This window comes from Pantoea sp. Ae19-2 (genome assembly GCF_059801205.1).
In genome coordinates, this window is the sequence record NZ_JBCHWE010000001.1 from 1,553,240 (window position 1) to 1,668,253 (window position 115,014).

The 115,014-nt window shown below is 54.5% G+C and carries 106 protein-coding genes, 1 pseudogene and 1 other annotated feature (2 of these 108 only partly in view); of the genes and pseudogenes, 52 read left to right on the top strand and 55 right to left on the bottom strand.

The window, feature by feature from the left end; genetic code table 11:
- The 3 genes and pseudogenes from trpCF to AAIE03_RS07200 form a co-directional block, all read right to left on the bottom strand.
- Positions 1-1,322, bottom strand: the 5' portion of a protein-coding gene (trpCF, locus tag AAIE03_RS07190; protein ID WP_014593816.1) for a bifunctional indole-3-glycerol-phosphate synthase TrpC/phosphoribosylanthranilate isomerase TrpF. It extends 40 nt beyond the left edge of the window; the window shows 1,322 of its 1,362 coding nt (coding positions 1-1,322); it begins with the start codon at positions 1,320-1,322; its stop codon lies off the left edge, out of view.
- 2 nt (positions 1,323-1,324) lie between these two features.
- Positions 1,325-2,918 (bottom strand): annotated as a pseudogene (gene trpD, locus AAIE03_RS07195) (bifunctional anthranilate synthase glutamate amidotransferase component TrpG/anthranilate phosphoribosyltransferase TrpD).
- On the bottom strand, positions 2,918-4,480 hold the full coding sequence (locus tag AAIE03_RS07200) for an anthranilate synthase component 1 (protein ID WP_022623217.1): 1,563 nt from the start codon (positions 4,478-4,480) through the stop codon (positions 2,918-2,920). The pseudogene trpD and the gene AAIE03_RS07200 overlap by 1 nt, the downstream one beginning before the upstream one ends.
- Before the next feature lie 23 nt (positions 4,481-4,503).
- Positions 4,504-4,608: a sequence feature (Trp leader region), on the bottom strand.
- 154 nt (positions 4,609-4,762) lie between these two features.
- Between AAIE03_RS07200 and rnm the strand changes: the two genes are divergently transcribed.
- Positions 4,763-5,650, top strand: a complete 888-nt coding sequence (gene rnm / locus AAIE03_RS07205) for an RNase RNM (protein WP_019105132.1) — start codon at positions 4,763-4,765, stop codon at positions 5,648-5,650.
- Between the two features lie 9 nt (positions 5,651-5,659).
- Positions 5,660-6,280, top strand: a complete 621-nt coding sequence (locus tag AAIE03_RS07210) for an L-threonylcarbamoyladenylate synthase (protein ID WP_498562904.1) — start codon at positions 5,660-5,662, stop codon at positions 6,278-6,280.
- A 5-nt stretch (positions 6,281-6,285) separates the two neighbouring features.
- Here the strand turns inward: AAIE03_RS07210 and AAIE03_RS07215 are convergent, their stop codons facing one another.
- Positions 6,286-6,927 carry a hypothetical protein gene (locus AAIE03_RS07215; RefSeq protein WP_013025940.1) on the bottom strand — a complete coding sequence of 214 codons (642 nt, stop codon included), beginning with the start codon at positions 6,925-6,927 and terminating at the stop codon, positions 6,286-6,288.
- Between the two features lie 466 nt (positions 6,928-7,393).
- On the opposite strand from AAIE03_RS07215, the gene AAIE03_RS07220 reads away from it, so the two are divergent.
- Positions 7,394-7,594 carry a hypothetical protein gene (locus AAIE03_RS07220; protein ID WP_028715218.1) on the top strand — a complete coding sequence of 67 codons (201 nt, stop codon included), beginning with the start codon at positions 7,394-7,396 and terminating at the stop codon, positions 7,592-7,594.
- Between the two features lie 496 nt (positions 7,595-8,090).
- On the top strand, positions 8,091-8,975 hold the full coding sequence (gene rluB / locus AAIE03_RS07225; RefSeq protein ID WP_014593812.1) for a 23S rRNA pseudouridine(2605) synthase RluB: 885 nt from the start codon (positions 8,091-8,093) through the stop codon (positions 8,973-8,975).
- A gap of 92 nt (positions 8,976-9,067) precedes the next feature.
- Here rluB and AAIE03_RS07230 read toward each other — a convergent pair whose 3' ends face one another.
- The 3 genes from AAIE03_RS07230 to AAIE03_RS07240 all read right to left on the bottom strand — a co-directional run bounded on the left by AAIE03_RS07230 (position 9,068) and on the right by AAIE03_RS07240 (position 12,262).
- Positions 9,068-10,381, bottom strand: coding sequence for a CitMHS family transporter (locus AAIE03_RS07230; RefSeq protein ID WP_013025938.1), 1,314 nt, complete (start codon positions 10,379-10,381; stop codon positions 9,068-9,070).
- 529 nt (positions 10,382-10,910) lie between these two features.
- Positions 10,911-11,501, bottom strand: a complete 591-nt coding sequence (gene cobO, locus AAIE03_RS07235) for a cob(I)yrinic acid a,c-diamide adenosyltransferase (protein ID WP_013025937.1) — start codon at positions 11,499-11,501, stop codon at positions 10,911-10,913.
- A complete protein-coding gene (locus tag AAIE03_RS07240; protein ID WP_022623214.1) occupies positions 11,501-12,262 on the bottom strand; it encodes a YciK family oxidoreductase in 762 nt (253 codons plus the stop codon). The genes cobO and AAIE03_RS07240 overlap by 1 nt, the downstream gene beginning before the upstream one ends.
- A 173-nt stretch (positions 12,263-12,435) precedes the next feature.
- Here AAIE03_RS07240 and sohB point away from each other — a divergent pair, with 173 nt between their 5' ends.
- Positions 12,436-13,482, top strand: a complete 1,047-nt coding sequence (sohB, locus tag AAIE03_RS07245; protein ID WP_013025935.1) for a protease SohB — start codon at positions 12,436-12,438, stop codon at positions 13,480-13,482.
- Between the two features lie 30 nt (positions 13,483-13,512).
- Here sohB and AAIE03_RS07250 read toward each other — a convergent pair whose 3' ends face one another.
- On the bottom strand, positions 13,513-13,761 hold the full coding sequence (locus tag AAIE03_RS07250) for a YciN family protein (RefSeq protein WP_210523658.1): 249 nt from the start codon (positions 13,759-13,761) through the stop codon (positions 13,513-13,515).
- Between the two features lie 368 nt (positions 13,762-14,129).
- On the opposite strand from AAIE03_RS07250, the gene topA reads away from it, so the two are divergent.
- From topA to acnA, 5 genes are all read left to right on the top strand, one after another.
- Positions 14,130-16,727 carry a type I DNA topoisomerase gene (topA, locus tag AAIE03_RS07255; protein WP_013025933.1) on the top strand — a complete coding sequence of 866 codons (2,598 nt, stop codon included), beginning with the start codon at positions 14,130-14,132 and terminating at the stop codon, positions 16,725-16,727.
- Positions 16,728-16,917: 190 nt separating this feature from the next.
- Positions 16,918-17,892, top strand: a complete 975-nt coding sequence (gene cysB / locus AAIE03_RS07260; protein ID WP_014593807.1) for an HTH-type transcriptional regulator CysB — start codon at positions 16,918-16,920, stop codon at positions 17,890-17,892.
- Between the two features lie 495 nt (positions 17,893-18,387).
- Positions 18,388-18,546, top strand: a complete 159-nt coding sequence (locus tag AAIE03_RS07265; protein WP_013025931.1) for a YmiA family putative membrane protein — start codon at positions 18,388-18,390, stop codon at positions 18,544-18,546.
- A 36-nt stretch (positions 18,547-18,582) separates the two neighbouring features.
- Positions 18,583-18,729 carry a YciX family protein gene (locus AAIE03_RS07270; protein ID WP_227022862.1) on the top strand — a complete coding sequence of 49 codons (147 nt, stop codon included), beginning with the start codon at positions 18,583-18,585 and terminating at the stop codon, positions 18,727-18,729.
- Between the two features lie 400 nt (positions 18,730-19,129).
- Positions 19,130-21,811 carry an aconitate hydratase AcnA gene (gene acnA / locus AAIE03_RS07275; protein ID WP_105082145.1) on the top strand — a complete coding sequence of 894 codons (2,682 nt, stop codon included), beginning with the start codon at positions 19,130-19,132 and terminating at the stop codon, positions 21,809-21,811.
- A gap of 31 nt (positions 21,812-21,842) precedes the next feature.
- Here acnA and ribA read toward each other — a convergent pair whose 3' ends face one another.
- A complete protein-coding gene (ribA, locus tag AAIE03_RS07280; RefSeq protein ID WP_015700216.1) occupies positions 21,843-22,436 on the bottom strand; it encodes a GTP cyclohydrolase II in 594 nt (197 codons plus the stop codon).
- 228 nt (positions 22,437-22,664) lie between these two features.
- On the opposite strand from ribA, the gene pgpB reads away from it, so the two are divergent.
- The 5 genes from pgpB to yciH all read left to right on the top strand — a co-directional run bounded on the left by pgpB (position 22,665) and on the right by yciH (position 26,274).
- The gene (gene pgpB, locus AAIE03_RS07285; protein WP_498562905.1) at positions 22,665-23,429 is read left to right on the top strand and encodes a phosphatidylglycerophosphatase B; all 765 of its coding nucleotides are present in this window, start codon (positions 22,665-22,667) and stop codon (positions 23,427-23,429) included.
- A gap of 129 nt (positions 23,430-23,558) precedes the next feature.
- A complete protein-coding gene (locus tag AAIE03_RS07290; protein WP_014593805.1) occupies positions 23,559-23,870 on the top strand; it encodes a LapA family protein in 312 nt (103 codons plus the stop codon).
- Positions 23,871-23,876: 6 nt separating this feature from the next.
- Complete coding sequence (lapB, locus tag AAIE03_RS07295; RefSeq protein WP_013025926.1) at positions 23,877-25,046, top strand: lipopolysaccharide assembly protein LapB; 1,170 nt, start codon at positions 23,877-23,879, stop codon at positions 25,044-25,046.
- A gap of 194 nt (positions 25,047-25,240) precedes the next feature.
- Positions 25,241-25,954 (top strand): orotidine-5'-phosphate decarboxylase, encoded by a 714-nt coding sequence (gene pyrF, locus AAIE03_RS07300; RefSeq protein ID WP_014593804.1) that lies wholly within the window; start codon positions 25,241-25,243, stop codon positions 25,952-25,954.
- Positions 25,951-26,274, top strand: a complete 324-nt coding sequence (gene yciH / locus AAIE03_RS07305; protein WP_014593803.1) for a stress response translation initiation inhibitor YciH — start codon at positions 25,951-25,953, stop codon at positions 26,272-26,274. Before pyrF ends, yciH begins: the two co-directional genes overlap by 4 nt.
- An 81-nt stretch (positions 26,275-26,355) precedes the next feature.
- Here the strand turns inward: yciH and osmB are convergent, their stop codons facing one another.
- Positions 26,356-26,571, bottom strand: a complete 216-nt coding sequence (gene osmB / locus AAIE03_RS07310; protein ID WP_014593802.1) for an osmotically-inducible lipoprotein OsmB — start codon at positions 26,569-26,571, stop codon at positions 26,356-26,358.
- Between the two features lie 345 nt (positions 26,572-26,916).
- Between osmB and araD the strand changes: the two genes are divergently transcribed.
- Both araD and AAIE03_RS07320 read left to right on the top strand, forming a co-directional pair.
- Positions 26,917-27,615, top strand: coding sequence for an L-ribulose-5-phosphate 4-epimerase (araD, locus tag AAIE03_RS07315; RefSeq protein WP_014593801.1), 699 nt, complete (start codon positions 26,917-26,919; stop codon positions 27,613-27,615).
- 271 nt (positions 27,616-27,886) lie between these two features.
- The gene (locus tag AAIE03_RS07320; protein ID WP_013025921.1) at positions 27,887-28,753 is read left to right on the top strand and encodes a crotonase/enoyl-CoA hydratase family protein; all 867 of its coding nucleotides are present in this window, start codon (positions 27,887-27,889) and stop codon (positions 28,751-28,753) included.
- 4 nt (positions 28,754-28,757) lie between these two features.
- On the opposite strand, the gene pdeR is transcribed toward AAIE03_RS07320, so the two are convergent.
- From pdeR to AAIE03_RS07345, 5 genes are all read right to left on the bottom strand, one after another.
- A complete protein-coding gene (gene pdeR / locus AAIE03_RS07325) occupies positions 28,758-30,743 on the bottom strand; it encodes a cyclic di-GMP phosphodiesterase (RefSeq protein ID WP_014605742.1) in 1,986 nt (661 codons plus the stop codon).
- A 156-nt stretch (positions 30,744-30,899) separates the two neighbouring features.
- Positions 30,900-31,190: a YbdD/YjiX family protein gene (locus tag AAIE03_RS07330; RefSeq protein ID WP_013025919.1), complete on the bottom strand. Its 291-nt coding sequence runs from the start codon at positions 31,188-31,190 to the stop codon at positions 30,900-30,902.
- Positions 31,183-33,249 carry a carbon starvation CstA family protein gene (locus AAIE03_RS07335; RefSeq protein ID WP_210456204.1) on the bottom strand — a complete coding sequence of 689 codons (2,067 nt, stop codon included), beginning with the start codon at positions 33,247-33,249 and terminating at the stop codon, positions 31,183-31,185. Before AAIE03_RS07335 ends, AAIE03_RS07330 begins: the two co-directional genes overlap by 8 nt.
- 190 nt (positions 33,250-33,439) lie before the next feature.
- Positions 33,440-35,374, bottom strand: coding sequence for an exoribonuclease II (locus tag AAIE03_RS07340; RefSeq protein ID WP_014593800.1), 1,935 nt, complete (start codon positions 35,372-35,374; stop codon positions 33,440-33,442).
- Positions 35,375-35,485: 111 nt separating this feature from the next.
- The gene (locus AAIE03_RS07345; protein ID WP_026020940.1) at positions 35,486-37,789 is read right to left on the bottom strand and encodes an FdhF/YdeP family oxidoreductase; all 2,304 of its coding nucleotides are present in this window, start codon (positions 37,787-37,789) and stop codon (positions 35,486-35,488) included.
- Between the two features lie 250 nt (positions 37,790-38,039).
- Between AAIE03_RS07345 and AAIE03_RS07350 the strand changes: the two genes are divergently transcribed.
- The 3 genes from AAIE03_RS07350 (at position 38,040) to AAIE03_RS07360 (ending at position 41,188) form a co-directional block, all read left to right on the top strand.
- Positions 38,040-39,626, top strand: a complete 1,587-nt coding sequence (locus AAIE03_RS07350; protein WP_013025915.1) for a PTS transporter subunit EIIC — start codon at positions 38,040-38,042, stop codon at positions 39,624-39,626.
- A 256-nt stretch (positions 39,627-39,882) separates the two neighbouring features.
- Positions 39,883-40,020: a hypothetical protein gene (locus AAIE03_RS07355; RefSeq protein ID WP_014605744.1), complete on the top strand. Its 138-nt coding sequence runs from the start codon at positions 39,883-39,885 to the stop codon at positions 40,018-40,020.
- Positions 40,021-40,291: 271 nt separating this feature from the next.
- Complete coding sequence (locus AAIE03_RS07360) at positions 40,292-41,188, top strand: LysR family transcriptional regulator (RefSeq protein ID WP_033770555.1); 897 nt, start codon at positions 40,292-40,294, stop codon at positions 41,186-41,188.
- On the opposite strand, the gene AAIE03_RS07365 is transcribed toward AAIE03_RS07360, so the two are convergent.
- From AAIE03_RS07365 to sapA, 7 genes are all read right to left on the bottom strand, one after another.
- Entirely contained in the window at positions 41,185-42,300 is a 1,116-nt protein-coding gene (locus AAIE03_RS07365) for a carboxymuconolactone decarboxylase family protein (RefSeq protein ID WP_019105145.1), read from the bottom strand. The two genes, AAIE03_RS07360 and AAIE03_RS07365, sit on opposite strands and share 4 nt — an antisense overlap.
- Positions 42,301-42,489: 189 nt before the next feature.
- Positions 42,490-43,278 carry an enoyl-ACP reductase FabI gene (gene fabI, locus AAIE03_RS07370; RefSeq protein ID WP_014605755.1) on the bottom strand — a complete coding sequence of 263 codons (789 nt, stop codon included), beginning with the start codon at positions 43,276-43,278 and terminating at the stop codon, positions 42,490-42,492.
- Positions 43,279-43,419: 141 nt separating this feature from the next.
- Entirely contained in the window at positions 43,420-44,223 is an 804-nt protein-coding gene (sapF, locus tag AAIE03_RS07375; protein WP_019105146.1) for a putrescine export ABC transporter ATP-binding protein SapF, read from the bottom strand.
- Between the two features lies 1 nt (position 44,224).
- Complete coding sequence (gene sapD, locus AAIE03_RS07380) at positions 44,225-45,220, bottom strand: putrescine export ABC transporter ATP-binding protein SapD (RefSeq protein WP_024471798.1); 996 nt, start codon at positions 45,218-45,220, stop codon at positions 44,225-44,227.
- A complete protein-coding gene (gene sapC, locus AAIE03_RS07385; protein ID WP_072136807.1) occupies positions 45,220-46,110 on the bottom strand; it encodes a putrescine export ABC transporter permease SapC in 891 nt (296 codons plus the stop codon). The genes sapD and sapC overlap by 1 nt, the downstream gene beginning before the upstream one ends.
- Complete coding sequence (sapB, locus tag AAIE03_RS07390) at positions 46,097-47,062, bottom strand: putrescine export ABC transporter permease SapB (RefSeq protein ID WP_014605757.1); 966 nt, start codon at positions 47,060-47,062, stop codon at positions 46,097-46,099. The genes sapC and sapB overlap by 14 nt, the downstream gene beginning before the upstream one ends.
- A complete protein-coding gene (gene sapA / locus AAIE03_RS07395) occupies positions 47,063-48,691 on the bottom strand; it encodes an ABC transporter substrate-binding protein SapA (RefSeq protein ID WP_498562906.1) in 1,629 nt (542 codons plus the stop codon).
- 188 nt (positions 48,692-48,879) lie between these two features.
- On the opposite strand from sapA, the gene AAIE03_RS07400 reads away from it, so the two are divergent.
- A complete protein-coding gene (locus AAIE03_RS07400) occupies positions 48,880-49,329 on the top strand; it encodes a GNAT family N-acetyltransferase (protein WP_498562907.1) in 450 nt (149 codons plus the stop codon).
- Positions 49,330-49,632: 303 nt separating this feature from the next.
- Here the strand turns inward: AAIE03_RS07400 and pspF are convergent, their stop codons facing one another.
- Positions 49,633-50,646, bottom strand: a complete 1,014-nt coding sequence (gene pspF / locus AAIE03_RS07405; RefSeq protein ID WP_015700227.1) for a phage shock protein operon transcriptional activator — start codon at positions 50,644-50,646, stop codon at positions 49,633-49,635.
- Between the two features lie 162 nt (positions 50,647-50,808).
- On the opposite strand from pspF, the gene pspA reads away from it, so the two are divergent.
- From pspA to tyrR, 7 genes are all read left to right on the top strand, one after another.
- Positions 50,809-51,474 (top strand): phage shock protein PspA, encoded by a 666-nt coding sequence (gene pspA, locus AAIE03_RS07410; protein WP_014605758.1) that lies wholly within the window; start codon positions 50,809-50,811, stop codon positions 51,472-51,474.
- A gap of 37 nt (positions 51,475-51,511) precedes the next feature.
- Positions 51,512-51,739 (top strand): envelope stress response membrane protein PspB, encoded by a 228-nt coding sequence (gene pspB, locus AAIE03_RS07415; RefSeq protein WP_013025903.1) that lies wholly within the window; start codon positions 51,512-51,514, stop codon positions 51,737-51,739.
- Positions 51,736-52,086 carry an envelope stress response membrane protein PspC gene (gene pspC, locus AAIE03_RS07420; protein ID WP_013025902.1) on the top strand — a complete coding sequence of 117 codons (351 nt, stop codon included), beginning with the start codon at positions 51,736-51,738 and terminating at the stop codon, positions 52,084-52,086. Before pspB ends, pspC begins: the two co-directional genes overlap by 4 nt.
- A gap of 57 nt (positions 52,087-52,143) precedes the next feature.
- Complete coding sequence (pspD, locus tag AAIE03_RS07425) at positions 52,144-52,392, top strand: phage shock protein PspD (protein ID WP_014605759.1); 249 nt, start codon at positions 52,144-52,146, stop codon at positions 52,390-52,392.
- Positions 52,373-53,770: a YcjX family GTP-binding protein gene (locus tag AAIE03_RS07430; protein WP_019105150.1), complete on the top strand. Its 1,398-nt coding sequence runs from the start codon at positions 52,373-52,375 to the stop codon at positions 53,768-53,770. Before pspD ends, AAIE03_RS07430 begins: the two co-directional genes overlap by 20 nt.
- Positions 53,767-54,834, top strand: coding sequence for a YcjF family protein (locus tag AAIE03_RS07435; RefSeq protein ID WP_013025899.1), 1,068 nt, complete (start codon positions 53,767-53,769; stop codon positions 54,832-54,834). The genes AAIE03_RS07430 and AAIE03_RS07435 overlap by 4 nt, the downstream gene beginning before the upstream one ends.
- Positions 54,835-55,087: 253 nt before the next feature.
- A complete protein-coding gene (gene tyrR / locus AAIE03_RS07440) occupies positions 55,088-56,653 on the top strand; it encodes a transcriptional regulator TyrR (RefSeq protein WP_029570060.1) in 1,566 nt (521 codons plus the stop codon).
- 37 nt (positions 56,654-56,690) lie between these two features.
- Here tyrR and tpx read toward each other — a convergent pair whose 3' ends face one another.
- Entirely contained in the window at positions 56,691-57,194 is a 504-nt protein-coding gene (tpx, locus tag AAIE03_RS07445) for a thiol peroxidase (RefSeq protein WP_013025896.1), read from the bottom strand.
- A gap of 150 nt (positions 57,195-57,344) precedes the next feature.
- Between tpx and ycjG the strand changes: the two genes are divergently transcribed.
- Positions 57,345-58,328 carry an L-Ala-D/L-Glu epimerase gene (ycjG, locus tag AAIE03_RS07450; RefSeq protein WP_024471801.1) on the top strand — a complete coding sequence of 328 codons (984 nt, stop codon included), beginning with the start codon at positions 57,345-57,347 and terminating at the stop codon, positions 58,326-58,328.
- Here the strand turns inward: ycjG and mpaA are convergent.
- Complete coding sequence (gene mpaA / locus AAIE03_RS07455) at positions 58,279-59,010, bottom strand: murein tripeptide amidase MpaA (RefSeq protein ID WP_498562908.1); 732 nt, start codon at positions 59,008-59,010, stop codon at positions 58,279-58,281. The two genes, ycjG and mpaA, sit on opposite strands and share 50 nt — an antisense overlap.
- A gap of 152 nt (positions 59,011-59,162) precedes the next feature.
- On the opposite strand from mpaA, the gene AAIE03_RS07460 reads away from it, so the two are divergent.
- The 3 genes from AAIE03_RS07460 (at position 59,163) to AAIE03_RS07470 (ending at position 62,302) form a co-directional block, all read left to right on the top strand.
- The gene (locus AAIE03_RS07460) at positions 59,163-60,782 is read left to right on the top strand and encodes a peptide ABC transporter substrate-binding protein (protein ID WP_498562909.1); all 1,620 of its coding nucleotides are present in this window, start codon (positions 59,163-59,165) and stop codon (positions 60,780-60,782) included.
- A gap of 117 nt (positions 60,783-60,899) precedes the next feature.
- Positions 60,900-61,883 carry a zinc transporter ZntB gene (gene zntB, locus AAIE03_RS07465; protein ID WP_013025892.1) on the top strand — a complete coding sequence of 328 codons (984 nt, stop codon included), beginning with the start codon at positions 60,900-60,902 and terminating at the stop codon, positions 61,881-61,883.
- A gap of 290 nt (positions 61,884-62,173) precedes the next feature.
- Positions 62,174-62,302, top strand: a complete 129-nt coding sequence (locus AAIE03_RS07470) for a hypothetical protein (RefSeq protein ID WP_022623200.1) — start codon at positions 62,174-62,176, stop codon at positions 62,300-62,302.
- Between the two features lie 54 nt (positions 62,303-62,356).
- Here AAIE03_RS07470 and ttcA read toward each other — a convergent pair whose 3' ends face one another.
- Both ttcA and AAIE03_RS07480 read right to left on the bottom strand, forming a co-directional pair.
- Positions 62,357-63,292 carry a tRNA 2-thiocytidine(32) synthetase TtcA gene (ttcA, locus tag AAIE03_RS07475; protein ID WP_014605764.1) on the bottom strand — a complete coding sequence of 312 codons (936 nt, stop codon included), beginning with the start codon at positions 63,290-63,292 and terminating at the stop codon, positions 62,357-62,359.
- A gap of 440 nt (positions 63,293-63,732) precedes the next feature.
- Complete coding sequence (locus AAIE03_RS07480; RefSeq protein ID WP_013025890.1) at positions 63,733-64,389, bottom strand: MgtC/SapB family protein; 657 nt, start codon at positions 64,387-64,389, stop codon at positions 63,733-63,735.
- A gap of 182 nt (positions 64,390-64,571) precedes the next feature.
- Here AAIE03_RS07480 and AAIE03_RS07485 point away from each other — a divergent pair, with 182 nt between their 5' ends.
- Positions 64,572-64,847, top strand: a complete 276-nt coding sequence (locus AAIE03_RS07485) for a putative hemolysin (RefSeq protein WP_014605765.1) — start codon at positions 64,572-64,574, stop codon at positions 64,845-64,847.
- A gap of 33 nt (positions 64,848-64,880) precedes the next feature.
- Here the strand turns inward: AAIE03_RS07485 and AAIE03_RS07490 are convergent, their stop codons facing one another.
- Positions 64,881-65,873 carry a 2-hydroxyacid dehydrogenase gene (locus AAIE03_RS07490; protein ID WP_498562910.1) on the bottom strand — a complete coding sequence of 331 codons (993 nt, stop codon included), beginning with the start codon at positions 65,871-65,873 and terminating at the stop codon, positions 64,881-64,883.
- 142 nt (positions 65,874-66,015) lie between these two features.
- On the opposite strand from AAIE03_RS07490, the gene AAIE03_RS07495 reads away from it, so the two are divergent.
- Genes AAIE03_RS07495 through AAIE03_RS07505 form a run of 3 tightly spaced genes read left to right on the top strand, consistent with a single transcriptional unit; the run spans position 66,016 to position 69,166 of the window.
- Entirely contained in the window at positions 66,016-68,649 is a 2,634-nt protein-coding gene (locus AAIE03_RS07495) for a YdbH family protein (RefSeq protein ID WP_498562911.1), read from the top strand.
- Positions 68,646-68,834, top strand: a complete 189-nt coding sequence (locus AAIE03_RS07500; protein WP_014605768.1) for a YnbE family lipoprotein — start codon at positions 68,646-68,648, stop codon at positions 68,832-68,834. Before AAIE03_RS07495 ends, AAIE03_RS07500 begins: the two co-directional genes overlap by 4 nt.
- Positions 68,835-68,845: 11 nt before the next feature.
- A complete protein-coding gene (locus tag AAIE03_RS07505) occupies positions 68,846-69,166 on the top strand; it encodes a YdbL family probable chaperone protein (RefSeq protein ID WP_013025885.1) in 321 nt (106 codons plus the stop codon).
- Positions 69,167-69,236: 70 nt separating this feature from the next.
- Here AAIE03_RS07505 and azoR read toward each other — a convergent pair whose 3' ends face one another.
- Entirely contained in the window at positions 69,237-69,836 is a 600-nt protein-coding gene (gene azoR / locus AAIE03_RS07510) for an FMN-dependent NADH-azoreductase (protein WP_013025884.1), read from the bottom strand.
- A gap of 247 nt (positions 69,837-70,083) precedes the next feature.
- Here azoR and hrpA point away from each other — a divergent pair, with 247 nt between their 5' ends.
- Positions 70,084-73,983 (top strand): ATP-dependent RNA helicase HrpA, encoded by a 3,900-nt coding sequence (hrpA, locus tag AAIE03_RS07515; protein WP_498562912.1) that lies wholly within the window; start codon positions 70,084-70,086, stop codon positions 73,981-73,983.
- 88 nt (positions 73,984-74,071) lie between these two features.
- On the opposite strand, the gene AAIE03_RS07520 is transcribed toward hrpA, so the two are convergent.
- From AAIE03_RS07520 to rstA, 6 genes are all read right to left on the bottom strand, one after another.
- Positions 74,072-74,881 (bottom strand): trypsin-like serine peptidase, encoded by an 810-nt coding sequence (locus tag AAIE03_RS07520; RefSeq protein ID WP_013025882.1) that lies wholly within the window; start codon positions 74,879-74,881, stop codon positions 74,072-74,074.
- A gap of 115 nt (positions 74,882-74,996) precedes the next feature.
- Entirely contained in the window at positions 74,997-75,077 is an 81-nt protein-coding gene (ydgU, locus tag AAIE03_RS07525) for a small membrane protein YdgU (protein ID WP_013025881.1), read from the bottom strand.
- Positions 75,078-75,159: 82 nt separating this feature from the next.
- The gene (asr, locus tag AAIE03_RS07530; protein ID WP_013025879.1) at positions 75,160-75,657 is read right to left on the bottom strand and encodes an acid resistance repetitive basic protein Asr; all 498 of its coding nucleotides are present in this window, start codon (positions 75,655-75,657) and stop codon (positions 75,160-75,162) included.
- A gap of 167 nt (positions 75,658-75,824) precedes the next feature.
- Entirely contained in the window at positions 75,825-77,312 is a 1,488-nt protein-coding gene (locus AAIE03_RS07535) for a carboxypeptidase M32 (RefSeq protein ID WP_089517326.1), read from the bottom strand.
- Between the two features lie 18 nt (positions 77,313-77,330).
- Positions 77,331-78,632 carry a two-component system sensor histidine kinase RstB gene (gene rstB / locus AAIE03_RS07540; protein ID WP_013025877.1) on the bottom strand — a complete coding sequence of 434 codons (1,302 nt, stop codon included), beginning with the start codon at positions 78,630-78,632 and terminating at the stop codon, positions 77,331-77,333.
- The gene (gene rstA / locus AAIE03_RS07545; RefSeq protein ID WP_014593781.1) at positions 78,629-79,354 is read right to left on the bottom strand and encodes a two-component system response regulator RstA; all 726 of its coding nucleotides are present in this window, start codon (positions 79,352-79,354) and stop codon (positions 78,629-78,631) included. Before rstA ends, rstB begins: the two co-directional genes overlap by 4 nt.
- 174 nt (positions 79,355-79,528) lie before the next feature.
- Between rstA and AAIE03_RS07550 the strand changes: the two genes are divergently transcribed.
- The gene (locus AAIE03_RS07550) at positions 79,529-79,939 is read left to right on the top strand and encodes a hypothetical protein (RefSeq protein WP_013025875.1); all 411 of its coding nucleotides are present in this window, start codon (positions 79,529-79,531) and stop codon (positions 79,937-79,939) included.
- On the opposite strand, the gene AAIE03_RS07555 is transcribed toward AAIE03_RS07550, so the two are convergent.
- The gene (locus AAIE03_RS07555) at positions 79,936-81,324 is read right to left on the bottom strand and encodes a basic amino acid/polyamine antiporter (RefSeq protein ID WP_105082142.1); all 1,389 of its coding nucleotides are present in this window, start codon (positions 81,322-81,324) and stop codon (positions 79,936-79,938) included. The genes AAIE03_RS07550 and AAIE03_RS07555 overlap by 4 nt on opposite strands.
- A gap of 210 nt (positions 81,325-81,534) precedes the next feature.
- Positions 81,535-82,488 carry a DUF1471 family protein YdgH gene (gene ydgH, locus AAIE03_RS07560; RefSeq protein WP_013025873.1) on the bottom strand — a complete coding sequence of 318 codons (954 nt, stop codon included), beginning with the start codon at positions 82,486-82,488 and terminating at the stop codon, positions 81,535-81,537.
- A 533-nt stretch (positions 82,489-83,021) separates the two neighbouring features.
- Here ydgH and pntA point away from each other — a divergent pair.
- Complete coding sequence (gene pntA / locus AAIE03_RS07565) at positions 83,022-84,554, top strand: Re/Si-specific NAD(P)(+) transhydrogenase subunit alpha (protein WP_029568811.1); 1,533 nt, start codon at positions 83,022-83,024, stop codon at positions 84,552-84,554.
- 3 nt (positions 84,555-84,557) lie between these two features.
- Entirely contained in the window at positions 84,558-85,946 is a 1,389-nt protein-coding gene (pntB, locus tag AAIE03_RS07570; protein WP_013025871.1) for a Re/Si-specific NAD(P)(+) transhydrogenase subunit beta, read from the top strand.
- Positions 85,947-85,994: 48 nt separating this feature from the next.
- Here pntB and uspE read toward each other — a convergent pair whose 3' ends face one another.
- Together uspE and fnr are read right to left on the bottom strand one after the other, a co-directional pair.
- Entirely contained in the window at positions 85,995-86,948 is a 954-nt protein-coding gene (gene uspE, locus AAIE03_RS07575; RefSeq protein WP_013025870.1) for a universal stress protein UspE, read from the bottom strand.
- Between the two features lie 119 nt (positions 86,949-87,067).
- The gene (fnr, locus tag AAIE03_RS07580; protein WP_013025869.1) at positions 87,068-87,808 is read right to left on the bottom strand and encodes a fumarate/nitrate reduction transcriptional regulator Fnr; all 741 of its coding nucleotides are present in this window, start codon (positions 87,806-87,808) and stop codon (positions 87,068-87,070) included.
- 318 nt (positions 87,809-88,126) lie between these two features.
- Here fnr and smrA point away from each other — a divergent pair, with 318 nt between their 5' ends.
- Entirely contained in the window at positions 88,127-88,693 is a 567-nt protein-coding gene (gene smrA / locus AAIE03_RS07585; protein ID WP_014593778.1) for a DNA endonuclease SmrA, read from the top strand.
- Here smrA and AAIE03_RS07590 read toward each other — a convergent pair.
- Positions 88,690-89,610 (bottom strand): LysR substrate-binding domain-containing protein, encoded by a 921-nt coding sequence (locus AAIE03_RS07590; protein ID WP_013025867.1) that lies wholly within the window; start codon positions 89,608-89,610, stop codon positions 88,690-88,692. The genes smrA and AAIE03_RS07590 overlap by 4 nt on opposite strands.
- 318 nt (positions 89,611-89,928) lie before the next feature.
- On the opposite strand from AAIE03_RS07590, the gene AAIE03_RS07595 reads away from it, so the two are divergent.
- Both AAIE03_RS07595 and hglS read left to right on the top strand, forming a co-directional pair.
- A complete protein-coding gene (locus AAIE03_RS07595; RefSeq protein ID WP_013025866.1) occupies positions 89,929-91,269 on the top strand; it encodes an MFS transporter in 1,341 nt (446 codons plus the stop codon).
- 67 nt (positions 91,270-91,336) lie between these two features.
- Positions 91,337-92,677, top strand: a complete 1,341-nt coding sequence (gene hglS, locus AAIE03_RS07600) for a 2-oxoadipate dioxygenase/decarboxylase HglS (protein WP_014593776.1) — start codon at positions 91,337-91,339, stop codon at positions 92,675-92,677.
- 33 nt (positions 92,678-92,710) lie between these two features.
- Here hglS and AAIE03_RS07605 read toward each other — a convergent pair whose 3' ends face one another.
- Positions 92,711-93,145: a DoxX family protein gene (locus AAIE03_RS07605; protein ID WP_014605776.1), complete on the bottom strand. Its 435-nt coding sequence runs from the start codon at positions 93,143-93,145 to the stop codon at positions 92,711-92,713.
- A 172-nt stretch (positions 93,146-93,317) separates the two neighbouring features.
- On the opposite strand from AAIE03_RS07605, the gene AAIE03_RS07610 reads away from it, so the two are divergent.
- On the top strand, positions 93,318-94,838 hold the full coding sequence (locus tag AAIE03_RS07610; RefSeq protein ID WP_282475775.1) for a carboxylesterase/lipase family protein: 1,521 nt from the start codon (positions 93,318-93,320) through the stop codon (positions 94,836-94,838).
- Between the two features lie 196 nt (positions 94,839-95,034).
- Complete coding sequence (locus AAIE03_RS07615) at positions 95,035-96,705, top strand: methyl-accepting chemotaxis protein (RefSeq protein ID WP_013025862.1); 1,671 nt, start codon at positions 95,035-95,037, stop codon at positions 96,703-96,705.
- Positions 96,706-96,761: 56 nt separating this feature from the next.
- Here the strand turns inward: AAIE03_RS07615 and pepT are convergent, their stop codons facing one another.
- Positions 96,762-97,988, bottom strand: coding sequence for a peptidase T (gene pepT / locus AAIE03_RS07620; protein ID WP_014605778.1), 1,227 nt, complete (start codon positions 97,986-97,988; stop codon positions 96,762-96,764).
- A gap of 127 nt (positions 97,989-98,115) precedes the next feature.
- On the opposite strand from pepT, the gene AAIE03_RS07625 reads away from it, so the two are divergent.
- Positions 98,116-99,711 carry an ABC transporter substrate-binding protein gene (locus tag AAIE03_RS07625; RefSeq protein WP_013025860.1) on the top strand — a complete coding sequence of 532 codons (1,596 nt, stop codon included), beginning with the start codon at positions 98,116-98,118 and terminating at the stop codon, positions 99,709-99,711.
- Positions 99,712-99,813: 102 nt separating this feature from the next.
- Entirely contained in the window at positions 99,814-100,080 is a 267-nt protein-coding gene (locus AAIE03_RS07630) for a DksA/TraR family C4-type zinc finger protein (protein ID WP_014605780.1), read from the top strand.
- Between the two features lies 1 nt (position 100,081).
- On the opposite strand, the gene AAIE03_RS07635 is transcribed toward AAIE03_RS07630, so the two are convergent.
- The 6 genes from AAIE03_RS07635 to ynfM all read right to left on the bottom strand — a co-directional run bounded on the left by AAIE03_RS07635 (position 100,082) and on the right by ynfM (position 104,754).
- Entirely contained in the window at positions 100,082-100,180 is a 99-nt protein-coding gene (locus AAIE03_RS07635; RefSeq protein ID WP_015700245.1) for a YoaK family small membrane protein, read from the bottom strand.
- Between the two features lie 26 nt (positions 100,181-100,206).
- Positions 100,207-100,530 carry a hypothetical protein gene (locus AAIE03_RS07640; RefSeq protein ID WP_013025858.1) on the bottom strand — a complete coding sequence of 108 codons (324 nt, stop codon included), beginning with the start codon at positions 100,528-100,530 and terminating at the stop codon, positions 100,207-100,209.
- Between the two features lie 455 nt (positions 100,531-100,985).
- The gene (locus tag AAIE03_RS07645; protein ID WP_014605781.1) at positions 100,986-102,170 is read right to left on the bottom strand and encodes a sugar transporter; all 1,185 of its coding nucleotides are present in this window, start codon (positions 102,168-102,170) and stop codon (positions 100,986-100,988) included.
- A 165-nt stretch (positions 102,171-102,335) separates the two neighbouring features.
- Positions 102,336-102,881 (bottom strand): cytochrome b561, encoded by a 546-nt coding sequence (gene cybB, locus AAIE03_RS07650; RefSeq protein ID WP_029570048.1) that lies wholly within the window; start codon positions 102,879-102,881, stop codon positions 102,336-102,338.
- A 202-nt stretch (positions 102,882-103,083) separates the two neighbouring features.
- Complete coding sequence (locus tag AAIE03_RS07655) at positions 103,084-103,341, bottom strand: hypothetical protein (protein WP_014605782.1); 258 nt, start codon at positions 103,339-103,341, stop codon at positions 103,084-103,086.
- A gap of 165 nt (positions 103,342-103,506) precedes the next feature.
- Positions 103,507-104,754 (bottom strand): multidrug efflux MFS transporter YnfM/SxtP(Kp), encoded by a 1,248-nt coding sequence (gene ynfM / locus AAIE03_RS07660; RefSeq protein WP_013025854.1) that lies wholly within the window; start codon positions 104,752-104,754, stop codon positions 103,507-103,509.
- Between the two features lie 94 nt (positions 104,755-104,848).
- Between ynfM and AAIE03_RS07665 the strand changes: the two genes are divergently transcribed.
- The 3 genes from AAIE03_RS07665 (at position 104,849) to bioD (ending at position 107,901) form a co-directional block, all read left to right on the top strand.
- Positions 104,849-105,736, top strand: coding sequence for a LysR family transcriptional regulator (locus AAIE03_RS07665; RefSeq protein ID WP_014593769.1), 888 nt, complete (start codon positions 104,849-104,851; stop codon positions 105,734-105,736).
- Positions 105,737-105,869: 133 nt separating this feature from the next.
- The gene (gene mlc, locus AAIE03_RS07670; protein WP_498562913.1) at positions 105,870-107,087 is read left to right on the top strand and encodes a sugar metabolism global transcriptional regulator Mlc; all 1,218 of its coding nucleotides are present in this window, start codon (positions 105,870-105,872) and stop codon (positions 107,085-107,087) included.
- A 115-nt stretch (positions 107,088-107,202) separates the two neighbouring features.
- A complete protein-coding gene (bioD, locus tag AAIE03_RS07675) occupies positions 107,203-107,901 on the top strand; it encodes a dethiobiotin synthase (protein WP_019105177.1) in 699 nt (232 codons plus the stop codon).
- Positions 107,902-108,025: 124 nt separating this feature from the next.
- Here bioD and osmV read toward each other — a convergent pair whose 3' ends face one another.
- The 4 genes from osmV to AAIE03_RS07695 all read right to left on the bottom strand — a co-directional run bounded on the left by osmV (position 108,026) and on the right by AAIE03_RS07695 (position 111,463).
- The gene (gene osmV / locus AAIE03_RS07680; RefSeq protein WP_015700251.1) at positions 108,026-109,162 is read right to left on the bottom strand and encodes an osmoprotectant ABC transporter ATP-binding protein OsmV; all 1,137 of its coding nucleotides are present in this window, start codon (positions 109,160-109,162) and stop codon (positions 108,026-108,028) included.
- Positions 109,162-109,809, bottom strand: a complete 648-nt coding sequence (gene osmW / locus AAIE03_RS07685; RefSeq protein ID WP_013025849.1) for an osmoprotectant ABC transporter permease OsmW — start codon at positions 109,807-109,809, stop codon at positions 109,162-109,164. The genes osmV and osmW overlap by 1 nt, the downstream gene beginning before the upstream one ends.
- A gap of 9 nt (positions 109,810-109,818) precedes the next feature.
- Positions 109,819-110,682, bottom strand: coding sequence for a glycine betaine ABC transporter substrate-binding protein (locus AAIE03_RS07690; protein WP_227008738.1), 864 nt, complete (start codon positions 110,680-110,682; stop codon positions 109,819-109,821).
- Between the two features lie 64 nt (positions 110,683-110,746).
- Positions 110,747-111,463, bottom strand: coding sequence for an ABC transporter permease (locus tag AAIE03_RS07695; protein WP_013025847.1), 717 nt, complete (start codon positions 111,461-111,463; stop codon positions 110,747-110,749).
- Between the two features lie 377 nt (positions 111,464-111,840).
- Between AAIE03_RS07695 and AAIE03_RS07700 the strand changes: the two genes are divergently transcribed.
- A complete protein-coding gene (locus AAIE03_RS07700; protein ID WP_072138789.1) occupies positions 111,841-113,304 on the top strand; it encodes an MDR family MFS transporter in 1,464 nt (487 codons plus the stop codon).
- Positions 113,305-113,389: 85 nt separating this feature from the next.
- On the opposite strand, the gene AAIE03_RS07705 is transcribed toward AAIE03_RS07700, so the two are convergent.
- Complete coding sequence (locus AAIE03_RS07705; RefSeq protein WP_022622813.1) at positions 113,390-113,686, bottom strand: DUF1161 domain-containing protein; 297 nt, start codon at positions 113,684-113,686, stop codon at positions 113,390-113,392.
- A gap of 45 nt (positions 113,687-113,731) precedes the next feature.
- Positions 113,732-114,055 (bottom strand): DUF1283 family protein, encoded by a 324-nt coding sequence (locus tag AAIE03_RS07710; protein ID WP_013025844.1) that lies wholly within the window; start codon positions 114,053-114,055, stop codon positions 113,732-113,734.
- A 132-nt stretch (positions 114,056-114,187) separates the two neighbouring features.
- Here AAIE03_RS07710 and AAIE03_RS07715 point away from each other — a divergent pair, with 132 nt between their 5' ends.
- On the top strand, positions 114,188-114,514 hold the full coding sequence (locus tag AAIE03_RS07715; RefSeq protein ID WP_210456251.1) for a YnfA family protein: 327 nt from the start codon (positions 114,188-114,190) through the stop codon (positions 114,512-114,514).
- A 28-nt stretch (positions 114,515-114,542) separates the two neighbouring features.
- Here AAIE03_RS07715 and ydfG read toward each other — a convergent pair whose 3' ends face one another.
- A protein-coding gene (gene ydfG, locus AAIE03_RS07720; protein ID WP_014605789.1) for a bifunctional NADP-dependent 3-hydroxy acid dehydrogenase/3-hydroxypropionate dehydrogenase YdfG crosses the window boundary here: on the bottom strand, positions 114,543-115,014 show its 3' portion. Its footprint extends 275 nt past the window's final position; only the last 472 of its 747 coding nucleotides appear in the window; its start codon lies off the right edge, out of view — the gene reads right to left on this strand; its stop codon occupies positions 114,543-114,545.

Sequence of the window (115,014 nt, forward strand, 5' to 3'; positions counted from 1 at the left end):
CTGGCGTCTTTAATACCCGGCTCGCTTTCCACGCCCGAATTGAAATCCAGCCCTGCACAGCCTAACTGAGCGGCTTCGACGCAGTTGTCAGCGCTCAGTCCTCCTGCCAGCAGAACATTCTTCAGGTCCTGTCCTTTTAGCAGCGACCAGTCAAATGTCTGGCCCGAGCCTCCGTTGCCGTTATCGAAGACATAGCGGTCAACATGGGGCCAGCGACGTTCGGGCAGGGCCGTCTGGATGCTGAGCGCTTTCCAGATTTGCACGTTTTCTGGCAGCGCCTGATAAAGCTCAGCCACATAGGCCGGGTCTTCATCGCCATGCAGTTGCACGGCACTCAGCTGTAACGCCTCTGTTTTTGTGACAATGTCACTTATAGCGGCATCACGGAACACGCCAACATACTTTAGCGGTGCGCCAGCCATGACCGCGCGTGCACGCTCGGTATCAACCTGACGCGGCGAACCTTCAACAAAGATCAAACCACCAAAAATGGCACCTGCCTCGCAGGCCGCGCAGGCGTCTTCAGGACGGGTCAGACCGCAGACTTTATTGCTGCCTAAGGTGACGCGGCGCACGGCGGCATGAAGATCCTCTTCTTCCATTAGCGCAGAGCCGATGAGGAAACCATTCGCAAAGTGGCTTAACTCGCGGACATCCCGGTAGTTGTTGATGCCCGACTCGCTGATCACGGTGACGCCGGGGCCCAGGCGCGGGGCCAGTTCACGGGTCCGGTTAAGGTCGATGGAGAGATCGCGTAAGTCACGGTTGTTGATGCCGACCACTTTGGCTTCCAGCGCAATCGCGCGTTCCAGCTCCTGCTCGTTACTGACTTCAGTCAGGACGCCCATCTGCAGGCTGTGCGCAATGGCGGCCAGCTGGCGATACTGCTCGTCGTCAACCACAGAGAGCATCAGCAGGATGGCATCCGCCTGGTAGTAACGCGCCAGGTAAATTTGATACGGATCGATAATAAAATCTTTGCACAGGACCGGCTGCGTAATGGCTGCGCTGACGACGGGCAAAAAGGCGAAGTCACCCTGAAAGTATTTCTCGTCCGTTAATACGGAAACGGCAGAGGCATAGTGGCGATAAACCCCGGCTATCATCTCAGGATCAAAATCATCACGAATAAGCCCTTTGGATGGAGAGGCTTTTTTGCATTCCAGAATAAAGGCAGTGCGGGTGCCCTGCAGTGCGTCATAAAAACTACGGCTGGAAAGCGCCACTCGCTGCTGGAAACTCTCCAGAGGTTGCTGCTGCTTACGCGCCTCAACCCAAACGGCTTTGTCTTTCACGATTTTATCTAACACTGTACCCTGCATGATTATCCTCTTGCTGCCAGAGCCACCACGCGCTCATAAGCCTGACCGCTACGGATGGCATTGAGCGCACGCTGTGCATTTTCACGGAGATCTTCATTACCAAACACTTTGAGCAGCATCGCCACGTTGACGGCAACCGCCTCCTCGTGGGCCTGCTCGCCATTACCCTGGAGTAAACGTGTCAGAATGTCACGGTTTTCTTCGGGCGTGCCGCCGGCCAGCGCCTCTTTAGGATGGAAGCCAAAGCCGAAATCCTCTGGCGCCAGCTGATAGCGGGTAATCTCACCTTCACGCAGCTCCGCTACATGGGTGACATCGTGAAGGGCCACCTCATCCATGCCGCCCCCGTGTACCACTGCCGCGCGCTGGTAACCCAGAACTTTTAGCGTCTGCGCGATGGGCAACACCAGCTCGGGGCTGTAAACCCCAATCACGGCCAGCGGTGGACGTGCAGGATTAATCAGCGGCCCCAGCACGTTAAACAGCGTGCGGGTTTTCAGCTGTTGGCGCACCGGCATGGCATGACGAAAGCCCGTATGGTACTGGGGGGCAAACAGGAAGCAGACATTAAGATCGTCCAGCGCTTTGCGTGCCCGCGCCGCAGGCATATCAAGATCGATGCCGAACGCCGCCAGCAGATCGGAAGAACCTGATTTGCTGGATACGCTGCGATTTCCGTGTTTCGCCACCTTCAGGCCGCAGGTTGCTGCGACAAACGCGCTGGCGGTGGAAATGTTAATGCTGTTACTGCCATCGCCACCGGTGCCGACAATATCGGCAAAGGCATAATCCGGGCGAGGAAAGGGTTTAGCATCTTCCAGTAAAGCACAGGCCGCTCCGGCAATTTCCTCGGGGTTTTCGCCACGTACCTTCATAGCAATCAGCGCGGCGGCCAGCTGAGTAGGTTCAAGCTGACCGGTGATGATGGCGCTAAACAACTGATGACTCTCGTCTTGCGTCAGGATGTGCGACTGGTAAAGTTTTTCCAGAATCGTGTTCATACCTTGCTCCCTGTTACTTCGCCAGCGCCCAGGCCAGCGTCTGTTCAAGCAGACGTGCGCCCTGCGTGGTTAAAATGGATTCCGGATGAAACTGGAACCCGCAAACGCGATCTTTCTCGTGACGGACCGCCATCACCATACCGTTGTAGCTGGCATTCACCGTCAACTCATCGGGTGTATTACTGCCAACCAGTGAGTGATAACGGGCAACGGGAAGAGGATTGCTGAGCCCGGCAAACATCGCTTCACCGTCATGACTGATGGCAGAGGCTTTACCATGCAGAATTTCGCCCGCCTGGCCGACGTGGCCGCCGTAGGTTTCAACAATTGCCTGATGCCCAAGGCAGATACCAATAACCGGTAGCTTTCCGCGAACCTCGCGCAGCAACGCTGGCATACAGCCCGCATCTTTCGGTGCGCCGGGTCCGGGAGAGAGCATCAGCACCGGATTATTCATGCTGTGCAGTCTGTCGAGCAACAGCGACGCCGGCATCGTATTGCGATAAACCACCACGTTATGCCCGAAGGTGCGCAGCTGATCGACGAGGTTGTAGGTAAAAGAGTCGATGTTGTCCAGCAGCAGGATGTCAGCCATCAGAAAATCTCCTTGCAGTGATGAGCAGTGGCAATTGCGCGCAACACCGCGCGGGCTTTATTACGGCTTTCGTCCGCTTCGGCCTGCGGGTTTGAATCCAGTACCACACCGGCCCCGGCCTGCACCGTTGCCACGCCGTCTTCCACATAGGCTGAGCGGATCACGATGCAGGTGTCTAAATCACCGTTAGCGGTGAAATAGCCCACTGCGCCGCCATAGATGCCGCGACGGGTGCCCTCAGCTTCGGCAATCAACTGCATCGCTCTGACTTTTGGCGCACCACTAAGGGTGCCCATGTTCATGCAGGCGCGATAGGCATGCAGCACATCAAGATCATCGCGCAGCGTGCCGACGACGCGTGAGACCAGATGCATAACAAAAGAGTAGCGGTCCACTTTGGTCAGATCGGCAACATAGCGGCTGCCGGGGCGACAGATACGGGCTAAGTCATTGCGCGCCAGATCGACCAGCATCAGGTGCTCTGCCAGCTCTTTGTGGTCCGTGCGCATTTCCAGCTCAATACGGCTGTCGAGATCGCGATCCAGGGAGCCGTCGGCGTGACGACCACGTGGACGCGTACCGGCTATGGGGTAAATTTCAATCTGACGTGAAGCGGCATCGTACTTCAGTGAACTTTCAGGCGAGGCACCAAACAGTGAAAAGTCCTGGTCCTGCATAAAGAACATATAAGGACTTGGATTACTGCGTTTCAGCGTGTCGTAAGCCGCCAGCGCAGATGGGCAGGGCAGCGAAAAGCGGCGTGAGGGCACAACCTGGAAGATTTCGCCAACGCGAATGGCTTCCTGCATTTTGCGCACCACCTCACAATACTCATCATCACTCTGGCTGGTGGTCAGCGTCATGGTTTCGACAGGCTGAACCGGCAATACCGGCGCAGGCTGTAACATCTGCCCATGCAGTTGCTCAATACGGCGCTGCAGACGCTGAAATTCAGAGGTGGAAGCGCTGAACAGACTGGCCTGCAGGCGTGCGCTGCGCGCCTGGTGATCCAGCACCAGTAGCGTTTCCGCCAGATAGAAGCAGTAGTCGGGGCAACGTTGCTCGCTGCTGAGCTCGGGTAAATCTTCGAAGCCTGCGACCAGGTCATAGGCGAACAGCCCGCCAACAAACACGGCTTCACGCTCTTCACTGGGTGAATTCACCAACTGCGGGATCAGACGCAGGGCATCAAATACCGACAGGGCGCGCAAGCGGGAATCTTCATCCTGCTGATCCTGAGGCGCAGGAAAGGTCAGAACACGGCCGTCAGGACGCGGTTCATTCAGAATGTCAGAGGGTAACGCGTCATCCAGCAGCGGCAGCAGTGCCCGACCATTGTCAGACAGCGCCTGAAAGGTGACGCGATTGCCCAACGCGCTAATGCGCAGGGCGCTGTCGACAATCATCAGGCTTTGTAAGTTTTCTTTGCTGTCAATGTCCGCCGATTCGAGTAACAGGGTGGCCGGACGCGCACCGCATAACTGGTGAAACACCGCGGCAGGATCTTCCCGATAGGGCGCGCTGCCGGTAATTAACTTCACTGTAGGTTTTGCATTGAGCATGATGATTTCTCTGAATATCGTCCAAAAAAAAGCCCGCTCGGTGGCGGGCTCAGGTATCTGCACAGTGTTTACGCTAGGTGTGCACGACAACGTCGCCCGTACTGGGAAACATTGCGCCACCAACCCATCAAAAGCGTAATAACAGTTTTCATGATCAAATACCCGTTTGCGGTGAACTTGTGTACTAGTTAACTGGTTCGTGACAAAAATGTCAATACACTTTTTAAGTGACCGATAAAATCGTTATTATGCTGACCCGAGCAGTAGCCAGCAGGAGTTGTTTTGAGCGATATCGCCCGTTTTCCGCTTTACGATCTTCATAGTCACACACGGGCTTCAGACGGATTACTGTCGCCGCAGGCGCTGGTTGAGCGCGCGGTCGGCCTGCGCGTCGGGGTGCTGGCCATTACCGATCACGACACCGTTGCGGGCGTGACCGAGGCGCAGCAGGCCGTACGGGATCAGCAACTGCCCCTTAGCGTTTTAGCCGGTGTTGAAATTTCCACGCTGTGGGAAAACCATGAGATTCATATCGTCGGCCTCAATATTGATATTCAGCATCCGGTCATGACTCAGTTCCTTGCCGGTCAGTCTGCGACGCGGCTGGAACGCGCACATCGCATTGCTGAACGGCTTGAAAAGGCCCAGATCCCGGATGCGCTGGCAGGGGCTATGCGTTTGGCTGATGGCGGAATGATTACGCGTGGCCATTTTGCCCGCTACCTGGTCGAGGTGGGAAAGGCCAACAATATGGCCCAGGTGTTTAAAAATTACTTGGCACGAGGCAAAACCGGCTACGTCCCGCCCCTATGGTGTACAATTAATCAAGCTATTGATGCTATTCACCATTCTGGTGGATGTGCCGTGCTGGCACATCCGGGACGGTATGGATTATCGGCAAAATGGCTAAAGCGCCTGGTCGCGTTTTTTAGCGCCGCGGGGGGGGATGCTATCGAAGTGGCGCAGTGCCAGCAGGCACCTGATGAGCGTACGACGTTAGCGCAATATGCCCGAGATAACGGCCTGGCAGCATCGCAAGGTTCTGATTTTCATCAACCCTGCCCGTGGATCGAACTTGGCCGCAAATTGTGGCTGCCCGCGGGGGTTGAACCGGTTTGGGAACGTTTTCCCGCGCTGGCACCCGTAGTCGAATGTACGGAAAGGGGATAAGAGGTTTCTATGAGTCAACTGTTTCATATTCATCCAGATAATCCGCAACCGCGCCTGATTAATCAGGCGGTAGAGTACCTGAATAAAGGTGGCGTTATTGTCTACCCGACGGATTCGGGTTATGCCCTGGGGTGTCGGCTGGAAGAGAAAGGGGCGATGGAGCGAATTTGCCGCATCCGTCAGCTGGACGGCCATCACAACTTCACCCTGATGTGCCGTGATTTATCTGAGCTGTCTGTCTATTCTCTGGTCGGTAATAGCGCCTTCCGGCTGCTTAAAAATAACACGCCAGGTAATTACACCTTTATTCTCAAGGCGACCAAAGAAGTGCCGCGTCGTCTGATGAATGATAAGCGTAAAACGATTGGATTACGCGTACCTTCAAATCCGGTCGCGCTTGCGCTGCTTGAGGCGCTAAACGAGCCAATGATGTCCACCTCGTTAATTCTGCCGGGTAATGACTTTACTGAATCCGATCCGGAATATATTCAACACAGCATTGGCAAACTGGTCGATTTAATTATTGACGGTGGCACGCTAGGACAGCAGCCCACCACCGTCATCGATCTGACCAGCGATGCACCTGAAGTCGTCCGTGAAGGTGTGGGGGATGTTACGCCTTTTCTGTAATACACTCAGGTTTTACGGGTGGCCGGAAGGGTCGCCTGTAACCAGTTTTTAAACTGGCCGTAAGGGATATACAGTGACACGTCTTTTAAAATCACTTTTCCGCTGCGGCCATTTTTAATGGCATCTGAATAACCTACGATAACCCCGCCCAGCGTATCATCACTGTTGTAAACACCGCCGCCGGACATGCCCTGAACCACACCGGCGTTAGACGCCATCGCGATACAAGGGCTTTTATTCCAGGTATTACGAATGGCTGTGCGCGCCAGGTTTACCCCTTTCGACTCCACCGGCATGGCGGAGATATAGCTGTATCCGTACATTTTCACCGCATCACCAATATCGGTGCTGCGGAACTGGGTTAGCGTATTAGGGGGATTCTTGTGATAAATAATCGCAAGGTCGCAATAAGGGTGGTAGGACTTCACGCGCTGCACGGCAAATTTAGCCACGTGCGCGGCAGTCAGGCTGTAGTCAGGCGTCAGAGGAATGCTGGTGCCCAGCGTCCCTAAACCGAGAATGGTAGGGATGCCTGTCACACTCATATCCACGTGTTGCATTGCCGTACGGCTGTACTCAGTGTGACCCACAGAACAACCGCTTAGCGCCAGCGTCATAAGCGCCGGGCATAAAAACTGTTTTTGCATAATGATGTCTTCAGGTGAGCATGTCAGTAAAATCCCTGGTGAAGATTTAAGACATGCAAATTAAAGCTCATCGTGAGCCGTATTAACGCAATATTCCTGATGCGCCGGTTTATAAATATTCAATAACAACCAGTTAGCTGTCTTTCCATACTGCCGCGATAAAGATACCGAAGCCTGTAAGGTTCTTAGAATTAGACGGCCAGAAAGGTCGTATAAGGGTTATCGGCTAAAATTCGTATTAGCCCAATTTTTTTAATTAACTTTTGCTTTATTGACAGAACGACTGCATGTGCAGCAGGCCAACCCAATCAGGCCAGCACAAGGGTATTATCGGACAATAATTAAAATTGTACAATTTTTTTATCTTTGTATAGCTTTGTCATGCGATTATTGTTGTTTTACAAGGTAAAAAACGCAGCTGTCCAGCGTGAAAGGGTTGGGTTTCGCGCATTCCTGTACAGGCTAAATGGCCACGCGTTTATTTGAGTTAAGTGAAATTTTGCCCGATTTTTATTTAACTCAAATTAAATGGGGTGCGCTAAATAACCTTCCTCATGGAACTTTTGTTGTCACCGCAGAAGCCGTGAGCGAACCGCTTAAATTGTTTGACGGTAAATCTATAGTACAGAAATCATTAAATACAAATCTGTTTTATAGCCATTTTTAAAAACAGATGACGCGTAAAGTTTTATAGTCGCTCATCTGAGAAACATTAGATAAAATTAAGTAACAAGGCGTTACATTTTGCGTTGAGGACAAATAAATCTCTGCCGGGAACCTGTTACAGAAAAGAGCGCGGACAGCCGTGAATCCAGACGACAGTATGCTGAGGATCTGAGGAGGCGCCTTTCTGATAATTATGCAGACAAGGCGTGGCGCGAGCCCGGCTTCAAAGACGACGTTTTCATTATTACAATAAAGAGCAGGCTTCGCTTTCCTTGCCTTCAGCCGCGTTGATGCGTAACAGACGAGCGGTGGGTTTCATCTGTTTTCATGCTGATTTTTACTTACCTGCGGCGCGCATCAGGGCAATGCCATAATACGGGTTACATTAAGAGGGACATCCTGTATAATGGGGCCAACAGGAAAATATAAGCCATTGATTTTTAAGGTTAAATTCCTAATCCATCCGACGCCTGGGAAGGCGACAATGAGGTAGCTCCATGAGCGAAAAGTTACAAAAAGTCTTAGCGCGTGCCGGTCATGGCTCGCGTCGTGAAATTGAAGCGATGATTGCTGCCGGGCGCGTGAGCGTTGACGGCAAGCTGGCCACTCTCGGCGATCGTATCGAAAACAGCAAGGCCCTGAAGATCCGTATTGACGGTCATCTGGTGTCGATTGCTGAATCAGCAACAGAAGTCTGCCGTGTTCTGGCCTATTACAAACCTGAAGGTGAGCTTTGTACCCGCAGCGATCCGGAAGGGCGCCCTACAGTCTTTGACCGACTGCCGCGCCTGCGCGGTTCGCGCTGGATCGCCGTGGGCCGCCTTGACGTCAATACCTGTGGATTGATGCTGTTCACAACCGATGGTGAACTGGCTAACCGCCTGATGCACCCCAGCCGTGAAGTTGAACGTGAATATGCGGTGCGCGTGTTTGGTCAGGTTGATGACGACAAAATTCGTCAGCTCAGTAAAGGTGTGCAGCTTGAAGATGGCCCCGCGGCATTTAAAACACTGCGCTTTGCCGGGGGGGAAGGGATTAACCAGTGGTATAACGTAACCCTGACCGAAGGACGTAACCGGGAGGTTCGTCGTTTGTGGGAAGCGGTGGGCGTTCAGGTGAGTCGACTGATGCGTGTTCGCTATGGCGATATCACGTTGCCAAAAGGCGTACCACGCGGTGGCTGGATGGAGCTTGATCTCCCTGCTGTTAACTATCTGCGCAATATGGTGGGAATGGACGATGAGACCGTCACCAAGCTGGCTGTCGAAAAAGATCGCCGCCGCACCAAAGCCAACCAGATCCGTCGTGCCGTTAAACGCCACAGCCAGACCAGTGGCAGACCTGCGCGTCGTAATCCGGGCAGCAAACGCAACGCGACCTGATATCAGGCTGAGCTGAAGCGCCGGATTAATAAAAAAGCCGCAACGTGATCGTTGCGGCTTTTTGCTGTCAGGGAGAGGTGATCTGAGCCGGTTTAGCGGTGGAACAGTGGAAACGCGCCGGTAATTAATCCCCCGGCCATTAGCACCAGACTGATTAAAATGCCCCACTTAATGGCAAAACGCTGGTGGTCACCAATATCGACTTTCGCCAGACCGACCAAGAGATAAACCGATGGAACCAGCGGGCTGAGCAGGTGGAAAGGCTGACCCACAATCGAAGCGCGGGCAATTTCCTCAGCAGAAATCCCATAGCTGGCCGCCGTTTGGGCAATGACCGGCAGGATGCCAAAGTAGAAGGCATCGTTGGACATAAAAAAGGTAAAAGGCAGGCTGATTAATGCGGTGAATACCGCGAGATAGGGGCCAAAGCTGTGGGGGATAAACGCCAACAGGCTCTTCGCCATGGCATCCACCATGCCGGTTCCGGAAAGGATGCCGGTAAAAATACCTGCGGCAAAAATCAGGGCTGTGACGGCCAGCACATTACTGGCATGGGAACCAATACGCGCCTTTTGCTCTTCCAGCGTAGGGTAATTCAGCATTACCGCAATCGCGAAGGCCAGCATAAACAGAATCTGGATAGGCATCGCGCCAATAACCAACAAAACCAGCAGCACCGTGGTAAGAATAAAGTTTGGCCAGAACATTTTAGGTCGACGATTCGCCGCGCACTCTTCCGCATCGCCCAGGCCCAGCTCAATATTATCCAGATGGTGATCGTTGATGCTCATGACCCCCAGGCGCTTACGTTCCTGCAGGCCAAACAGAAACGCCAGGCCGACAAGGGCCACGCAGGCGATAAAAATGGCCGGCAGCATGGGAATAAAAATGTCCAGCGCGTCAATGCGCAATGCCGCCGCCGCACGGGCCGTCGGGCCGCCCCAGGGAGAAAGGTTCATGATACCGCTTGCAAGGTTAACCAGACAGGTCATTGCCAGCACGTTCATACCCAGCTTGCGGTAAAGAGGAAGAAACGCGGCAATCGCGATCATGTAAGTTGTTGAGCTGTCACCATCCAGTGAGACCAGCAACGTTAACACGGCCGTTCCGACGAGAACCTTAAGCGGATCGCCACGTACGATTTTCAAAATAAACCGCACCAAGGGGTCAAACAGACCCGCATCGATCATCAGGCCGAAGTAGAGGATAGAGAAGGTGAGCATCACGCCCGTAGGAGCCAGCGTTTTCACACCATCGAGCATCATGGCGCCCAGACCCTGGTAAAATCCCCCTATCAGGGCGAACAGTGTCGGAATAAGAATTAGCGCTATCAGCGCTGACATGCGTTTGGTCATGATTAAATACATGAAACAAACAACCATCGTAAAACCCAGTATGGTCAGCAAAATAACAGCCCTCTTATTGGCAAAAAGTTATTCAATTGTGAGTAAGCAAGTTAATAATTTATGGAATTACTTAGCGTGTTAATAGTTAACCTGTTGTTTTGATTAACCATGCACATAGAGATGATATTAAAGCTAAATTATTTTTATCATTTCTTTAACATAAAAGGGTGATCCCGATCGGTTTCCGGCCCGGCTGGCCCGGCACAATGTGACTGTGATCAATGAATGCTGGCGCGGGAAAGGGTTAATTTCAGGCATCATTAACTGGAAAGGGCGCGTAAAACCTAAGCGAAAAAATGACATTGATCGCCAGTTGAATGGGGTAAGGCCGTGAGCAGCCTGCCCAAATTGCCCCGACAACCTTAACGCGACACCGGGAAGGGCGCGTGGTGGGTCATCTCGCGTTTGAGCAAGGGATGGGGATGACAGCTATAGCAAAGTGATAACAGATTGATAATTTGATTGAGACAAAAAAGAGGCGGGTCAGACGGATTCACGCCTGACCTTTATGGCATTGTGTTAATTAACGCTACCAGTCTATGCCCTGTTGGGCCTGGATACCGGCGTCAAAAGCGTGCCTGACGGGGCGCATTTCCGTTACCGTATCGGCCATATCCAGCAGCGTGCGATGGCAGCCCCGGCCAGTAACGATCACGCTCTGATGCACCGGTCGCTGTTTCAGGGCCGTTACCACCGCCTCAAGCGGAAGGTAATCCATGCTGACCATATAGGTGATTTCATCAAGTATCACCAGGTCCAGCCGGGGATCGGCCAGCATGCGCTGAGCATGTTGCCACACGGCAAGGCAGGCATCGGTATCGGTCTGGCGATTCTGCGTTTCCCAGGTGAAGCCGGTAGCCATCACCTGAAACTCCACGCCATGCTGTTCCAGCAGATTGCGCTCGCCGTTTGGCCACTCGCCTTTGATAAACTGAATGGCTGCGGCACGCTTACCATGCCCGCAGGCGCGGAGCGCGGTGCCAAACGCCGCCGTGGTCTTACCTTTGCCATTGCCGGTAAACACCATCAGGATGCCCCTGACTTCACTGGCTGCGGCAATGCGGGCATCGACGTGTTCTTTCAAACGCTGCTGTCGCTGTTGGTGGCGTTCATCCGTCATTACTCGGCCGCTCCGGGTTTTCTGCCAGGCTGGGCATCAAAGCTGATACCGGTTTTGCGACGACTGTCGTCGCCCATCAAATACAGGTAGAGCGGCATGATATCGGCGGGGGTTTTAAGTTTGCTGGCATCTTCCTGCGGAAACGCACTGGCACGCATTTTAGTCCGCGTACCGCCGGGATTGATACAGTTGACCCGCAACCCATGATTTTTATACTCATCTGCCAGCACCTGCATCATGCCTTCGGTGGCAAATTTCGATACCGCATAGGCTCCCCAGCCTGCCCGGCCGGTGCGGCCTACGCTAGACGTGGTGAAGACCAGCGAGCCGCTATCTGATTTTAACAACAGCGGCAGCAGGGCCTGGGTGAGGAAGAAAGTCGCATCAACGTTAATCTTCATCACCTGTTGCCACACCAGGGGATCAAGCTCGGCCAGCGGCGTGATGTCACCCAGAATACTGGCGTTATGTAAGACGCCATCCAGGTGTGAAAACCGTTGTGCCAGTTGCCCGGCCAGCTGGTGGCAATGCGCCGGCGTGGCCTCAGACAGATCAAATACGACCGAGTGTGCCGGACATTTGTTTAACTGATTAATCGCCTCTTCTGTCTGCTGCAGCTTTTCGGCGCTGCGCCCCAGTAAGATGACTTCCGCACCAAAGCGGGCATAGGTTAACGCGGCTTCCCGTCCAATGCCGTCAGAGGCACCGGTCACGAGAATCAGGCGATTCGCAAGTAAATCATTTTTGGGTTGGTAATGCATGTTGGGAGCCTCCCGCAACGTGAGGGTTTCACGCTTTATGCCTCAATTCAGGGCATGACGCAATTAGCAACAGGTACATTCTGTGCCAGGTGCTGGCATTTCAGGCGACGAGCCAAAATAAACCAGTTAAACTAACCCTTTGTCAGTAATCCTCTGTTTAATAAGGCGACACGATGGAACTTCTTTTGAATTATGGACTGTTTTTAGCAAAAGCGGTGACGGTGGTGATTGCCATTGCAGCGATCGTCATGATCGTTGTGAACGCCGCACAGCGCAAACGTCACCAGGGTGGGCAACTCCGTTTAACCCACCTCGGTGATGACTACAGCAAAATGAAAGAGGATCTGCAGCTTGAGAAAATGAAACCTCAGGCACAAAAGCTGTGGTTAAAAAATAATAAGAAAGCCGAGAAACAAAAGGCTAAAGCAGAGAAACGCGCAGTGAAGCAGGGCAGCCTGGAGACCGCCAGGCCCACGCTTTATGTGCTCGACTTTAACGGCAGCATAGATGCCAGCGAAGTGAAATCATTGCGTGAAGAAGTCTCTGCCGTACTGGCAGTGGCCCAGCCCGGTGACGAAGTCCTGCTGCGGTTGGAAAGCCCGGGTGGCATGGTGCACGGCTATGGTCTCGCCGCCTCTCAGTTGCAGCGCCTGCGTGACGCCGGATTAACACTTACGGCTGCCGTTGATAAGGTCGCGGCCAGCGGCGGTTACATGATGGCCTGTGTTGCCAGCCAGATCGTGGCGGCGCCCTTTGCGGTTATAGGTTCAATTGGCGTTGTCGCGCAAATTCCTAACTTCAATCGTCTGCTCAAGCGCAACGATATCGATGTTGAACTGCACACGGCGGGCCAGTACAAACGCACCCTGACACTGTTTGGTGAAAACACGGAGGAAGGGCGTGAGAAATTCCAGCAGGATCTGAATGAAACACATCTGTTGTTTAAGCAGTTCGTTCACGAAATGCGCCCGTCACTGGACATCGACCGTGTCGCCACCGGTGAGCACTGGTACGGACGCCAGGCCCTGACGTTAGGCCTGATCGATCGTATTTCAACCAGTGACGATCTGATTATTCAGCACATGGATAAATTTACCGTGCTGGGCGTGAACTACGTGCGTCGCCGTTCAAGAATCGATCGCCTGACCCACAGTTCAGGACAGGTATTTGAACGCCTGCTGCTAAAGTGGTGGCAACGCGGTGATAAACCGATGTTATGAGTACAAACCCGGCTTCGGCCGGGTTTGTTGTTATTGCAGGTGGTAGCGGGGAGACAGCTCAACCGCCAGGTGTTTAAAGAGATTGAAGACCGCGGTGGTTTTTGCCGTTGGCAACCCTTCTTCATCCAAAAAAAACGGGCCACGGAAGACCAGCACATCACCCTGCTGACTGACCGCCTCCACCGCGACACCGGCTAAATAATCATCATGTTGCCTGAGAAGAGCATTGGCAATCTCCAGTAGTGCCTGGGGCGAAATACCCTGAGTCGGGTTGTGCATGTGTCGGCTCCTTTTTGACAGTCTGACAATTCTTTCTATATTACTTGCGTATCGCATCGTTCGACAAACGGCTGCAGGGGTAAAAAGGGGCTTTACTCACAACAGATGCTAATTAAGTTGCGTAACAGATTTTATCAGGTACAGTGTGGGCGTTTCAGATTCCAGGGATATTGCACCGGGAAGTGCGATTAAGTCAGGCAGAAAAAGCGATTTTTATCATAAAGTTGCATTGGACTGTAATCACTGACCAGAGATTGAGCCCCTCGTCCTGAAATAAAAAACAGGCGTAGCAATATTGAACCCCGTGGGTTTTTGGGCATCCAATCCTCTCCCGTAGAGCAGGACGTATTCATTAGGTAAAGGTAAATATGGGTAAAGCACTCGTTATTGTTGAGTCCCCGGCAAAGGCCAAAACAATCAATAAATACCTGGGCAGTGGCTACGTGGTGAAATCCAGCGTGGGCCATATCCGGGATCTGCCGACCAGTGGTTCAACCGCCAAAAAAAGTGCTGAAACCTCGACAGATAAAAAAGTCAAAAAAGTAAAGAAGGACGAGAAGGCCGCGCTGGTCAGCCGTATGGGCGTTGATCCCTATCATGGCTGGGAAGCGGACTACCAAATCCTGCCAAATAAAGAGAAGGTGGTCGCTGAACTCAAAGCCTTGGCTGAAAACGCTGACCACATTTATCTCGCAACCGACCTTGACCGCGAAGGGGAAGCCATTGCCTGGCACCTGCGGGAAGTCATCGGCGGCGACGACAAACGCTTTAGCCGCGTGGTGTTTAACGAAATCACCAAAAATGCGATCCGTCAGGCGTTTGATACGCCGGGCGAACTGAATATTGACCGCGTTAATGCGCAACAGGCACGCCGCTTTATGGACCGTGTTGTGGGCTACATGGTTTCGCCGCTGTTGTGGAAAAAAGTCGCGCGGGGATTATCTGCGGGCCGCGTACAGTCGGTTGCCGTGCGGTTAGTGGTTGAGCGCGAGCGCGAGATCAAAGCGTTTGTTCCTGAAGAGTATTGGGAACTCAGCGCTAACCTGACGACGCCGAAGGGCGATGACCTGGCGATGGACGTGACTCACGCGGGTGATAAGCCTTTCCGTCCGGTCAATCACGAACAGACGCATGCCGCCCTGGCGCTGCTTGAAAAAGCCCGCTTTGCCGTTACCGATCGCGAAGATAAGCCAACCAGCAGTAAACCCGGTGCGCCATTTATTACGTCTACGCTACAGCAGGCCGCGAGTACCCGCCTGGGCTTTGGCGTCAAAAAAACCATGATGATGGCACAGCGACTTTATGAAGCGGGTCATATCACCTATATGCGTACCGACTCGACCAATCTGAGTCAGGATGCGGTTTCCATGGTGCGCGGCTATATCGAAGGGAATTTCGGTAAAAAGTATCTGCCAGACAACGCCAATACCTTTGCCAGCAAAGAGAATTCACAGGAAGCGCACGAAGCGATTCGTCCTTCTGACGTGGATGTGGTGGCTGAGCAGCTCAAAGATATGGAAGCGGATGCACAAAAGCTGTATCAGCTCATCTGGCGTCAGTTTGTTGCCTGCCAGATGACACCTGCTCAGTATGATTCAACCACGCTGACGGTAACAGCGGGGGATTACAAACTGAAGGCCAAAGGGCGCACGCTGCGTTTTGACGGCTGGACTAAGGTCATGCCCGCCCTGCGCAAGAACGATGAAGATCGCACCTTGCCGCCGGTGAACGTGGGTGACGAACTGAGCCTGCAGGCATTGCTGCCAAGCCAGCACTTTACCAAGCCACCGGCTCGCTTCAGCGAAGCCTCGCTGGTGCGCGAACTGGAAAAACGTGGAATTGGCCGGCCTTCGACCTATGCCGCTATTATCTCCACCATTCAGGACCGGGGCTATGTCAGGGTTGAGAATCGCCGATTTTATGCCGAGAAAATGGGTGAAATCGTCACCGATCGCCTGGAAGAAAATTTCCGCGAACTGATGAATTACGATTTCACCGCGCATATGGAAAGCAGCCTCGACCAGGTTGCCAACAATCAGGCGGAATGGAAAGCGGTGCTTGATCGCTTCTTCTCAGACTTCAGCCAGCAGCTGGAACAGGCGGAGAAAGATCCTGAAGAAGGCGGCATGCAGCCAAACCAGATGGTGTTAACCACCATTGACTGCCCCACCTGCGGCCGTAAAATGGGCATTCGCACGGCCAGTACCGGCGTTTTCCTGGGATGTTCAGGTTACGCACTGCCGCCGAAAGAGCGCTGTAAGCAAACCATTAACCTGATTCCAGAAAATGAAGTGCTGAATATTCTGGAAGGGGATGATGCTGAAACCAATGCGTTACGCGCACGTCGTCGTTGCCAGAAGTGCGGCACGGCAATGGACAGCTACCTGATTGATAACGGACGCAAACTGCACGTGTGTGGTAACAACCCTGAATGCGATGGCTATGAAATCGAAGAGGGCGAGTTCCGAATCAAAGGTTACGACGGTCCGGTGGTTGAGTGCGAAAAGTGCGGGTCTGAAATGCACCTGAAGATGGGGCGTTTCGGTAAGTACATGGCCTGTACCAACGATGACTGCAAGAATACACGTAAAATTTTGCGTAATGGCGATGTGGCACCACCGAAAGAAGATCCGGTGCCGCTGCCAGAACTGCCGTGTGAAAAGTCAGATGCCTACTTTGTGCTGCGCGACGGTGCGGCGGGTGTGTTCCTGGCCGCTAACACCTTTCCAAAGTCACGTGAAACCCGTGCACCGCTGGTGGAGGAACTGCAACGTTTCCACGATCGCCTGCCTGAGAAGTTGAAATACCTGGCCGAAGCGCCAGCAACCGATCCGGAAGGCAATAAAACGTTGGTGCGCTTTAGCCGTAAAACGAAACAACAGTACGTTGCCTCTGAAAAAGAGGGTAAAGCGACGGGCTGGTCAGCGTTTTACATTGACGGCAAGTGGCAGGAAGCGAAAAAGTAATCCTCAGAGGCCAGCACACGCTGGCCTTTTTTCTCGCCTTATATCAATCCGTTCTACATTGTTTCTTAAAATGCTATAGTGGTTATAGCATTTCCGAACCCTTCTTGCTGCTCAGCACTCCTCCACCGGCCGGGGCGACAGTACGTCATCCGGGGATGCGACTCTGTAACCGACCAGGATAAAAAAAGATATGAAATTACAGCAGTTGCGCTATATCGTAGAAGTCGTGAACCACAATCTTAATGTCTCTTCGACAGCGGAAGGTCTTTATACCTCGCAGCCTGGCATAAGCAAACAGGTGCGTATGTTAGAAGACGAACTGGGCGTGCAGATTTTTGCCCGCAGCGGTAAACATCTCACCCAGGTGACGCCGGCCGGTGAAGAAATCATTCGTATTGCCCGCGAAGTCCTCTCTAAAGTCGACGCAATCAAGTCTGTCGCCGGTGAACATACCTGGCCAGATAAGGGCTCCCTGTATGTGGCGACTACCCATACTCAGGCTCGCTATGCCCTCCCGGGCGTGATCAAAGGATTTATCGAACGCTATCCCCGTGTTTCACTGCATATGCATCAGGGCTCCCCAACGCAGATTGCCGAGGCGGTCTCCAAGGGAAATGCGGATTTTGCCATTGCGACGGAAGCGCTGCATCTGTACGACGACCTGATCATGCTGCCGTGCTATCACTGGAACCGCGCCATCGTTGTCACGCCCGATCATCCTCTGGCAGGTAAAGCGCAGGTAACGATTGAGGAGCTGGCCGATTTTCCGCTGGTCACTTATACCTTTGGTTTCACCGGTCGCTCGGAGCTGGATACCGCGTTTATGCGGGCGGGATTAACGCCGCGTATCGTTTTTACCGCGACGGATGCGGACGTTATTAAAACCTATGTCCGACTGGGGTTAGGGGTTGGCGTTATCGCCAGCATGGCCGTCGATCCCGTTGCCGATCCCGACCTGGTCAGAATCGAAGCCTCTGAAATTTTCACCAACAGCACGACCAAGATTGGCTTTCGTCGCAGCACCTTCCTGCGTAGCTACATGTATGACTTTATCCAGCGCTTTGCGCCTCATCTGACGCGAGATGTCGTTGATACGGCTGTCGCACTACGCTCAAACGAAGATATTGAAGCCATGTTTAAAGATATCAAACTGCCGTTTAAGTAACAGAGATGTCCAATCCCTTAGTCTCAGGCTGCCTTGCGCAGCCTTTTTTTTGTTTGAATGTTAGCGCCATGCTTAGGTTGATAAGTTTTATTATTTTTTTGTTAATGCTGCGTCGATCACATGTTTAATGTTTGCTGTATCTTAAATGCGAAACACAACACATTTTTGACGCGATATCTTTGCGGGCTGCCAGGATAATTCCCATACTCCAGTTAAGCCTTGATGGAGAAGCGTTAATTAGGGGGTGATTAAAAGGCGGGTTTAGTAATGACTGGATCTAAAGTTAAATTAACTCAAATTTTTGTCACTGCCGTTTACGTTTATTTGGAATAAGTCATTAATCATCACTTAAGTAATTTTTACCATTTTGATAAATTGCGTTAATCGTTTTGTGCAATAAAAATTACTGGATTTTTGGCCTTAACGGGTTTAGGATTCGTCCTAAATCTTAATCGATGTTATCAATCGTTTTGTTGAGAGTGATTATCAAAAACTATGACTACGAGACTGACTGTAGACCCGGGTTTCCCGGCTAAAAGCACCAAGGTTAAGCGCTCCGGTAACACTCGTCGCAACGCCTGGTTAACTGTATTTGCTGCCTCAGCGCTGTTTTGGGTTGTTGTAGCGTTAATGATTTGGCGCATCTGGGGTTAAGCCATGTGGGCAAACGCACTCTGCCATAAGCACACAATGACCACTCGTCAGCATCGCCTCTCTGGCTACAAAGCTAAAGAGCCGGTTGCAAAGGCGGAAAAAGTGTCTATCCCGGAAAGCTGGGATCTCAACGAACATCAACGCAATTTCATCGAGTCGTTTCTGGACCCGAAAGTAAAATAATTAATTATCGTTCTTTTCTTTTCGACACATCTTCTGTCATTCGGCTGCTTAAAAAAGCCTTTCACACGTAGCATAAAAGATGTCATCCGTTAAAACGGTTGGTAGTGCGGCTTTCTATTGCCCATTCGGCGCAGGAGTGATCTTATGAATATGATTAAAATGACCTGGTTCAGTGCCTATGCTTTCTCTTTTAGCGTGTGGATGGCAGCACTTTGGGCAGCCTTGTAATATATCGTTTCCTGTTAATAAATAATGCCTCGTAATTTTACGGGGCATTTTTGTTTGCGTCAGATTGTAGCAATTGGTGTTGTAATCAAAACGTTAACAGAAAAGTGGTCTATCTTTAAGCTAAACCTTGTTGTCTCTGAGGTTTAAAGACCATGATTATTAAGGAGGAGCTATGTCGTCAACCCTACGCGAGCAGAGTCAGGAAACACTGCAGGTAGATAATCAAAACTATCACATCTTCAGTCTACCTCGCGCATCACAACATCTCGGCAACATTGATCGTTTGCCAAAATCCATGAAAGTTCTGCTGGAAAACCTGCTGCGCTGGCAGGACGGTGATTCAGTCACGGAAGAGGATATCCAGGCACTGGTCGACTGGCAGAAAACGGCCCATGGCGATCGGGAAATTGCCTATCGCCCTGCGCGTGTATTAATGCAGGACTTCACTGGCGTGCCTGCCGTGGTGGATTTGGCCGCCATGCGTGAGGCGGTGGGTCGTCTTGGCGGCGACGTCGCCAAAGTGAATCCTCTGTCGCCGGTCGATCTGGTTATCGACCACTCTGTCACGGTTGACCATTTCGGTGACGATAACGCATTTGAAGAAAACGTGCGGCTGGAAATGGAGCGCAACCATGAACGCTACGTTTTTCTGCGCTGGGGCCAAAAGGCTTTTGATCAGTTTCGGGTGGTACCGCCAGGCACAGGTATCTGTCATCAGGTGAACCTGGAATACCTGGGCAAAGCGATCTGGCAGCAGAACATTAACGGTGAACGTTACGCCTGGCCTGATACGTTAGTCGGAACCGATTCTCATACCACCATGATCAATGCCCTGGGTGTACTCGGCTGGGGCGTGGGTGGGATTGAGGCAGAGGCCGCCATGCTTGGCCAGCCGGTTTCTATGCTGATCCCCGACGTCGTGGGTTTCAAGCTAACCGGGAAACTGCGTGCGGGCATCACCGCAACCGACCTTGTACTTACCGTCACGCAAATGCTGCGTAAGCACGGCGTTGTCGGGAAGTTTGTCGAGTTCTATGGCGATGGCCTGGCTGATCTGCCGCTGGCCGACCGTGCCACCATTGCTAATATGGCACCGGAATATGGCGCAACCTGCGGATTTTTCCCGGTTGATGAAGTTACACTCAGCTATATGACGCTAACCGGACGCGATGCAGAGCAGGTGGCACTGGTGGAACACTATGCTAAGCGACAGGGCCTGTGGCGTAACGCCGGCGATGAACCGATTTTCACCAGTAGCCTTGCGCTCGATATGAATGATGTCGAGTCGAGCCTGGCCGGACCGAAACGTCCGCAGGATCGCGTCTCGCTGGGGGATGTGCCCGCCGCTTTCGATGCCAGCAATGAGCTGGAAGTGAACCATGCACAGAAACCGCATAAGCAGGTCGATTATACCGACAGCGAGACCGGCCTGAGCCACACGCTGACCGATGGCGCGGTGGCGATTGCGGCGATTACCTCCTGTACCAACACCTCTAACCCCAGCGTGCTGATGGCCGCAGGGTTACTGGCGAAAAAAGCGGTTGAGCGGGGATTAAAACGCCAGCCGTGGGTCAAAGCGTCGCTGGCTCCGGGTTCTAAAGTGGTCTCCGACTATCTCGCGGTCGCGCAGCTGACACCTCATCTCGATAAACTGGGTTTTAACCTTGTGGGCTACGGCTGTACGACCTGTATCGGTAACTCGGGTCCGCTGCCGGATGAGATTGAATCGGCCATCAAAGAAGGGGATTTAACGGTAGGGGCCGTCCTGTCCGGTAACCGCAACTTCGAGGGCCGTATTCATCCGCTGATTAAAACCAACTGGCTGGCATCGCCACCGCTGGTCGTCGCCTATGCGTTGGCAGGTAATATGAAAATCAACCTGCAAACCGACCCGCTCGGTCACGATCATCAGGGCAAGCCGGTATTTCTGAAAGACATCTGGCCTTCACCTGAAGAGATTGCGACCGCCGTCCAGCAGGTCACCAGCGATATGTATCATAAAGAGTACGCTGAGGTATTTAACGGCACGCCAGAGTGGCAGGCCATTAAGGTAAGTGAAGCGGCTACCTACGACTGGGATGAAGGATCAACCTACATTCGCCTGTCGCCCTTCTTTGACGACATGGAAAAAGAACCTAAGCCGGTTCAGGATATTCATGGCGCGCGCCTGCTGGCGATTCTTGGCGATTCGGTCACCACTGACCACATCTCGCCTGCCGGTAGCATCAAAGCGGAAAGTCCGGCCGGTCGCTATCTGCTGTCCCACGGCGTGGAGCGGAATGATTTTAACTCCTACGGTTCACGGCGCGGCAACCATGAAGTGATGATGCGCGGGACCTTTGCGAATATCCGTATTCGAAATGAAATGGTGCCTGGCGTGGAAGGGGGTTACACCAAACACTATCCCAGCGGTGAGCAGTTGGCCATTTATGACGCGGCGATGAAATATCAGGCTGACGGCATTCCCCTGGCGGTGATTGCGGGTAAAGAGTACGGTTCAGGATCGAGCCGTGACTGGGCGGCGAAAGGGCCGCGTTTGCAAGGCGTCCGCGTGGTAATTGCGGAATCCTTCGAACGTATTCACCGTTCCAACCTGATTGGTATGGGGATTTTGCCGCTGGAGTTCCCTCAGGGCGTAACGCGTAAAACGTTAGGTCTGAAAGGGGATGAGGCGATAGATGTGGAAAACCTGGCGCAGCTTAAACCCGGATGCACCGTTTCTGTCACGCTAACGCGCGCAGATGGCAGTCAGGAGAAGCTGGATACGCGTTGCCGTATTGATACCGGTAATGAACTGACCTATTACCGAAACGACGGTATTCTGCACTACGTGATTCGTAACATGCTGAACTGATAAATCAGCCGGGGAAACCCGGCTGTTTCATTCAGGACTTCGGCAGAAGATGACCCATTTTTTCTGCCTTGGTATCAAGATAGTGCGCATTCTCAGGATTGCGCCCAACAACCAACGGCACCCGCTCAACAATATTGATCCCGGCTTCACCCAGAATTTCCACTTTCCGCGGATTGTTAGTGAGCAGCCGAACTTCATTTACGCCCAGTAACTTAAACATATCGGCACACAGCGTGAAGTCACGTTCGTCAGCGGCAAAGCCCAACTGATGATTGGCTTCAACGGTGTCGTAGCCTTTATCCTGCAACGCATAGGCACGAATTTTGTTCAGCAGGCCGATGTTACGACCTTCCTGGCGGTGATAGAGCAGTACACCGCGGCCTTCTTCAGCAATGGCATTCAGGGCCGCTTCAAGTTGAAAGCCGCAGTCGCAACGCAGGCTGAACAGCGCATCGCCAGTCAGACACTCGGAATGAACACGAGCCAGGACTGGTTGATTATCGTTAATATCGCCAAAGACCAGGGCAACATGGTCATGACCGGTTGCCAGTTCTTCAAAACCTACCATCAGGAAATCTCCCCATGGCGTGGGCAGTTTGGCTTCTGCCACCCGTTTAAGCTGCATGTGACTCTCCAGAACCCTCAAAGGATGCACTATCATCATAATAGTGCACAGGCCGATGCGGCCCGACAAACGTGGAATATTGTGCCACAACCGCGAGGCAGGCTGTTAATCTGTGTAAACGATTGTTGTGATAAAGCACGATTATCTAATCTTAAAAGGTTATGTTATTCTTTTTTAAGCTAAAGTTATGCTTTCGCAACAGGTTTTCACCGGGAAAAAGGAAAAGGGATGATTAAAATCTTTCAACGGACGCTGGCGGGAATGCTGCTGCTGCTTATTATGCCGGTTGCAGTATGGTTGTCCGGTTGGCAATGGCAGCCTGGCGAAAGTAATACCTTTCTTAAGGTCTTGTTCTGGATGACCGAAACGGTCACACGGCCGTGGGGAATGCTGACCAGCCTGATTTTAAGCGCGTGGGTGCTGTGGTGCCTGCGTTTCAGGCTCAAACCGGCGCTGCTGCTCCTGGTGATCATGAATGCCACCATTCTGGCCGGTCAATACACAAAATCCTTTATTAAAGAGCAGGTGCAGGAACCCCGGCCCTATGTCGTCTGGCTGGAGAAAACCCACGGACTGGACGACAAAACCTTTTACCAACTGAATCGTGAGCAACGTGGCCAGTGCGTCACGGCGCTGATTGCGGATGAATCCCATATTCCGGGCTGGTTGAAAAAGCACTGGGCCTTTGAAACAGGGTTTGCCTTCCCGTCCGGACACACGATGTTTGCCGCCAGTTGGGCCTTACTGGTCATCGGTTTACTTTGGCCACGCCGGCATTACAAAACGATTGTGCTTGTCGGACTCTGGGCGACAGGCGTCATGGGCAGTCGCCTGCTGCTGGGCATGCACTGGCCGCGCGATCTGGCCGTGGCAACATTCATTTCCTGGGTGTTTGTGGTGGTGGCAACCTGGCTCGCTCAACGCTTCTGTGGGCCGCTCAGCCTGCCACCGGAAGAGAAGCAGGAGGTGGCCGAACGGGAACAAGGATTGTAATTGCGCCGTTCAGCACCATATCTTTATCTTGAAACTGAGCAAAAGCTCTTCGTCTGATGCGGCCGGGAGCAGTATTTTTGCCGTAATTTTGGCATAATTCTATTCGACAACCTCACAACGGGATGCACTGTGAAATATTTGCTGATTTTTTTAGTGGTTTTGGTCATTTTTATCATTTCCGTGACCCTTGGCGCGCACAACGACCAGGTTATCACCTTTAACTATCTGCTGGCGCAGGGTGAATTCCGTATCTCTACGTTACTGGCAACGCTTTTCGGCGTCGGTTTTTTGCTGGGATGGGTTATCTGCGGACTCTTCTGGTTACGTCTTCGGGTCTCTCTGGCCAATGCACAACGTAAAGTTAAGCGCCTGCAGACTCAGATTGATCAGAGCACGCCAGCGCCTGTCGGTAAACCGCTACCGCCGGCCGCGCAGGAATAAGTCTCCATGTTAGAGCTGCTGTTTCTGTTACTTCCTGTCGCCGCTGCCTATGGTTGGTACATGGGCCGCCGAAGCGCGCAGCAGGATAAGCAACAGGAATCAAACCGCCTGTCTCGTGACTACGTCGCAGGGGTAAACTTTTTACTCTCCAACCAGCAGGATAAAGCGGTCGATCTGTTTCTTGACATGCTCAAGGAAGACAGCGGCACGGTTGAAGCGCACCTGACCCTTGGCAACCTGTTCCGTTCGCGCGGTGAGGTTGACCGCGCCATTCGAATTCATCAGTCTTTAATGGAAAGCGCGTCGCTAAGCTACGAACAACGCTTGCTGGCCATCCAGCAACTGGGGCGTGACTATATGGCAGCAGGTCTTTATGACCGCGCCGAAGACATGTTCAAACAGCTGACGGATGAGACAGATTTCAGGATCGGTGCACTGCAACAGCTGTTGCTTATTCATCAGGCAACCAGCGACTGGGTTCAGGCTATCGAGGTGGCTGAGCGGCTGGTTAAACTGGGCAAAGACAAGCAGAAGGGTGAGATTGCCCATTTTTATTGCGAACTCGCGCTGCAGGCAATGAGCAGCGACGATCTCGACAGGGCGATGACCCTGTTGAAAAAGGGGGAATCAGCCGATCGTCAGAGCGCACGCGTCTCGATTATGATGGGGCGCATCCTGATGGAGAAAGGGGAGCACGCCAAAGCTATCGAGCATCTGCAGCGTGTTCTGGATCAGGATAAAGAGCTGGTCAGTGAAACGCTGCCGATGTTGGAAACCTGTTTTCAGCGTCTTAATCAGCCCGACGCCTGGGCCGCATTTCTTAAACGCTGTGTGGAAGAGAACACCGGCGCCGCGGCGGAACTGTATCTTTCCGCGATTCTGGAGCAGGAGCAGGGCGCAGAAGCGGCGCAAAACTACATCAATAACCAGTTACAGCGTCACCCCAACATGCGCGTATTCCATCGTCTGATGGAGTTTCACCTGCATGAAGCGGAGGATGGTCGTGCTAAAGAGAGCCTGATGGTGCTGCGCGATCTGGTCGGCGAGCAAATCCGCACGAAACCACGCTATCGCTGCCAGAAATGCGGCTTTACGGCCCATGCGCTCTACTGGCACTGTCCGTCATGCCGGACCTGGTCATCAGTCAAACCGATTCGCGGACTGGATGGACAATAACCTGTTGGTTATTGTCTTCGGTTTTCAATGCTTTTTAGTTACAACATACTATAATTGTTAATTGCAGAAATTGCCTGACCTCCGTGCGTTTATCGCCTGGCAGCGCAACAGGGATTGTGATGCGAAAAGCGGGCAGGTAGAATGCGTGCCGTTTGTCTAACGCGCCAGCAGGTGCCTACCGCAGAGGAAATAGCATGGCCTTATCCCAGACTTCACCGGTGTTAGTGGCGCTTGATTACCACGATATGAACAGCGCACTGCATTTTGTCGATCAGATAGAGCCGGGCAGCTGCCGCCTGAAAGTGGGCAAAGAAATGTTCACATTGTTCGGCCCACAGCTGGTAAAAACCCTGCAACAGCGTGGGTTTGAGATCTTTCTCGACCTGAAATTTCACGACATCCCTAATACCACCGCCCGTGCGGTCGCTGCTGCTGCCGATCTTGGCGTCTGGATGGTGAACGTTCATGCGAGCGGCGGAGCACGCATGATGAATGCCGCCCGTGAAGCGCTTCTTCCCTATGGTGAGCAGGCGCCGTTACTGATTGCCGTCACCGTCCTGACCAGCATGGATGCTGAAGATTTACTGGGTTTGGGCATCACGCTGTCTCCCGCAGAGCAGGCTGAACGCCTGGCAAAACTCACGCGCGAATGCGGTCTTGATGGGGTTGTCTGCTCCGCGCACGAAGCCGCGCGGTTTAAACAGGCGATCGGTCATGATTTTAAGCTGGTTACTCCCGGCATTAGGCCTCAGGGAAGCGACGCGGGCGATCAGCGCCGCGTTATGACGCCACAGCAGGCCCGCCTTGCTGGCGTCGATTATATGGTAATAGGACGTCCCATTACGCAGTCAGCGGACCCCGCAGCGACGCTTAAGGCGCTGTTGCAGGATTTGGAGAGCGTAAAATGAGTCGCGATAATCCCTTGGTATATTCAACCGACGCTGGCCGTATCACTCAGCCCGAACAAAAGGCGGAACGGCCCAAAGGCGACGGCATTGTTCGCATTCAGCGCCAGACCAGCGGACGCAAAGGCAAAGGTGTTTGCCTGATTTCTGGCGTCGATATGGATGAGGCAGCACTGAACCAGCTGGCCGCTGAACTGAAGAAAAAATGCGGTTGTGGCGGGTCGGTGAAAGAGGGCGTGATCGAAATCCAGGGCGACAAGCGCGATTTATTAAAAAGCCTGCTGGAAGCCAAAGGGATGAAGGTAAAACTGGCTGGGGGTTGAAAGAAGAAACCGGACTACAAGGTAGCCCGGTTTTTATTATGTAGATGCGCTGCGTAGCCGTGATTTATTGTTATAGCGTGCTTAGTGAACCTGGTGACCGATAATACCACCCACAGCTGCACCACCCACGGTACCCAGCGCGCTGCCGTTGGTTAATACAGAGCCACCAATTGCGCCGGCACCTGCGCCAATCGCAGTGTTACGGTCGCGTTTAGACCAGTTCGAACAGCCGCTTAACGCCACAACCAGCGTGGTCGCCAGGACAGCGGCGGTCACTTTTTTCATTGTAATTGTCATGAACTTCTCCTTTATTGTGTATGCAGATGCAACACAGTAAGTATAGCTGTGAAATTTTTTCAGGCCGCCTGTGAGGCATGATTACCGCATCCTTTCAGTATAAAAATGCCAGACACCATGGACAATCTGCTTGTAGCGGCTGAAAAGCATCATTAACAGATGGACCTGTCTGATGCCTGACAGAATTCTATTCATTTTGCAGAATTTCCGAAGATGGAAAATTCTTAATTCGCGACACAATTTTTCATTCACAGCCATTTTCCGCTGCTTTTTAGCTATTTGCTCCATAACGTTTTTTCTGCCTGCTCCGCACACTATGAAAACCCTTCTCAGCAGGAGAAAAAAATGCTGGAGCACCTTAAACAACAGGTCCTGGAAGCCAACCTGGATCTCCCCAAATACAACCTTGTCACCTTCACATGGGGAAACGTCAGCGCGATTGACCGTGAGCAAGGTCTGTTAGTGATTAAACCTTCTGGCGTCAGTTACGATGTCATGAAAGTGGAGGACATGGTGGTGGTCAACCTGGCGACCGGCGAGGTGGTGGAAGGCGAAAAACGGCCTTCATCCGATACGGCTACGCACCGGGCACTCTACCTGGCCTGGCCTGAGGTTGGCGGAATCGTCCATACGCATTCACGTCATGCCACCATCTGGGCGCAGGCCGGACGTGCCATCCCCGCGTGGGGCACCACCCACGCGGACGACTTTTACGGTGAGATTCCCTGCACCCGAGCCATGCGCGATGAAGAAATCAAAAATCAGTATGAGTGGAATACGGGGGAGGTGATCATTGAAACCTTCGCCGAGCGCGGACTTTCTCCTTCGGCCATTCCTGCCGTGCTGGTGAATTCTCACGGGCCTTTCGCTTGGGGCAAAGACGCACATGCGGCCGTCCACAGTGCAGTGGTACTGGAAGAAGTGGCTTACATGGGATTGTTTAGCCAGCAGCTCACGGCCGGGCTGCCTCCCATTCAGCAGACCCTGCTTGATCTGCACTATTTGCGCAAACACGGTGAAAATGCCTGGTACGGCCAGAAATAATGCCTGGGGCGCAGCGGTGCCTGCGTCCCGAAATGGCTCGTGATGAGCGAGCCTTAAGGGAAGGACAGTCCCATCAATGCCGGTTATAGGTTCGCGCCTTTCCGTGGTAAAGGCTGCGGATATCAAGAAAGTCTACTAATCATTTAAAGGTGGTGCATCGGGGATCACTCTGGAATTTATGTTGTAAATCAATCTCTCATTTGGTCTGGCCTCACTCTGGATTAGGCTGATGTGGCGCAATTAGCGCATCAAAATAATAGAGGATGAGACAATGACCGTGATTAACCAACCCACATGCAGACTGTTTTCCGAAGCCGGACAAACCACGCAGTTAGTTGCCTATTACGAGGAAGGACGTCGCACCATGTGGATGATGTTGCGCGCCCAGCCACGCCCCAGTTTTAATCATGAGTTGATTGAAGAGATCATGAATCTGAGTTACACGGCGCAGCGATCGGGCTTACCTATCGACTTCTGGGTCACCGGCTCGTTAGTTCCACAAATGTTTAATGCCGGTGGCGATCTGCGCTTTTTTGTGGAATGTATCCGCAACAACCGGCGCGAAGCGTTACGTGCTTATGCCCGTGCCTGCGTTGACTGCATCCACTCGGCGGCGCGCGGATTTGACACCGGCGCGGTAACGCTGGCGATGATTGAAGGCAGTGCGTTAGGCGGCGGTTTTGAAGCCGCGCTTGCCCATCACTTTATTCTGGCGCAAAACAATGCGCGGATGGGGTTTCCGGAAATCGCCTTTAACCTGTTTCCCGGAATGGGCGGCTACTCATTAGTCGCGCGGCGTTCGGGCATGAAACTGGCTGAAGAGCTGATTATGGAAGGCGAATCGCACAGTGCCGAATGGTATGAAACCCGTGGTCTGGTCGATAAGGTTTTCCAGCCGGGCGACAGCTACCGCGCCACCCGCACCTTTATCGATACGTTGCGACCTAAGCTCAATGGCGTACGCGCCATGCTAAAGGCGCGCCAGCGGGTACTGCAGCTGTCACGCGCGGAACTGATGGATATCACCGAGGACTGGGTAGATTATGCATTCACGCTCGAAGCGAAGGATATTGCCTATATGGAACGTTTAGTCCAGTTACAAAACCGCCACAGCGCATCACTGCGTAAAGCGGGTTAGATAATTACACGCGGGCAGGATGCTGAGCCAGCCAGTGCCCAAACTGATCGGCGGGCATTGGTTTTGCGTAAAAATAGCCTTGCCGCCCATCGACGCCGCTTTTTAACACAAAGGCTTCTTCATCGACGGTTTCAATACCTTCGGCAATCACCTGCAAATCAAGCGCCTTCGCTACCGCAACAATCGCCCTGACGAGTGACTGAGAAACGGGACGTTTATTCACATTACGGATAAAGCTTTGATCCAGTTTGATGGCATTAATAGGGACGCGCGCCAGCTGTGAAAGGGAGGAATAACCGGTGCCAAAGTCATCAAGGTGAATCTGGGCACCCAGTTCCTGAAATTTACGCATCAGCTTGAGCGCTTCGGCTTCATTCTCAATCAGGCAGCTTTCCGTCAGTTCGATATCCACCGGGCACTCGGTTAAACCGGCATCCGTCAGGGCTTGTTTCAGGTCACTGTAGATTGTCTGGTCGAGTAACTGGCGCGCCGAGACATTAACCGCGACGCGCAGATAAATATTCTGCTCCCGCCAGGCAATAATTTGCTTCAGCACGTTAAGCATGACCCAGCGACCCAGTGGCACGATCAGCCCGGATTCTTCCGCGTAGGGAATAAATTCCCCGGGTGAAACCAGCCCGCGCTCGGGTGAGTTCCAGCGAACCAGCGCTTCCGCACTGCGCACTTTACCGTCAGCATCCACTTTGGGCTGGTAGTGCACTAATAAATGGTCCTGCTCCAGCGCTTTGCGCAGGTTGGTGTCGAGCCAGAGATATTCAAAAACCCGGCGGTTCATCTCCTCGGCAAAAACACAATAGCTGCCACGGTTGTTCTCTTTGGCGTGATACATCGCCGTATCAGCGTTACGAATCAGACACTCACGGTCCTCTCCGTGTAGCGGAGCCAGGGCGATCCCGACGGAGCAGCCGCTGTAAACCTCGATGAGGCCGATGCGGAAAGGCTGACGCAGGCGATCGAGAATGCGCGTAGCCATTGCTTCCAGCGCAGCCTGACTGGTGTGCTCAGCCAGCACCACAAACTCGTCACCGCCCAGCCGTCCAAGCGTCTGGTTCTTGCTCAGACAGCTCAGAATCGCCAGGGAAACGGCCTGCAACAGTTGATCGCCGAACATATGACCGTAGGCATCATTCACTTTTTTGAAATTATCTAAATCCAGGTAGACCACGCCGGTTTCACTGCCCTCAGCCCGCTCCAGCGCATGGCTGATTTGCTGGTGAATCGCGTGGCGATTGGGCAGGCCAGTGATGCCATCGGTGTTGGCCATCACGCGCAGGCGCTCTTGCGCACGGCGTTCTTCCGTAATATCCGTTCCTGAACAGATGAGGAAAATTTCATTTTTACCGCTGCCACTGTGAACAAACTTATTACGAAAAAGAAACAGTCGCTGTCCTTTCATCGTCTTGATCCAGCGTTCCACTTCGTAGGAATTCCCATCGCGAAAGAACCCTGCGATGTTCCTGCGTGAGGCCGCGGCTTCCTGTTTGGTCATAAACAGCTGGAAAACATTACGGCCGATCACATCCTGTTCATACAGGCCGGTATACTCTTCGCTGAGGCGGTTAAAGCGTTGAATGTTGCCGCGCTGATCAAGGATAACGATGACCGAGTTGGCCTCCGACACGACCTGTTCAGCAAATGACAGGCCCAGCGTCAGGTCGCGCGCCACCGCCGACGTATCGCCCCATGCCGAAGCGGTGCCCGCCCACACGGACTGGTTGATCCGCCGGCCAACAAAATGCATGGCGACCTGCTCGCCGTGAATCGTTAACGTCAGATTAATACTGGAAGTAATAACGGGCATCGCGCGCAATAAACTGCACTGGCCGGGCGTCAGTGGCACAGCAACGCTGGTGTTCGATGATTCATCTAAGGCAAAAAGCAGCGCATCACTGTCTGCGGTTAATCGCCAATGAGGGCTGGTTGTACCAAACAAGGTATACAACAACGATTGCCCTTGTTCATCGGTCATGGTCACTCCCTCCAGGAAGTACATTGCTGGCGTTATCTCGTTATTTTAGCAACAGTATTCATCAACTGACGCCAGCACAAGACGAAACTGTATTTATTTTGCTTTCCAGAAAAAACGGGCAGAAAAAACCCCGCCGAAGCGGGGCACACTTTCTGTTCAGCACGGACATTTTCCCAGCTTTCCGGCCTGGCTGGGGAAGCGGGCATCCAGACAATAACGATGAAAGTCCCGCTCGCTCATCGGCGTAATGTCAGGATGATGTTGCCGCATATGCTGCAGATATTTCGGGTAATCCTGCACGCCGACCATCAAACGAAAACTTTGCTGAAGTCCCTGCCACAGCGCTCGCCAGCGAAAACCCACGGGTTTTGGCCTGGAAAGCAACGTGCAGCGCATTATATGCCAGCGACCCTGTGGGCGCGCTACGCGATGGATGCTGTCAACCATGACGAAGCTCCTTACGTAAGGATATGTCTGACTCATGCGTAGTGGGCACATCGCTACGCAGCGCGCGACGAATGACAAAGAAGGCCGCAATCAGCATCGTAACGGCAACCAGCATAAAGAACCCGCACAGGGCAGCATTAATCTGGTTACTGAATACGATGGTTTGCATATCGTCCACGGTTTTCGCGGGGGCGATGATCACGCCATCATCCAGGCCTTTTCGGAATTTATTGGCCTGAGCAAGAAAACCAATTGACGGTTTTTCGTGGAAAATTTTTTGCCAACCTGCTGTCATCGACGTAATAAACAGCCAGATAGTGGGCAGAATCGTCACCCACGCATAGCGCTGCTTTTTCATCTTAAACAGCACGACCGTGCCCAGAATCAGCGCCATCGATGCCAGCATCTGATTACCAATACCAAACAGTGGCCACAACGTATTAATCCCGCCCAGAGGATCGATCACGCCCTGATAAACGAAGAAACCCCAACCTGCGACGGCGACGGTCGTGCCGGAAAGGTTGCCGAGCCATGAGCGGTTATTGGCCAGTGAAGGCACAACCGTACCGACCAGATCCTGCACCATAAACCGGCAAGCGCGCGTACCGGCATCCACGGCGGTTAAGATAAACAGGGCTTCAAATAAGATGGCAAAGTGATACCAGAAGGCCATCATCGCGCGGCTGTTGAACACCTCCGTAATGATGTGCGCCATGCCGACCGCAAAGGTTGGCGCGCCCCCGGCGCGTGACAGAATTGAGGCTTCTCCCACGTCTCTGGCGATACCGCTTAACATTTCAGGTGTGACGACAAAGCCCCAGCCGTTAATCACTTGAGCGGCATTTTCTACCGTAGTGCCAATCAGTGCAGCAGGGGCGTTCATCGCAAAGTAAACGCCTGGGTCCAGCACGGAGGCGCATATCAGCGCCATGATTGCCACAAACGACTCCATCAGCATCGCGCCGTAACCGATAAAGCGAATATGGCTTTCACGCTCAATCAGCTTCGGCGTGGTGCCGCTGGAGACCAGCGCATGGAAGCCGGAGATGGCGCCACAGGCAATGGTGATAAACAGGAACGGGAACAGGGCGCCGGAAAAAACCGGGCCTGAGCCATCAATAAATTTGGTCACAGCGGGCATTTTCAGTTCTGGCATGGCAAAGACGATGCCAACGGCCAGCCCGACAATTACGCCGATTTTCAGGAAAGTAGACAGGTAATCTCTGGGAGCCAGCAGCAGCCAGACCGGCAGCACCGAGGCGATAAAACCATAGATGACCAGTACCCAGGTCAGAGAGGTGCCTTTCAGGGTGAAGAACGGGCCCCAGTAAGGATGCTGAGCCACATCACCACCGTAGATAATGGCCGCCATCATCAGCACAAAACCGATCAAGGAGACTTCGGCGATCTTACCCGGGCGCAGAAAGCGCATGTAAATGCCCATAAACAGGGCGATAGGAATCGTTGCTGCAATGGTGAACAGCCCCCACGGGCTATTCGCAAGGGCTTTAACCACCACCAGCGCCAGCGCGGAGAGAATGATGATCATCACGCCCAGCGCACCCAGCATGGTAATAACCCCGGCAAAGGCGCCCAGCTCCTGACGGGCCATTTCACCTAAGGAGCGGCCGTCACGTCGCGTAGAGATAAACAGGATCAGAAAGTCCTGCACCGCGCCCGCCATCATAACCCCAATCAGGATCCAGATCGTGCCCGGCAGAAAGCCCATCTGGGCCGCCAGAATAGGGCCGACCAGCGGCCCGGCGCCCGCGATCGCCGCAAAGTGGTGACCGAACAGCACCCACTTATTGGTGGGCACATAGTCAAGACCATCGCTGAGGCGCTCGGCGGGGGTAAGACGGCGATCGTCCAGTTCAAAAATGTTGCGGGCGATAAACAGGCTGTAAAAACGATAAGCGATGCTGTAACAGGCTACGGCGGCAATCACCAGCCAGACTGCGTTGACGTGCTCGCCGCGGTTAAGCGCCAGCATCGCGAACGCACCCGCGCCAATTAACGCCACTGCCAGCCAGAGCACGCCGTTTTTGACGTTCTTCATAACTCACTCCTTGTAGAGACCGAATGGAAGGCGATCGGATACAACGAGCTAACGTTAATGTAATGTAATGTAAGTGGAAGTTAATAAAGATAAAACTGTGAAGTGTGGAGCAAATTTAACGCGAAGATACAGGGGCAGGCGGAGGAAAAAAGACCGTCGGAGCAGGCTGTGCTGTCCCGACGGTGGTGTCTTAGGCGGCAGGGCGTGCAACAACGCTGCGTGTTTCCATGCGAACTTCCGCAATGGTCACGTCAATCACGTCGGATACGCGGTAAACCACGTCACCTTTAATCTGTACCGTACCGCTTTCCTGGCTGCACACCAGCTCATCGCGCACGGCATGCAGGAACGGCGCAGGAATAAACGCGACGGCGCCATTTTCCAGCAGACGGACCCGCATGCCACCACGCGATACATCAATGATTTCTGCGCTAAACTTGCGGTCAGTTGCGGCAAACGGCGACAGATAGCGGGCATAGAGCCAGTCACCCACGTCGCGCTCGGCCATGCGGTTTAGACGACGACGCTCGCTCATGGTGACTGTCAGCGCATCGTCCGGACGGCCGATGGGTTCGCCGCGCACGATCGCCTTCAGCAGACGATGGTTGATCATATCGCCAAACTTACGAATCGGTGAAGTCCAGGTGGCATAGGCTTCCAGCCCCAAACCAAAGTGCGGGCCCGGCTCGGTGGTGATCTCTGCATAGGTCTGGAAACGACGAATGCGGCTGTCAAGGAACTGAGTAGGCTGCGCATCCAGCTCACGACGCAGTACGCGGAAACCGTCGAGCGTGGTGATCGCCTGCGGATCGGCCGTGATGCCGTGAGTTGCCAGGACAGCGGCGGCCTGTTCGGCGTTTGCTGCGTCAAAACCGGCATGGACGTTGTAGATACCAAAGCCCAGCTTTTCGCGCAGGACGTTGGCGGCACAGATGTTCGCCAGAATCATCGCTTCTTCAACCATCCGGTTCGCTATGCGGCGCGGTTCGGCGACGATTTCCAGCACTTCGCCTTTTTCGCCCAGCAGGAAACGATAGTCTGGGCGATCTTTAAACACCAGCGCGTGGTTTTGACGCCACTCGGCGCGTGACAGGCACAGACGATGCAGCAGACGAATCTGGTCAGCAATCGCGTCGCTCTGTGGTTGCCATTCGCCACTGTTTTCCAGCCAGTCTGAAACCTCGTCGTACACCAGCTTGGCTTTGGACTCGATCCAGGCCGCAAAGAACTGCACATCGTCCGCCAGGCTTCCATCCTGAGCCACGGTCACGCGGCAGGCCAGAACCGGCCGACGCACGTCAGGGCGCAGCGAGCAGACATCGTCAGACAGCTCGCGCGGCAGCATGGGAATATTGAAGCCCGGCAGGTAGTTGGTAAAGGCACGCTGCGCCGCCAGCTTATCCAGCTCGCTGCCTTCGGCAACATAAGCGGTCGGATCGGCAATGGCGATAGTGAGACGCAGGGCGCCATCGTCCAGCGCTTCAGCATACAGCGCATCGTCCATATCTTCCGTGCTGGCGCTGTCGATGGTCACAAAATCCAGCGCGGTCAGGTCTTCACGCGTCAGGCTTTCGTCCAGCATCTCGCCAAAGCCGATTTCTGGCGCTTCGCGCTCCAGATTATGACGTGACAGTGTCACCCACCACGGTGCAAGGTGGTCGTCGGCTTTAACGATAAATTCGGTGAGTTCGGCATAAAAGCCACGGTCGCCTTTTAAGGGATGGCGACGCATTTCTGCCACGGCCCAGTCGCCATTCTGGAAATCATGGCTCAGTCCACGGACCGGACGACACTGAATCGCGTCTTTGAGCAGAGGATGATCGGGCACGATAGAAAGGCGGTCATCTTTTTTCTGCACGCGGCCAACAAAACGGCTCAGAAAGGGCTCGACCAGCGTTTCAGGCTCGGCACTTTCGCGATCTTTATCGCTGTGGACGATGGCAACGATACGGTCGCCATGCATCACTTTTTTCATCTGTGGCGGCGGGATGAAATAACTTTTCTGTGCATCGACTTCCAGAAAGCCGAATCCCTTTTCGGTGCCTTTAACAACGCCTTCTGCACGGGGCGTTTGCGAGTGAAGCTTCTCTTTAAGCTGCGCAAGCAGCGGATTATCCTGGAACATGATTTTTACGTTTCGTGGCCTAATAGCGGCTGACAGTTTTACGCGAATCGGGGTCTCGCGGCAAGGCAAAAAGCCGGACGAACCGGCTTTTTGCCTGGAGAAAAGCCTGAATCAGGCGATGCGTTGGGTTGCCAGCGCCTGCGTCAGTTCGAGCTTAACCGGCACGGATTTTGAGGTGGGCGTGCCGCTGATATCACCGAAGCTGTTTAACGGAACCAGCGGGTTGGTTTCAGGATAGTAGGCGGCCAGGTTGCCGCGAGGAATGTTATAAGGCACCAGCTTGAAGCCGCTGACGCGACGCGTGACGCCATCATTCCACAGCGTTTCAATATCCACATTCTGCCCTTCGCTGAACCCTAATTCAGCCATGTCATCGGGGTTGATGAAGACGACTTCGCGCTGACCGTAAACGCCGCGATAGCGGTCGTCGAGACCGTAGATCGTCGTGTTGTACTGATCGTGCGAACGCAGCGTTTGCAGCGTGAAGGGCACGTCCTGATCCAACTGCGGAAACAGCGAGTGGGGCAGCGCAGCAGGGCTAAACTCAGCCTTGCCGGTCGGCGTATTAAAACGCAGTTCTGCCGCCGCGTTGCCAAGATAGAACCCGCCAGGCTGATCGCATTTGGTATTGAAGTCGGCAAAACCCGGAATCGTTGCCGCGATATGATCGCGAATCAGGTTGTAATCCGCCGCCAGATCTAACCACTTCACCTTGTCATCACCGAGAACCGCGTGAGCAATACTCGCCACAATTGAGGTTTCAGAACGCTGCGTCTCCGCCAACGGAATCCCCACGCCTTCAGAGGCATGAACCATGCTGAAGGAGTCTTCGACCGTAATGAACTGGTTACCCGTAGCCTGCAGATCGCGCTCGGTGCGGCCCAGCGTAGGCAGAATCAGTCCTTCATGACCCGGCACGAGGTGGCTGCGGTTAAGCTTGGTGCTGATGTGCACCGTCAGACCACAACGGGACAAGGCTTCTTCGGTGCGCGGAGAATCCGGTGCCGCCGCTGCGAGGTTGCCCCCGAGCGCGATAAGCACTTTGATTTCATCACGCAGCATGGCGTTGAGCGCTTCAACAGTATTGTGGCCTGCAGCACGCGGGGGTTCGAAGCCAAAGTGCTGACCCAGCGCGTCGAGGAAAGGCTTAGCCGGTTTTTCATCAATGCCCATGGTGCGGTTACCCTGAACATTGCTGTGACCGCGAACAGGGCACAGGCCCGCCCCTTTTTTGCCTAACTGCCCAAACAGCAGCTGCAGGTTGGTGATTTCACGCACGGTATCAACCGAATGCTTGTGTTGGGTGATGCCCATCGCCCAGGTGCAAATAACCCGATCGGCACTCTGATAAATTGCCGCCGCTTCGCGGATTTGTGCCTCTGTCAGGCCGGACTGCGCCACAATCTGCATCCAGTCGGTGTTATCAACCGCATCAAAATAGGCCTCAACGCCATGGGTTTTGGCATTCAGGAAAGCCTGGTCGAACAGGCCGCTTTCGCCCGCCGCAAGGCGTGCACGATGCGTTTCCAGCAGGGCTTTCACCATGCCGCGAACGGCAGCCATATCACCGCCCAGATGCGGCTGGTAATAGGCAGAGCTGATGGTGCCCGCTTTAGACGTGACAATTTCCAGCGGCTTTTGCGGATCGGCAAAACGTTCCAGACCGCGCTCGCGTAGCGTGTTAAAGGTCACGATTTTTGCGCCATGGTCGGCGGCGTGACGCAGGCTGTGCAGCATGCGCGGATGGTTTGTCCCTGGATTCTGGCCAAAGACAAAAATGGCATCGGCATGGTCAAAATCGTCAAGACGGATGGTGCCTTTACCCACGCCGATGCTGCGTTTCAGGCCCGCACCGCTTGCCTCGTGACACATATTGGAGCAGTCCGGGAAGTTATTGGTGCCCAACATGCGGCCGAACAGCTGATAAAGCCAGGAGGCTTCATTACTGGCGCGACCAGAGGTGTATAGCTCCATCTGATCCGGGTTATCCATCGCTTTAATATGTTGTGCGATGAGCGCAAAGGCATCATCCCAGCTTATGGGTTCGTAATGATCGCTTTCGGCGTTGTAGCGCAACGGATGTGTCAGGCGGCCCTGATATTCCAGAAAATAGTCGCTTTGTGCATACAGGGTTGCCACGCTGTGTTTGGCAAAAAAGTCGGTATCAACAACGCGGCGCGTGGCTTCCCAGGTGACGGCTTTCGCACCGTTTTCGCAGAAGCTAAAGGTACTTTTATTGTCATCGCCCCAGGCACAGCCCGGGCAGTCGAAGCCGCGTGCTTTGTTCATGCGCATGAGGTTACGCAAATTTTTCAGCGCAGCTTTACTGTCGAAAACAAAACGTGTGGTGGCTTCCAGTGAACCCCAGCCGCCCGCTGCGGCACGGTATGGCTTAATTTGACGCTTAAATTTCATCATGTGTGCAGGCTTATTTTTATGTTGGACGAATGTTGCAAGGATATATCCTGATGGTAAAGATTAGTGTGCTATTCACGACAAAGCTTGTCTAATTGATTGGCTTAATGGTGCGATAGCTGGCGTTTATCGTGGGGCACGCCAAGTGTGATGGTGTTCATGTTTTACCTTTTCGTAACCTTGCCATAACGGGTGTTATCGGCACATCGCGCTAATACTTGCTGTTTAAAACAGAAAAGGGCGCGACACCATGAAACAACTGACCAGCCAGATCCATGCGTTTGGCAAGGCGTTGATGATGCCGATTTCGGTGATTGCGGCGGCCGGCATCTTTCTGGGGCTGGCAGCCGCCATGCAGAATCCCGCCGTCACCGGTGAAGCCTTCGCACAGATGCAGGTTGCCCAGCTTATCATCGGGTTTATTCGCAAAGTCGCAGGCGCGCTCTTTGCTAATCTGCCGCTGTTCTTTGCCGTGGCCAGCGCCATCGGGCTGGCAAAAGCGGAAAAGCCGACGGCAGCCTTTGCCGCAGTTATCGGCTATATCGCCATGAATGTCGGCATTAACGCCACGCTGGCCGCCAGGGGCATTACCGCCGCCACGACCACACCTCAGGCGCTGCAGCAGGCCGGAATGGATCAAACCACGGCCATGATGACCTCGGCGGAATATATCCAGATGCTGGGCATTTTCACCTATAACATGAGCGTGCTGGGCGGCGTGATTGCCGGACTGCTTACCGTCATGTTGCATAACCGCTTTTATACGCAGCAGCTCCCCACAGCGATCAGTTTCTTTGGCGGACGCCGTTTTGTGCCCATCGTGACGGTGGTTTTCCTGCCGCTGATCGGCGTGCTTCTGGCGCTCGTCTGGCCCACTATCGGTGAAGGTATTGCCTGGGTAGGACAGATGATCGGTCGGAGCGGGCAGTATGGTGCGTTCCTGCTGGGCGCTTCAGAACGTATTCTGATCCCGACGGGCCTGCATCACATCCTGAATGAAACCGTGCGCTTTACGCCCATCGGCGGTATGGCCATCGTGGACGGGCAGACGATTGTTGGTGCGTTGAATATCTTCAATACCTCGCTGACCCATCCCGGGATGATTCCTGATGCGACGCTCCGCACCGCCACGCAGTTTCTGGCGCAGGGAAAAATACCGGTCATGATGTTTGGCCTGCCGGCCGCGGCCCTGGCGATCTATCACACCGCAAGGCCTGAGCATAAACAGCGCGTTAAGGCGCTGGTCATGGCCGGCGCGCTGACGTCCTTTACCACCGGGATCACCGAACCGCTGGAGTTCTGCTTTATTTTTGTTTCGCCGGTGCTCTATCTGCTGCATGCATTTCTAACGGGCCTGTCATTTATGCTGATGTCGATGCTACATCTGATGATTGGTAATGTGCAGGGCGGCATTATCGATCTGGTGGTCTTCGGCGTGCTGGGTGGCAGTAAAACCCACTGGTGGTGGACGCTGGTGCTTGGGGCAATCTACGCACCGGTTTATTACTACGCGTTTCGTTATGTGATTACGCGCATGCATGTCGAAACGCCCGGGCGGGAAACGGACGATGAAAAACCCCAGCTTGTTGAAGCCAGCGAGCGCACTAACGTGATCATCAGCGGACTGGGCGGGGCGGCCAATATAGAGGATGTCGATTGCTGCTTCACGCGTTTGCGGGTTCGCGTCAAAGACATGAAAGAAGTGGTGGATCAGACGTTAATGCGTACCGGCGCGAATGGTATTAACCGCGTGAGCGAACAGGATGTGCAGGTGATTTATGGCCCACAGGTTGAGAAAATCGCACAAGAGGTGAAATCAGCGTTGGGCGTCGGATAATCCCCCTTCACCCGGCAAAGGTGCGAGCACGGTGCCTTTGCCGTTTGTCACTCCTGTGCGTTGCCCGCCTTCCTGCTCACTGTCCACTGTCCCCTTAAAGCGCGCCTCCGCGACAATCCGTACGCTTGTAACAAACTGGTCACAATATATAAGCGGGGCTTTATGTTTCATTTTGTGAACGGGGCTTGTACTTTACCGGTAACACTCTAAGGTAAGAGGTGAAGCTCAAATACACGCAATCAAAAGGGGGTTATTAATGGCTAAACACAGCCTGATTAAAATCGTTGAAATATCAGCAATTATATTCTTTGCGCTGGTGGTGATTTATTTACTGGCTACCGGCGTCCTGTCTTCCACAGGGATTGATCACGCCTGGCCGTATCCCACGAAGTGAGTGTCGCAATACCAGGGAAACACCAATAAAAATTACAAATAATACAATGTTAAGATCAACAATAACCCCAATCTATTGCCCACATGGGGCGTTCTCCACTTGATTGTCTGATGTACCGCCGTCTTAATAGCGCTTCCACACTACGCCGCATGCACGAAACCGCAAGCGCCCGCGATCTCTTTACCACAATGCTATCTCCGACTGGCAATCTGTTAACCCATCGGCACATAATAGGTGTTCATTAGAACGGTGTGACGGCGGGTAAAAGAAAATCGATATCAAGCAACTCATCTATCTCTGCAATCTCGAACGCGAACGCCATTTTGGTCGTGCCGCCGAAGCCAGCTTTGTCAGCCAGCCAACCTTATCGATGCGGTTAAAAAACCTGGAGCGTGAACTGGGCCTGTCGCTGATCAACCGCAGTAACAACTTTGCCGGTTTCACGCCGGAGGGCGACAGGGTGCTGGCATGGGCACGGGAAATCGTTTCGGTTTATCAGGGGCTGAAGCTGGAGGTCGAGTCGTTAAAACACGGCGTGAACGGTACGCTTCGCCTCGGTGTGGTCCCGCAGTGCAGCGTTTCGTTGGCAGAACTGTTAAAAGCGGTGCAGGCTCGTTATCCGCAGCTGGATTACCGCATTGCCGTGTTAAGTGCCGATCAACTGCTGGACGCGCTGAACAGCCACACGGTTGATGTCGGCATTGGCTTTTTTGAAATGGCGACGCTGCGGGAACTGCATTTTCAGGCATCGCTGCTGGCGGACAGCGGCGTTGAGGCGGTTTTTCATGCCGCCCATTTCCCCCCGTTATGCGCCCATGAAACGCTTGACCTGCCAACGCTGGCGCAGCAGCCGCTGTGTCTGGCAGAGCCAACCCGTTATTTTCGCCGCTATCTGGATATGACGTTTCGCGATGCTGCGCTGGTGCCGCGCGTGGTGGTTGAAAGCGCCTCTGTCATGCAGCTGTTGCAGTGTACCCAGGTCGGTCTGGGTGTTCTGATCTCGCCACGGGGCCATTTGCTGCCTGAATCCTTACACGGCCTGGAAAAGCGCACTATTTCGATGCCAAAAATGGCGCGTCAGGCCGCGCTGGTGATCGCCGAGCCTGGCCGGGCCACGCCGCTCGCACAGCATTTTTATGACGAAGCGCGAAGCTATCTTGCCAGCTAGCTGGCTTCACCGCAGGCATAAAACAAACGGCTGTTCCAGTTGGCCAGCGCGATAGCCTGTATCACGCTGAACTGCCTGGCATGCGACCAGCCAGCTTGCGCCAGCGGTTGCAGATCGAGCGCACTGACGCGCTCTGGCTGGCGGGTGAGCTGAGCGGTTAGTGTAATGACAGCCTGCTGCTCACTGTCGGTTTTCGCCTCGTCCGCCTGACTCATTCGCTTCTCTGCATCTGCAGCATGCTGCCAAATCCAGCGGCTGCCCAGTATCCGGGCGGCGGTCGCCTCCACGCTTGCGCTTGCGCCATCTTGCAGCTGTTGACGCAGGGCAAACCAGCTTTGCAGCAGCGCAGGCGCGTGAGCCAGCAGCCAGACTGTATCTTTAAGCACCGGCGCATGCTGACACGCGGCGACAGCGGCATGTTGCGCCTCGCTGGCATAGCGCGGCTCCAGCGGCGTCAGCACAGGCTGCCACGCGCAGGGCTGGGCAAACGTCGCCACATCGGCGTCAGGAGCCGGTGACATACCCGGCATCCAGCGCACCGGCCGTTCCAGCAGAGCATGAATCCCGGCGATGACGCGCGCCTGATAGCAGACAAAGCCCACCAGATGGTTGAGTGTGACGATATCGGCTTCGCTCAGCCCTACCGCATGCAGCGCGCGGATGCTCTCCGCCGTAATTAAGGCGGGCTGCATCGCCAGCAGGCGGGCATATTGCGTAATTTGCGTCAGGCGATTGTTGCTTTCACGAGAGGAATCAGGACCCGGCAGGGGATTGAGGCGGGCGGAATAGTGGTTACACAGGCGTTGAATGCCTGCCACCTGAGCCACCGTCAAGGCGGTGCTTAGCCGGTCATACAGCGTAAGCGTATGGGTCAGTGTGGTTTCGATCTGGTCGGGAAACAGCTGGTCAACAACGTGATGGGCGAACTGTATGGCGGGCTGGTCGGCCTGAAGTAAAGGCTGAATAACAGAAGCGTCCTGTGCTAACCCCAGCAAAAACCGGTCATCGACATGGGCGGCTTCTGGAAAAAGCGGGGCAGCCTGTACGCTGCGCGGACTGGTCTGACTTTCATAAAACCAGTGGTCCTGGCCGGGATAGCGGCGTTGTTGCATCATCAGTCCTTTTGCAAAATCTGATGCGGCGCATGCGGTGATTCAGTCGCAGGCCGCAGGGCTGACTTATCGTCGCCCACGGGCAGGTCAGGGCAAAAGACCAATCGGTGATAATTAATAGCGATAAGGAATAACGCGGGGATCGGGCAGGGGGTGCGCAGGGCGAGCAACGCTCGCCCGTGAGGAAACTTATTTCAGTTCGAGTTCATTCATCGCAGCGATGCTGAAACCGCCGTCAACGTGAACGATTTCACCGGTGATCCCACCCGCAAGGTCGGAGCACAGGAAGGCCGCAGAGTTACCCACGTCTTCAATGGTGACGGTACGACGAATCGGGGTGACCGCTTCACAGTGGGCCAGCATCTTACGGAAGTCTTTGATGCCCGATGCCGCCAGGGTACGAATCGGACCCGCAGACACGGCGTTAACACGCACGCCTTCAGGACCCATCGCGTTCGCCATGTAACGGACGTTTGCTTCAAGGGACGCTTTCGCCAGGCCCATTACGTTGTAGTTAGGGATAGCGCGCTCTGCACCCAGGTAAGACAGCGTCAGCAGGGCGGAGTTAGGGTTCAGCATCGCACGGCACTCTTTTGCCATTGCAACAAAGCTGTAGGCGCTGATGTCATGTGCGATTTTGAAACCTTCGCGGGTTACGGCATTGACGTAATCGCCATCCAGCTGGTCGCCAGGGGCGAAGCCAATGGAGTGCACGAAACCGTCAAATTTCGGCCAGGTTTTTGCCAGCTCAACGAACAGGGATTTGATGCTTTCATCTTCTGCAACATCACATGGCAGCACAATGTCAGAACCCAAATCTTTGGCAAACTCTTCCACACGACCTTTCAGTTTGTCGTTTTGGTAGGTGAAAGCCAGTTCTGCGCCCTGTTTGCGCATCGCCTGTGCAATACCGTAGGCGATGGAAAGTTTACTGGCAACACCAGTAATCAGAATGCGCTTACCGGAAAGAAAACCCATAGCTGTAATCCTTATGGTCATGGTAGTTGGCGGTCGCGTTGTTTAAATAATAGACGACCGACGTTAATCGACGTGCGGATTCTAGCACGTCTGCTTGAAATCAGGAAAACCGCTCAGCGTTTTCCACAATATGCCGCAAAATCAACGCTCACGCCGCCAGGCTTCGGCTGTAAGCGCCTCGCCAAAATGGCTGTTGATCAGGCGTTTGGTCATTTCGTGCAGCGGCGAAGCGAGCACGTCTGCCGTTCCGCCGCGTTCCACCACTTCACCGTGATGCATGACCAGTACTTTATCGCTGATGTGCTTCATCATGCCAAGATGCTGGGTCACATAAATATAAGCAATGCCGTGTTTTTCCTGGAGTTCCAGCATCAGATTGACCAGTTGAGAGCGCATGGTCATATCCAGAGAGGCCAGCGCCTCGTCAGCCACAATCACTTTGGGCTGCAGGATCAAGGCCCGTGCCAGCCCAAGGCGCTGCTTTTGGCCCGGTGCCAGCATGTGGGGATAGTAACCTGCGTGATCGCGCAGCAATCCCACCTGACGCAGCGTTGTAATGATGCGTTTTTCCCGTTCCTCAGCATCCAGCCCGGTATTCAGGCGCAGCGGCAAATCCAGAATCTGGCTCACGCGCTGGCGCGGGTTGAGCGACGTTGACGGATCCTGAAAAATCATGCGAATGCGTTGGCTACGATAGCCGTAATCACCAAAGCTGAGCGGATGATCGTCAATGATGATCTCCCCGTCGCTGGGGGCAACGGTGCCGCTAAGCATTTTCGCCAGGGTCGATTTACCCGATCCGTTCTCGCCGATAATCGCCAGGGTCTGCTTTTCACGCAGCGTAAAGCTGACGGATTTAACGGCTTCAACGTGCTGGCGGCGAAACAGGCCGGTGCGGTAGCGAAAAGTTTTGCTGAGATTGCGGACTTCCAGCAACGTTTCCATGTTATTGGCCCTCAACGTTAAGCGGGAAGTGGCAGGCGTACAGGTGCGAGCGGGTGCCCGTCAGCCGCGGCGTTTCAATGCACTTACGCTGCGCGTAGGGACAGCGTGGCCCCAGGCGACAGCCAATCGGCAGGCTCTCCAGCGACGGAATCGCGCCCGATAAGGTGTTCAGTCGGCTTTTGTGCGGCAGCGGACGACCAAAATCAGGCATGGCGCGAATCAAAGCCTGAGTATAGGGATGATGCGGGGTCGTCATCAGGTCTTCGCTTTGCGCCGTTTCGACCGTCTGGCCGCAGTACATGACGTTAATGCGGTCAGCCCACTGGCTCATCGTGCGCAGATCGTGGCTGATCAATAAAATGGTGGTGTTGTTGTTCTGGTTAAGACGGCTCAGCAGGCGGAATATCTGCGCCTGGGTTGTAGGCTCCATCGCATTGGTTGGCTCATCCGCAATCAGCAGGCGGGGCTGATTCGCTAACGCGATGGCGATCATAACTTTCTGGCACTCGCCCTCGGTTAACTCATAGGGAAAGCTGCGCATAATGTCTTTATGATCCTTAATGCCCACCCGATGCAGCAGTTCAATCGCCCGGGTTTTACGCCAGAACCAAAAACGCTTCATCCACGGGCCTTTATAGGTCCAGCGCGGAATCGCCTGCATCAGCTGACGCCCGACACTTTCAGAGGGATCGAGACAGGATTGCGGCTCCTGAAAAATCATCGATACGTTATGACCCACGATGCGGCGGCGCTCACGGGCAGACAGACGCAGCAGATCAACGTCATCAAAGACCATGCGGTCTGCGGTAACGCGCCAGTTGTCGTTAGTCACGCCGCAAATCGCCTTGGCCACCAGGCTCTTGCCCGAACCGGACTCCCCGACCAGACCGCGAATTTCGCCTTCACTGAGGGACAAATTAACGCGATCGACCGCTTTAACCGGCCCGTCCGCGGTCATAAACTCAATCGTCAGATTACGAATATCCAGTAACGGCATTATTCCACTCCCGCCTCGACGGCCCGACGAATGCCATCACCGAGCAGGTTAACCACTAATACGCTTAGCATCAGCGCCGCACCGGGCAACATCACGGTCCAGGGGGCCACGTAGACCAGCTCCAGGGAATCGCCCAGCATCGCGCCCCATTCCGGTGAGGGCAACTGCGCGCCAAGGTCGAGAAATCCCAGGGCGGCAATATCAAGAATGGCCATGGAGAGCGCACGCGTAATTTCGCTGATCAGCATAGGTAACACGTTAGGGAGAATCGCATGCCACATAATATTAATGCTGGTCGCCCCATCGAGACGCGCCGCCACCACATACTCTTTTTCCAGTTCATCATGAACGGCGCTGTAAATTTCCCGCACCAGCCTTGGCATCAGCGCCAGCCAGACCGCCAGCAACGCATGTTCAAGGCGTGGGCCGAGAAAGGCCACCACGATGATGGCCAGCAGGAGAGAAGGAATTGACAGTAACGTGTCCAGCACGTGATTCAGCACGGCAGAGCGCACGCCGTGCGTCATGCCCGCCACGATACCGAGTACCAGTGCCCAGAAAGTGGCAAACAGCGTAACCACAATGGCTGAACCCACTGTCGGGGCCACGCCATTGAGCAGACGGCTGAGTAAATCACGCCCTAAATCGTCTGTTCCAAGGAAGAACGACACTTCACCGTAGCGTGACCAGGAGGGCGGTAACAGCTGGTAGCCCAAAAACTGCTGGTCGATGGGATAAGGTGCCAGAAAATGCCCAAACAGACAGAGCAGCAGCAGTGCGCCAAAGCCGTACAGGCCTATCATCGCAGGCATGTCGCTATAAAAATGGTGCCAGCTCTGACGAATTGCGCTCGGCAGGCGTTTTTCGGCGTAGATGTTATCGTAGGGCATACCATTCCTTATGTTTCAGCGGATTCAACGCCGCACCGACAATGTCAGAGAGCACATTCACCACAATCACCACGCCGCCGGTCACCATCACACCGGCCGATATCGCCGCATAATCCTGCTGGCGGATAGCGTTAATCAGCCAGCGCCCCAGGCCGGGCCAGTTGAAGACCATTTCCGTGATCATCGCCAGCGTTAACATGCTGGAAAACTGCAGACCCAGGCGTGGAATGACGGGCGGAAGGGCATTATGCAGAACGTGACGGCGAATCACGGTAAAACGGGATAACCCACGGGTGGCGGCCGCCTTCACATAGCTTTTATCCACGACATCAATGGTGCTGATGCGCAATAAACGCACGATCTCGGTCGTTGGCGCCATGGCCAGAACGGTCACCGGCAAAATCAGATGCATCAGCACGCTAATCATCATTTCATGCCGCCACGGCGAGGGGCTGAGCCAGGCATCGATCAAGGCAAAGCCGGTAATGTTCTGGACCGGATAGAGCAAATCGTAGCGGCCGGAAACCGGCAGCCAGCCCAGCGTTAACGAAAAAAACAGCGTAAACAACAGGGCAAGCCAGAACACAGGAATCGAGAATCCTAACAGGGCGAGAGCGCTGATCAGTTTATCCTGCCATTTATGCCGCATCGCACCGGCGCAAATGCCCAGCGGAATCCCGACGATCAGCGCTAAGCTAAAGGCCATCAGGCACAGCTCCATCGTAGCGGGAAACACCTCACGCAGCTGTACGCCAATTTCCTGGCCATTGGTGCTGGAAACCCCAAAGTCCAGCTGCAGCATGCCTTTAAACCAGAACCACCAGGCATCGAACAGCGATGCGCCTTCCAGGGGCGCGTTAGGGGTGAAATAGCTCAGGCTGAAACTCACCAGCGAAAGAAAAAACAAGGTAATCACCAGCAATACCAGGCGACGCAGGATATAGATGACCACTTAACGTTCCTCTCGCTCATCACGATACATGCCGGCAAATGACGCATTGCCAAACGGACTCAAAACCAGACCTTTAATATCATGCCGATAGGCTTGCAGACGCAAAGATGAAGCCAGCGGCAGAACGGGCAGCTCGCGCGCCAGAATCTGCTGGGCTTTATCATAATTTTCAATACGCCCCGACAGCTGCTGTGACAACAGGGCATTTTTCAGCGTGTCGTCAAACGTGGGTGAACACCAGTGAGCATAGTTGGTCTGCGAACTGATGGCGGCGCAGCTGAGCAGCGGACGAAAGAAGCTGTCGGGATCGTTACTGTCAGTTGCCCAGCCCGCCAGCGTCAGATCGTGGTTCATTGCCATCAGCTGTGCCTCCTGAAAACGCCCCTCAACCGGCACGATGGTGACCTGTACGCCAATTTGCGCAAGATCAGCCTGGATAAGCTCTGCCGTTTTCAGCGGTGCAGGGTTCCAGGACTGCGAGGCCGCGGGCACGACCAGGCGCAGATGAAGATCGTGGACGCCAGCGGCTTCCAGCGCTTCTTTGGCCTTTTTGGGATCGTAAGGGGTAATGCTGGCATCGGTATCGTAAGCCCAGGACGCGCGAGGCAGTATGGATGCAGCCGTCTCGGCAGTGCCGTAATAGATAGATTCCATCAGACGCTCATTATTCATCGCCAGCGCCAGTGCGTGACGGACTTCCGGCCTGTCGAGCGGCGGTTTTCGGGTATTAAATGCTAAATAGGCGATGTTCATCCCGGGCCGCAGCGTCATGCGCAGTCGGGGATCGTCACGCAGAATGGATATTTGGCTGGCGGCAGGATAGGCGAGCACGTCGCATTCGCCCGTAAGCAGCTTCGATAAACGGCCTGTTCCGCCGGCTCCGAGGTCGATAACCACCTGCTGCAGGCGCGGCACGCCTTTCCAGTAATGCGGGTTACGCGCCAGACGAATATATTGCCCGCTGCGGTATTCGCTCAACTGGAAAGGACCGGTGCCGACAGGTAAACGATCCAGCTCTTCCTGGCGGCCCACTTTATCCAGGCTGTCAGCATACTCTTTCGACAAAACGGGCGCGTAGTGCGTCGCCAGGTGCCAGAGAAAAGAGGCGTCCGGACTATTCAGACGGAATTCGACGGTATCGTTATCGATTTTTTTAATGCTCTGAACGGAATCGGCGAACTGCAGGCTGTCGAAATAGGGGTAATAGCCACCGTTGACGTTATGCCAGGGATGTTTGCGATCGAACATGCGGGCAAAGCTGAATACCACGTCATCCGCATTCATGGCGCGGGTGGGTTTAAAGGTTGCGGTGTGCTGGAACTGCACCCCATGACGCAGGTGAAAACGGTAAGTGGCACCGTTATCACGCACTTCCCAACTGGCAGCCAGATCGGACTGCAACCGGTAGGTGTAAGGATCCACATCTAACAGGCGGTCGTACAGCTGCGCAGCCAGCGTATCCACCGTTAAACCACTGCTGGCCATCTGCGGATTGAAGGTATTCAGCGTGCCGTTAACGCAATAGACGAATCCGCTTTGACGGATATCACCCGCCAGCGTCGGCGCAGACCACACAGGCGCGCTCAACACGCTGAGACTCAGTAACAGCGAAGGAATTAGTTTTAACATAGAACTCAACGATTCTCAGGCATTAGGCAGAGTGTATCGCAAAGCGGGCCTGGCCCCAAATACGCATCAGCGATTGCCAGCTCTTTGCGCGCGCACCAGCGTAAAAGTGGGATTGGCTGGTGCCGATCGCGATCAGTTTTTACCCAGGCAGAACCTGTTTGTGTCGATGGCACAGGAGGAAAGCACCCATGACTATCGATGAAGTGACGGAAAATAAAAAAATCTACCTGCCGCTATTGCTGTTGGCCGATGAACAGGAAGATATGATTGACCGCTATCTTGCCAGCGGACGCATGTTCAGGCTGTGGGATAACGGAGTGAAGTGCATTGCCGTGGTGACGCGTTTAAACGAGACGGAATGCGAGCTTAAAAATATGGCGACCTGCCCGGCAGATCAGGGTAACTATGGCCGCACGATGCTGGCTTATATTGCAGAGACGTTTTTAAAAGCGTGTAAGACGATGTACGTCGGCACCGGGGACGTGCCAGGCATACTCCGTTTTTATCATAAAAGCGGTTTCCGCAAGTCACACCGGGTCAAGGATTTTTTCACGGACAATGATGACAAACCGATTATCGAAGAGGGCGTACAGTTACGTGACATGGTCTATTTACGCAGAGACGCAAATGACGCGTAAGCACGCGGAGTTGCGTGAAAAATAAAGGCATAGCGTTGATGTGGAAATGAGAAAAGTTCTCAATAAGGCTTTACAGATGCGAACAGGAATGATTATTATTCAGTTGCGCTTCGACGGTGGCTCTACCGAAGAAGAGCACGACATTGCTCACATTGCTTCCAGTTGCCCGCTTCGGCGGGCCCTTTTTTAGGCTCCCGCCCGCTTTCTGTCTCACCCTCTTGTCTCAGTCGTATCGAAGAATCGCCCACGGCAAATGCCGCAGAAAAACAATGCCTTGCCACGTATCGGAACCGGCCAGATCCTTTATGCTTGTCCGTCTCGCGCCTGAATCCCGTGCTTTTTCATCATCGCTCTGAGCTGGTGGTAGGTCACACCCAGTAAGCTGGCGGCACGACGTTGATTGTACTTCGCCTGTTGTAAGCTGATTTCTACCACATCGTACTCCTGCTGATTCTGCCACTGACGCAGGTCAAGCGGTAAAGAAGGCAGGGCCGATGCCGCGTCCGGCACGTGGGCAGGCGGCGGGGCATCTTCGGGGGCGGTGCGTCGTTCAAACGGGTTGATAATGATGTTATCCAGAGGTTCATCGCTGGTGTTATGGCGATAGACCGACCGCTCAACGACGTTTTTTAGCTCACGCACGTTACCCGGCCACGGGTGTTCCAGTAAGGTTTGCTGAGCCTGCTGAGTAAAACCGGGAAACAGGGGCAAGGTCAACTCCCGGCACATCTGGATGGCGAAATGGTCCGCCATCACCAGAATATCGCTACGGCGCTCTCGGAGCGGCGGCAGTTGAACCACATCGAACGCCAGACGATCGAGCAGATCGGCACGAAACTTCCCGGCGGCGGCCAGCGCGGGCAGGTCTTCATTGGTGGCGCAAATCAGGCGCACATTCACCTGAAAAACGTGATTCCCGCCTACGCGTTCAAGCTGACCGTATTCAATAACCCGCAGGAGTTTTTCCTGAACCAGCATCGGGGCGGTTGCCAGCTCATCAAGGAACAGCGTGCCGCCGTCTGCCCGTTCAAAACGGCCCAGGTGACGCTTTTGCGCGCCGGTAAAGGCGCCTGCCTCATGTCCAAACAGCTCCGAATCCAGCAGGTTTTCATTCAGCGCGGCACAGTTGAGCGAGATAAAAGGGCCCTGCCAGCGATCGGACAGATAGTGCAGACGACTGGCGATCAGCTCTTTACCGGTACCGCGTTCGCCCACGACCAAAACCGGTTTTTCCAGCGGTGCGAGTTTCGATACCTGCTCCAGCACTTCCAGAAAGTTGTTCGATTCGCCCAGCAGGTTATCGTTGTTAGGAGACATGATGAATTTCGCCACTGATTAATCAATTTAACTATCTTAGAACAGATAAAAGAAACTGAAAAGCCAGCAATACAATAAAAATCAATAAGATAAAAGTTGGCACGCATCTTGAATTAATCCGTTCAGCAAGTTGAAACTATGACAATCAAGAGGAACATCATTATGGGTATTTTTTCGCGTTTCGCTGACATCGTTAATGCCAACATTAATTCCCTGCTGGAGCGTGCAGAAGATCCGCAGAAGCTGGTGCGCCTGATGATTCAGGAAATGGAAGATACGCTGGTTGAAGTCCGCTCCACCTCTGCGCGCGCCCTGGCAGAGAAGAAACAGCTGGCACGGCGGATTGAGCAGGCAGAGCTTCAGCAGGCCGAATGGCAGGACAAGGCTGAACTGGCTCTGCGTAAAGACAAAGAGGATCTGGCCCGCTCCGCGCTGATCGAAAAGCAGAAACTCACCGATCTGATCGCCACCCTGAAACAGGAAGTTGACCAGGTTGAAGAGACGCTGGCTCGCATGAAAGGCGAAATCACCGAGCTGGAGAAAAAGCTGAGCGAAACCCGCGCACGCCAGCAGGCTCTTACGCTGCGCCACCAGGCGGCATCGTCTTCACGCGATGTCCGCCGTCAGCTGGACGGCGGTAAAATTGATGAAGCGATGGCGCGTTTTGAATCCTTTGAGCGTCGCATCGATCACATGGAAGCAGAAGCAGAGAGCCACGGTTTTGGCAAACCGAAAACCCTGGATCAGCAGTTTACCGATCTGAAAGCGGATGACGAAATCAGTCAGCAACTGAACGCGCTGAAAGCCAAAATGAACCGCAGCGAATAAGACGCCGCTTTCTGCTGGACAGGATTAAGGAGAGTCAATGAGCGCATTATTTTTAGCCATTCCATTAACGATATTTGTGCTGTTTGTGGCACCCGTCTGGCTATGGCTACACTACAGTAACAAACGCAACGGGGGCACCGATCTGTCGCAGAGTCAGATGCAGCGCCTGCAACAGGTAACCAAAGATGCCCAGCGCATGCGGGAGCGCATTGAAGCGCTTGAAGCCATCCTCGATGCTGAACATCCTAACTGGAGGCAGCCATGATGAAAGGCCGCAAGTTATGGCGTAAGCCTGACGAAGGGAAGCTGATGGGCGTGTGTGCCGGTTTAGCCGAATACCTTGACGTTCCGGTACGACTGCTTCGCATCATCGTCGTCTTGTCACTGTTCTTTGGTCTGTTTGTGTTTACCGTGATCGCCTATTTCGTGTTGGGTTTTGTGCTGGACGTTAAACCGGCCGACGTGGATAACGGGGAATACGCGCCCAGCGCCGGTGAACTGCTGGACCAACTGGAAACGACACTGCAACAGGATGAGCGTAATGTTCGGGATATTGAACGTTACGTCACCTCTGAAACCTTCAGCGTGCGCAGTCGTTTCCGTCAGATTTAATCGTTGTTCTGCAGCGGGCCAGTGTCTGGCCCGTTTGTGAACCGTTTGGAGGAAGTGATGACTGTTTCACGCACTGCGGCTTTTCGTCATCGTGCAACACCTGCGTTGAAGTCCGCCGCTAAATTTATCATTATCAATGCGATAACTTATGGTCCTGCGGGCGTGACCGGCTGGGCGGTGAAATCGGTGGCGCGTCGTCCGTTGCGTATTCTGTTAGGACTGGCGCTTGAGCCACTGCTGAAACGCGTGATGAACACTGTGGCATCACGCTTCATCAAGGAGAAAGATGAAAAGACTGCAAACTGAATTGCTGGCATTGATGAACCGCGGCGTCGATCGCCATCTTCGTCTGGCGGTAACCGGATTAAGCCGCAGTGGCAAAACGGCCTTCATTACCTCGCTGGTTAACCAGCTCCTGTCTGTTCACAGCGGTGCCCGACTGCCGCTGTTTTCCGTGGTGCGCGATGAGCGCCTGCTGGGCGTGAAACGCGTCCCCCAGCGGGACATGGGCACGGCGCGTTTTACCTACGATGAGGGGCTGGCGCAGCTTTACAACACACCGCCCGCCTGGCCAACCCCGACGCGAGGCGTGAGTGAAATGCGCCTGGCACTGCGTTATCGCCCCAACGATTCGTTACTCCGCCATCTCAAAGACACCGCCACGCTCTATCTTGAAATCGTCGATTACCCGGGTGAGTGGCTGCTCGATCTGCCTATGCTGGCACAGGATTATCTGACCTGGTCGCGGCAGATGAACGGCTTATTACAGGGCGATCGCGCCAGCTGGGCCGCGCCATGGCGTGCACTGAGTCAAACGCTTGATCCTTTTGCTCCGGCGGATGAGAACCGCCTGGCCGACATCGCTGCGGCCTGGACTGACTACCTGCATCAGTGTAAAGCGGAAGGGCTGCACTTCATTCAGCCGGGACGTTTTGTTCTGCCTGGCGATATGGCCGGTGCGCCAGCGCTACAGTTTTTTCCCTGGCCAGCTGACGATGAAGCCCAGGCGGCGAAGCTGGCGCAGGCCGATAAAGGCAGTAACTTTGCCATGCTGCAGCAGCGATTCAATTACTACTGCCAGCATGTCGTAAAAGACTTCTATAAAAATCATTTTCTGCGCTTTGATCGCCAGATCGTGCTGGTGGACTGCCTGCAACCGCTCAACAGCGGGCCGCAGGCGTTTAATGATATGCGGCTGGCATTAACGCAACTGATGCAGAGCTTTCATTACGGGCAGCGTACGCTGTTCCGACGACTGTTTTCACCCGTCATCGATAAGCTGTTATTTGCCGCGACCAAAGCCGATCACATCACCAGCGACCAGCACGGCAATATGGTCTCTTTGCTGCAGCAGCTTGTGCAGGACGCCTGGCAAAACGCCGCGTTCGAAGGCATCAGCATGGACTGTATTGGCCTGGCCTCGGTTCAGGCCACACAAAGCGGGCTGGTCGATCACCGTGGCGAAAAAATCCCGGCACTTCGCGGTCATCGCCTGCAGGATGGCGAGGCATTAACCGTTTATCCGGGTGACGTTCCGCCCCGGCTACCGGGCAGCGCGTTCTGGCAGCAGCAAGGCTTTCAGTTTGAGCAGTTTCGCCCACAGCAGCTGGATATCGATCGCCCACTGCCGCATATCCGCATGGATGCGGCGCTGGAATTTTTACTGGGAGATAAATTGCGATGAGCGATCCGTTAAAACCGCGTATCGATTTTGCCCACCCGCTGGAGGATAAGCCCGAAAGTGTGCTGCGGCCTGCTCAAACGTTTGAAGACGATGCCCAGGCCGCTTTTTTGGCTGTGCAAGACAGCGACGCGACGGTTGAAGAAGAAAGCGCAGGGGAAAGAGCCGTCGAGGCCGCGCTGAAACCTAAACGCAGCCTGTGGCGCAAAATGGTGGGCGCAGGCCTGGCGCTGTTTGGCGTCAGTGTTGTGGCGCAGGGCGTGCAGTGGAGCCACAATGCCTGGCTGGCGCAGGACTGGTTTGCGCTGGGCAGCGGCGTCGCCGGCGGACTGATTGTTCTGGCCGGTGTGGGCGCGCTGACCCAGGAATGGCGCCGCTTATATCAACTGCGGCAGCGTGCGGAAGAGCGCGATCGGGGACGGGAACTGCTTAACAGCCACGGCGTGGGCCAGGGGCGGGCTTTTTGTGAAAAACTGGCGCGTCAGGCCGAACTGGATCAGGCTCATCCAGCGCTGCAACGCTGGCATGCCTCGCTTCACGAAACCCACAATGATGGTGAAACGGTCCGGCTCTATGCCCAACTGGTGCAGCCGGTTCTTGATCGCCAGGCCCGGCGGGAAATCAGCCGCCATGCTGCCGAATCGGCGCTGATGATCGCCGTCAGCCCGTTGGCACTGGTCGATATGGCCTTTATCGCCTGGCGTAACCTGCGGCTGGTCAACCGCATTGCGGCCATTTACGGTATTGAGCTGGGCTATTTTAGTCGACTGCGCCTGTTCCGACTGGTGCTGCTTAACATGGCGTTTGCCGGGGCCTCAGAGCTGGTGCGCGAGGTCGGAATGGACTGGATGTCGCAGGACATCGCGGCCCGCCTGTCGACGCGTGCCGCGCAGGGCATTGGTGCGGGGCTGCTCACCGCCCGGCTGGGTATCAAAGCGATGGAACTGTGTCGGCCTTTACCCTGGCTGGAAAATGATAAACCTCGTCTCGGCGATTACCGCCGGGAGCTGTTAGGGCAGTTGAAAGACGCGCTACAAAAGGGCGGGAATAAACATCCACAAAACTGACTATAGATGGGGGCCGTTATTTAACGTCCCCCTGTTTAGCGCGCCAAATCTGCGGGGGACCGTTCCGGGATACTGGGAAGATTAACTGCGAAAGACGTCGAAAACTCAAGGTGTTATGGCGCGCTGCGCGCGACGGACGTTTAAAAAAAACGCGCTTGCGTTAACGCTGTCAACTTTTCCTGACAGCCCCCTTTCTGCGGACGGGCTGTTTAGCGTATTATCGCGACATATCAAACGGATTAAGGCCCACGCGATGCGTTTAGAAGTGTTTTGTCAGGACCGTATCGGACTGGCGCGTGAATTGCTCGACCTGTTGGTGGCGCGCAGTATCGATCTCCGCGGCATTGAAGTCGCCGCCTCAGGCCGTATCTATCTCAATTTCTCCACGCTTGAATTCGAACAGTTCAGTAATCTGATGGCGGAAATCCGTCGTACACCCGGCGTCACCGATGTCCGCACGGTCCCCTATATGCCGTCTGAACGTGAACATCGGGTACTCAGCGCCTTGCTGGTTGCCATGCCAGAGCCGGTATTTTCGGTTGATTTGAGAACGAAGGTTGAGCTGGCGAACCCGGCGGCGCAAAACCTGTTTAATCTTGATGAAAACAAGATCCGCAATTTTACCGCCGACCACCTGATTAACGGTTTTAATTTTGCGCGCTGGCTGGAGAGCGAACGCGTTCAGGCGCAGGCGCAACATGTGGTGATAGAAGGGCGCGACTTCCTGATGGAAGCACACCCGATTTACCTGTCAGAGGACAACGACCAGGCCGACCAGCTCGTCGGCGCAATGGTGATGCTGAAGTCTACTGCCCGTATGGGGCGACAACTGCAGAACCTGGTGGTGACTGATGAAACCGAGTTCGATCATATTGTCGCCGTTACGCCCAGGATGCGGCAGGTCGTGGAACAGGCGCGCAAGCTCGCGATGCACGATGCACCGCTGCTGATTATCGGCGACACCGGCACGGGCAAAGACATGCTGGCGCGGGCCTGTCATTTACGCAGCGCACGCGGAAAGATGCCTTTTCTGGCGCTTAACTGTGCATCGCTGCCGGATGACGTAGCGGAAAGTGAGCTTTTTGGTCACGCAGCCGGGGCCTATCCCAATGCGCTGGAGGGCAAAAAAGGCTTTTTCGAACAGGCAAACGGTGGCTCGGTGCTGCTGGATGAAATTGGCGAGATGTCACCCACCATGCAGACGAAGCTGCTGCGTTTTCTCAACGATGGCACTTTCCGCCGCGTCGGTGAGGAGCATGAGGTACACGTGAATGTCCGCGTGATCTGCGCCACCCAGAAGAACCTGTTTGAGCTGGTTCAGCGCGGCGAGTTCAGGGAAGACCTTTTCTATCGCCTGAATGTGCTTACGCTGAATCTGCCGCCGCTGCGCGAGCGCGTTCAGGACATTATGCCGCTGACGGAAATGTTCGTGGCGCGTTTCGCCGATGAACAGGGCATTCCACGGCCGCGTCTTTCCTCACAGCTGAATGCTTTTCTGATGCGCTATAACTGGCCCGGAAACGTGCGGCAGCTTAAAAATGCCTTGTATCGTGCATTAACCCAGTTGGAAGGCCATGAGTTACGGCCGCAGGATATCGTCTTGCCTGAACAGGCGCTGGATGTGTCACTGGGGGAAGAAGCGATGGAAGGCACGCTGGATCAGATCACCAGCCGCTTTGAACGATCTATTTTGACGCGGTTATATTTGTCTTATCCGAGCACGCGCAAACTGGCAAAACGACTGGGGGTTTCCCATACCGCCATTGCCAATAAACTGCGGGAGTACGGTCTGGGGCAGAAGCGCGGCGACGGCGAATAAAACGCAGCGGATAAGTCTGGCTTATCCGCTGTGGACATTATTTCAGCGCAGCGAGTGCGGCATCATAATCGGGTTCAGTGGTGATCTCATTCACCAGCTGGCTGTAAAGCACTTTGTCATGCTCATCCAGTACGATAACGGCACGGGCCGTCAGACCCTGAAGGGCACCATCAGCAATTTCCACGCCAAAATCTTTTTTGAATTCCCCGCCGCGCAGCGTTGACAGCGTAACCACGTTGTTGAGGTTGTCTGCGCCACAAAAACGCGATTGAGCAAAGGGCAGGTCGGCGGAAATACATAACACCACCGTGTTATTCAGTTCGCCCGCTAACTGGTTAAACTTGCGCACCGAAGAGGCGCACACGCCGGTATCAACGCTGGGAAAAATATTCAGAATCTTGCGTTTTCCTGCATACTCAGAGAGTGAAACGTTAGACAGGTTTTTCGCCACGAGGGTAAAAGCGTTAACGCTATCGCCCGGCTGCGGGAACTGACCTGCAACCGCTACAGGGTTGCCCTGAAAGTGAACAGTCTGAGACATAAGAATTCCTTCTAATGATGTTATCTGACAGAAAAGAAAGCGTCAGTACAGGTATAGCCATTGTTTATGACATAAATTTTAAGGGTTTACGAGAGCATTTGTTGCCTAAAGTTAAATGGCGATGATGAATCCCAGAGAAAAGGAGAGGTAATGAGAACGGTAAAATGTTATCCCGAAGCATGGCCGCTGCATACGCCGTTTGTCATTGCTCGTGGCAGTCGCACCGAAGCCAAGGTCGTTGTCGTCGAAATCGAAGAAGAGGGCGTGAAAGGGATCGGCGAGGCCACGCCTTACACGCGCTACGGCGAAAGCGAAGCCCTGGTGCTGGAACAAATTGCGACCGTTATGCCTCAACTGCAGCAAGGGCTGTCGCGTGAAGCTTTGCAGAGCCTGTTGCCTGCCGGTGCGGCAAGAAACGCCATCGACAGTGCTCTCTGGGACCTTGCCGCTCGCCAGCAGCATGTGACGCTGGAGCAGTTAGTGGGCGCGGAACCGACCCAGTCTGTTGTGACTGCACACACGGTGAGCATTGATACGCCGGAAGCGATGGCCAGCAGCGCGCAGGCGTTGTGGCAACATGGCGCAACCCTGCTCAAAATCAAAATGGACAATAACTTTATTACCGAGCGCCTGATGGCGATTCGCGCTGCTGTTCCCGACGCGACATTACTTGTGGATGCGAATGAATCCTGGCATGCCGAAGGGCTGGCAGCCCGTTGCCAGCTGTTAGCCGATCTGGAGGTGGCCATGCTGGAACAGCCGTTACCGGCAGGAGAAGACGCAGCGCTGGCGAACTTTATCCATCCTCTTCCGATCTGCGCCGATGAAAGCTGCCACACGCGGGAAAGCCTGCCTGCTCTCCGTGGACGCTATGAGATGGTGAATATCAAGCTTGATAAAGCGGGCGGACTCACTGAAGCGCTTGCCCTGGCACATGCTGCGCTGCAGCAGGGCTTTACGCTGATGTCCGGCTGTATGATCTGTACCTCAAGAGCGATTCGCGCGGCGCTGCCGCTGGTGCCGCTGGTGCGTTTTGCCGATCTCGATGGCGCAACGTGGCTGGCCGTGGATGTTGAACCGGCGCTTAAGGTACATGACGGGGCGTTAATGACGGCTGCCAGCGCAGCAGAGTAAGCATCGTCTCCAGATACGTTTCTGTGGCTTCGTCCACCGAGATAGCCGGCATCTCGGCAGTGACGCAGGGCAGACTCAGGTCGTGGCACCAACTGCCAAAGGAGCCCGGCGTGGCATAGCCCACGCTGCTCACCCGCGGTAATTGGGTCTGCGCCGCCAGCCAGGTGCCTACGTCTGTCTGTTCGGGGTCATCAATGCAGGCCAGAGGCTCGTGCCACGAGACGACCCAGGCCGGTTTAAGCTGATGAATGAGCGCGCACAGCGCCTGGGTTTCCGGCTCCGATGCCGGATGTGTCCCCGTTGACAGCTTAACGTCCCGCGCGTCTGCCGCGCTGTTCCAGCGGTAAACCGTTTCGCCCGACTGCCAGTTGGCGGCCGGAAAGTTTCGGTTCAGATCCACGCCATTCGCATTGGCACGCAGGCCCAGCTGACAGCCGTCGGGGTTCATCGCCAACACCACATGATGCCGACGCTGTGCCTCCGGCAAGGTCCGCAGCGCAGCGGAAAGGGCGGCTATCGCCGCGTTTTCATCACCGTGAGTGCCGGCCAGAATCAGGCCACTGTCGCCGTCCGCCTGCACGGCGGGAAACCAGAGTAGCGGGGCGCCCAGAACAGAGCGGCCATACTGCTGCCAGGAAATAGCCAGTTTGCCGCGCAGCGGTCGCGGATGAATGGATGACATAGTGACGTTCTCCTGAGTTTATTTAAAAGTAGCGGAAAAGCCGGTCGGGGAAAATAGCTATTTATCAATCAGCAATTTGCGATAAAGTGGCCGTTAACAGGCTGAGTCAGTAATGCGCTGATCCAGCGCGTCTTTATTGCAAAGGGGTGATAATGGTAATACGCTTTTCATTAACGCTAACGGCCCTGAGCCTGCTTAACGCGTTTGTGCCCGCGTTGGCCGCCGAGGTTCCTGCCGGTGCACAGCTCGCCGCGAAACAAGAGATTGTCCGCCATATCAAAGATGAACCCGCTTCCCTCGATCCGGCCAAAGCCGTGGGCCTGCCTGAAATCCAGGTGATGCGCGATTTGTATGAAGGGCTGACCAGTCAGGATGCCCACGGCAAAATTGTGCCCGGTGTCGCGCAGAGCTGGAGCAGCAGTGACAATAAGGTCTGGATACTTACTTTACGTAATAATGCCCGTTGGTCTGATGGCAAACCGGTGACCGCGCAGGATTTTGTATACAGCTGGCAGCGCGTTGTCGATCCTAAAACCTCATCGCCTCAGGCCTCCTTTATCGCACTGAGCGGCATGAGCAACGCGGGCGCGATTACCAAAGGCGAAATGACACCGGATAAGCTGGGCGTCACCGCCCTGGACAAGAATCGCCTGAAGATTACGCTGACCCGTCCGGTTCCCTGGTTTCCTGCGATGCTCTCTAACGTCGCGTTCTATCCAGTACCGCAGGGCGTGGTTGAAAACGCAGGTGCAGACTGGACCCAGCCGGGCAAACTGGTGGGCAATGGGGCTTATCAACTCAGCCAACGCGTCGTGAATGAAAAAATCGTTCTCGTGCGCAATCCCCATTACTGGGACAACGCCCACTCCGTTTTAACCAAAGTGACCTTTGTGCCCATCAACGAAGAATCGAGCGCAACTAAGCGCTACCGCGCTAACGATGTGGATATCACCGAATCTTTCCCCAAAAACATGTACGCGCTGCTGAAGAAAACGCTGCCCGGCCAGGTTTATACGCCGGATCAGCTCGGCACCTACTATTACGCGTTTAATACCCAGAAAGGGCCAACGGCCGACGTACGCGTGCGCAAGGCGCTGTTGTGGAGTATCGATCGCGCCGTTATCGCCGAAAAAGTCCTGGGCACAGGGGAAAAACCGGCATGGCATTTTACCCCTGACGTCACGGCCGGGTTCACACCGCTGCCCGCCCTACAGCAACAGCACAATCAAAAAGAGATGGATGCGCAGGCCAGAGCCCTGTTGGCAGCCGCAGGTTACAGCCCCGCTAAGCCGTTAAAGCTGACGTTGCTGTACAACACTTCTGAAAGCCATCAGAAAATCGCGATTGCGGTGGCGTCGATGTGGAAGAAAAACCTTGGTGTGGATGTGAAACTGGAAAACCAGGAGTGGAAAACCTATATAGACAGCCGAAACAGTGGCAACTTTGACGTTATCCGCGCCTCCTGGGTAGGGGATTACAACGAACCCTCGACGTTCCTGAATCTGCTCACCTCAGGCAACAGCAGCAACATTCCGCGCTTCAGTAATGCCGAATACGATGCCGTCATTGCCAAGGCAAGTATGGAAACCAGCGATAAGGCGCGCAATGCGGATTATAACCGGGCAGAGCAGATTATCGCTGACCAGGTCCCAATCGCGCCCCTTTATCAGTACACCAATGGCCGGCTCATTAAGCCGTGGGTCAAAGGTTACCCGATTACAAACCCCGAAGACGTTGCCTACAGCCGGGAATTGTGGATTGAGAAACACTAAGTCACAGCGGCCTGACATCAGGCCGTCTTTTGACATCTTTGTACACAGGCTCAGGATTGCAACTCAACAGCGCCACGCTAGACTGTATCGTATTGATTTTGATAGCGGGGTAACGGTGTGGACGGTGTAAAAGGAAAAGCGCTTCAGGTGACAGATGCCATTATTTCCTGCCAGTTGGATGGCAAGGGTGGCATGATCCCCATTGATGAAACGCAGGTGCTGCACGACGAGCATCCCTGCTGGTTGCATCTTAATTATACCCATCCTCGTAGCGCCGAATGGCTGCAGTCTACGCCTCAAATTCCGGATGCCGTGCGCGATGCGCTGGCTGGTGAAAGCATGCGTCCCCGTGTTTCCCGGCTGGGGGACGGTTTTATGATTGTCCTGCGCAGCGTCAACCATAACAGCGATGCACGTCCTGACCAGCTGGTGGCAATGCGGGTGTTCATTAACGATCAGCTCATTGTCTCCACCCGCCGACGCAAAGTGTTTGCCGTGGATGAAGTGCTGACCGATCTCGAAAACGGCAACGGTCCGGTGAACTGTGGCAGCTGGCTGGTTGAAGTCTGCGATGCCTTAACCGGGCACACCAGCGAATTTATCGAAGACCTACACGATAAAATCATTGAGCTGGAAGATGCCTTACTTGATCAACGGATTCCGCCGCGGGGTGAGCTGGGACTGTTACGCAAACAGCTGATCGTAATGCGCCGTTATATGGCACCGCAGCGCGATGTCTTCTCGCGCCTGGCGAGTGAAAAATTGCCGTGGATGGACGATAGCGAGCGCCGCCGTATGCAGGAAATTGCTGACAGACTGGGCCGCGGCCTGGACGATCTGGACGCCGGCGTAGCCAGAACCGCCGTGCTGGCAGACGAAGTGGCCTCGGTCATGGCGGAATCCATGAACCGCCGAACCTACACGATGTCGCTTATGGCCATGATCTTTCTGCCAGCGACCTTTTTGACTGGCCTGTTTGGCGTCAATCTGGGCGGGATCCCCGGCGGCGCATGGCGCTATGGCTTTAGCGTCTTTTGTCTTTTACTCGTGGTACTGGCGTTAGGCGTGGCTGGTTATCTGCGCAAGCGACGCTGGCTGTAAGGCATGGGAGAGGAGCAGGGCGTCAGTCAGGAAAATTCCATTAACAGGACTAAAGCTGATCGACATCAATATCTGCCAGACGCAAACCGCGCAAAATCTCTCTCGCAGGTGAATGCAACGTCAAGCGATGGGCGTTGCGCTCCATATTGTCTTACTTCCTTTTTTGAATTATTGCATAGCATATTTAATTCGAAATACGCCGGCTAACTAGCCGGCTTTTTTTTTGCCCGCTGGCTGAGATGTCAATTCTTTCCTAAGCTTAAAATCCATTCGCATAAGAGGAGAACGGCATGATGGCGATTCACAACAGCGAGCCCATTCCAACGGATCCGCCCCCCATTCCGCAGCCGCAGCCCGATCCGCCACCGGAACCGGAGTTTCCGCCGGTAATGGATCCGCCCCCTCACCGCAACGTATAAAAAAAGGGCACGCGAGTTGACGCGTGCCCTTTACTTTCAACGAACAGATAAGCGTTACTTAATTTCCAGCACGTTAAGACGTTCGCTGAGGTCAGGCGTTTCTTCTTCCTCGGCGCGCCAGCCAACCGGTGTGACCGGCAGCGTTTCGCGATCAAAGGCCAGATCGCCGCCATCGACCACGGCATCGCCGTGTTGAATACCTTTAAAATCAAAGAGGTTGATATCTGCCATATGAGAGGGCACGACGTTTTGCATGGCGCTGAACATGGTTTCAATACGGCCAGGATAACGTTTATCCCAGTCGCGCAACATGTCTGCGACGACCTGACGTTGCAGATTCGGCTGAGAACCACACAGGTTGCACGGGATAATCGGAAACTGACGGGCTTCTGAGAAACGAATAATATCTTTCTCGCGGCAGTAAGCCAGAGGACGGATCACGATGTGTTTACCATCGTCACTCATCAGCTTGGGCGGCATGCCTTTCATCTTGCCACCGTAGAACATATTCAAAAACAACGTTTGCAAAATATCATCACGATGGTGGCCAAGGGCGATTTTCGTACAGCCCAGCTCCGTAGCGGTGCGATACAAAATTCCCCGACGCAGACGTGAGCACAGAGAGCAGGTCGTTTTACCTTCGGGAATTTTATCTTTAACGATTGAGTAGGTGTCTTCTTCAACGATTTTGTACTCAACACCCTGAGCATCAAGATATTCAGGCAGAATGTGTCCCGGGAATCCCGGCTGTTTCTGGTCAAGATTCACCGCCACCAGGCTGAATGACACCGGCGCGCTTTTTTGCAGGCTACGCAGGATTTCCAGCATGGTATAGCTGTCTTTGCCGCCTGACAGGCAAACCATAATGCGGTCGCCTTCCTCAATCATATTAAAATCGGCGATAGCCTCGCCAACGTTACGGCGTAAACGCTTCTGAAGCTTGTTGAGGTTGTACTGCTCTTTCTTGCTCGTTTCTTGATTTTGTTGCATTACGCGGTTTCTCAGTCATCAAAAGGGAAGTTCACAGAGTCAGTGTGCGGGTTAACCCGGCCCTGGCCCCGTGGGTCAATGCGCACAAACCTTTTACGCACTGCCGCGCCCCTTTGATTGGCTCTCTATGACGGCTTGCCGCCGGCAGTAAAAACCAGCGGACAAAAGTATGCCGCGTATGGTACGGATTACGCGTTCAATTTCCAATATCAATTTCTGCGTGCAGCAGAAAGTTCAAGGCTAACGATACAGCCACGACAGGTCTGTTAGCCGTGTCTGGCGATAACGATAAACAGGAAGACCTGGCTATTCTGCCTGCAAAGGTCAGGCCACCATCCGGAGGTCTGTCAGGCCTCTGCCATTTTCGATGCTGGCGCGGTTCATCATTCGCCCGGCAGGGCATCTTTATTCCCATAGCGTCCCGTTTATTCAGGCCCTGATCACATCATTTCCAGCGACTGCACGCCTTTGACTTCCATGATTTTGTCATACAGGTGCGCATCGCTGGATTTGCGCGATAAGGTAACCTGCACGCTTAATTCACACTGGCCGCTTTCTTCATCCCGATTAATCACCGAAATATTGCCGTAGCGGATCCCTTCACGTTGCATCACCAGTAACACCAGCGGCACGCTCTTGGCTTTGAGGTAAACAATCAGCGTATGATGTTTACCAATTAATAAATGGCTCAGGCGGCGGAACACCTCCAGCACCACCAGTGCCAGCACCGTGCCGTAAATCCCAATCTCATACATACCGCTCCCGATCACCAGCCCGATAGCGGCGGTAACCCAGAGTCCGGCCGCCGTGGTCAGGCCTTTTACCACCTGCTTTTGAATCAGGATGGTGCCGGCACCCAGAAAGCCCATGCCGCTTACCACCTGCGCCGCAACGCGGCTGGGATCGAGCGCCACATGATCTTTCATCAGCATGTCGGCAAAACCGTATTTCGAAACCAGCATAAACATGGCGCTGCCGATACCGACCAGGATATGGGTACGTAACCCGGCTTCTTTGGCACGCATCTGGCGTTCCAGGCCAATCAGCCCGCCTAAAATGCCGGCCAGCGCGATACGAATCAGCATATCCATTAACATTGTTTTTCTCCGGTAATCATCATGTTCAGATAAGTGCAGTTACGTGACAGTGTGATAACAGGATAATTCTGCTTGCAATCAGCTGTGAGGTTTTTTGTAAAAAGCTGTTTCTTCTATCGACCCCGCGCCAGGGCTGACATATTCTTGCTAAGCCTTTAACTCACCTTCCCGGAGTCTGATTGATGAAAGCCGCTACTTTTCTGCTGGCTGGTGCCGCGTTGATACTGTCTGCCTGCAGCAGTAACAGCGATGACAACGAGCCACCACAACAAGCTACTGCCGCCCATGTTCAGCCACACGTGGTGATGTCGTCTATGGCAGAGGCAAACTGTGCCAATGCAGGAGGGACACTGGCGTTCTCAAGTCAGCTGGACGGATCGCGCATCGGGATGTGCCAGTTAGTTAACGGCCGCCGCTGCAGCGAACAAGCGCTGATCGGCGGTAACTGCGCACGCTAACGGGTTCAGGCCGGATAACACCGGCCAGATACGTCAGGCGGTAACCCGATTCTGACAGGTTTCGCCGCGGTTTAGCTGGCCGAGGTTTTCCAGCGTGGTGTCTGAAATCGCCGTCAGGGCTTCGGCGGTGAGAAACGCCTGATGACCGGTAAACAGCACGTTATGACAGGCTGACAGGCGGCGGAATACATCATCCTGAATCACATCATTAGATTTGTCTTCAAAGAACAGATCTCGCTCGTTTTCATAAACGTCCATGCCCAGCGCGCCTATTTTTTGCTGCTTCAACGCATCAATCGCAGCCTGAGAATCAATTAATCCGCCCCGACTGGTATTAATGATCATGACGCCGTCACGCATCTGCGAAAAAGCCTGTGCGTTGAGTAAATGATGGTTCTCCGCCGTCAGTGGACAGTGCAGACTGATGACGTGCGACTCGGCAAACAGGGTTTTCAGATCGACATACTCCGCGCCGAGCGCTAAAGCCTGCTCGCTGGGATAAGGATCAAACGCCAGTAAACGCATTCCGAACCCTTTTAATATGCGCAGCGTGGCGATGCCGATTTTGCCGGTGCCAATGATACCGGCCGTTTTGTTATGCATGTTAAAACCGGTCAGGCCGTCCAGCGAAAAATTGGCGTCGCGGGTGCGCTGGTAAGCGCGATGAATCCGGCGGTTCAGCGTCATCATCAGCCCCACCGCATGCTCGGCAACGGCTTCCGGGGAGTAGGCAGGCACGCGGACGACCTGAAGCCCCAGTTCGGCTGCCGCGTCGAGATCGACATTGTTAAATCCCGCACAGCGCAGGGCAATGTAGCGGACGCCCAGCCCCGCCAGCTCTTCGAGCACCGGGCGGCTGCCGTCATCATTCACAAAGATACATACCGCATCGCAGTCTACCGCCGTCTTCGCCGTGCTTTCGCTGAGTAAAAAATCAAAAAAGACCAGTTCGAAACCATACTGTTGGTTGACCTGTTCAAGGTACTTCTGGTCATAGTGTTTAGTACTGTATACGGCGATTTTCATCGTTGTGCTCCTGAAAAGGGAATGTAACAAGAATAACGTTTTCTGTTGCTTTTTGCTGGTCGCTGTTTACCTTTCGCGGTGAAACCTTCACCTTCCGGACGTTACGTGCCATCATTATTCTCAGGATAGTGAGAAAAAAAGGATGCTTGTTTTCATGCCGCGGATTTTCCGTCGACGACTCGCCGCTGTTCTGGCGCTGATTTTATTGCTGCTGGGATTACTACTGACGATCACACAGTGGCTGCCGCGCCTGGTGGGCATTTGGCTGCCTGCAGGTACGCGCGTCGAGCTGGAGGGCGCGCCACGCTGGCGGAACGCGCAGGTGCTGTTTCCCAACATCTATTACCTGGCGGATGACTGTCGTCTGGCGAGTGTCAAAAACGCCGCGCTGGGTTGGCATCACGCGCGCTGGGCGCTCAATGCGGATCAGGTCACGCTGGAAACTGAATGTCTGCAACAGCTACCTGAAACGCAAAACGATACGGCCGCGCCCAAAACTCTGGCCCAGTGGCAGGCAATGTTGCCGGGCGCCGACATTCACATTGGTAAACTGACCGTTTCCCCCTGGCAGGATTATGCTGGCGGGCTGGATCTGATACTGGATAAATCGCGCCAGCAGTTACACTACCTCGGTGATAACCTGCAGCTCGACGCCACATTACAAGGACAGCAGCTCAATATCAGTCAACTGACGGTGACGCATCCCGCTTTACCCGAACCGCTCAGCCTCAATGGCCACTTCGAACTGCCCAAATATGCCAACGGCTTGCCGGTGAACGGTGAAATTACCGGCACGCTGGCGCTGGCGGCGTTCCCGCAACCCGTGGACGCTGCGCTCAGCTGGGCGCATCAACGTGGTCTGCTTAATGTCACCACGGGGGGCAGCGATCGTCCTTTGCTCCATCTTCCCTGGCAGGCCAGCCGAACCCGTATTGATATCGAAAAAGGTGAATATTGCTGGCCACTGGCCTCGCAGCCGCTGTCGGGTTTCGTCAATCTGACGCTAAATAACTGGCAGGACGGGCTGGAGGCGACCCAAATCGTCGGTCGTCTCAATATGCTCACGCAGGGCCGGGGCGGTAAAGGTAACGTGGTGCTGGGGATGGGGCCGGGCCACCTCAGCCTTACGCAAAGCCAGCTGCCTTTGCAACTGACGGGCGAAAGCAAATTCGCGGCGATGCAGCTTTACGGCAGCATTCCCGGCGAGCTGAACGGCTCATTGCTCAATCCGCAACTGACGATAAAACCGAAAGCACTTTTGCGCCTGCGCGGGCGTTTGCTCTCCACGCTGGAAGTCGATGAAGCGCGCTGGCCGCTGGCCGGCGTGCGCTTATCTTCGCAAGGCATCTCCGGACGCCTGCAGGCCATTCTCCGCGCTCACGATCCCAGCTTTGGCCGCTTTACGCTGCACCTGGATGGCGGCGCGCATAACTTCTGGCCGGATTCAGGCGTCTGGAACTGGCGTTACTGGGGCGAGGGAGAAATGCGTCCCTTACAGGCAAAGTGGGACGTCAATGGCACGGGCGGCTGGCGCGATACGCTGATTCATCTGGATAGCCTGTCTACAGGTTTCAATCAGCTGGAATACGGCAGCGTTCGGGTAGAGAAGCCGCGCTTAACGCTAACGGCGCCGGTGAACTGGCAGCGTGATGCGCACCACCCGTCATTTACCGGCCAATTCAAGATGCAGGCAGGAGAAACGCGCTTCAGCTACGGGGGCAGGCTGGCGGCCTCAACGCTGGACTTCGGTGCGACGGGCAGTGATCCCGGGCATTTCGTCTGGGGCGGACAGCTGAACGCGGGCAAGGTGGGGCCGGTACGTGTTAACGGCCGATGGGACGGCGAGCGTTTACGCGGACAGGCCTGGTGGCCAACGCAGTCGCTGACGGTATTCCAGCCGCTCCTCAGCCCTGAACTTAAAATGAAGATTCAGTCAGGTGAGTTACGCGCTCAGGTGGCTTTTTCTGCCGCCGCCAGACAGGGCTTTCAGGCTGGCGGTCACTGGACGGTGAAAAACGGCAGCGTCTGGACGCCGGACAGCCAGGTCAACGGGGTGGATTTTTCGCTGCCATTCCGACTGCAAAATCAACAGTGGCATTTCGGATTACGCGGGCCGGTTTCGTTACGTATCGCCGAGATTAAAAATCAGTTTGCGATGCAGAACATTCGGGCCGACCTGCAGGGCGCTTATCCCTGGCGTGAAAACGATCCGCTGTGGTTACAGGATGTCAGTATGGATCTACTGGGCGGACACATTACCCTGCCATCCCTGCGCCTGCCTCAGCACAGCCCGGCGCGCGTTTCGCTCCGTGACATCAGCCTGAGCAAGCTCGTCAGCGCCATTAAACCCAAACAGTTTGCCATGTCTGGAAACGTGAATGGCGAGTTACCGCTGTGGATCAGTAATCCCCACTGGATTATTGAAAATGGCTGGATTGCCAACAGCGGGCCGCTGACTTTCCGTATGGATAAAGATATGGCCGATGCCATTACCCGCAACAATGTCGCCGCCGGTGCGGCGATGGACTGGCTGCGTTACATGGAGATTTCGCGGTCATGGGCCACGCTTAATCTGGACAATCTCGGGGAGCTGACGATGGAAGCCCAGGTAAAAGGCACCAGCCGCTTCAGTAACCGTAATCAGACCGTTAATTTAAATTATCGTCATCAGGAAAACCTGTTCCAGCTGTGGCGCAGCCTGCGCTTTGGCGATAATTTGCAATCCTGGGTGGAGCAAAATGCCACCTTGCCGTCAAAAAAGGATCAATCACCATGAGCCTCAGGGCCTTACTGCTGATGGTAGCCTGGCTACCGCTGATGGGTTGTGTGCCACGCATCGAAGTGGCCGCGCCAAAAGACCCCATTACCATTAATATGAATGTGAAAATTGAGCATGAGATCCACATTAAAGTGGACAAGGATGTCGAAGCCTTACTGAAAAACCAGAGCGGCCTGTTCTGAGGAGAGCCAGCATGAAACGCATTGGTCTTGCACTTTTACTGGCGACGACGATGAGCCAGCCGGCCTGGGCTCTGACGCTTGATGAGGCCCGTCAGTCGGGCCGGGTCGGCGAAACCCTGTCCGGTTATATTGCCCCTCGATCAGACGACAGCGAAACCCTCGCACTGGTTAAACGCATCAATGACGGACGGCGCGCAGAGTACCAGCGTCTTGCCGGGCAGAACAACCTGAAAACCGATGAGGTGGCCCGCATCGCTGGACAAAAGCTGGTCACGCGGGCGGGGACGGGGGAATACGTTCAGGGCATTAACGGGCAGTGGTTGCAGAAATAGCCCTATTGAGCAGGGCGATGCAGGCATAAAAAAACCGGGCTGATGCCCGGTTCCGCGTCAAACAGCATTATCACGCAGTAGCAATCTGCTTAATCGCGTCTTTGGCTTCGCTGGTTGCTTTCGTGGCTACTTCCGGGCCGTAAGCGATGCCTTCAGCCAACACGAACTCAACGTCGGTGATGCCGATAAAGCCCAGGAACAGCTTGACGTAAGGGGTCAGCAGGTCAGAAGGGCTGTCTTTATGAATGCCACCACGGCTCGACAGAATCACCGCACGTTTACCTTTCACCAGACCTTCCGGGCCCGCTTCGGTATAACGGAAGGTCACGCCAGCACGCGCGATCAGGTCGAAATAGTTCTTCAGCTGAGTCGGGATGTTGAAGTTGTACATTGGGGCCGCCATCACGATAACGTCGTGCGCCTGCAGCTCGGCAATCAGTTCATCAGACAGTGCCAGCGCTTCCTGCTGACGCGGTGACAGTGGCGCATCAGAAGGGCGCAGTGCGCCAACTAACTCACCGTCCAGTACCGGAACCGGGTTAGCAGCCAGATCGCGCACGGTGATCTGGTCGCCCTTAGCCTGTGCCTGCTCGATATAGAAGTCTGCCAGCTGGCTTGACTGAGAATAACCCGCAAGAATGCTTGATTTCAGAACGAGTACTTTGCTCATAGTAGTTTCCTGTCTGTTATGCGGAAGGCTTTCCGCTCAATGGTTTACACTTTACAAACATCGGCCTTAGGGTGAAAGCGCAATATTTCGAGAGCTATATTCGAATTAATTGAACAAGCCGGTTTTGCCGACCATCACGGCGTAAAAGGGAATGTGCTATGCTAGGCGCAATTATTAGCGTTAATCAGCGGGTTATCTTAGCACTGTACGCTGAATCCACACCGTCTGAGTAAGGTACGTCACTACTATGTCTTCTCCGGTTTCATCCCCATTAACGCCGCTCTGGTCGCGGCTTGATGCGTTAATGCTGCGTGACCGTCAACGCTTGCAGCGTCGGTTACATGGCGCCAAAAAAATCAAAAATCCCGACGCTCAGCAAAGCATCGCCGCCGAGCTTGAGCAGGATATCATTGTTGCAGAGCGCCGCGTTGCACAACGTGTTGCGGCGACGCCGCGCATCAGGTTTCCGGAAAATCTGCCAGTCAGCCAGAAGCAGCAGGCCATCGCAGAGGCGATTCGTGAACACCAGGTGGTTATCGTCGCGGGCGAAACCGGATCGGGCAAAACCACCCAGTTGCCCAAAATTTGCCTGACGCTGGGACGCGGTATCACCGGTTTAATTGGTCATACCCAACCGCGTCGGCTGGCGGCGCGAACCGTTGCCAACCGCATCGCCGACGAGCTGGAAACTTCGCTCGGTGGCTGTGTGGGTTACAAAGTGCGGTTTAACGATCAGGTCAGCGAAACGACCCAGATTAAACTCATGACAGACGGAATTCTGCTGGCGGAAATCCAGCAGGACCGCATGCTAATGCAGTATGACACCATCATCATTGACGAGGCTCATGAACGCAGCCTGAATATCGACTTCCTGCTGGGCTATCTGCGGGAGCTACTGCCGCGTCGTCCCGATCTGAAAGTGATTATTACGTCAGCAACCATCGATCCCCAGCGCTTCTCTCGTCATTTCAACAACGCGCCGGTGATTGAGGTGTCGGGCCGCACCTATCCGGTAGAAGTGCGCTACCGTCCGGTGGTGGAAGAGGCGGAGGATGTTGACCGCGATCAACTGCAGGCCATTTTCGACGCGGTCGATGAGCTGGGGCGGGAAAGCCGGGGCGACATCCTGATTTTTATGAGCGGTGAGCGCGAAATTCGCGATACCGCCGACGCGCTGATGAAGCGCGATCTGCCCCATACCGAAGTGTTGCCGCTCTATGCCCGTCTGTCTAACAGCGAGCAGAACCGGGTATTTCAGTCGCACAGCGGGCGGCGTATCGTGCTGGCAACCAACGTCGCCGAAACGTCGCTGACCGTACCGGGCATCAAATACGTTATCGATCCCGGCACGGCGCGTATCAGCCGCTACAGCTATCGCACGAAAGTGCAGCGCCTGCCGATAGAGCCGATTTCGCAGGCCTCCGCGAATCAGCGTAAAGGACGTTGCGGGCGCGTGTCGGAAGGGATCTGCATACGGCTCTATGCCGAAGACGATTTCCTAAGCCGTCCGGCCTTTACCGATCCTGAAATCCTGCGCACCAATCTGGCCTCGGTTATTCTGCAGATGACCGCGCTGGGGCTGGGCGATATCGCGGCCTTCCCGTTCGTGGAAGCACCGGATAAACGCCACATTCAGGACGGCGTAAGGCTCCTGGAGGAGCTGGGGGCATTAACCCTCAATGACGACGGACATTACTCACTCACCGGCTCCGGCCGCCAGCTGGCGCAGTTGCCTGTCGATCCGCGCCTGGCGCGCATGGTGCTGGCAGCACAGCAGTATGGCTGCGTGCGGGAAGTGATGATCATCGCTGCCGGCTTATCGATTCAGGACCCGCGCGAACGTCCCGCCGACAAAAAGCAGGCCTCGGATGAAAAACACCGGCGCTTTGCGGATAAAGAGTCAGATTTTGTGGCGTTTGTGAACCTGTGGAACTACCTGGGCGAACAGCAGAAAGCGCTGTCCGGTAACCTGTTCCGCCGTCAGTGTAAAACAGACTATTTAAACTATCTGCGCGTGCGCGAATGGCAGGATATCTATACCCAGCTCCGTCAGGTGGTGCGCGAACTGGGCATTCCCGTTAACAGCGAACCAGCGGAGTACAGAGAGATTCACTGTGCCTTGCTGACCGGCTTACTGTCACATATCGGTCAGAAAGACGCCGATAAACAAGAGTTTACCGGCGCACGCAACGCCCGTTTTGCTATCTTTCCCGGCTCTGGGCTGTTTAAAAAGCCGCCTAAATGGACAATGGTCGCTGAACTGGTGGAAACCAGCCGGCTGTGGGGCCGCATGGCGGCGCGCATCGATCCCGAGTGGATTGAGCCGCTGGCGCAGCACCTGATCAAACGCAGCTACAGCGAACCGCACTGGGAGAAATCGCAAGGCGCGGTGATGGCCAGTGAGAAAGTGACTCTTTACGGTTTGCCGATTGTGGCTGCGCGCAAGGTGAATTACGGCACCATCGATCCCACGCTCAGCCGCGAGCTGTTTATTCGCCATGCGCTGGTTGAGGGCGACTGGCAGACGCGTCATGCGTTTTTCCGCGCTAATCAGAAACTGCGCAGCGAAGTCGAAGATCTGGAACATAAATCGCGCCGCCGCGATATTCTCGTGGATGATGAAACGCTGTTTGCTTTCTACGATCGGCGCGTGGGCAAGGACGTTGTTTCAGCCCGCCATTTTGACACGTGGTGGAAGCAGGCCAGCAAAACCAATGCTGAACTGCTAAATTTTGATAAGCAGATGCTGATCAAAGAGGGCGCGGATAAAGTCAGCCAGCTCGACTATCCCAACGTCTGGCATCAGGGAAATCTTAAACTCAAGCTGAGTTATCAGTTTGAACCCGGTGCGGATGCCGATGGCGTGACGGTCCATATACCTTTACCGCTGCTTAACCAGGTGGAGGAAGCGGGTTTTGAATGGCAGATCCCCGGCGTGCGGCGCGAGCTGATCATCGCCCTCATCAAATCGTTACCAAAGCCACTGCGCCGCAACCTGGTGCCTGCACCCAACTATGCTGAGGCGTTTCTGGGCCGTGTTACCGCCATGGAGATGCCATTGCTGGATGCGCTGTCGCGGGAATTCCGCCGCATGACCGGCGTGACGCTGGAGCGAGACAACTGGCAGTGGGAACAGGTGCCCGATCATCTGAAAATGACGTTTCGGGTTGTCGATGAGCACAACCGCAAACTTCAGGAAGGCAAAGATCTTGCTGGGCTGAAACGCCTGTTAAAAGGAAAGGTGCAGGAAACGCTCTCTAACGTGGCGGACGATGGCCTGGAGCAGAGCGGTTTACACCTCTGGAGCTTCGGCGATTTACCGCGCAGTTACCAGCAAAAACGCGGCAGCTATGAGGTTAAAGCCTGGCCTGCTCTGGTTGACGAGAAGGACAGCGTGGGCATCCGCTTATTCGACAGCGAGCATGAACAGCAGAAAATGATGTGGCGCGGTCAGCGTCGCCTGTTGTTGTTGAATATTCCGTCCCCCGTGAAGTATCTGCATGAAAAGTTGCCGAACAAAGCCAAGCTGGGGCTGTATTTTAACCCATACGGCAAGGTCATGGAGCTGATTGATGACTGCATTGCCTGCGGCGTTGACAAGTTAATCGCGGAAGCCGGTGGCCCGGCATGGGAGCAAACGCAGTTTGAAGCGCTAAGGGAAAAAGTGCGCGCCGAACTCAATGATACCGTGGTAGAGATCGCAAAGCAGGTTGAGCAGATTCTGACAGCGGTATTTTCGATTAACAAACGTCTGAAAGGGCGGGTAGATATGACGCTGGCGCTGGCGCTGGCGGATATCAAAGCGCAGATGAACGGCCTGGTTTACCGGGGTTTTGTCACCCAGAATGGCTGGCAGCATCTGGCAGATACGCTGCGTTATCTGCACGGCATTGAGCGACGGCTGGAGAAGTTGCCGGTCGATCCTCATAGCGATCGCGCCCGAATGCTCAAAGTGCAGGCCGTCGAGCAAGCGAGGCAGGCATGGTGGAATAAATTGCCGCCGCAGCGTCAGGATGACGCGGACGTGCAGCATATCCGCTGGATGATTGAAGAGCTACGAATCAGCCAGTTTGCGCAACAGCTGGGAACGCCTTATCCGATTTCGGATAAACGCATCCTGCAGGCAATGGAGCAAATCGCAGGCTAGTTGCCGAGACAGCTCGCGTATAAAAAGCCCGCACCTTGATGGATGCGGGCTTTTTTATGTGTTCAGATCGTGTAACCCTTCAGGCAACCTACTGGGCCAGCGCTTCAAGCCGGTCTTTAAAGGAGGTCACGGCAATCGCCCGGTTATCCGCAAGATAGCGATCTTTTGCGGCAGGTGCCGAACTCTGCACGGCAATCAGCTGCCAGCCTTTATCGCCTTTCAACAGTAGCGGCGAACCGCTGTCACCCGGCAGCGTATCACACTGGTGCGATAACACGGCACGCTGCGCCCAGCCGGTGATCAGGCAGTCGCTGTGTGAATACAAGCTGTCAAGATGATCGGCAGGGTAGCCAGCCTGAGTCACTTTACGTCCGGCTTCTTTAAGCGCGTCCGTTAAATCACTGCGTGAACCATCAAACAGCGGAATCGGCGTAATGGCAGAAGGGGGATTGCGTAAAATAACCAGACCATAGTCGAACGGTGCTGCGCTGCTGGGGACAATCCATCCTTCGCCATCGGCTTTTAGCCTGTGGACCAGAGAAGGTTCAACGCGGGCATCAATGTCGTGGATCTCGTAGCGCCAGCCTTTTTTGGTCGACATAAAGCGCAGCGCGACCGGTTTATCAAACTTGCCCGGTGGCGTCAGTAAACAGTGGCCTGCGGTCAGTGCCAGATGTGGTGAAATAAGCGTTGCGGTGCACAGGTTACCACTTTCGGTTTCCAGTTGACCTATCGCATCCCAGGGCGCGTCGCTGACGTCGGTAATCGCCTGACGATGATCCTTACCAAAAAACAGCATTTTTATTTCGGCAGGCGTCGGTGAATCATCATTATCATCGGCATGAACAACGGCGGTGAAACTGAAAAGTCCAACGATTAACAGGGTAGCCAGGCGCATAGAACTCTCAATAGCGAGAAAAAGAAAACGTTTTTGTTATTACTGAAGTGACATAACTATAGTCAGTGAGCGGTAAAAAAGGGAGTCTTTTCAGTTAATCAGTACGCGACAGCGACTAAATAAAAAAACTGGCCGCGATAACGCCACATAAGATCATCACAATCAGAATAATTTCGAAGCGATAGCGACGGACCATATTAGCCACTCCAGTAAAGAAACACCCGGCAGAACCGGGTGTTTTAATTATTAACGCTTACTCGGAACCCTAAAGGGTGACCTTATTTTTTAGCGGCTTTTTTGTGGTGCTTTTTAGCAGCCTGGGCTTTCTGAGCTGGTTTAGCTTTGTGGTGTTTTTTAGCGGCCTGGGCTTTCTGGGCTGCTTTAGCTTTGTGGTGTTTTTTAGCAGCCTGAGCTTTCTGGGCTGGTTTAGCTTTGTGGTGTTTCTTAGCAGCCTGGGCTTTCTGGGCTGGTTTAGCTTTGTGATGCTTTTTAGCGGCCTGCGCTTTCTGAGCGGTATCTTTCTTAGCGACTTTCTTTTTAGCCGCCTGAGCTTTCTGCGCGGTGTCTTTCTTCACTGCTTTTTTCTTAGCAGCCTGAGCTTTCTGTGCAGCTTTATGGTGCTTCTTGTGAGCGGCAGCTTTGTGTTCGGTCTTAGCAGGTGCAGCGGTAGTAGTAGTGGTAGCAGCAGCGGCTGGAGCAGCAGTTGTCTCGGCAGCGAAAGCAACTGAAGACAGACCCATGGCAGCGGCGATTACCAGTGCAAATAATTTTTTCATTGCAAAACCCTCGGACTATTTTTTCATGTGTAGCCCACTGCGGGGCCGGTGAAATGACTATATGAGAAAATAACAGGCGCGTCCGTGGGTCATTGGTATCGCCGTGTAACCGATTGTACAAAGTGGGCGGGGGGAAGTGAAAGGCGGCCTTCAGGCCGCCTGCTACCTTAACTGTTCAGGTAACGCTGCTCAAGATGTTTGCGGAAATAGTCCGGGTTCAGCGCCTCTCCCGTGGCATTAAGCATCAGCTGATCGGTAGAGAAACGGCTGCCGTGTTGCCAGATATTCTGTTGTAGCCAGTCAAAAACGGGCTGCAGTTCGCCATGCAAAATCAGCTCTGCCGACTGTGGAATCGCTTTTTGCAAAGCCTGGAACAACTGAGCCGCGTACATCGCGCCCAACGTATAGGTCGGGAAATAGCCGAACGCGCCATCGGTCCAGTGAATATCCTGCATGCAGCCGTTGCGGTAATTCCCGCGCGTATCGATGCCCAGAGACTGCTGCATTTTCTCATCCCAGAGTGCGGGGATATCCTCGACCTCAATCTCACCTTCGATGAGCGCACGTTCAATTTCATAACGCAGAATCACGTGGGCCGGATAGCTCAGCTCGTCGGCATCCACGCGAATCAATCCGGGTTTTACCTGCTGAGCTAAACGCACAAAGTTATCAGCCTGCAGTGCCGGTTGCGCCCCCATCTTAGCGATCACCTGCGGCAGGATGCGTTGCAGGAACTGCGCGCTGCGGCCCAACTGCATTTCCATAAACAGACTTTGTGATTCATGAATGGCGGTGGAGCGCGCCAGTGCCACCGGCTGGCCCCGCCACTGTTTGGGCAGGTTTTGCTCGTAACGGGCATGGCCGGTTTCATGGATCACGCCCATCATGGCACTCAGAAATTCATCCTGATTGTAACGGGTGGTGATGCGCACATCGTCGGGGACGCCGCCGCAGAAAGGATGCGCACTGATATCCAGCCGACCATGGTTAAAGTCAAAGCCCAGCTCGGCCATAATGCTCAGCCCCAGCTCGCGCTGCGCCTCAATGGGGAATGGCCCCTGAGGGGTTAACTTGGGTTCTTGCGCCTGTTTTTCCACTACCTGTTGCAACAGCGCCGGTAGCCAGGTTTTTAACTGTCCAAACGTCTCATCCAGTCGGGCGCTGGTCATCCCCGGCTCAAAAACATCGAGCAGGGCATCGTAACGGGAACAGCCATTGGCTTGCGCGCGCAGTTGCGCTTCCTCACGACTTAAGCGCACCACCTCTTTCAAATTTGTGGCAAAGCCCGGCCAGTCATTGGCGGGACGCTGGCTGCGCCAGGCATGTTCACAGCGCGAACCCGCAATGGATTTTGCTTCGACCAGTTCGGCAGGCAGTAAGGTCGCCTGGGTCCAGGCGCGACGCATCTCGAGCAGGTTGGCGCGCTCTACATCATTGAGAGATTGCTGTTCTGCCTGCTCAAGCCAGTCACCCAGGCGCTTGTCTGTCAGGATCTGGTGCTGCAAAACACTCATCTCCGCCAGCGCTTCCCCCCGCGCCGCACTGCCACCTGGTGGCATCGTGGTCTGCATATCCCATCCGGCGATGGCGCTGACGTGGCTGAAACGCGACAGGCGCTGAAAAGTGGCACAAAGTTGTTGATAAGCTGAAGTCACATAATGCTCCTGAATGAGTTAACGTCGGGGCAGTTCCCGAAAGGGAAGATCCAGCGGCCAGCAAAAGCGAACGCTGGCCCCGCCTAGCGGGCTGGTTTCAATTGAAACCCGGCCACTTAATGCATGGGCAATAGAGTGAACGATGGCAAGGCCAAGCCCACAGCCCCCGGTGGCGCGGTCACGGCTTGGGTCGAGTCGTACAAAAGGTTCAAATACGCGTTCACGTTCATCAAGGGGAATGCCCGGGCCATCATCTTCGACCTGCAGGTTCCCCAGCGCACCATCAAACCACAGGCTAACCCGCAGGCGCTGACCGGCATAACGCAGTGCGTTATTGACCAGGTTATCCAGTACGCGCTCCATCAGTCGGGTATCTGAAATTCCGTAGTTTTCACGCTGGGGTAAATCGAGATCGATCTGTGTCTCCGGGTTTATCGCCCGGAAATCTTCCATGCGCTCACGTAACCAGTTCGCCAGATCCAGCGACTGCAAATTAAGATCGACGCGGGGTCGGTCGAGACGGGCATAGGTCAGCAGCTCTTCAATCAGGCTTTCTAACTGGCTGACATCGCGGTTCAATGCCGCTGACTCCGCTTCGGTCAGATTGTCGCTCATCTCCAGACGATAGCGCAAACGTACCAGCGGCGTTCGCAGTTCGTGGGCGATGCCGTCAATCAGCTGTTTTTTACTGGCGACCAGCGTATTAATGTTTTCCGCCATTTGGTTAAAAGCCACGCCGACCCTGAACAGGCTAGAGGTGCTGTCGAAGTGCGTGCGGACATCAAGCTGTCCCTGACCAAAACGCTGAGCCGCGTGCTCCAGCCGCAGCATCTCTTTCCAGTGCGGACGCAGCCAAATAAAAACCGGCAACCCCAGCGACATCCCGATAAACACCACCAGGGCCATATCCAGCAGGCGCATCTGATGCAGATAAAACAGGTAAGGGATTGGCCCAACGGTCAGAACGTAGTGGCTGCGCGGAATGTGCTGCAGGAAAGTGTATTTATCATCCAGCGCCACGATTTCGCCTGCGCGCAGCCGGCGCAGTTCATTTTCATCCAGTTCAAACTTACTCATTGGCTCAATATGCAGCTCAAACGACAAGCCGAGATCGAGACTCTTAATCGTCTTATTCCAGTCCCGTGGCGGGATCTCACGCAGTTCGCTGCGGATCAGATAGAGCGAACTGGCCATCAGGTCGTTCATTGACTGGCGACCGGCACGCTCAGCGGTAAATTTGTAAACCAGCCCGACCATTAGCGACATCACCAGGAAACAGACAAACAGCAGCAGGTAGAACTGAATAAAAAGTTTTTTCATACCGAACGCGTGTCCCAGGCCTGTGGCGCAAACAGATAGCCTTTATTACGGATGGTTTTAATACGAAATGGCTCGGTGGCGCTGTCGTGCAGCTTTTTGCGCAGGCGCGAAATCGCTACGTCAATGCTGCGATCCATCCCGTCGTAGCTGACGCCGCGCAGCGTTTTTAGCAGCGCGTCACGGTTCAGAATTTGCCCGGCATGGCTCGCCAGCACCCAGAGCAAATCGAAATCTGCCGTAGACAGGGCAATGTTTTCGTCAAACAGCACGACCTGACGATTGAGCGCATCAATCGTCAGAGAGCCAAAGCGTAACATGCGATTGTTTTTCGCTGGCGCCGGGGCTTCTTCGCTCTGGCCCTGCTGGGACTGGCGCAGATGCAGGCGCAGTCGGGCCAGCAACACCGCAGGGGGCGCCGTTTTCAGGATATAATCCTGGGCGCCCATCTCCAGCGCCAGAATATGGTTCATGTCGCTGTCGAGAGACGTGAGCAGGACAATCGGTCCCTGCCAGTTTGCGCGTAAGTCACGACAGATTGACATACCGTCTTTGCCTGGCAGCATGATATCCAGCATGACCAGGTCGGGCTGCTGCTCGACAATAGTGGCTTCCGCCCGATCGCCGCGCGTCTCCACAATCACTTCAATATCATGTCGTCCAAGGTAAGCGGCAATCAGCGAGCCCACTTCCGGTTCATCTTCAACGTAAACGATTTTGTGCATGATGCTTTCTAACGTAAAAAGGAGGGGTAAAGCATAACTTTTCCTGACGCAGAGCTCTATGCAATCACACGAAATATCCTTGAGTAACTGGGATATATTCCGCAAAATAGACAGTCATTAACCCTGCGTTTAACGTGTGTTCCGGATTCATTGTGATCACCTTGAGGAGCCAAAGTGTTTGATAAAGAGCTGGCATCAGCGGTATACCGCGATCGCATCTGCTTTAATTACAGTGATTTCCTGTCGGCATCCTGTAAAAAACGATGGAGCTTTGTGGATGCAATCTACGGCGTACTGCCTATATTTGGCATGGTGACACGCAAATCTGCGCACAGCTTACAGGCGAGTGAAGATCAGCTTAAAGAATTAGCATTACAAATCATTTCAACGCAGGTCAGCGATGAAATCAACATAGCCCGTTTGATCACGCTTGCCGAGCAGCAACACATTTCCCGCTTCGATATTCAGCTTCCGTACCCGCTGTCAGACAAGCAGCTTGAGGCTATTCATGAAGAATACCCTAAGCCTGTAGCACTGACACAGCAGGATGACCTGCTGTGTGTCGTACTGGATCAGGCGCACTAGGCAAGCAGTTCCCACATCGCAGGAAGGGTTGCCGCCACGATCAGCATCATGGCAACCCGTTCGACCGGCTTCAATGCCACCTCATGCCCGCGACGGCGCGCAAAAATAAACAGTAAAATACCCGGCGCATAGAGCACCACTGACGTAAACAGATGCAGCGGGCCTGACGCATACAACAGCCAGATGCCATACAGGCTGGCGCCCACACCGACGGCAAGCGCCCAGGGTTTTTGTTGTCCTTTCACCACTTTAATCAGATAAAGTCCGACCAGCAGATAGGGCACCAGAATCATTTCAGAGGCAATGGTGAGCAGCGTGTTGTAATCCGCGCCGGTCAGGGCAATGAGGATCAGGCAAACCTGAATACTGCCGTTTGTCAGCCATAACGAGGCGGCAGGCGCGTTGCGGGCGTTCTGCCGGGCAATACTGCGTGGAAACGCACCCTGCTGTGCGGCAATAAAGGGCACTTCAGCCGCCATGATCGTCCAGCTCAGGTAAGCCCCGCACACGGAAATAATCAGGCCCACCACAATAATGGCGTTACCCCAGCTCCCCGTCAGGCTCGTCATCAGGCCCGCCATGGAAGGATTCCGCATTTCCGCCAGCTCCGCACGGGGAACGATGCCCAGTGACAGCAGCGTCACCAGCAAATAGACCAGCAGGGCAGCCAGCACCGCCAACAGCGTCGCGCGTCCGACATCCTTTTTATGCTTTGCACGAGAGGATACAACCACCGCGCCTTCCACGCCGATAAACACCCACAGCGTGATCAGCATGGTCTGCTTGACCTGTTCCCACAAGGGGACGCCCAAACTGAGTCCGGAAAAATCGAAGTGAAACCGGTCATAATTGAAGGCCAGAACGGCCAGCACAACAAACAGCAACAGTGGAACCAGTTTGCCAAGGGTTGCCAGCAGGTTGATGCTGGCAGCGGTTTGCACCCCGCGCAGCACCAGCCAGTGAACCAGCCACAGCAGCACCGATGCGCCCAGCATCGCCTGCCAGGTGTTACCGTTGCCAAAAATGATCCGATCAGGCGTATCCGTAAAGAAGCTCAGCGCAGAAAAAACGATAACCAGGTAGGAGACGTTAGCGATAACCGCACACAGCCAGTAACCCCACGCGGAACAAAATCCGGTCAGTTCGCCAAATCCGGCGCGGGCATAGGTAAAAATCCCGCCGTCCAGTTCAGGTTTCAGCCGCGTCAGTAACAGCATCGCCAGCGAGAGGAAGATAATCCCCGCGCCCGTGATCAGCCAGCCGATCAACAGCGCCGCCGGACCGGCGACCGCCGCCATATTTTGCGGCAAGCTGAAAACACCTGCGCCCAGCATAGAGCTGAGAACCAGCGCTGTCAGGGCACTGAGGCCTAATTTTTTCTCCAAAACGTTCTTCCTGCTAGCATAAGTGGCTGGATGACCAGCATAAACACAACGTTATATCGTCATTGTGTTACGTATAGCGCGTTAAATACTCTGAAAAACAGGCGGAGGATTTTACGGAGTGCGGTGAAGGATGGCAATGCGTGGCTATGCAAAATCGAGCAGGAATTATGCAAACAGACAACAGGGCGGCGGGCGCCGCCCTGCGGTATTTTATTTGAACAGATCGGCTGTCACGGTCAGGTTGCCACCGCTCTGGTTCTGCCACTGACGCGTCACATGGTAGAATTTAGCCCCTTTCTCGGCAGCGCGTTTCGCGGTTTCCTGTGAAACCTCGGTTGGCGTACCAAAATGTCCGCTAAAGGTTACGGTATCAAACGGCTGCATCTGTGCTGCCGTGACCGCATTCACTTCCTGGATCTCTTTGCCGTCCGGCAAGGTCACCGTATAGCGTTTACCGGTTGAGCTCTGCGTTTCAAAGAAGCGGCCTACCGTGTTGCTAGGGGTTTCTGAAGAGGCGACGCCAGGGATTTCCACTTTCTTAGCGGCTGCACCGCCTGCCGCCAGCGCTGCTTTACCCGCCTGAGAGTCGGCCGGGATGGTGTCCGGACTCTGCACCACGCGCTGTTTCGCATCGGCCTTATAGATGTACGCGGTAATGAACTGGTTGCCGCCGGTATTGGCATCAACCTGACGCACGATAAAGAAGGAGGCTGCGCCTTTTTCTTTTGCGGCTTTGGAGATCGCGTCATTTACATCAGGCTGGCTTGGGAAGAAGCCGTTGACGGTCACGGTATCGAAGGGTTCCAGGCGATAAGCCTCTGCCTTGGGCAGCTCTTTCAGGCCATTGAACATCCGGTATTCAGTTTCCTGACTGGCTTTAGGTGCGTTGGCCTTGTACAGGTCTGCGGTCACGCGCCAGTTGCCGCTGTTACCGTTGCTGTCGTTAATGCCTTGAATGTAATAAGAATCTGCATTCAGTTCATCAGCACGTTTTGAAACGGCATCGGCCGCATCGCCAATTGCATTGAAACGACCGGTGATATTAATACGTTCGAATGGCTTCAACGCGGCCGCTTGTTCTGGCGTCAGCTCTTTAGCCGCAAATGCATTTGCCGCCAGCAGAGATAACAGGGTAGATGCCAGAATAGTGTTCTTCAGCTTCATAAAAATGATCCTTCGCCTTACGCAAAATGAGTACGAAAACGTGCTGGACTCTTGATGTATAACAGATTAGCCGCTGATTATTACATGTTATAAACACGCTGTCGCAGCCATTTTTTGCGATATATCTCTTGTTGTGAGCCAGATTATTCAATCCTGACCGCGCGCCGCGCGATTTTGCCTTACGCTTAAGACAATAAGATGAAATGCGCTGTGATAACAGTACGAAAATGGTTAATGCATTGTTAATTTTAGCTTTTTTTAAAAGGAATATCAGGGTGAAGCGCGCAACAGTCAGCAGATTGTTTGCTGCTAATGTCCCTGTACAGTGAGGTTATGCGGAATTGTGTCACTCCGGCTGGATATTACGGCGAATGTGACATAACTGCGCCTGTGCAGTAGATCGTCCGTAACAATTTCAGTAGCTTTAGAAACGATTAGGTTATTGCTTTTTATCACATTGCCTGATGGTCGGTATCGGCACGGCAATGTGTACCGCAAGGATCATCCTCCTTTAATCGATGAAAGGGAAAACTATGTTAATTGGAATACCCAAAGAGCGATTGGCTAACGAGTCACGTGTGGCAGCGACGCCCAAGACCGTTGAACAGCTAATCAAGCTGGGTTTTAGCGTGGCTGTAGAGCATGATGCGGGTAAGCGCGCCAGCTTTGATGATGACAGCTATCTTGCCGCGGGGGCCTCGCTGACTGACAGCCAGCAGGTCTGGCAGGCCGATATCGTGCTGAAGGTGAACGCACCCGATGATGACGAGACAGGTCTGACCCGCGAGGGCAGCACGCTGGTGAGCTTTATCTGGCCCGCTCAGCATCCCGAACTGCTTGCAAAGCTCGCCGCGCGACATGTCACGGTGATGGCCATGGACGCCGTTCCCCGTATTTCCCGCGCCCAGTCGCTCGACGCGCTCAGTTCCATGGCGAACATTGCCGGTTATCGTGCGATCGTCGAGGCCGCACATGAGTTTGGCCGCTTCTTTACCGGGCAGATCACCGCGGCGGGTAAAGTGCCACCGGCAAAAGTCATGGTCATTGGTGCCGGCGTGGCTGGCCTGGCGGCGATTGGTGCAGCCGGCAGCCTTGGCGCCATTGTGCGCGCTTTTGATACGCGTCCTGAGGTCAAAGAGCAGGTCCAGAGTATGGGCGCGGAATTCCTTGAACTCGATTTTGCAGAGGACGCGGGCAGCGGCGATGGGTACGCCAAAGTGATGTCCGATGCCTTTATTCAAGCTGAAATGGCGCTGTTTGCTCAGCAGGCACAAGAGGTCGATATCATCGTCACCACGGCGCTGATTCCGGGAAAACCCGCGCCAACGCTCATCACCGAAGAGATGGTGGCCAGCATGAAGCCGGGCAGCGTTATTGTGGACCTCGCGGCGCAAACCGGCGGCAACTGTGCGCTGACGGTTGCCGATCAGGTTACCGTCACCGCCAACGGCGTGAAAATCATTGGCTACACCGATTTACCGAGCCGTTTACCCACCCAGTCTTCACAACTTTACGGCACTAACCTCGTTAATCTGATGAAGTTGCTGTGCAAAGAGAAAAACGGTGAAATTGCTATCGATTTCGCCGATGTTGTCATCCGTGGCGTTACCGTCGTGCGCGATGGCGAGGTGACCTGGCCTGCGCCACCGATTCAGGTCTCAGCTGCACCTAAAGCCACAACCACGTCTGCACCGGTGCAGAAAAAGAGTGAGGTTGCGACGGGATCGCCACGACGCAGCTATCTGCTGCTGGCGCTGGCCATCGTGCTTTTTGCCTGCCTGGCGAACGTCGCACCCCGTGAATTCCTGTCACATTTCACCGTCTTCGCGCTCGCCTGCGTAGTGGGTTACTACGTGGTGTGGAACGTGAGCCATGCGTTGCATACACCGCTGATGTCTGTCACCAATGCCATTTCCGGCATTATCGTGGTAGGCGCTGTGCTGCAAATGGGACATGGCGGTTGGGTCAGCTTCCTGTCTTTTATTGCCGTATTGATCGCCAGCATCAATATTTTCGGTGGCTTCACCGTCACGCAGCGCATGCTGAAAATGTTTCGTAAGGGGTAACACATGTCTGGCGGATTAGTGACAGCAGCATACATTGTTGCCGCAATACTTTTTATTATGAGCCTTGCCGGGCTTTCTAAACATGAAAGCTCAAGGCAAGGGAATCTCTTTGGCATCAGCGGCATGGCAATTGCGCTCATCGCCTCCATTTTTGGTCCCGATAGCAGCAATGTCGTCTGGATTTTGCTGGCGATGGTTATCGGCGGGGCCATCGGCATCCGGTTAGCCAGACGGGTTGAAATGACAGAAATGCCCGAGCTGGTTGCCATTCTGCACAGCTTTGTCGGGCTTGCTGCAGTATTGGTGGGGATCAACAGCTATATCGATCATGCCCCCGGACTGCCCGCAGTCATGGAAAATATCCATCTCAGCGAAGTGTTTATCGGTATCTTTATTGGTGCGGTCACCTTTACAGGATCGCTGGTTGCGTTTGGTAAGCTGTGCGGAAAACTGTCGTCCAGACCGCTGATGTTGCCTCACCGGCACAAGCTGAATCTGCTGGCGCTGATCGTGTCATTCCTGCTGTTGCTGTGGTTCGTCAACACTGACAGTAGCGGCGCGCAGGGATTTGCCCTGTTTGTCATGATGGTCATTGCACTGGCTTTCGGCTGGCATCTGGTTGCCTCCATCGGCGGGGCAGACATGCCTGTCGTCGTTTCTATGCTGAACTCCTATTCAGGCTGGGCGGCGGCGGCGGCAGGCTTCATGCTCAGCAACGATCTGCTTATCGTAACCGGCGCGCTGGTGGGGTCATCGGGTGCCATCCTCTCCTACATTATGTGTAAGGCGATGAACCGTTCGTTTATCAGCGTCATTGCCGGCGGCTTTGGCAGCGACAGCAGCGCGGTAACGGACAGCGAAGAGGCTGGCGAACACCGCGAGATCAGTGCGGAAGACACCGCAGAAATGCTTAAGTCATCCACGAGCGTCATTATCACGCCCGGCTACGGGATGGCGGTGGCACAGGCACAGTATCCGGTGGCCGAGATCACCGAAAAACTGCGCGCCCGTGGCATCAAGGTACGCTTCGGTATTCATCCGGTCGCTGGGCGTTTACCCGGCCATATGAACGTCCTGCTGGCTGAGGCAAAAGTGCCTTATGACGTGGTACTGGAGATGGACGAAATTAACGATGACTTCAGCGACACGGATACGGTGCTGGTGATCGGTGCCAACGATACGGTCAATCCCGCCGCTCAGGACGATCCCGGCAGCCCGATTGCCGGTATGCCGGTGCTGGAAGTGTGGAAGGCGCAAAACGTGATTGTGTTTAAGCGGTCAATGAATACCGGCTATGCCGGTGTGCAAAACCCGCTGTTCTTCAAAGAAAACACCCAAATGCTGTTTGGTGATGCCAAAGCCAGCGTGGAAAATATTCTTAAAGCGCTGTAATAAACAAGGGCGACACAATGTGTCGCCCTTGTTGCGAACCTCGCCTGATTAGTCGTGCTCGTCATCCTCTTCAAGCGTAATCGGCGAAACAAAGTCATCCGGTTTTATCGCCAGCAGATCGCAGCGCAGGTGATCGATCACCTGTTCCGCCGTGTTGCCCAGGAAAGCGGCCGATAGTCCGGTTCGGCCAATAGTGCCTAATACCACAATCCCCGCGCCCAGATGCCCTGAAAGTTCGGGTATGACTTCTTCCGGTAAACCTTTCTCGACATGGGTGAACTCTTCACTGATAGAGAACTTCTGCCGTAGCGCTTTCATCGCCACCAGGTGCTGGCCACGAATCGCGTCGTTGTACACACTGGGATCAAAGTCGGGCAGCTCAATGGCAATATTGATCGGCGTGATGGGATAGGCGCCCACCAGATGAACTTCGGTATGGTTTACGCTTTCTGCCAGTTTAACGGTTTCACGAATGAGTTTCTGATTCAGTGCATCGTGGTGAGGTTCTTCGCTGGCGAGGTTAACCGCCACCAGAGCTTTGCCACCTTCGGGCCAGGGCTGATCTTTGACCATCCACACCGGACAAGGACATTTACGCAACAGATGCCAGTCCGTTGGCGTAAAGATCACCGCTTCCAGCCGATCGTGCTGGTGCGCCATCTTAAGCACCAAATCATGCTGATGAGCCAGCACTTCCTGAATGATGGCTTCGTAAGGACGGTTATGCCAGATCACTTTGATATCAATATCCACGCCTGCATCCAGATAGGCCTGGGCCTGTTCGCGTATCCACTCTGAGCGCTGAGAGATCACGCCCTGACGCATTGAGGTGCGCTCATCCGGTGAGAGCAGGGTGGTCATCTCATATGAGAAGTCGTAGATAGGCAGAAAAGCTTTGATTTTGCCGCCGATAAGCTGGTTGAGATATACCGCACGTCGCAGCGCGGGCTGGTCATCCTGTTGAGGATCGATGGCGACCAGAATATTTTGATACTGGGACATAGGCTACTCTCCTTAAACCAAAGCGACTGGATTAAAGATAGCCTATGTTCAACGCAGTAAGAAAGTGAAAAAGATGTAGCCGGATCAATAAAATAACATTTATTAACCCGGCTTAACCATCAGGCTGCCTGATGGCTCTGGCCCGCCAGACCTTCCAGCATGGCGTGGTTCTCAATAGTGATGTATTTCCCTTTCACCGCCAGCATGCCTGATTTCTGAAAACGCCCCAGCAAACGGCTAATGGTTTCAACGGTTAACCCCAGATAGTTGCCGATATCGCCACGCGTCATGGTCAAACGGAACTCACGCTGTGAGAACCCCCGCTGACCGTAACGGCGGGATAAGTTCCAGATAAAGGCCGCCAGCCGTTCTTCAGCGTTCTTCTTGGACAGCAACAGGATCATGTCCTGATCGCCTTTGATTTCGCCGCTCATCAGACGCATCATCTGCTGACGCAGGGCCGGCATTTTGCCCGATAAATCATCCAGCGTATCAAAGGGGATTTCACAGACCATCGCCGTTTCCAGCGCCTGGGCAAAGCTTGGATGGCTGGCATTCATGATGGCGTCAAAACCGACCAGATCACCCGCCAGATGGAACCCGGTAATTTGTTCATCGCCCTGTTCAGTGATGGTATAGCTTTTGATCGTGCCGGAACGGATAGCATAAAGGGAGCGGAGGTCGTCACCGGCTTTAAACAGCGTATGACCTTTCTGAATGGGTTTCTTTCGCTCAATAATGTTATCGAGCTGATCAAGCTCATGTTCGTTCAGTGTGAAAGGGATGCATAACTGGCTAATGCTGCAATCCTGGCAGTGAATCGCACAACCGCCTGACTGTATACGTTTTTCAGGGAACATAGTGGTTTGCTCGACGATAATTGACTGCGGTCAATTTTACCATTTTTCGCTCGCAAAGGAACTCATCCGAGCAGTTTTTAGGCATACAAAAAGTGTGGTCTGTTACACTTCGCTGAAGGCTGTTATTACTGGCTTTCTTGATGTCAAAGTGTAACGGCCGTCAATATATGTTTACGGTTTTATGATTTCAGACAGGATCTTTCTTTATCTTAAGGCCGGGAATAAGGGTTAAAAACGGGGTTAGCGCAGACTTTCCCGATTTTGCTACTATTCGGGTTAAGCACTATTTTGCGTCATATCATTTTACAGGGGCGAGCGATGAACCTTGACGATGACAATCTGTTCCGTGACGCGATGAATGACGTTACGCCACTCAGAGATGCGGACAACACGCGGTGGAATCCGCTCTCCGCCAGTAAAAAAGCACGTCAACTGCCGCCAGAACAGGAAGATGAAAACATCTTAACGCGCGGTTATCTGGATATTATCCCGCTGGATCAGCCTCTGGAATACAAAGCAGAGGGCATTCAGCAGGGCGTGTTAGATAAGCTACGCAAGGGACAGTATACGCTGGACGCCAGCCTTAACTTACTGCGTCAGCCTGTAGAGGTCTGTCGCCAGAACCTGTTTAATTTCATTCGTGAGGTGCGGCAAGCCGGGTTTCGCAACCTGCTTATCATTCACGGTAAAGGGCGCGACAGTGAATCCCACGCCAACATCGTACGAAGTTATCTGGATCGTTGGCTACGGGAGCTGGATGAGGTGCAGACCTTCTGTGTGGCGCAAAAGCAGCACGGCGGGGCGGGCGCGCTTTACGTCGGATTACGCAAGACCGAGAAAGCGCGTCAGGACAACTGGGAGCGACATGCAAAACGCAGTCGCTAACTGTGAAATTTACGAATAGTACTCATCAGAACCTCAGCGCTCAGGCTTAAGGTATCGCCTGTCCGGGTGATAATACCGACCGGCTCGCCAGGGCCTGGAGAGGTAATGGGCAGCGAGAAGACGGCGTTGTGACTGAGATCTTCTTTAATGGCGCCTGAAGGCACAAACCAGATGTAGTCATAGCGTAGCGCCAGTTGGCGGGCCAGCGATGTGGAAGAGGTTTCAACGCAATGTGGCGGTAAACAGCAGCCCTGTTCGTCAAGCATCTGCTGTGCCAGGCGGCGCGGAGCCGTTCCTTCGGGGGAAATCACTACCGGCCACTGCATGGCGCGGGATAAGGTGACGTTGTCACTTAACAGGGGATGTTCCGGCCTGACAACCAGTTTTAATGATTCGAGGAACAGCAGTTCATAGGTTAAGCCGGTCATCATCTCTTTATCAGCCATACGACCAATGCCGATATCAAATTCGCCCGCGCGCAGTCCGGCCAGCAAGACATTGTTGTGCAACGTGGCAACCTGAATGGTGGTGTTAGGACGCAGTTGATGAAAGCGATCGAGAATCTGTGGCAACATGCCCATCGCGGCAGTCGTAAGCGCGCCAAGCCGAATCACCGCAGGACGCTCGTTGATCTGTTCATTAAAACTCTGACCGGCATGGTTCAGTGCATCCAGCACCTTTACCGCATGCGTCAGAAACTGCTCTCCCATGGTGGTGAGCTGTGCGCCCAGTCGGCCGCGTTCGAACAGCCTGACGCCCGTCAGTTCCTCAAGTTCGTTAAGGGTTTTAGAGAGTGCAGGCTGGCTGAGACTTAACGTCTCGGCTGCACGCCCCAGCGTTCCCTGCTGCGCAACGGCAACAAAGGCATGTAAATGACGCAAGCGAATGCGCTGATTGAAAAGGATATTTTTTTCCATTTCCCAAACTTAATGACATTGCCAGGTAACTGGCAACTATTTAAGCTGGATTTTGTTAACTTTGCTGCAAATTTTTATTAACAATGTGTACTTTTTATCGGATTTTCATTTAAGTTACTGATAAATAATGCTTGAGACGCTATCGTCGGATAACGCAGCCGCCAGTCGTGACTGAAAAATCATTAACTTAACTAACCATTTTTTGAATGATTATTATTCTCGTGTAAAATTCACGCGTTTTATCGTTAACGATCGGCTATCATAAGCGCCGTTTTTTTTACCAAAACTGATAGTTATTTCGTTAAGGAGAGTACGTCCGTGAGCAGCGTTGAGTCGGTAGACGTTCGCCGGTTAATCAATCAGGGTGCCCTGAGCGGTGGCCAAATTCGATTGATTGTACTCTGTTTTATCGTCGTGGCGCTTGATGGGATGGATATCGCCATCATGGGGTTTATCGCGCCCTCGCTGAAAGCGTCCTGGAACGTCACGAACCATCAGTTAGGCGTTGTCATCAGTGCGGCGCTTATTGGCCTGGCGCTGGGCGCCATGATCGCCGGTCCACTGGCCGACCGCTTTGGTCGTCGCTTAATGATTATATTCAGCGTGCTGTTTTTTGGCTTATGGACGCTGGTCACCGCGTTTTCGCACAGCATTGAGCAGATGATCCTGTTCCGCTTTTTGACCGGGCTCGGATTGGGCGCAGCCATGCCGAACGTCAGCACCCTGGTCGCAGAATATGCCCCCGAGCGCCGTCGCTCATTCATCATCACCGTGGTTTTCTGCGGCTTTACCTTTGGCGCAGCCAGCGGAGGCTTTGCGGCATCCTGGCTGTTACCGCGTTACGAATGGCATTCTGTTCTGTTGCTGGGCGGTATTTTACCGCTGCTGGTGCTCCCGGTGCTGATACGGCAACTGCCAGAATCAGTGCGTTTCTTAATTAGCCGTGGTGCGCCGGCAGAACGCATCCGAACCATTCTGGAGCGTATGATTCCGGGCAGTACGAACCCGCACAGTCAGTTTCAATCTTCCGAAGCGGACGCCACTCAGCCAGACAAAAACGCAATCGCCACGGTTATCTCTCCCCGCTACCGTACTGGCAGCCTGATGCTGTGGGGCGGCTATTTTATGGGGCTCTTTCTGGTTTATCTGATAGGCAGCTGGCTGCCTTCGCTGGTGAGTAAACAGGGGATGACCGTGACCCAGGCCGCCATTATCACCGCCATGTATCAGGCGGGCGGCACCCTGGGCTCGTTATTTGCCGGCTGGCTGATGGACAGATTTAATGCCAACCTGGCGTTGGCCGTCATCTATTTTTGTGGCGGGATTGCCATTGTGGCGTTGGGTTTCTCACCGGCGCAGGTCACCGTCATGAGCAGCATAGCCTTCTGTAGCGGCTTTTGCTTTAACGGTGCTAATACCGGAATGAATGCCTTATCAGCCAGCTATTATCCTACCCATGCCCGCGCGACCGGCTCCAGTTGGATGCATGGCGTGGGCCGAATCGGTGCCATCCTCAGCGCGTTTGTGGGAGCAGAAATGCTGTCGCTCGGCTGGTCTTTTAACCTGATCTTTTTGCTTCTGGCGATTCCGGCCGTCCTCACGACAGCGATGCTGGTGATTAAAAACCGTTATGGTTTTAAGCCGATCACAAATTCATGATTTTTTCCGCTGACGGCAACGCGTTGGATTACAGTAGCTGCAACGCTCATGCTTTCAGGTGGTGATTATGGATAACGTTATCAGTGCGGATGCCATCCGTACGGGCTTTTCAAAGGCAATGTCGGACATGTATCAGCAGGAAGTGCCGCTGTACGGCACGTTGATGCAGTTGGTCAAAGACGTTAATCAGGCCTCGCTGGCGGCGGACAGCGCCCTGCAGCAGCGCCTGGCGCAAGCCGATGAGCTGAGCCGTTTAAGCCTGGAACGCCACGGTGCAATCCGCGTCGGCAGCGCCGAAGAGCTGGCCATGCTGCGTCAGATGTTCGCCGTTATGGGCATGTTCCCGGTCGGCTATTATGACCTTTCTCAGGCGGGCGTACCGGTACACTCAACCGCGTTTCGCCCTGTTGACGACGACGCGTTGCGTCGTAATCCGTTCCGTATTTTTACCTCATTACTGCGGCTTGAATTGATTGAAGACCCGGCGCTGCGCGATGAAGCTGCCGCAATCCTGGCCTCGCGGGACATTTTCACCGCAGGCTGTCGCGCATTAATTCAACAGCATCAACAGCAGGGCGGTCTGACTGAGACCCAAGCGCAGCGCTTTATTACCGAGGCGTTAGAAACCTTTCGCTGGCACTCGCATAGCCTCGTCGAAAGCCACACCTATCAGGCCCTTAATCAACAACACCGGCTGATTGCGGACGTCGTGTGTTTTCCTGCCTGTCATATCAACCACCTGACACCGAGAACCCTGGACATTGATCGCGTTCAGGCGTTAATGCCCGAACGTGGTATCGATCCCAAAAACGTTATTGAAGGCCCGCCTCGGCGCAAGGTGCCGATTTTATTACGCCAGACCAGTTTTAAAGCGCTGGAGGAACCTGTCGTTTTCAAAGATGGCTACCAGGGCACCCATACGGCAAGATTTGGTGAGATAGAACAGCGCGGCGCGGCCTTAACCCCAGAGGGGCGCGCGCTTTACGATCGGCTGCTGACTGAGGCCGGAAGCGGCGCTGACAATCAACAGCATCAGCAACGGTTGTCTGCTGTATTTCAGGCTTTTCCGGATAACGAAACCGATCTACGCCGGGAGGCTCTGGCCTGGTTTCATTATCGCCTGAGTGATAAAGGCCGGGCTGAACCGCCTCAGCCCGGTGAACCGCTGGACGCCCTGATCGAACAGGGCCGCATTCTGGCCGATCCCATTATTTATGAGGATTTTCTACCGGTCAGTGCGGCGGGGATTTTTCAGTCCAACCTCGGGGATCACACCCAGGCGCGCTCGTCAGGCCAGGCAAGCCGCAGCAGCTTTGAAGCCGCACTGGGCTGCGCAGTACTGGACGAAATGGCGCTGTATGCCCAGCGTCAGGAAGCCTCATTACAACGTTGCGGCCTGGTATGCTAACCCACCGGGGCGCGATTGCCCCGGATTGCGCGACTATTGCAGCCGTGAATCACGTATCAGCGTGAATCTTCCCGCGCCCAGCAGCATGATCACCAGCGCACCCAGCAGAAACAGCGCTTCGGTCTCCAGCGACCAGGCGCCCACGCCGGTGCGATGCCATAGTGCCCCGGTTTTGACCAGCAGCGTTGCCACCACCATATTCACCGCCACAATGAACGCCGCAGGCCGCGTCATCAGCCCCACAATCAGCATCAGCGGGGCGATAATTTCCCCGATCCAGGCACCCCAGGCAAGAAATCCTGGCAGGCCGTGCTGGTGCAGCAGTTGGGCAATCCAGCCCACCCCGTGCACCAGCTTGAACTCACCGTGAAACAGCAGCAGTCCACCCAGTGTCAGACGCAATAACAGCTTGCCCAGGTCAGGATGATCGGTCATTCGAACAAAAAGCTGATTGATGCCACTGAACATTTTCAATTCCTCTCACGCGTTAAACGACATGCAGTACTAAAAACAGGTTCGCCGGGAGCGGTCAATCCCGGCGGACGTGCGCAGCACATTTTCGGTATTTTTACCCGCTGTGTTTCTGGACAAAGACAGATGGCCTGAAATAATGACCGCCTACGCAGACAAGGAATAATGCATGAAAAATGAGCACGGCCTGAAGATCGCTATCGCGGACGGTGTGCTGCAAGGCGGCATCGATGACGGGATCTTTGTGTTTAAAGGTATTCCTTACGCTGCGCCGCCGGTGGGGGACCAGCGCTGGCGCGCGCCCCAGCCCGTCATCCCATGGCAGGGCGTGCGAAGCGCACTGCATTTTTCTGCCGCGAGCTGGCAGAACCGCGAATACTGCCTTGCGATTGGCGGCGGCGATCCCGGCGATTTCAGCGAGGACTGTCTTTATCTCAATGTCTGGACGCCTGAACTGCAGCCCGATAAGCCTCTGCCGGTGATGGTATGGCTGCACGGGGGCGGATTTACCCTCGGTTCCGGCGGGCTGGCTCCCTACAACGGCAAACCGCTGGCCTCACGCGGCGCGGTTATCGTCACGATTAACTATCGGCTGGGCCATCTGGGCTTTTTTGCGCATCCGGCCATGGAAAAAGAGCAGTCGGCGACCGGGACGCTTCACAATTTTGCCTTGCTGGATCAGATCGCGGCCTTACGCTGGGTTCAGCGCCATATTCACGCATTCGGCGGCGATGCCCGTAACGTTACGCTGTTTGGCGAGTCATCTGGCGCACGTAGCCTGTTATCGCTGTGCTGTTCGCCCTTGTCAGCCGGTTTGTTCCACAAGGGAATTGTGCAGAGTGCCTATAGTCTGCCAGACGTGACGCGGACCACGGCGCTTGAGAAAGGCGTGAAGGTGGCCAGCCGTTTAGGTTTGCCCGCTGATGCCAGCATGGAACAGCTGCGCGCGCTGCCTGCTGAGGCCTTTTGGTCACTGGACAGCAGCTACGGGCTCGGTCCTGTTGCCATCGCGGGCGATGCGGTCCTTCCCGCGCCGGTACTGGAGACGTTTATGGCCGGACGTCAGCATCGTCTGCCGCTGATGGCCGGAAGCAACAGCGACGAAGCCAGCGTACTGGCGTATTTCGGTGTCGATGCCGCCACGGTGGTAGACCGGCTTCGTCGTCAAAATCGGTTCAGCTATCAGCTGTTAAAATGGATTTATCCGCTTGAGACGGATGCGTTGCTCGGACGTGCCGTGGCACGAGATATGACGTTTAGCCTGCTTCCCTGGCTGGTGATGCGGGCGCAGCAAAAAGTCGCTATGCCGGGCTGGCGCTACTGGTTTGATTACGTATCTGAACATTCGCGGGACCTTTTTCCGCACGGCACCTGGCACGGTAACGAAATCCCCTACGTCATGAATACGCTGCATAACCTGCCCGCTGTCAGCGACGATCGCCGCTTTACGCCCGCCGATCACGCGTTTGCGCAGCAGGTCAGTGACTACTGGTTTCTCTTTGCCCGCGACGTGAACACCAGCACGACACAACTGGACGGGATCTTGCCCTGGCCTGCCTGGCAGGCGAATAATGACGTGACAATGTCACTCGGGTGCGAGGGGAAAGCGGGGCTCAGACTCATGCCGCGCTTTATGCGTCGGCGGCTGGCGCTGTTTCGCCTGATGATGTCGCGTATGGTTCGCTTGTAGTGCTCCCTCAGCCCTCAGCCCTCGTGCCGGGTGCCATCCTGCGCGCCCTCCAGGCTGATTTTTGCTGAAACGGTGATCTGTCGCGGAGGCAGTGCACCAGCATAAAAAAGTTTAACAGCGCTGTTACATTTTCGGCCTTTCTGCCGATATATCCCATACGCCCGGTGTCACGGGTTAACGTTTAAGGGATTTCAGTATGGGTATGCTTAAAAATTTCACAATTCGCGCGGTAATGCTGACAATACTCGGGCTGTTTTGCCTGCTGTGGAGCGGAATCGGGCTGTTCAGTATTCATTCGCTCAATTCGTTGAGTGACGGCAACGATGTCGATCGCCATATCGTGGAACAGATGACCGCGTTGAGTAAGGGCAACGATCAGTACTTTCGTATGATTACGCGCCTGTCGCGCGTCATGGAGAAAAAAGCGGCAGGCACAGCGCAAAACGATGAGGCTTTCGCGCCCGTACAGCAGGCACTGGACAGTATGTCTCAGCAGCTGACCCTGTTCAAACAGCTCTCTCCAGGCCCAATGGATGCAGCCGTTGCCAATGACGTCATTGATAAATGGCAAAAACTGCTCGACCAGGGCGTGACGGTTCAGCTTCAGCGTGCCCGTCAGGATTCGCTGGACAGCTATCGCCAACAGGCAAATGACGTCACCCCTGCGCTGAGCCGTGCCTTTGGTGCCAGTACTGAAAACTTCAATAAAGTGGCAAGTGTCAAACTGGGTCAAACGCGGGTTGAAGTCGATCGTATGACCGCGATGACCAAAACCCTGATTTCAGTCACCGTGGTGATTGGCTTGCTGATTCTGCTGTTTACCGACCGTTATCTGGTAAAAATGTTGGTTAAGCCGCTGGAAAAAATTCGCGAACATTTTTCAGTCATCGCCAAAGGCGATCTCAGCAAGCCGGTTGAAGATATGGGCCGTAACTGCGTCGGCAAACTGGTGCCCTTACTGAGCGCCATGCAGGACAGCCTGCGCGAAGCCGTCAGTGCGATTCGCAGCGGCACGGAAAACATTTCACGCGGAGCCGCTGAGATTTCGATTGGTAATAACGATCTGTCTTCACGTACGGAAGAGCAGGCTGCCGCGCTGGAGCAAACCGCAGCCAGTATGGAACAACTGACGGCGACCGTGAAATTCAATGCGGAAAATGCGCGTCAGGCCAGTACCCTGACCGAAGCCGCAACGATCACGGCCAAACAGGGCGGTAGTCTTGTCGGTGAAGTGGTCACCACGATGAACGGAATCTCTGACAGTTCGAAGAAAATTGCAGAGATTACTAACGTCATCAACAGCATTGCGTTCCAGACCAATATCCTCGCGCTTAACGCCGCAGTAGAAGCCGCCCGCGCCGGGGAACAGGGCCGTGGCTTTGCCGTTGTGGCCAGTGAGGTCAGAAATCTGGCCCAGCGTAGTGCGGGTGCGGCAAAAGAGATCGCTGGCCTGATTGCGGATTCCGTTGAGCGCGTGGAAAAGGGGGCGCAACTGGTTAGCACGACCGGCGGCACCATGAGCGGTATTCTGAAATCGGTGCAGGATGTTGACGCGATCATGAAGCAAATCGCGGCCGCCTCAGAAGAACAAAGCAAAGGCATTTCGCAGGTTGGCACGGCGGTAACGGAAATGGACAGCGTAACCCAACAAAACGCCGCGCTGGTGGAAGAAGTCTCCGCCGCCGCCAGTGCGCTGGCGCTGCAGACGGAAGCCTTGCAGGCCTCTGTCGCACAGTTCCGCCTGTCCAGCGATGCGCCCCTGGCACCGACGTCAACGCGGAAGCCGCCCTCACAGCCGGCCAGCCCAACGACCTCATTCCAGCCTAAAGCCGCGTCGGCGGATAACGGCGATTGGGTAACTTTCTAAACCCGCATCTGATCACCGCCTTCCTCGCGAAGGCGGTTTTTACTGCCTGTATCCCATCACTCCGCCGCCAGATAACACAGCTTCTCTGCCACCTGGTATGACTTCACAAAGGAGGTCACGGGCAGGAACTCAAAGCGCGAATGGAAGTTATGCGCGCCAGTAAAGAAGTTGGGTGTTAACAGACCTTTCGCCGACAAAGCCGCGCCATCGGTGCCGCCGCGCATGGGGATCACTTTAGGCGCAATATCCAGCGCTTGCAGGGCGGCGAAAATCAGATCAACCGCCCGACGATCTTCACCCATCGCATTGCTGATATTGCTGTAAATATCGCGAAGGGTTAGCTCAACTTTGCCCGTGGGATAGCGCGCGGCGATGATATCTCTGACCGCCTGCAACTGCTGTTTGCGTGCAGCAAAGCCTGCCAGATCAAAATCGCGAATCGAGGCGTTAAGCGTGGCAATGCTGGCGTTGGCCTGCATCTCGTTAAACCAGATATAGCCTTCGCGACCTTCGGTATGTTCCGGCGTCGCCTGCCGGTCGAAGTGGCTGATAAAATCGTGAGCCATCAGTAAGGGATTGACCAGCACGCCCTTGCCCGACATCGGATGCGCCGGCACACCGGTAAAGCGGATTTCCGCTGCGGCCGCGTTGAAGTTCTCATAAACGACTTCGCCCAGCTCGCAGCAATCAATCGTCCAGGCGAAATCCACATTAAAACGGGTTTCAAGATCCAGCGCTTTCGCGCCGCGCAGCCCGATCTCCTCATCCGGCACGAACGCCACCACGACGTCGCCGTGTTTGCCCTGTAAATTCTCCATCAGCGTCATGACGACGCTCACGGCCGCCTTGTTATCGGCGCCCAGCACGCTGGTGCCGTCGCTGAAAATAATCTGCTGGCCGATATAGGGCGCGATCTCCGGGTGCGCATCCCGACGTAACCAGATGTCCTGCTGTGGGTTCAGACAAAGGTCTTCACCCTGCCAGGTGAGGATCTGCGGGTGAATGTCAGGGGACAGCCCCACGTCAACCGTGTCGATATGGGTGATAAACCCCACGCGCGGCGCATCGGGGCAGTTTCCTCGTTTCAGCGCCGTTACCGTGGCATGTTCATCAATCACAACCTGCTCAAGGCCAAGGTCGCGTAATTCGTCCGCCAGCAGCTGCGCCATCGCGTGCTGGCTGGGGGTGCTGGGTAAGGTGCTGGACTTTGCATCACTTTGGCTGCTTACCGCCAGGTAACGAAAAAAACGCGTAATGAGTTGCGCCTGAAGTTTGTCGGTCATCACTAATCCTTATTAGTTGACGTACTGCGGGGTTCGCTATGGTGGTGATTCATGCTATCTATCAAAGCGCTAAATCATTCATTTAGATATTCAGACTAACGGAAGTCAACAGAAAGCGAGGACAATAATGAGAAACAGGTTTACGACCCTGGCACTGCTTACTGCAGGTGTGGCTCTGGCGGGCGGCGTCCATGCAAAAACGCTGGTGTACTGCTCCGAAGGCTCCCCTGAAAATTTTAATCCGCAACTTTACACCTCGGGAACCAGCGTGGATGCCAGTGCTGTACCGGTATTCAATCGCCTGGTGGACTTCAAACCGGGCACGACCGAACTGATTCCCAGCCTGGCAGAACGTTGGGATATCAGCCCGGACGGCAAGGTTTATACCTTTTATCTTCGGCACAACGTCAAATTTCAGAGCAATAAGCAGTTTACGCCCAGCCGCGATTTTAACGCAGATGACGTGATCTTCTCGTTTATGCGGCAAATGGACAGCAAAAATCCCTATCATGCGGTCTCTGGTGGCAATTATTCCAACTTCGACAGCCTGCAGCTGGCGACGCTTATCACCCATATCGATCGCATCGACGATCACACCGTGCGCTTCACCCTGGCCCATCCGGAGTCGCCGTTTTTGGCCGACCTGGCCTGGTACTTTGCCTCTGTCCATTCAGCGGAATACGCGGACAAGATGCTAAAGGCCGGCACGCCAGAGAAGGTGGATATGGACCCGATAGGCACCGGACCTTTCCAGCTAGTGCAGTATCAAAAAGATTCACGCATTCTCTATAAGGCGTTTCCTGACTACTGGCAGGGGAAAGCCAAACTGGATCGGCTGATTTTCAGCATTACGCCGGATGCCGCCGTGCGCTACGCCAAACTGGAAAAAAATGAGTGTCAGGTGATGCCATTCCCTAATCCGGCCGACCTGGACAAAATGCGACAGAACAAGGCGATCACGCTCAAACAGGCAGCAGGGCTGAATACCGGTTTTCTGGCATTCAACACCACTAAAGCGCCCACTGATAATGTGAAAGTCCGTCAGGCGCTGGCCATGGCGATAAACAAACCCGCCATTATTGAGGCCATTTTTAAAGGCACGGGCACGGTCGCCAAAAATATTCTTCCGCCTGGCGTTTGGAGCGCAGACAAGGATCTCAAAGACTACGATTACGATCCGGAAAAGGCTAAAGCCCTGCTGGCCGAAGCGGGTGTGAAACCGGGAACGGAAATCGCGCTGTGGGCGATGCCGGTTCAGCGCCCCTATAATCCGAATGCGCGCCGGATGGCGGAGATGATCCAGGCCGACTGGGCAAAAGTCGGCATCAAGGCCAACATCGTGAGTTATGAATGGGGCGAATACCTCAAACGCGTGCGCAACGGTGAACATCAGGCTGCCCTGATGGGCTGGACAACGGCGACGGGCGATCCGGATAACTTTTTCGGACCGCTCTACACCTGCACCGCGGCGAAAGGCGGTTCAAACTCATCAAAGTGGTGCTATCAGCCGTTTGAAACCCTGATCACCCAAGCCCGGGCCGAACCGGATCAGCGCAAACGGACTCAAATGTACCTGCAGGCGCAGCAGATCATGCATGACCAGATGCCCGCCGTCATGATTGCCCACTCCACCATTTATGAACCGATACGCACGACGGTCAGCGGTTATGAAGTGGATCCCTTCGGCAAGCATATTTTTTATCAGGTCGATATCAAGCCGTAATCCATGATGCGGCGGCTCACAGGGACGTGTGCCGCCTTGCCTGCAAAATGTCAGATATGTTGTACAGTTAAGAGTGTGTTTGGTGTTCAGAAGGGAAATAACATGGCGAACGGTTGGGCTTCAGAAGGGGCGGTTCAGGAACAGATCGACAGTACCGTTAACGACGGGATCGAACGCGTGCGCCAGTCGATCGGTCAGGGCGAAAGCGCCACGGAATGTGAACTGTGCGGCGAACCGATACCGGCGGCGCGCCGTCAGGCACTGAAAGGCGTGCGCTACTGTGTCACCTGTCAGGAAAAAATCGATAAGCAGCAAAAAGAAACCAGCCTTTACAACCGTCGCGGCAGTAAAGACAGCCAGCTTCGCTGACTTATGATCCCGGCATGGCCAGGCCGCTGCCGATGAACCAGGCGAGAAAACCGATGCCGGCCACGATGATAGCAATGGGGAACAACAGACCAATTCTCATGTTTATCCTGTGAGTCTATTCAGGGATTAAGCCAGCCGTAACACGGCGTGATGGTTCTTCAGCAACGTAAACAGTTCAAACTGGGTCGCCTCATTTACCGCACGCCGTATCTCGCCTTTGGTGTAAATCATTGTGTGGATATGACCCAGTTGACGCCACACAACAATCGCCGAGGCCACAAGCGCGCAGGTATTCTCTGCCTGCACACATTCTACTGTGGCATGGCAGGCATCGTCTAAGTCATTGAGAAAAATTTTCACCCCATCAGTGGGCAAGATCGCCCGAATATCATCCAGCATGACCCGGCTGACGCTGCGTGAAAGATATAGAGTTAACCACTTCCTCGTCATTATGACACCTGACGTTAACGATTTTCTCCGTTATACGGGGTAAACATAGGTAATGGAAGTGTTGAGAATAGGGTAATGATATTTAACGAACTTTTTTAGCTTATTAACGGCAGGCGAATTCCCAGACGTTTTATACCTTAACGATGCGGCTTAAATAACCAATTTACACGTGCCAATTTTATACCGGCCAATACGCTGTCTCAGGTTACGACGTTAAAAAGCGGGGGGCGGTGCGTGTTCCGTTATTTAATGTTTAGGGTTGTCTGTGACCTTAATTCACTGACTCGTGCTGGCTAATGTCGGGCAGGCTGGTGACGCGGCGTGATCGATGACGCAGATAACCGCCAACGCGCGGCGGCATTATCCCGGTGCCGGTAGCCGAGCGGCTGTTTTCACGCATTGTGTCTGTGAGGAATAAATCAGAGCAGGCTCCGTCATCACGAAGCCTGCTGTTGTCACCCGTTGGAACGCAGTTGCGGATAACGTTTGAAAATATAAATACACCATAACAGCGCCGCGAGTCCGATGATCGCTCCCACATTACCCACATCAGACAGGCTCATGTAAGCGCTGACCTGGCTGCCTAATAGCGCGCCCGCACCAATACCGATATTATAAATACCGGACATCAATGACATCGCGACGTCCGTCGCGTCCGAGGCTAAAGACAGCACGCGGATTTGCATCGCCAGGCCAATCATCATCATTGCCATTCCCCAGACCACGCACAGGGTAATGATTGCGCCGGGCCGGACTGCGGCGAAGATTAACAGTCCCATGCACAGCGTCACCAGCGCGATAGCGGCAATCAGCAACGCAGAGGGGAATTTTTTCCCCAGCGAACTGAATAACAGGCTGCCAATAATGCCCGCCGAACCGAACAGCAGCAGCAGTAAGGTGGTGAACCCCTCGCTGGCATTAGCAACGAGCTGCATAAAAGGCTCAATATAGCTGTAGGCTGTATAGTGCGCGGTCACAATTAACGTCACCAGCAGATACATCCCGACCAGCGCCGGTCGGCGGAACAGCAGGGGAACGCTGCTAAGCGAACCCGTGTGCTCGCTGGGCAACCGTGGCAGGATACGCGCCAGCATAATCATCAGCACCAGGGCGGACAGCCCGATCACGCCAAACGTTGTGCGCCAGCCCAGCGCCTGACCGACCACGCGTCCAATCGGCACGCCCAAAACCATTGCCAGCGCGGTGCCGGTTGCCAGCATGCTGAGTGCCTGAGTTTTTTTACCTGCGGGGGCAACACGAATTGCCAGCGATGCTGTAATTGACCAAAACACCGCATGGGACAACGCAATTCCCACACGGGATACGATCAGGGAGGTAAAACTCCACGCAAACGTAGAAAGCACATGACTGGCAATAAAGACGATAAACAGAACCGTTAACAGGAGCCGGCGTTCAATATTCCGCGTCAGCAGCATCAAAGGCAGTGACAGTAAGGCCACCACCCAGGCATAGATCGTCAGCATAATGCCCACTTCAGACGTTTTCATCGAAAAGCCTGCGGCAATATCGGACAGTAAACCGACCGGCACAAATTCGGTGGTATTAAACACAAAAGCGGCGATGGCCAACAGTACCACGCGTAGCCAGGCCGTTTTACGGGAAACAGTTGTTAATGGCATGAGAAGTTAAATCAGTCTGTGCGTCAAAAAGGAGTCAGGGCGATCACCCCATGATAGTGACCTGCGTCACACTTTAGCGGTTATTGTGGAGGAATTACGCGCCGGGTGGAACCACCAGGCGCAGATTAAGATGAATTTTTTTTGCCCGATACGGCAGTATGGCGTTTACGGCTCGCGATGACGCTGTCCGGGCATCATCCGCAGCAGCGTATTGTCCTTCAGGGCGTAATGATGAAACAGCGCCGCCGCCACATGTAAGCCAATCAGCCAGTAGCCAAATGGGGCCAGCGTTTCGTGCCAGTCGGTCAGCGTATCCGACAGATCAAAGTCAGGTTCGGCCGCCACCGGCATCGGTATACCAAATAACTGCCACTCACGACCTTTCAGATAACGCGATGCCAGTCCCAGCACCGGAAGCGTGATGAAAAGCGCATAAATCAGCGTATGCGTCAGATGAGCCAGCCCGGTTTGCCAGCGCGGCACCGGAGGAATAATGGCGGGACTACGATGACGGAGTTTCAGCAGTAATCGCGACAGCATCACCACCAGAATCGTCGCCCCGGCGCTGAAATGCGTCACCATCATCGCAAAGCGCTGCCAGGAACCCCGCTCGACATAGCCGCGTAACTCCATCGTGGCATAGGCAATGATGAGCAGCAGAACAGTAAGCCAGTGAAGCGCAATTTGAGACGATGCGAATTTATTACGCATGGTAGAGCCCTGTATGAAAGTAAGGGTTCTAAGATAACGGAAAAAAATGAAAAAGCTTAACGAAATGACGACTCTGTGGGATGACAGACCAACCGCAGACAGCAGACTCGGGGGCAGAGAAGGCGAGGATAACCGGCACACGGGCTGGGCTGAGAATGGCGGCCAGCAACCGCCATACTGACATCAAACGGGCGTTGCGTAATCAGAAATCCACGCCGTGCTTAAGCGCCACACTGTCCTGAGTGTGCACATTTTTACCCGGGGCAACCGGGCAACACGCATCGCACCCTAATGAACCGGGATAGTACTTACGGGCCTGCTGAATGGCTGCGGTTGCGGAATAAAATGTGCCGAGAAACAGCCGACCTTCCAAATCCGGAAGATATTTACAGCCGCTTGCATGAACCACGTGATTATCGTTGTAGCCTGATTGTTTGTTGACGTAATAGTATCGCGCCATTAGGTCTCCCCCTTGCTGTGAATTCAAAGATGACATTAATCTTTGGGATCAAACCGATTATAGCGGGGAAACGCGTGCTTTAGGCAATCATACTGATAATACGGACAATTCTTGTACGGGCCGCATTCCGGGCAGTCAAACACCCGGAATATTCATTAAGTTTTGCTAGAGTTTGCGGCGGTGCAGCTGCCAGGCAACCCACAACGCTAACAGCAGTAAAGCGGAGATAAACAGTGTCAGGCCGCCCCAGCCAAACTGATGCCAGAAAAAGCCGCCAGCCGTACCCGCCACGCTTGAGCCGACGTAATAGCTGAACAGATAGAGGGAAGAAGCCTGACCTTTTGCCCGACGAGCGCGTGGGCCAATCCAGCCGCTCGCCACGGAGTGCGCAGCGAAAAATCCTGCCGTAAACAGCATCATACCAATGAAGATCAGCACGATACCGTTAAATGCCGTCAGCAGTAACCCCATCAGCATAATAAAGGTCGAGCCAAACATAACCGGGCCGCGCCCAAACCGGCTGGTTAACGCGCCGGCTTTCGGGGAACTCCATGACCCGGTCAGATAAACCACCGACAGCAAGCCCACCACAGCCTGACTTAAATGCCACGGCGCGCCCAGCAGGCGATAGCCAATATAGTTGAACAGCGTCACAAAGGCGCCCATCAGCAGCAGGCCTTCGGCAAACAGCAGCGGCAATCCCGCATCGCGCCAGTGCAGACGGAAGTTAATGGTCAGATGGCGCGGGCGCAGCGAGGCCGGACGGAAATGGCGCGATTCCGGTAAGATTCTCCAGAACATCAGGGCAGCGGCGAGGGCAAAACAGCCAATGGCCGCAATGGCTATGCGCCATGAAAAGAAGTCGGTTAATACACCGCTTATCAGGCGGCCGCTCATGCCGCCAATCGAGTTTCCGCTGATGTACAGCCCCATCGAAAAAGCCACCACACTGGGATGAATCTCTTCACTCAGATAGGTCATGCCCACCGCGGCCACACCGCTCAGCGATAAGCCGATCAAGCCCCGCATCAGTAAAATGCCGTGCCAGCTGGTCATAGTGGCAGAGAGCAGGGTACAGATTGCGGCCAGCATGAGCGCCGTTACCATCACGGACTTCCGTCCTATGGCATCGGACAGCGGGCCTGTCACCAGTAATCCCAGGGCCATCATGGCGGTGGAAATGGAAAGCGAAATACTGCTCGCGGCGGGAGAAATGCCAAACTGTGCAGAGAGCACCGGCAGAATAGGCTGCACGCAATACAGCAGGGCAAAGGTGGCCAGCCCGGCAGAAAACAAGGCGAGCGTGACGCGCATAAAAGGCCGGGTGCCGCGCACAATCCAGTCAGACGAGGAAGCCTCAGACTGCGCAGGCATGTCGCTGTCCAGCGGCACCGCAGGTGAAGAGCGATTCACAGGGGATCCTTATGAGTAAAAACAGAGTGTTACTGTAGAAAAGGTCTATTAGGTTGTCTAATATATTAATCATCTTAAATAAGACGTTTAACCTATGAATATTGAACTGCGTCACCTGCGCTATTTTATTGCCGTTGCGGAAGAGCTGCATTTTGGCCGCGCAGCCCAGCGCTTACACATCTCCCAGCCGCCGTTGAGTCAGCAAATCATGCAGCTTGAAGCGGAAACCGGCGCGCAGCTGTTTAACCGCACCAACCGTAGCGTGCAGCTTACGCCGGCCGGCGCGCAGTTTTTACAGGATGCGCGGGCAATCCTGTTACAGGTCGAGCAGGCAACCCAGCGCGCCGCGCGTCTGCATCGCGGTGAAGAAGGAGAGCTGCGCATTGGATTTACCTCCTCTGCGGCTTTTATTGGCGTGATGTCAGATGCGCTTTATGTGTTTCGCCAGCGCTGGCCCAACGTACATGTTCAGATGCAGGAAATTAACACCCGTCAGCAGCTGGCTCCGCTGCATGAGGGCAAGCTGGACCTCGGCGTCATGCGTAACACGCCGCTCCCCGCCGATTTGCATCATCAGCTTTTGCTGCGCGAGCCATTGTGCGCCGTGGTGCATAAAGCCCATCCGCTAGCGACGGCAGGGCGGATCACCTTGCAGGCGCTGGCGCGGGAACCCTTTGTGTTTTTTGATCCTCAGGTGGGAACGGCACTGTACAGCGAAATCCTGGATTTGCTTCAGCGCTATCAGATCCGGCCCTACATTACCCAGGAAGTGGGCGAGGCCATGACCATTCTCGGACTGGTCGCGACCGGGCTGGGTGTATCTATCTTGCCTGCCTCCTTCAGCCACGCGCGTCTGGCGAACGTGGTGTGGTTACCGCTGGAGGAGCCTGATGCGCAGTCGGAGATGTGGCTGGTCTGGTCGGGCGAACGCGAAATGAGTGCGCAGATGGCGCATATGATGGCGTTACTGCGCCGTGAGTGACAATTTATCCGCCAAAGCCAGAAAAATTATGTGTGTTAAATCACATATCTAAGCAAATATTTGCCGCAAAAAGTGAATCTGCCGCACCATAGCGGATATTTATTTAGAAGCGCGAAAATAACCGGAGCAGGGTGTGAGTTCGGACAGTCAACCTGGCCATATTGACCAAATTAAACAAATTAATGCTGGCGTCGTTTACCGGTTAATCGATCAGCATGGGCCAGTCTCGCGTATTGAACTGTCCAAACGGGCCCAGCTGGCGCCTGCCAGTATTACCAAAATCGTGCGGGAAATGCTGGATGCCCATCTGGTTCAGGAAACCGAGTTTCAGGAGCCAGGCGCTCGCGGCCGTCCGGCGATTGGTTTAATCCTTGACACGGACGCCTGGCACTATCTGGCGATTCGTCTGCACCGTGGCATATTGACGCTGACCTTGCGTGACCTCAGCAGCAGGGCGCTGGTCGAAGACAACCTGCCGCTCATTGATGACGCCACGGAGCCGCTGCTGACGCGGTTGACCGACCATGTTGACGCGTTTTTTATCCGTCATCAGAAACGGCTGGAAAGGCTGACCGCCATTGCCATCACCCTACCGGGGCTGATTAATGCCGCATCCGGTGTGGTGCATCGTTTACCCGGCTATACCTGCCATGATATGCCGTTGGGCAGCACCCTGGCGGCGCGGACCGGCCTGCCGGTATTTATCCAGCACGATATCTCCGCCTGGACGCTTGCCGAGTCGCTGTTTGGTGCGTCACGCGGTGCGCAGGACGTGATTCAGATTGTGATCGACGAAACGGTAGGGGCTGGCGTGATCACTGGCGGTCAGCTGTTGCACAAAAGCGGACGCGCGCTGGTGGAAGTCGGCCACACACAGGTCGATCCTTACGGCCAGCAATGCTACTGCGGCAATCACGGCTGTCTTGAAACAGTCGCCAGTACCGGCAGCCTGCTGGCGCTGATTGCGCACCGACTTCCGGGTCAGCCCGACAGCCTGTTACACCATCAGCCCTTAACGCTTTCTGCCGTTTGTGAGGCAGCACAGAGCGGCGACAGGCTGGCGCGGGATGCCATAGCGACAGTGGGGCATCATGTTGGCAGGATCCTCGGCATGATGGTCAATATCTTTAATCCTCAACAAATTCTTATCGGTTCTCCGCTAAATCAGGCGGCAGATGTTCTCTTTCCGGCAGTAAAAAATACCATTCACCAGCAGTCTTTACCTGCATACAGCGCAGTGATTCAGCTTGCACCCACTGAATTTACTGAGCCAGGTACGCTGGGTGCGGCCGCGTTGATCAAGGATTCGCTTTACAGCGGCTACCTGTTAATTAAGTTACTGCAAGGTTAAGCAACACTAACCTTGCGCTAACGCAATCTGCTCCCCCTTTTCCTTCCTTAGAATGATCATTCGCATGAAAGCCGAATCGTCAGTGAGCTGACACCGCTTGTGAAGGAGAAGTAGAGTGAAAACGCTATTTATTACCGGAACCGATACCGAAGTGGGGAAAACCGTGGTCGCACGCGCCCTGCTGCAAAGTTTTACCCAGGCGAACGAGCGGGCTGCGGGCTACAAACCTGTTGCCCGCTGGGGCGTCAAAACAGAAGAGGGCCTGAGAAACAAGGATGGGTTGTTTTTGCAGAGCGCCTCTTCCCTTGCGCTGCCTTATCAGGCAGTGAATCCGGTCATTTTTGAGAAAGAAGAAATCTGCGGCTACCCGCCCAATAAGGTCGATTATGCGAAAATCACGCAGGGGCTTCAGCATCTCAATCAGCTTGCCGATCGCGTGGTGGTCGAGGGCACCGGGGGCTGGCGCAGCCTGATGAACGATGCCCAGCCGCTGTCGGCCTGGGTGATCGAGCAGCAACTGCCCGTCATCTTAGTGGTCGGGATTAAGTTAGGTTGTATCAGCCATGCGCTACTGACCGCTCAGGCGATCCAGGCCGACGGATTGCCGCTGGCCGGATGGGTGGCTAATCGTATTAATCCGGGGCTGGCGCACTATGCCGATATCATTTCCGTCCTGCGTGAACAGATTACGGCACCGCTTCTCGGTGAGTTGCCTTATTTGCCCCGCGCAGAGCAGCGCGATCTGTCCCGTTATCTGGATATCTCCCTGCTGAATAGCAATAACCTGCACTACGCTCGGACAAAAACAGCCTGAGAGAACCAGAGCAGGATGGCGCCACGCGCGCGACGGTACCATTCATCAGAGATAACTGACCAACAGTGATACGGAATGAGAGGCAGGATTAAGTGGGCCGCAACCAACGTGCGGCCCTGATTCATTATGGATTCAGGCGGCGACGGGTACGCCCGGAGCTGAGATAATCAGCAATGTAGTCCTGGGAAATCTCGCCACTGTAACGGCCATCTTCGTCCACAATCGGCATCCAGACGGTGTTGTGTTCATAGAGTTTCGACAGAACCACACGCAGGTTTTCTTCTGCTTTGCCGGTCACTTTAAACGTATGCAGCATCTCTTCACAGCGCCCGCTCGCGTGACGCGCCTCACGGCGTTTCACAAATCCTAACGGCTTGCCGTCGTCGTCAACCACGGTGATGGAACGCATGTCGTTTTCGTCCATGGTGCCAAAAGCCTCCGGTAACGGCGTAGAGCGTTTTACCGTGATGGTGGGCTGTTGGTCGGTCACGTCGCCTGCCTGTACCAGCAGCAGACGTTTCAACGTACGGTCCTGGCCAACAAAGGAGCCGACAAAATCGTTAGCCGGCGTCGCCAGCAACTCATCGGGGCTGGCGCACTGGACAATTTTGCCCTGGCCGAAGACCGCGATGCGGTCGCCAAGTTTGAGTGCTTCATCAATGTCGTGGCTGACCAGCATCACCGTTTTCTTCAACTGACGCTGCATATCCAGAAACTCATTCTGAATAACTTCCCGGTTAATTGGGTCAACCGCGCCGAAAGGCTCATCCATCAGCAGTACCGGCGGATCAGCCGCCAGCGCGCGAATCACCCCAATGCGCTGCTGTTGTCCACCGGACATTTCACGCGGGTAGCGATGCAGAAACTTATTCGGATCCAACGCCACCATGCTCATTAACTCCGTTGCCCGCTCGCGGCACTGCTTTTTATCCCAGCCCAGCATGCGTGGCACCACGGTGATGTTCTCTTCAATCGTCATATTGGGGAACAGACCAATTTGCTGGATCACGTAACCAATATTGCGACGCAGGGTGGTGGTATCCTGAGTGCTGGTGTCTTCCCCGTTGATGAGAATCCGCCCGCTGGTAGAGGGAATTAAGCGGTTAATCATTTTCAGCGTGGTGGTTTTGCCACAGCCCGAAGGCCCAAGCAGCACGCACATCTCGCCAGCAGGAACCTCAAGACTCACATTGTCCACCGCTTTCATCAGCGTGCCGTTTTTCTGGCTGAAGGTTTTCGTCAGATTTTCAAGTTTTATCATTATCGAATTCCCTTAGGAGTCAGCGCCAGCTGCAAACGGTGCAGCAGCCAGTCAAGAACAATCGCCAGCAGGCAAATCATCAGCGCACCGGCAATCAGCATACGAATATCACTGCCGCTAATGCCATCCAGCAGCAGCATGCCCAGTCCGCCAGCACCAATCACGGCCGCGATAGCCATCACGCCAACGTTCATGACCACGGCGGTGCGAATACCACCAAAAATCACCGGAAGCGCCATCGGGATCTCAACCCAACGCAGGCGTTGCCAGAACGTCATGCCAATGCCACGACCCGCTTCACGCAGGCCGTCCGGCAGATTTTCCAATGCGGTATGCGTGTTACGCACAATCGGCAGTAATGAATACAGGAAGACCGCCGTGATAGCCGGTAGCGCACCAATCCCTTTCCCAATCAGCGAGAAAAGCGGAATCATCAGGCCAAACAACGCAATCGTCGGGATGGTCAGTACAACGGTGGCAATGCCGAGCACCGGCGTGGCCAGCCATTTAAAGCGTACAATTAAAATCCCAAGGGGTACGCCAATAACAATCGCGCATCCTACCGCAACCAGCACCAGCCAGGTATGTTGCCAGGTCAGCGTGAGCAGGTTATTCCAGTTATCAATGATGTAATGAAGGGTATCCACGATGCCTCCTTACAGCATGTTTTTGGATTGAAGGAAATCGCGCGCCACCTGTTCAGGCGACTGGTGATCGATGTCCACGCGCTTGTTCATCTCGGTAATGGCCTCATCGGTGATCAGCGGGGAAAGCTGATTCAGGGCGGCTTCAAGACCGGGATGGCTCGCCAGCACGTCTTGACGCACAACCGGCGTCACGTTGTAGCTGGGGAAAAAGTGTTTATCGTCTTCCAGCACCTTGAGATCGAAACCTTTCACGCGCCCGTCCGTGGTGTAGATCAGGCCGGCATCCACAAAACCATCGCGCACGGCGTTATAGACCAGCCCCGGATCCATCTGGCGAATCTGTGGCCTGTCGAGCGTCAGGTTGTAGGTCTTCTGCAGTGGCTTCATGCCGTCTGAACGGCCATAAAACTCCAGGTCCAGCCCGAGTCGCCAGTTATGTTTCGGATCTGTTTTACGCACCTGATCCATTTTGGCCACCAGTTGCGACAGCGTCGAAATACCTTCTTTTTCCGCGCGCGCGCGCTGCATGGCAAAGGCATAGGTGTTATTCATCGGGGCGGGATTGAGCCAGATAAGACCCAGTTTGCCGTCCAGATTTTTCACGGTTTTATAGGCGTCCTCGGAGGACATCGGTTTATTAATATGGTTAAAGATGATCAGTGAGGTACCGGTATATTCCCAGGTCATGTCGATCTGCTTGTTAATCATGGCATTACGACTGATGGTGGTGGCGATGTTGCGTTTCGGGATGACCTCAAAGCCTTTCTTTTGCAGCCACATAACCGTCATGGCTGAAAGAATATGTTGCTCGGTAAAGCTTTTTGTCGCGAGCACCAGCGGCGTGGCCGCCTGTACGCTTTGGCTGAGTGCCATTGAGGCCACCAGTGCCAGGGTAGAGCTCTTAATCCAGCGCGTTAGCATTACAAACCCCTTATCGTTATGCCGCAGCGTGCGGACTAAGGTAGCGCCCTAATGACGCCAGTAGCATATCCAGCACCAGTGCAACCAGCGCCGTAGCAACGGCACCCAGGATAAGCACAGGGAAGTCATTAAGATAAATGCCGGGGAAAATCAGTTCGCCGAAGCTGCTGGCGCCAATCAGGAAGGCGAGTGGGGCGGTGCCCACGTTAATGGCGGTGGCAATGCGCACGCCCGCAAGAATAACCGGCAGGGCGTTAGGAATCTCAACCTGACGTAAGCGCTGCCATTTGGTCATACCGATGCCGTTCGCGGCTTCGATCAACGAAGGCGGTACGGCGCTGAGTCCGGAGTAGGTGTTACGGACGACAGGCAACAGTGATGCCAGAAACAGCGCGACCAGGGCGGGCTTATCACCAATGCCAATGACAACCATCGCCAGCGCCAGAACGGCAAGAGGAGGCAGCGTATTGCCGACGTTAAAGATTTGCATGACATATTCCGCCCAGCGCCGGGCAAAAGGGCGGCTGAGTAGAATACCGCTGGGTATACCGACCAGCAGGGCGAACAGCATCGACCAAAACACCAGAAACAGGTGCTGCTGTCCGAGGTAAATCAGATCGTCTTTGCGGGCGACCAGCGTATCCCAGCCAAGCCCCCATACCAGCGCACCTGCCACTGCGACCACAGCCAGCAGTGCCAGACCGGCACGCCTGGCCAGTGAAGCGTTATGCATACGGTTTCTCCCTGTTTACGGATCTGTTGTTATAGCTACCTAAACCAGCATGACAAAAGTGGCTATCGTCAGCGCCCCTTCCAAAACCATGCCGGTCGCTAAATGCGGCAAACCGCAGTGAATTTCTGCGTAATTTCACCAAGTGCGGAAAATAGCGCTTTATTTCTATAGCAGCGGTAAGCGGAGCGCGCCAGCTTTTATCGGAAAAATCAGGAAGATAGCATGAGCCAAAAAACGCCTCAGCCCTTACAGCAACAGGTTTCAGAGTGAAACGACCTGAAAAGGCCTTTTTTAAGTGACAGTGTCACAATTTGGATTGAATCGGTTCCTGTCTGGTGAAATATGCGCTAGCCTTAGGGAACAAAAAAGGGAGCATCATGACCAACAGCACCTCCGCACCACGCCGTCGCCACTGGATTCTCTTTGCCTGTATGCTTGCCATGTTTATGGCTGCGATTGAAGTCACGATTGTGGCGACCGCAATGCCCACCATTGTGGCCGATCTCGGCGGTTTTTCGCAGTTTGGCTGGGTTTTCTCTGTCTATCTCCTTACCCAGGCGGTGAGCGTGCCGCTCTATGGCAGGCTGGCGGACCTGTGGGGCCGCAAAAAAATGCTGTTTCTGGGCATCGCAATCTTCCTTACCGGGTCGGTGCTCTGCGGTTTCGCCCACACGATGCTCTGGCTGATTGTCTTCCGGGCATTTCAGGGGCTGGGGGCGGGCGCGATCATGCCGCTGAGCTCCACCATCGTGGCAGACATCTATTCCCCCCGGGAACGCGCCAGCGTGCAGGGCTGGTTGTCCAGCGTCTGGGGCGTTGCGGCGATTGTCGGTCCGCTGTCCGGTGCCTGGCTGGTCCAGCACTTTAGCTGGTCCGTCATCTTCTGGGTCAACGTACCGATCGGCATCGTCAGCATGCTGATGCTGGCAGCCTTGCTGCCTGCCTATACGCAGACACAACCCTCCCAGTCTTTGAATCTGACCGGGAGCGGCTGGCTCACGCTGTGTATCAGCGCCGTTCTGATTGCGCTGCTGCAGGCTGAACAGCTTGGCTACTGGCTGCTGCTGTTCTTAGCCATTGGCCTGGTGGCTGGCTGGCAGTTAACCCGTCATGAGCAGCGCACCCGCTCGCCGCTGTTCCCGCTCAGCCTGTGGAAAAGCCCACTGATTATCGCGGGCAATCTCGGCAACTTCATCATTGGTGCAACCATGATGGGCGTCAGCGCTTTTCTGCCGACCTGGATTCAGGGCGTGACCGGCGGTTCGCCGCTTCAGGCCGGGACTGCGCTGGCCATGATGTCTGTCGGCTGGCCGCTGGCCAGTACGCTAAGTGGCCGTCTGATGCTGTTGACCTCCTACCGTTTTACCGCGCAGTTGGGCGCACTGTTATTAATCGGCGGCAGCGCCTTGCTACTGCTGTTGCACACAGAAAGCACGCTGTTCCAGGCGGGATTGACCGCCTTTGTCATCGGAACCGGCATGGGAATGACCAGCACGACATTTCTGGTATCTGTCCAGAATCATGCCGACTTTAACGTGCAAGGCATTTGTACAGCGTCGGTCATGTTTAGCCGTATGATTGGATCGGCGCTGGGGACAGCGGTGATGGGCGCGGTGCTTAACCTGAACCTGCAATGGCGGTTGCCCCATGCGCAGGATCCGGTTCAGCAAATCATGTCGCAGGAAACGCGCGACCGCCTGGCACCGGACGTGCTTCAGCCTATGCTGCAGGCAATAGCCGCATCGCTACATTGGGTCTTTATTGTGGCACTGGTCATTGCGTTCCTCACCCTGTGGGTAGCGTGGAAGATGCCGCGCCAGCAGCCGCAACAAACGGAATAGTGCGCTGAAACCTCAGGCGTGATGGGCAGAGAAGGGCCAGCAAAAGACAGGAAAAGACAGGGCGACATCATCGTCGCCCTGAACATTATTGTGTAGAGGAGTCTTGCGAGCTGCCTGCGCTGTCGGGTACGGAGGTGCCCTCATCACGGCCCAGCTTTTTATAAACAATTTTCTGTGTGTCGTTATCACAATGGCCGACGACCTGACCGCCAGCCTGATCAACCTGATCGTTGGCGACCACATCCAGGCTAAAGCCTGATTCGGGCACGCCGTTTTGAATGATTTTCTGGCTGATATCCGCTTTTACAGATTCGCAGGATGCCTGAGCCAGCAGGGGGAAGGCTAAAAACGTCGCTGTCAGTAATGCACTCTTGATCTTCATAACCCTTTCCTTTTGTCATGCGTCAGTCATTACTATAGCCGAAATTTACGGCAATACCGGGCGGCCCGTGCGGCGGTCTAAGCAGCGCAGCGTATTGGGTTCCCAATAGGCATTCAGATTAGCGCTCTGTTCACATTTGTCGCGTGTGTCGAATGCGCGATCGGCTTTATCGAATTCTTTCTCAACCCGGCTGTTCACTTTGTTGCGCAGCATGTGCGTATCATTCCACTGCTCTTTACTCTGACGTGCCGCTTCGTTGCTCAATGCGCTGCTGCCGTTTTCAATAATCACGTGTTCGGTGTTCGCACTGACACGCATCGCGGTGGCAGAAAGCAGGGCCACCATCAGAACCGGAACCAATTTTTTCATCGTAATATCCTTCGGTTAACACTGTTTTACTCTTGGGTAAAACTATTGCATCAAATGAGAATAGTATACCATTGCCGATTACTTGCTCACCAGCTGTGTGCATGTTGTTTACCTGTCAGAGAGATTATTGTGCTGCTAAAAACCACGCTGCTGTTTTTTATCACCGCGCTGGCGGAAATCATCGGCTGTTTTCTGCCGTGGCTGTGGCTAAAGAAGGGGGCGTCCATGTGGCTGTTGTTGCCTGCCGCGTTGAGTCTCGGGTTATTTGTCTGGTTGCTGACCTTACATCCTACGGCCAGCGGCCGGGTTTACGCGGCGTACGGCGGCGTCTATGTGCTGACGGCCATGCTTTGGCTGCGCGTGGTCGAAGGTGTCAAGCTGAGCGCATGGGACTGGAGTGGTGCGCTGATTGCGCTGAGCGGCATGCTGATTATCGTAGCGGGATGGGGCAAAGCCTAAAAGCCAGCCTTTGCGGCTGGCTTATCGGTCAGGGTTTATGCACTTTCAGCCCTGCCAGCGTCTGGCTGACGGGCATCATCTCAAGCGTATTGATGTTGACGTGCTTCGGCAGCGTGGCCACCCAGTAAACGGCTTCGGTAACGTCTTCAGGCGTCAGGGCCGTGGCGCCCTCGTAGACCTGTTCGGCCTTGCCATCGTCCCCTTTAAAGCGCACGTTAGAAAACTCCGTACCGCCGACCAGGCCCGGCTCAATATCGGTCACACGCAGGGCCGTACCGTGTAAATCGGTGCGTAAGTTAAGGCTGAACTGGCGGACAAAGGCTTTGGTGGCGCCATAAACGTTGCCCCCAGCATAAGGCCAGCTGCCGGCAATCGAACCAATGTTGATAATGTGACCGACGTTACGCTCTACCATGGCAGGCAAAACCGCGCGCGTCATATAGACCAGCCCTTTGGTATTGGTGTCGATCATATTTTCCCAGTCGTTCACATCTGCCCGG

What these genes read in the sequence shown, in the direction of transcription:
- AAIE03_RS07400 (WP_498562907.1), top strand. Translation starts at nt 48,880, where the DNA reads ATGACTATCGATGAAGTGACGGAAAATAAAAAAATCTACCTGCCGCTA.
- tpx (WP_013025896.1), bottom strand. Translation starts at nt 57,194, where the DNA reads ATGTCTCAGACTGTTCACTTTCAGGGCAACCCTGTAGCGGTTGCAGGT.
- AAIE03_RS07605 (WP_014605776.1), bottom strand. Translation starts at nt 93,145, where the DNA reads ATGTTCAGTGGCATCAATCAGCTTTTTGTTCGAATGACCGATCATCCT.
- pntA (WP_029568811.1), top strand. Translation starts at nt 83,022, where the DNA reads ATGTTAATTGGAATACCCAAAGAGCGATTGGCTAACGAGTCACGTGTG.
- AAIE03_RS07645 (WP_014605781.1), bottom strand. Translation starts at nt 102,170, where the DNA reads ATGCCATTAACAACTGTTTCCCGTAAAACGGCCTGGCTACGCGTGGTA.
- lapB (WP_013025926.1), top strand. Translation starts at nt 23,877, where the DNA reads ATGTTAGAGCTGCTGTTTCTGTTACTTCCTGTCGCCGCTGCCTATGGT.
- AAIE03_RS07270 (WP_227022862.1), top strand. Translation starts at nt 18,583, where the DNA reads ATGACCACTCGTCAGCATCGCCTCTCTGGCTACAAAGCTAAAGAGCCG.
- AAIE03_RS07690 (WP_227008738.1), bottom strand. Translation starts at nt 110,682, where the DNA reads ATGGCACTCAGCCAAAGCGTACAGGCGGCCACGCCGCTGGTGCTCGCG.
- pspF (WP_015700227.1), bottom strand. Translation starts at nt 50,646, where the DNA reads ATGTCTCCTAACAACGATAACCTGCTGGGCGAATCGAACAACTTTCTG.
- AAIE03_RS07470 (WP_022623200.1), top strand. Translation starts at nt 62,174, where the DNA reads ATGATGGCGATTCACAACAGCGAGCCCATTCCAACGGATCCGCCCCCC.
- hglS (WP_014593776.1), top strand. Translation starts at nt 91,337, where the DNA reads ATGGATAACGTTATCAGTGCGGATGCCATCCGTACGGGCTTTTCAAAG.
- yciH (WP_014593803.1), top strand. Translation starts at nt 25,951, where the DNA reads ATGAGTCGCGATAATCCCTTGGTATATTCAACCGACGCTGGCCGTATC.
- AAIE03_RS07485 (WP_014605765.1), top strand. Translation starts at nt 64,572, where the DNA reads ATGAAAGCCGCTACTTTTCTGCTGGCTGGTGCCGCGTTGATACTGTCT.
- AAIE03_RS07495 (WP_498562911.1), top strand. Translation starts at nt 66,016, where the DNA reads ATGCTTGTTTTCATGCCGCGGATTTTCCGTCGACGACTCGCCGCTGTT.
- ycjG (WP_024471801.1), top strand. Translation starts at nt 57,345, where the DNA reads ATGAGAACGGTAAAATGTTATCCCGAAGCATGGCCGCTGCATACGCCG.
- mpaA (WP_498562908.1), bottom strand. Translation starts at nt 59,010, where the DNA reads ATGTCATCCATTCATCCGCGACCGCTGCGCGGCAAACTGGCTATTTCC.
- AAIE03_RS07430 (WP_019105150.1), top strand. Translation starts at nt 52,373, where the DNA reads ATGAAAAGACTGCAAACTGAATTGCTGGCATTGATGAACCGCGGCGTC.
- AAIE03_RS07500 (WP_014605768.1), top strand. Translation starts at nt 68,646, where the DNA reads ATGAGCCTCAGGGCCTTACTGCTGATGGTAGCCTGGCTACCGCTGATG.
- acnA (WP_105082145.1), top strand. Translation starts at nt 19,130, where the DNA reads ATGTCGTCAACCCTACGCGAGCAGAGTCAGGAAACACTGCAGGTAGAT.
- pspC (WP_013025902.1), top strand. Translation starts at nt 51,736, where the DNA reads ATGATGAAAGGCCGCAAGTTATGGCGTAAGCCTGACGAAGGGAAGCTG.
- rstA (WP_014593781.1), bottom strand. Translation starts at nt 79,354, where the DNA reads ATGCACAAAATCGTTTACGTTGAAGATGAACCGGAAGTGGGCTCGCTG.
- AAIE03_RS07520 (WP_013025882.1), bottom strand. Translation starts at nt 74,881, where the DNA reads ATGCGCCTGGCTACCCTGTTAATCGTTGGACTTTTCAGTTTCACCGCC.
- AAIE03_RS07480 (WP_013025890.1), bottom strand. Translation starts at nt 64,389, where the DNA reads ATGTTAATGGATATGCTGATTCGTATCGCGCTGGCCGGCATTTTAGGC.
- pspD (WP_014605759.1), top strand. Translation starts at nt 52,144, where the DNA reads ATGACTGTTTCACGCACTGCGGCTTTTCGTCATCGTGCAACACCTGCG.
- azoR (WP_013025884.1), bottom strand. Translation starts at nt 69,836, where the DNA reads ATGAGCAAAGTACTCGTTCTGAAATCAAGCATTCTTGCGGGTTATTCT.
- ribA (WP_015700216.1), bottom strand. Translation starts at nt 22,436, where the DNA reads ATGCAGCTTAAACGGGTGGCAGAAGCCAAACTGCCCACGCCATGGGGA.
- AAIE03_RS07705 (WP_022622813.1), bottom strand. Translation starts at nt 113,686, where the DNA reads ATGAAGATCAAGAGTGCATTACTGACAGCGACGTTTTTAGCCTTCCCC.
- AAIE03_RS07635 (WP_015700245.1), bottom strand. Translation starts at nt 100,180, where the DNA reads ATGAGAATTGGTCTGTTGTTCCCCATTGCTATCATCGTGGCCGGCATC.
- AAIE03_RS07210 (WP_498562904.1), top strand. Translation starts at nt 5,660, where the DNA reads ATGAGTCAACTGTTTCATATTCATCCAGATAATCCGCAACCGCGCCTG.
- AAIE03_RS07365 (WP_019105145.1), bottom strand. Translation starts at nt 42,300, where the DNA reads ATGCAACAACGCCGCTATCCCGGCCAGGACCACTGGTTTTATGAAAGT.
- rluB (WP_014593812.1), top strand. Translation starts at nt 8,091, where the DNA reads ATGAGCGAAAAGTTACAAAAAGTCTTAGCGCGTGCCGGTCATGGCTCG.
- pntB (WP_013025871.1), top strand. Translation starts at nt 84,558, where the DNA reads ATGTCTGGCGGATTAGTGACAGCAGCATACATTGTTGCCGCAATACTT.
- AAIE03_RS07630 (WP_014605780.1), top strand. Translation starts at nt 99,814, where the DNA reads ATGGCGAACGGTTGGGCTTCAGAAGGGGCGGTTCAGGAACAGATCGAC.
- hrpA (WP_498562912.1), top strand. Translation starts at nt 70,084, where the DNA reads ATGTCTTCTCCGGTTTCATCCCCATTAACGCCGCTCTGGTCGCGGCTT.
- rstB (WP_013025877.1), bottom strand. Translation starts at nt 78,632, where the DNA reads ATGAAAAAACTTTTTATTCAGTTCTACCTGCTGCTGTTTGTCTGTTTC.
- ydgH (WP_013025873.1), bottom strand. Translation starts at nt 82,488, where the DNA reads ATGAAGCTGAAGAACACTATTCTGGCATCTACCCTGTTATCTCTGCTG.
- AAIE03_RS07665 (WP_014593769.1), top strand. Translation starts at nt 104,849, where the DNA reads ATGAATATTGAACTGCGTCACCTGCGCTATTTTATTGCCGTTGCGGAA.
- uspE (WP_013025870.1), bottom strand. Translation starts at nt 86,948, where the DNA reads ATGTCCCAGTATCAAAATATTCTGGTCGCCATCGATCCTCAACAGGAT.
- AAIE03_RS07200 (WP_022623217.1), bottom strand. Translation starts at nt 4,480, where the DNA reads ATGCTCAATGCAAAACCTACAGTGAAGTTAATTACCGGCAGCGCGCCC.
- AAIE03_RS07655 (WP_014605782.1), bottom strand. Translation starts at nt 103,341, where the DNA reads ATGGCGCGATACTATTACGTCAACAAACAATCAGGCTACAACGATAAT.
- fnr (WP_013025869.1), bottom strand. Translation starts at nt 87,808, where the DNA reads ATGTTCCCTGAAAAACGTATACAGTCAGGCGGTTGTGCGATTCACTGC.
- pyrF (WP_014593804.1), top strand. Translation starts at nt 25,241, where the DNA reads ATGGCCTTATCCCAGACTTCACCGGTGTTAGTGGCGCTTGATTACCAC.
- pdeR (WP_014605742.1), bottom strand. Translation starts at nt 30,743, where the DNA reads ATGACCGATGAACAAGGGCAATCGTTGTTGTATACCTTGTTTGGTACA.
- AAIE03_RS07610 (WP_282475775.1), top strand. Translation starts at nt 93,318, where the DNA reads ATGAAAAATGAGCACGGCCTGAAGATCGCTATCGCGGACGGTGTGCTG.
- cysB (WP_014593807.1), top strand. Translation starts at nt 16,918, where the DNA reads ATGAAATTACAGCAGTTGCGCTATATCGTAGAAGTCGTGAACCACAAT.
- sohB (WP_013025935.1), top strand. Translation starts at nt 12,436, where the DNA reads ATGGAACTTCTTTTGAATTATGGACTGTTTTTAGCAAAAGCGGTGACG.
- AAIE03_RS07215 (WP_013025940.1), bottom strand. Translation starts at nt 6,927, where the DNA reads ATGCAAAAACAGTTTTTATGCCCGGCGCTTATGACGCTGGCGCTAAGC.
- cybB (WP_029570048.1), bottom strand. Translation starts at nt 102,881, where the DNA reads ATGCGTAATAAATTCGCATCGTCTCAAATTGCGCTTCACTGGCTTACT.
- AAIE03_RS07335 (WP_210456204.1), bottom strand. Translation starts at nt 33,249, where the DNA reads ATGAAGAACGTCAAAAACGGCGTGCTCTGGCTGGCAGTGGCGTTAATT.
- osmB (WP_014593802.1), bottom strand. Translation starts at nt 26,571, where the DNA reads ATGACAATTACAATGAAAAAAGTGACCGCCGCTGTCCTGGCGACCACG.
- sapA (WP_498562906.1), bottom strand. Translation starts at nt 48,691, where the DNA reads ATGTTAAAACTAATTCCTTCGCTGTTACTGAGTCTCAGCGTGTTGAGC.
- cobO (WP_013025937.1), bottom strand. Translation starts at nt 11,501, where the DNA reads ATGACGGATGAACGCCACCAACAGCGACAGCAGCGTTTGAAAGAACAC.
- AAIE03_RS07700 (WP_072138789.1), top strand. Translation starts at nt 111,841, where the DNA reads ATGACCAACAGCACCTCCGCACCACGCCGTCGCCACTGGATTCTCTTT.
- AAIE03_RS07250 (WP_210523658.1), bottom strand. Translation starts at nt 13,761, where the DNA reads ATGCACAACCCGACTCAGGGTATTTCGCCCCAGGCACTACTGGAGATT.
- AAIE03_RS07350 (WP_013025915.1), top strand. Translation starts at nt 38,040, where the DNA reads ATGAAACAACTGACCAGCCAGATCCATGCGTTTGGCAAGGCGTTGATG.
- AAIE03_RS07220 (WP_028715218.1), top strand. Translation starts at nt 7,394, where the DNA reads ATGGCCACGCGTTTATTTGAGTTAAGTGAAATTTTGCCCGATTTTTAT.
- smrA (WP_014593778.1), top strand. Translation starts at nt 88,127, where the DNA reads ATGAACCTTGACGATGACAATCTGTTCCGTGACGCGATGAATGACGTT.
- AAIE03_RS07625 (WP_013025860.1), top strand. Translation starts at nt 98,116, where the DNA reads ATGAGAAACAGGTTTACGACCCTGGCACTGCTTACTGCAGGTGTGGCT.
- AAIE03_RS07695 (WP_013025847.1), bottom strand. Translation starts at nt 111,463, where the DNA reads ATGCATAACGCTTCACTGGCCAGGCGTGCCGGTCTGGCACTGCTGGCT.
- AAIE03_RS07435 (WP_013025899.1), top strand. Translation starts at nt 53,767, where the DNA reads ATGAGCGATCCGTTAAAACCGCGTATCGATTTTGCCCACCCGCTGGAG.
- AAIE03_RS07330 (WP_013025919.1), bottom strand. Translation starts at nt 31,190, where the DNA reads ATGGTTGACAGCATCCATCGCGTAGCGCGCCCACAGGGTCGCTGGCAT.
- AAIE03_RS07265 (WP_013025931.1), top strand. Translation starts at nt 18,388, where the DNA reads ATGACTACGAGACTGACTGTAGACCCGGGTTTCCCGGCTAAAAGCACC.
- tyrR (WP_029570060.1), top strand. Translation starts at nt 55,088, where the DNA reads ATGCGTTTAGAAGTGTTTTGTCAGGACCGTATCGGACTGGCGCGTGAA.
- AAIE03_RS07490 (WP_498562910.1), bottom strand. Translation starts at nt 65,873, where the DNA reads ATGAAAATCGCCGTATACAGTACTAAACACTATGACCAGAAGTACCTT.
- pspA (WP_014605758.1), top strand. Translation starts at nt 50,809, where the DNA reads ATGGGTATTTTTTCGCGTTTCGCTGACATCGTTAATGCCAACATTAAT.
- sapD (WP_024471798.1), bottom strand. Translation starts at nt 45,220, where the DNA reads ATGCCGTTACTGGATATTCGTAATCTGACGATTGAGTTTATGACCGCG.
- fabI (WP_014605755.1), bottom strand. Translation starts at nt 43,278, where the DNA reads ATGGGTTTTCTTTCCGGTAAGCGCATTCTGATTACTGGTGTTGCCAGT.
- sapF (WP_019105146.1), bottom strand. Translation starts at nt 44,223, where the DNA reads ATGGAAACGTTGCTGGAAGTCCGCAATCTCAGCAAAACTTTTCGCTAC.
- AAIE03_RS07345 (WP_026020940.1), bottom strand. Translation starts at nt 37,789, where the DNA reads ATGAAATTTAAGCGTCAAATTAAGCCATACCGTGCCGCAGCGGGCGGC.
- AAIE03_RS07240 (WP_022623214.1), bottom strand. Translation starts at nt 12,262, where the DNA reads ATGCATTACCAACCCAAAAATGATTTACTTGCGAATCGCCTGATTCTC.
- AAIE03_RS07505 (WP_013025885.1), top strand. Translation starts at nt 68,846, where the DNA reads ATGAAACGCATTGGTCTTGCACTTTTACTGGCGACGACGATGAGCCAG.
- AAIE03_RS07355 (WP_014605744.1), top strand. Translation starts at nt 39,883, where the DNA reads ATGGCTAAACACAGCCTGATTAAAATCGTTGAAATATCAGCAATTATA.
- topA (WP_013025933.1), top strand. Translation starts at nt 14,130, where the DNA reads ATGGGTAAAGCACTCGTTATTGTTGAGTCCCCGGCAAAGGCCAAAACA.
- AAIE03_RS07615 (WP_013025862.1), top strand. Translation starts at nt 95,035, where the DNA reads ATGGGTATGCTTAAAAATTTCACAATTCGCGCGGTAATGCTGACAATA.
- sapC (WP_072136807.1), bottom strand. Translation starts at nt 46,110, where the DNA reads ATGCCCTACGATAACATCTACGCCGAAAAACGCCTGCCGAGCGCAATT.
- AAIE03_RS07590 (WP_013025867.1), bottom strand. Translation starts at nt 89,610, where the DNA reads ATGGAAAAAAATATCCTTTTCAATCAGCGCATTCGCTTGCGTCATTTA.
- pspB (WP_013025903.1), top strand. Translation starts at nt 51,512, where the DNA reads ATGAGCGCATTATTTTTAGCCATTCCATTAACGATATTTGTGCTGTTT.
- araD (WP_014593801.1), top strand. Translation starts at nt 26,917, where the DNA reads ATGCTGGAGCACCTTAAACAACAGGTCCTGGAAGCCAACCTGGATCTC.
- osmV (WP_015700251.1), bottom strand. Translation starts at nt 109,162, where the DNA reads ATGATAAAACTTGAAAATCTGACGAAAACCTTCAGCCAGAAAAACGGC.
- ttcA (WP_014605764.1), bottom strand. Translation starts at nt 63,292, where the DNA reads ATGCAACAAAATCAAGAAACGAGCAAGAAAGAGCAGTACAACCTCAAC.
- ydgU (WP_013025881.1), bottom strand. Translation starts at nt 75,077, where the DNA reads ATGGTCCGTCGCTATCGCTTCGAAATTATTCTGATTGTGATGATCTTA.
- AAIE03_RS07460 (WP_498562909.1), top strand. Translation starts at nt 59,163, where the DNA reads ATGGTAATACGCTTTTCATTAACGCTAACGGCCCTGAGCCTGCTTAAC.
- pgpB (WP_498562905.1), top strand. Translation starts at nt 22,665, where the DNA reads ATGATTAAAATCTTTCAACGGACGCTGGCGGGAATGCTGCTGCTGCTT.
- asr (WP_013025879.1), bottom strand. Translation starts at nt 75,657, where the DNA reads ATGAAAAAATTATTTGCACTGGTAATCGCCGCTGCCATGGGTCTGTCT.
- AAIE03_RS07640 (WP_013025858.1), bottom strand. Translation starts at nt 100,530, where the DNA reads ATGACGAGGAAGTGGTTAACTCTATATCTTTCACGCAGCGTCAGCCGG.
- pepT (WP_014605778.1), bottom strand. Translation starts at nt 97,988, where the DNA reads ATGACCGACAAACTTCAGGCGCAACTCATTACGCGTTTTTTTCGTTAC.
- AAIE03_RS07340 (WP_014593800.1), bottom strand. Translation starts at nt 35,374, where the DNA reads ATGTTCCAGGATAATCCGCTGCTTGCGCAGCTTAAAGAGAAGCTTCAC.
- AAIE03_RS07320 (WP_013025921.1), top strand. Translation starts at nt 27,887, where the DNA reads ATGACCGTGATTAACCAACCCACATGCAGACTGTTTTCCGAAGCCGGA.
- AAIE03_RS07710 (WP_013025844.1), bottom strand. Translation starts at nt 114,055, where the DNA reads ATGAAAAAATTGGTTCCGGTTCTGATGGTGGCCCTGCTTTCTGCCACC.